The following is a 110,950-nucleotide window of genomic DNA, read 5'->3' as shown; positions in this document are numbered from 1 at the left end:
CTCCCCGCGGCGGAGTAGCGGTCCCGCCCTTCAGCGGCGCTTCGTGGCCGAGTCAGCGGGAGCCCTCGGTCTCTGTTTCGTCTCCTTCGCCCGTCTCTCTCTCGGTGTCGAATGCCTCGTCGATCCACGCCGGCGGCGCCGCGTCGGTGTCGCCGGTCGTCGTGCGGAAGCGCTCGGCGACGGTCGCGGTGACCGACTCGTTCTCGGTTTCGTACGTCGCGGTGTAACTGAGCTCGTACCCGCGGACGACTCCCTCTTCGGTGATGTACGCCGTGGCGCTGAAGTTCTCCACCCGGGTCCCGCTCCGATTGAGTCGCTCGCGCTCGGCGGTGAGCACGTACAGCCGCTCGCCGGCGATGGCGACCGTGTCGGTGAGCCGAACGCCCGTCCCGTCGAACGCGGCGACGAGCAGCCCCTCGCCGCTGTCGTCGGTGCTGGCGACCGTCGGCGGCTCGCCCGGGACCGCCCGATAGCTGACGGTGCCGTCGTCATCGACCGTCCGCAGCGCGGTGACGCTCCCGTTCGTCCAGAACGCGAACCCTCGGATCGGCGGCGCGTCTTCGCCAGGCAGGCTCCCGTTTCGCACGTAGTCGCCACCGAGCCGGCCGCTCGCGCGCTCGATGACGCTGCGGCGCGTCGACAGCACCGTTCCGTTCGCCGCGACCGCGGTCCGCCGGAACCGGACGGTCGAGTTCACGTCGCGAAGCGCCCGGTCGTGGCTCCTCGCGAGCGTCCGCACGTCGACGCGCTCGGCCGTGACGCCGGGCGGATAGCTCGGCTGCGCCGTCGGCGTCGGCGACGCGGTCGGCGTGTCCGCGAGCGCGGGGTTCACCGTTCGCCCGCCGTCGCTGCCGGTCCCGGCGCCGCACCCGGCGAGGAGGACCGCGACCGCGACGACGAGCACTGGGACGGGGACGGCGCGGGTCATACGTTGGTCACGGGCCTGCGACGCATAAGTTCGGACGGTGCCGACCGCCGCGTATCCGCGGTCGATGCACGCTGGTCGGGTGCGCGGTCACCCTCCCGGGGTGTCGGTGGTCTCGGTGGCGCCCGCACCGTCGTCGGGTCCCCGCGCGCCGGCGCTCGCGTTCGCCAGCGCGCGATCGACCCACCCGGGGCGGGGGACGGTCGTCGTGCCGACGGCACTCGTCCGGAGTTCGATCCTGACGACGCCGGGGTCGTCCCCGAGGAAGACCTCATACCGGAGGGTCAGCGAGCGAACGACGCCGTCGGCGTCGACTCGCGCGCGGAGTCGGACCGACGTTCGGTCGGGGACTCCGGAACGCTCGATCCGACCCGCCTCCCCCCGAAGCACGGTCACGGTTCCGTTGTCGGTCGACTCGCTGCCCGCATAGCGGGGATCGACGTCGAGGAACGCCGCGTACAGCCAGGCCCCGCCGGTCGGATCGAGCCCCGTGGGAACCCCCGGCTCGCCGGGGCGCCCCTCCAGGCTGACGGCGCCCTCCCAGTCCACGCGGCGACTCGCGGCGGCGGTGCCGTTGCTCCAGTGGGCCGACGCGAGGCGGTCGTCGCCGCGGATCCGCTCGAACGTCGACAGCGTCCGCGACCCGTTCGCGACAACCCGGGCGCGACTCCGTTCGACCGTCCCGTTCGGCCCCGTCACAGTTCGCGTGAACCCGACCGTCCACGAGCCGTTCGCAAGCGCCGCGCGGTGGGCGTCGATGACGCGCTCGACGTCGACGCCGCCGCGGTCGACGCCGGCGGGGAAGCCGCCCCGAGGCGTCGGCGTCGCCGTCGGCGTGTCCGCGAGCGCGGGGTTCACCGTCCGCCCGCTCGCGTCGCCGCCGGAGGTGACCGCGTCCGCACAGCCGGCGGACACGAGAAGGAGTGCGAGCGCGAGGGCGGCGGCTCCGCGCCGCCTGCCGGCCGAACCGCGGTCGCGACGCGACACAGGCTATCCACGGGCCGAGCCGTCAAAAACGAGGGGACGTGCGCCGATCTCTCGACGGCCTCAGCGGTCGTCGCGGGCGCCGTCTCGGTGCGCCTCGACGAGCCGTTCGACGGTGTCCTCCACGGCGTCGAGCACCGCTTCGGGCGAGCGGCCGGCGTCGACGCGGACGAACCGCTCTGGCTCGGCGTCGATCAGGCGCTCGTAGTTCGACTGCACCTCCGAGAGGAACGAGGCGCGCTCGTACTTGTCTGTCGCGCCGGCGCGGGCGGCCGCCGTCTCCGGGTCCACGTCGAGGTAGATGGTCGCGTCTGGCTCGCGGGTGAAGGCCCCGTGGATACCGCGGACGTATTCGAGCGGGCGCTGGAGGTCCGTGTCGGCCAGCGTCGCGGCCTGGTAGGCGTATCGAGAGTCGGTGTAGCGGTCAGAGATCACCACGTCGCCGTCGGCGAGCGCCGGGCGAACCACCCGAGAGAGGTGGTCGGCGTGATCCGCGACGAAGCAGAACAGGTCCGCCAGCGGGTCGGTGTCGTCGTCGCCGAGCGACCGGCGAACGGCCTCGCCGTACCACGAGTCGGTCGGTTCGCGGGTGAACGTCGCGTCGGGGTACGCCGGCTGGAGGGCCTCCCAGGCGGTGGTCTTCCCGCTCCCGTCGAGCCCTTCGAGCGTGAGGAGCATCTGTCGGTTCGTGAGTGGTCGCGCCGGAGGTTTACTCCTACCGCTTACGCGTCGGTGCAGTCCCTGTCTCCGTTCGGCCCGCCGCCCTGCGCTCCGCTCACCGTCTCACGGCTCGACGACGAACCGGGCGCCACCGAGCCGGTCACCGTCCTCGATGCGGACGCTCCACCCGTGGGCCTCGGCGACGCGGGCGACGATTCCGAGGCCGAGGCCGGTGCCGTCGCGGCCGGAGTACCCGACGCGGAACACCGCGCCCCGCTCGTCCTCGGGGACGCCCGGGCCGTCGTCCTCGATCGCGAACCCGCCGGCGTCGTCGGTCGCGTCGCGGTCGGCTGTCGAATCGGGAGCGGCCGCCGCGTCGCTCGCGGCGGTATCGGTCACGAGCACGCGCGGCGCCTCGCCGGCGTGTTCCACCGCGTTGCGGAAGACGTTCTCGAACAACTGCGCGAGCAGCCCCTGTCGGCTTCCACCGTCTGGGTCGCCTCGACGGTCAACTCGGCGTCCCCGGTCTCGACGGCGCCCCACGCGCGCGCGTCGCGGCGTCACCGATCGACAGCCGCTCGGCGTCGCCGGCCGTCTCGCCGACCGCGAGCCCGCGGGCGTCCTCGACGATGGCGTCCATGCGGTCGAGCGCCTCGCGTACGGTCGCCAGATCGGATCCGGTTTGGGAGTCGTTGACGCGCTCGCGTGCCATCTGAAGGCGCCCTTGCGCGACGTTCAGCGGGTTGCGAAGGTCGTGTGAGACGACGTTCGCGAACTCCTCCAGTCGCTCGTCCTGCGCGGCGATCGTCGACGCCTGCTCGCGGAGGCGGGCCGACCGATCAGCTCGGTCGAGCGCGGCGGTCGCGTTGTCCGCGAGGACTCGCGCGAGGTCCCGACGGCGGCTGTCGAGGGGCATCCCCTCGGGGAGCGCGACGGCGAGCGTCCCGTGGTCGCCCAGCGGGTACACCGCGGCCTCCGAGAACGCGGGGGTCGACGGCGCGCCCCCGTCGTCGTCGATCTCGTCGAACACTACGGGCTCGCCGCGCTCGAACGCCTCGCGTGCGCGCCGCGCTCCGTCGCTGTCGCCGCCGATGCCGACGTCCCGCGCCGCGGCGTCCGACACCGCCGCGATCGGGAGCCCGCCGTCGCCGTCGCACAGGCGCACGCCGCTGTAGGGGATGCCCAACACCGCCTCGGTTGCGTCGACGGTGACGGCCGCGATGTCCTCGGGGTTGTCCGCCGCCTGCATTGCGCGGGTTGCGTCGTGGAGCCCTCTGAGCCCCCGGCGGTCGGCGGCGGCGTCGAGCGCGGCCGTGGCGTCGGAAGCGAGCGTCTCGAGGAGGTACCGCGTGCGGTCGTCGAACCCGTCGTCGTCGAGCGTCGCCGCCGCCGCGACGCCGTGGGTTCCGAACGGCAGGTACAGAGCGTGTGCGACCTCCTCGGCGTCGGCTCCGGACCGCGGACGTTCGACGTGCTCCGGGGCTCCGGAGGTGTACGCGCGCCACGCCGCGCTCTGGTCGTCCCCGCGGCGGTGAGCGTCCCAGTCGTCGAGGTACGGGGCGGCGTCGTCGGCCGCGACGACGACGCTCAGCGCGTCGCGTCGGGGATCGTAGGCGCGGACGGCCGCCAGCGCGACGGCCAGCTCCCGCTCGCAGGTGTCGACGAACGCCTCGGCGACGGCGTCGGTGTCGTCGGCGCGCGCCATCCGTCGCCCGACGCGGCGGAGCGCAAGGAGGTCGGCGTCCCCGACGCCGGCCTCCACGCTGTGAGTCATTATGGCTCAGAGGCGGCTCGGACGGATAAGCACGTCTCCTCGTTGCAGTCGAGGGACACGATCCGCCGCAGACGGGCCGCTGCGCGCGACCGCTACCGGGTTCGGCCTCTCCCGCGCGCCGAGTTCACACGAGGTACGTCGTCACGAGGAGGAATACCCCGGCGGCGAACGCTGCGATCAGCGCCAGCCGCCAGGCGATGCTGAGGACGATCCGACCGACGAACAGGACGACGAGGAAGCCGACTAGCGCGAGGAAGACGGTTCCCAGCGTCGAGTCGAGCGGTCCGGGAAGCTGGAGCAGTGCGGCCGATGCAGTAAGCGCGAGGACGTTCATACCAGTCACGCCAGCGCGTACTCACGCACCCGTGGTATCCCTTTCCCCGGCGTCCGGCGACCAAACCGACGAACCGCTCCGTAGTACCGCCGTGCGGACCGGCGCCACCGACCGCAGCGAACGGCTGCGGATCTCCGTCGGCCGGCCGCAGATCCACGGACGTGCATCGACACGATCGTGCACTCCTGCTCGCGTCTGTTGGTTCCGCGTTCTGATCCGATTGTTGACCACTTTCACTCCGCTCTGAACACCCTTATACTGCCGCTCGTACAACGCTGATACGGACCCGATCAGACGCGTTCAGGCTCACACCGGTAAGCCACGTCTATGTCAAGCTGGCTTGAATTAACACAAGCCTACCGGAATCCACGCCGTTTATGAGCGTGGGTCCGGTACCGAACGTCCGTCCGAACCCACAATGGAACGCCACGATATCCACACCGACGTCTGTCGATCCGCCGGCGCTCGCGGGGAGGAGCGCGACGTATGAGTCGCGCCGACCTCGACGCCGACGAGCTCGAACTGCCGATCAAACGAACCGAGGGCGACACGCTGCAAGCGCGGCTCACCTCCAACGCGTACGACAACATCCTGCCGGCGCGCTACCTCCGCAAGAACGCGGACGGCGAGCCCACCGAAACGCAAGAGGAGCTGTTCGAGCGCGTCGGCCGCAACGTCGCGCTCGCGGAGGCCGTGTACGAGGCCGACGACCCCGTTACCGTCACGCCCGACCAGCTCAAGCCCGACCACCCGCGCCGCGACGAACTCGCCGAGGAGGTCTTCGGCGCCGGCGTCACGGCGGACGACGACGCCGAGACCGAGCTGAGCGTCTACAACGTCAACAAGTTCGCCTACGAGACGGTCGTCCCCGAGCTCCCCGACGACGTGCGCTCGCACGTCGAGGAGACGGCCGACGAGTTCCAGGAGCTGATGGAGCGGCTCTCCTTCATGCCGAACTCGCCGACGCTGATGAACGCCGGCGACGAGCTCCAGCAGCTGTCGGCCTGCTTCGTCGACTCCCCTGACGACGACATCGACGACATCCACCAGACCGCCAAGGAGGCCGCCCAGGTGTTCCAGTCCGGCGGCGGCATGGGCTACGCGTTCTGGAAGCTCCGCCCGTACGGCGACGCGGTCGGCTCCACCGGTGGCATCGCCTCCGGCCCGATCACGTTCATGCGGACGTTCGACCAGATGTGCGAGACGATCGCGCAGGGCGGCGCGCGCCGCGGCGCCCAGATGGGCGTGATGCGCGTCTCCCACCCGGACGTCATCCAGTTCCTCCACGCGAAGAACAAGGACGTCTCGCTGGCGAACACGCTCCGGCTGAACGACCCCGACGACTTCACGCACACCTCCTTCGCCGACGCGCTCGACGAGGCGCGCGAGCTCATCGACGACGACGGGAAGGTGCCCAAGCACCTCCGTAACGCCGTCGAGGGCCACCTCTCGAACTTCAACATCTCCGTCGGCGTCACCGACGACTTCATGGACGCGCTCGACGCCGGCGAGGAGTTCACCTTCACCAACCCCCGCACGGAGGAGCCCCACGTCGCCACCCCCGAGACGAAGGAACTGTACGACATGTTCGGCCTCGGCGAGCACGTCGAGGTCGGCGAGGTACTGTCGGTGCCGGCCGCCGAGATCTGGGACCACATCGTCGAGGGCGCCCACGAGAACGGCGAACCCGGCGTCGTCTACCTCGAACGCATCAACAAGCTCCACAGCTTCGACGTGGAGGAGCACCCCGACCACCGCATCCTCGCCACCAACCCCTGCGGCGAGCAGCCGCTGGAGGAGTACGAGGCGTGCAACCTCGGGCACATCAACCTCTCGACGCTCGCGGACCTCGACGCCCCCGACTGGCGCGTCTGGGTCGACGAGCACGGCGACGAGTACGACAGCGAGCAGGCCGCAGTCGAGGCGTTCCTCGAGGACGCCATCGACTGGGAGGAGTTCGACTACCGCGTCGAGATGGGGACGCGCTTCCTGGAGAACGTCGTCACCATGTCGGACTTCCCGGTCCCCGAGATCGAACAGAAGGTCCGCGACATGCGGAAGATCGGCCTCGGCGTCATGGGCCTCGCGCAGCTGTACATCCAACTCGGCGTCCGCTACGGCTCTGAGACGGGCAACCGCATCGCCGAGGAGCTGATGACCCACATCAACCACGAGTCGAAGGCCGCCAGCCACGACCTCGCCGAGGAGCGCGGCACCTTCAACGACTGGGCGGACTCGAAGTACGCCGACCCCGTCCGCTACGCCGACTGGTTCGAGCAGTACGTCGGGGAGGACCCCGAGGACTGGGCGGACGGCTACCCGATCCGCAACCACAACACGACGACGATCGCGCCGACGGGCACCACGTCGATGGTCGGCAACACCACCGGCGGCTGCGAGCCAATCTACAACGTCGCCTACTACAAGAACGTCTCCGACGACGTGCAGGGCGACGAGATGCTCGTCGAGTTCGACGACTACTTCCTGCGCACGCTGGAGGCGAACGACATCGACGTCGACGCCGTGAAAGCGGAGGCGCAAGAACAGATGGCGACCAACGAGTTCGACGGCGTCGACGGGCTGGAGACGGTCCCGGACGCCATCGGCGAGCTGTTCGTCGTCACCGGCGACCTCGATGCGAAGGACCACGCCGGCGTGCAGGTCGCCTGCCAGACGGGGGTCGACTCCGCCATCTCGAAGACGGTCAACGCGCCAAACGACTCGACGCTGGAGGACGCACAGGAGGTCTTCGAGTACATCTACGAGCACGGCGGCAAGGGCGTCACCTACTACCGCGACGGCACCCGTTCGAAGCAGGTGCTCACCACGCGCGCGGACAACACCGACTTCGCCGACGAGAGCGAGGCCGCCGAGGCGCTCGTCGAGCAGATCTCGGATATCTTCGGGGGCATCGAGGGCTTCCTGGAGAACGAGGACGTCCAGGCCGCCCTCGACGCCGAGGTCGATGACCTGCTGGAGGCCGCCGACGAGCGCACGGTCCACATCGACTACACCGAGAAGCGCGCCCGGCCGGACTCGCTGCGCGGGGTCACCCAGCTCATCGAGACCGGCTACGGGAAGATGTACATCACGATCAACGAGGACCCCGAGAGCGGCGAGCCGTTCGAGCTGTTCGCCAACATCGGCCACTCCGGCGGCTTCACGAACTCCTTCACGGAGTCGCTTGCGAAGGTCATCTCGACGGCGCTGCGCTCGGGGGTCGACCCGCGCGAGATCGTCGACGAACTGCAGGGCACCCGATCGCCGAAGATCGCCTGGGACAAGGGCGAGCAGATCCAGTCCATCCCGGACGCGATCGGCACGGCGATGCGCCGCTACCTCGACGACGAGGTGGAGAAGGGCTACCCAGAGCAGACGAGCCTCGACGAGGTCGGCGGGGGCGTCGACGCGCCCGCGCCCGAATCCGACGGCGGAACGGCCGTCGAAAGCGGGGGCTCCGACCCCGGGCAACCGCCCGCCGACGCGGGCGCGCCCGGTCCGGAGGACGCCGGCGACGTCGACGCGCAGACGGACGCGGTCGACGAGCTGATCGCGAACGGCGAGTCGCCCGAGTGCCCCGACTGCGGCAGCATGACGCTGTACTACTCGGAGGGCTGCAAGACGTGCGAGTCGTGCGGCTGGTCCGAGTGCTGAGCCGGGACTGAGGCGTCCGACGCCTCCCGCCCACGGTTCCGATCGCCGATCGACGTGCGGACTCGTCTTCTCGCGCTCGTGAGATCCGAGAAACAGGTATCCCGGCGGTACGCGTACGACGTGATATGCCCAGCGTCGCCACGAACGACATCGAGACGTACTACGAGCGCCGCGGCGACGGCCCGCCGGTGGTGTTCGTCCACGGCGCGGCCGTCGACCACGCGCAGTGGGAACCGCAATTCGAGGCGCTCGCCGACGAGTACACGGTCGTCGCCTACGACGTTCGCGGGCACGGCCGGACGGGCGGCTCCGACCGGGAGGCGTACTCGATCGACCTGTTCGCAACCGATCTCGCGGCGCTGATCGACGCGCTCGACCTCGAGGCTCCGGTCGTCTGCGGGCTCTCGATGGGCGGCTGTATCGCGATGGCGTTCGCGGCCGAGTACCCGGACCAGCTCTCGGGGCTCGTGCTCGCCGACACGTTCGGCCCGGTTCCGCTCACGTTCGGCGAACGGGTGCAGCGACTGGGGCTGCGCGCGACGATCCCGCCGGCGCGCCTGATCGGCTACGAGCGGGTCGAGCGTGCGATGGTGTGGCTCCAGCAGCGAGGGTCCGACGAGGGCGTCGCCGGCGAGTACGATCGGATCGAGACGCTGCGCGAACGGGGACCGACCATGTCGACCGCCGAGTTCCCGAAGGTCATCCGCGCGCTCGCGACGTTCGAGCGGTCGGTGGTCGACCTCTCGGCGATCGACGTGCCGACCCTGGCGCTGTACGGCGAACACGACGCGGAGTTCATCCGGCGGCAGATGCGCAGTCTCGCGTCGCTGATCGAACACGCGACCCTGCTCGCGGTTCCGCACGCGGGCCACGCGTCCAACCTCGGCAACGAGGCGTTCGTCGACGGCGCGATCCGCGGACACCTCCGGCGCGTGTGGCCCCACTACTCGCCGCGCCACGAGGCGGGGCCGGGACCGGCGGCCGCGTCGCCCCCGGCGCAGGCGACTGAGCCGCGCGCCCGTCTCCTTGGCCGAATGAGCGAACCGGGCAGCCGTGACCGTCCGCGTGTGGCAGTTTATCCGGACGGGGGCGGACCACCGGCACGCACGGTTTCGCCCCAGGTCAGGTCGTCTGCACGGACGAGGGCTTCGGGGACTCCCGCGACGGATCGGCGACGGGGAGCCGCACGGTGATGGCCGTTCCCTCCGTCGCGTCCTCGACGCGCACCGCTCCGCCGGACGTTCGGACGATCCGATTGATGAGCCACAGCCCGAGCCCGTTGGCCTCCTCGAGCGACGGTTCCTCGCCCACGAGGACGGCCCGGTCGTCCGGCGGGAGGCCGGGGCCGTCGTCGGCGACGCGCAGTTCGGCGGTTCCCTCGCCGGCGTCGCCGTCGAGGGTCACGACCAGGTGCGGGCGATCTCGGTCCGAGTGTTCGATCGCGTTCTCGATCAGGTTGTCGACCGCGGACGGGAACACCGAGACGGCCTCGATCGGAACCGCGGAGTCGGGAACCGTCGCCTCGAGGCGCACCTCGGGGTGTTCGGTCCGGGCCTGCTCCACGCGCCGCCGAACCACGGCCGCCAGGTCGAACTCCCGAACGTCTGGCTCGCCGTCCGCGAGGCTCTCCGCGAGGGCGGCCTGCTCGGTGACCTCGGTCATCCCGTCGGTTCGGGCGGACAGCACGTCCAGCGCGTCCGCGACGGCCGCCGAGTCGCAGTCGTCGAGTTCCTCCCGGAGCAGGCGCAGATAGCCGTCGACCACTGCGATGTCGTTCCGGAGGTCGTGTCGCAACACCCGGTTGAGCACCTCGACGCGTCGCTCGGCCGTCCGGCGTTCGGTGATGTCCCTGAACACGAGTACGGTCGCGCTCGTGCGTTCGAGCGCGCCCACCGACGTGGTGAACGTCCGCCGCACGGGAGGTGTCGTCTCCTCGGAATCGAGTGCGATACCGGCTTCTGCGTCCCCCGCCGAGTCGGCTGGATCGGCCACGTCGAGCGAGACGGTCACCTCCGCTGTCCCGTGGTTCGGACACCGACTGACCGCCTCGACGAGTTCGGGCTGCGACCGGAACACCTCCTCGACCGGCCGGCCGATCGGGTCTGCCGTCGCGAACAGGCGATCGGCCGCCTCGTTCGCCGCCCGAACCGTCCCGTCGCCGTCGACGATCACCACGGGATCAGAGAGGTGGGTGACGATGTGGTCCTGTGCGACCGCGATCGAGTCGAGGAGCCGGTACCGGGTGATCGCGACGCCGGTGAGCACCGTCGTCACCGCGAACATAACCGGCGTGAAATCGATCGGCGGGTCGCCGACCGGGCGGACGACGACGCTCCCGATACCGGCGATCATCGGCAACAGTCCGGCCGCGAAGACGGCGAGCCTGCGCGAGCGCGCAACCCCGGTCGAACGGAGGAAACTGCGCGCGAGCCGCCACAGGACGTACGTGTTCACGCCGAACGACCACAGCAGGAACAGTCCGAACCCGATCCCGGGCGTCACCGTCGACTGGACGGCCTCGCCCGTCACGAGCGACACGTCCGCGTAGATCAGTCCGTGCGCCGGGTTCGAAATCGCCAGCAGAGCGAACACCAGCGGAACGCCGGAGACGATCGGGAGTCGCCGTCGCGTGAGCCACTGGTCGTCCCCGGCGATCGCGAACGCGAAGATCGGCCACGACGCGCCGACGATGCCCGTGCCGATCCACAGGAGGTTGTTGTACCCGAGGATCGCCGGCAGCGTGGACGCCCGCAGTTGGAGCGCGTACGACCACGACCACACCGTCGCTCCGACGGCCAGTCCCAGGAAGCCGAGTATCTCCGGCCCGCCGACAGTCACCGACCGTCGCCACAACACGAGCAGCAGCACGCCCACGGATGCGGCGCCTCCGAGTACCAGCAACGGGACGACGTAGGTGAGGACGGTCATGCGTGTTCAGTCCGGTCGGCCGCCGGCGCCACGCCCCGACGCGTGGCCGACGAGCGCGACCGTGACGGATACCACGTCTCACTGATCAGACGAGTTTAAACGTACCGTTTTCCCTAATCTCTGCTCACGTCCGAGATCGTGCCGCGGTGATTCGGTGGCCTCGACGCGGTGACCATCCCCCGACAGCAACATCTGTCCGTGTGCGGCAGTTTATCAGGGCGGACGCCGACCCCGTGATATGAGCAACCAGGAGCCGCCCGAGCGCGCCGGCGACGCGGCCGCCCGCAGCGACGCCGAGGCAGACGCGGACGCGTTCGCCGGCGAGAAGGACGAGTCGCTCCGCAGCCGCGAGGTGACCGCGGGCGCCGAGCGCGCGCCGCACCGCGCGATGTTCCGCGCGATGGGGTACGACGACCAAGACCTGTCCTCCCCGATGGTCGGCATCCCGAACCCCGCGGCCGACATCACGCCGTGTAACGTCCACCTCGACGACGTGGCCGACGCCGCCCGCGAGGGAGTCGAGGGCGCGGAGGGGATGCCGATCGAGTTCGGCACGGTCACCATCTCCGACGCCATCTCGATGGGGACGGAGGGGATGAAAGCGAGCCTCATCTCCCGCGAGGTGATCGCCGACTCCGTCGAGTTGGTCTCCTTCGGCGAGCGAATGGACGCGCTGGTGACGGTCGCCGGCTGTGACAAGAACCTCCCCGGGATGCTGATGGCCTCCATCCGGACGGACCTCCCCTCGGTGTTCCTGTACGGCGGGTCGATCAAGCCCGGCGAGCACGACGGCCGCGACGTGACCGTCCAGAACGTCTTCGAGGGCGTCGGCACGTACGCGGAGGGCGATATGAGCGCCGACGAACTGGACGAGATGGAGCGCCACGCCTGCCCCGGCGCGGGGTCGTGTGGCGGGATGTTCACCGCGAACACGATGGCAAGCATTTCCGAGGCGCTCGGGATGGCGCCCCTCGGTTCCGCGTCGCCGATGGCCGAATCCGAGGAGCGCTACGACGTGGCGAAGCGCGCGGGCGAACTCGCGCTCGAGTGCGTCGAGCAGGACCGCCGTCCGTCGGACATTCTCTCCAAGGAGTCGTTCGAGAACGCCATCGCGGTACAGGTGGCGATGGGCGGGTCGACGAACGCCGTCCTCCACTTGCTCGCGCTGGCGGCGGAGGCCGACATCGAGTTGAACATCACCGAGTTCGACGAGATCTCCCGGCGGACGCCGAAGATCGCGAACCTCCAGCCCGGCGGAACGCGCGTGATGCAGGACCTCGACGCGATCGGCGGCGTGCCGGTCGTGATCCGCCGGCTGATAGCTGGCGGGTACATGCACGGCGACGCGATGACCGTCACCGGGCGGACGATGGCCGAGGAGATCGCCCACCTCGAGGCCGAGGGGCACCTCCCTGCGGACGACGACATCGAGGCGGATTTCCTGTACGGCGTCGACGAGCCCTACACCGAGGAGGGCGCGATCAAGATCCTGACGGGCAACCTCGCGCCCGACGGCGCGGTGCTGAAGGTGACCGGCGACGACAAGTTCCACCACGAGGGGCCCGCCCGCGTGTTCGAGGCCGAGGAGGACGCCATGGAGTACGTCCAGTCCGGCGGGATCGAGTCGGGCGACGTGATCGTCATTCGCAACGAGGGGCCGCGCGGTGGGCCGGGCATGCGTGAGATGCTCGGCGTCACCGCCGCCGTCGTCGGCGCGGGCCACGAGGACGACGTGGCGCTGCTCACCGACGGGCGCTTCTCGGGGGCGACCCGCGGGCCGATGATCGGCCACGTCGCTCCCGAGTCCGTCGAGGGCGGCCCGATCGGGCTCGTCGAGGAGGGCGACACCGTCACGGTCGACATCCCGGAACGCGAACTGTCGGTCGACGTGAGCGACGGGGAACTGGAGCGCCGCGGCGACGAGTACGAGCGCCCGGAGCCGGCCTACCGGGGCGGTGTGTTCGCGAAGTTCGCCCGCGACTTCGGCAGCGCCGCCAACGGCGCCGTCACGAATCCGAAGGCCAAGCGCGACTGAGCCGCGAAACGAACAAGTCCCGTCGCGGTCAGCCGACCCCATGGACGGGCCTGCGTCTGGGGAAGCGTCCGAGCTCGGAGAAGAGTCCACGTCCGGAGAAGCGTTCGAGTCCGGAGACCCCCACCGAGCGCGCTTCGAGGCGAACCGCGAGCACTGGGAGTCCATGGTCGAGCCGGTCTCGGCGACAGACGGAACAGCCGAGATCGAGTCGTTCCTCGCGGGGGAGTCGGCGCTGCTCCCCGTCCAACGCGAGGAACTCGGGGACGTCGACGGGGCCCGGCTGTTGGACCTCCAGTGTTCGATCGGGACCCGCACGCTCTCGTGGGCGCGCGAGGGGGCGACGGTGACCGGCGCAGACATCTCGGCCGAGAGCGTGCGCGTGGCCCGGGAGCTCGCAGACGAGGCCGGGCTGGCCGACCGCGCCGAGTTCGTCCGCTCGAACGTGTACGATCTCCCCGACGGACACGACCGGCGGTACGATACGGTCGTCACGAACTTCGGCGTGTTGTGTTGGCTCCCCGATCTCGACCGCTGGGCGGCGGTGGCGGCGGAGCTGCTCGAACCCGGCGGGACGTTCTACCTCGCCGAACACCACCCGATCGCGACCGCGCTCTCGGACGACCTCGGGACGGGCGGCGAACCGCTCTCGGTCGAACATCCGTACTTCTCGACCGACGACCCGGTGACGGCCCCGGACGGCTCCACCCACAAGTGGCCACACGGGCTGGGCGAGATCCTGACAGCGCTCGCCGACGCCGGTATCCGGATCCGGTTCGTCCACGAATATCCGTTCTCGCCCATCCGGCGCTCCTCGGAGATGGTTCAAGACGACCGCGGCCGGTGGCGCTTCGAGGGCGACCGGGACCTCCCGCTGCTCGTAACCGTGAAGGGGGAACTGCGGTCGGACGCGCCTGGTGTCTGACCGGCGACCGGAAGGGACCGACGACACCGTCCATGCCGACCCCCTCGCGACCGCCGAGGCGCGCAATCAGGTCCCGTCGCCGGCCTGTTCGGCGTCGCGTCGGGGGTGGACCGTCTCGTGTATCCCGAGCACGAGCGCCGGCACGACGATCATGAACAAGTGCTCCTCCAGCGGGATCGCGAGCAGTTCGATCCCCGTCCGCATCGGAATGGAGAACACGCCCACCTCCAGCGTGTACCAGTCCCAGACGTATCCGATCGGGTACGCCGCGGCGACCGTGACCGCCGATCGCCGGAGCGCTCCCCAGCCGGCTCGCACGAGCAGCGCGAGCGCGAGCGCGCCGAACGCGACTTCTGTCGCGAGGTAGGTGTACGACCCGAACACGGTGATATCCGGTAACCCGACGCCGGCGGTCACCAGCGGCCGGAACACGACGGCGACGAGCACGCCCGCGAGAAAGAGGTACGCGCCGCGCACGAGCAGCATCGTCGCCGTCGTCGGGTCCTTCCCGAGCGCCACCGCGGCGACGGCGCCGAACGCGAGGCTCGCCGCGGGCGCGCTCGGCGGAAGCACTCCCGTGATCGCGAGGGGAACGACCGCGAACAGCCCGCCCGTCAGCGCCGCGATCGCGAGCAGTCGGGCGCGACGTCGACCGACCGCGACGGCGACGGTCCGCTTGTCGATGGACCGGTCGTACTCGTAGTCTTGCGCGTCGTCTATCACCTTCACGCCCGCGAGCGTGACGACGAGCACCGCCGCAAGCGCGATCGGCGCCGTCGCGAGTCGCCCGGTCTGCGCGGCGTAGCCGCCGAGCAGGCACAGTGCGATCCCGACGGGGTATCCCAGCGTCGTCGTCACGGGGTTCGTGTCGAGCTGCGGCGCGTGGAGGTAGCCGATCGCCCACGTCGGCGCCGCCAGCGCGACCGCAAGCGGCGCCGCCGCCGAATCCGCGAGGACGGCCACCCCCGCGAGACACGCGAGGAAGCCTGCTGTCGACCCGAGGAGGCCGAGGCGACAGCCTCGTTCGGTCATCGGGTGATCGTCGTCCTCGCCGCGGCGGTGGAAGTCGACGTAGCCGTCCTTCACGTGGGCGGTGTAGACGGCGAAGAAGGCCGTGCCCGCGTGGACGAGCGCGAGCGCGGGGTCGAAGTCGCCAACGAGCGCCGCCCCGACCAGCGCCGTCGCCACCGGCGGGAGCATGAATACCGGGTGGACCTGCGAGGCGTACGCTCGCGCGACCGCCCGCGGACCGTGGCCGTGGCGCGCGAGTGCCATATGTCATCATCGTGACTAACCCGCATAAATCGTCGGTCGGCTCCGACGGCGGCCGTCGGCGCTGTCGCTTCCCGCCGTGGGCCTGGATGGCCGCTGGGGTGTCGTGTTCGGACGCGATCTCAGACCGAGCGCCCCGCCGATAGACTGCCCAGTACGATATCGGGATGGTCGCCGAGAGATCTCCACAGCGGCGAGGACCTGTGTGTAGGGATCGGGAGGGGTCACGAACGCGGCGACGGCGAGCCCCGCAGATATCAGGAGGGCTTGGAGGGCGAGAAACTACAAACGGGGTGTATGTTCACACCCGTGGCGTGCGCCCCGCAATGGAGGCAGCCCGTATCGGCCCGGTCGGAGTCGAGTCGGGCCGTCACAGGCCCCACCCCGACGCCGTCTGGTGGCAGTTACACTGTGCCGGATGGTTGTTGTCAGAAGGGGAATGGGACCGCCGAGATTCGAACTCAGGTCCTACGGACCCCATCCGCAGAGGATACCACTACCCTACGGTCCCGTAACCGGACAGAAACGAGCGCCGGGGTTAAGGGCTTCGCTTCATCGATGCGGCGTCGTCGTGCGATCAGACGGCACGACTCACTCCTCGGCGGCGTCTCTCGGAACCACCACGTCGCCGTCGTCGCGGACCGCCATACTCGCGACCGCCTGGCCTTCGTAGGCGGCCAAGCCCTCGGACCGAGCGATCACGTACCCGTCGCGCTCGCTCTCGACGGCCTCCACCACGTCGCCGTGGGGTGTCACGACCTCGGCGACGACCTCGCCGGCGTCGACGGTGTCCCCGACCGCGACGCGGTGGCGCACCAGCCCCGCTTCCTCGACGCGCGGGCCAACGGAGCGCCGGACCGCGTACTCGACCGGTGCGTCCGGGACGCCGTCGCCGGCGTCAGCGACGCCGGCGGGTGGCGAGTCGAGGAGTCCGAACTCGACTGCGGCGGCGACGATCCCGGCGACGCCGGCGGTGCGGGCGTCCTCTTCGACGACGCGATGGCCGCCGAGCTCGGCCGTGACCGCCGGGATCCCCGCCGTGTTCAACGCCGCACCGGCCGTCGAGCGCTGCAGCGACTGCTCGACGTACTCCTCGGCGGGATACTCCGTGAGCACCGGGAGATCGAGCGCGGACGCGAGTCGATCGAGGTCCGCTGCCAGCGCCGCCGCCTCGGTCTCCGTGCGCTCCTGGCCGTAGAGGACTCGGTCGCGGATGGTGAACGGCATCGACCCCGCCTGTGCGGTGTGGCAGTCGACGAGCAGGTCGGCCGATTCCGCGAGGAGATCGAACAGCCGGGCGTCGATACGCTCTTGGGTCTCCGGCGGGCGCGAGTCCCCGCGTTCCGTGTCGGGGAAGTAGCGGTTCGGGTCGTCGCCGCCGTAGTAGGAGGTGCGCTCGGTTCGGCGGAGGCCGGCCGGGTTGACGACCGGCACGGAGACGACTGCGCCCGCGAGTTCCGCGCTCGCATCGTCGACCGACGCGGCCGCGTCCTGCGCGACGGCGACGCCCGTGGCCTCGTCGCCGTGGACGCCGCCTGTGACCCACAGCACCGGGCCGTCCGCGGCGCCGTTCACGACGATCACGGGAAGCCGTTCGGTGCCGCCGGTCGGGAGGTCCGTCGCCTCGATCCAGCCGTCCGCGCGCTCGCCAGGCTCCGCGATCGCGGTGCCGACCGCGAGTGTGTCGTCCATGGGGGCGGGAGGGACCGACGGCCGAAAAAGCCCCGAGAGTCGGCAGACGACGCGGCGACGGTCTCGATGCCGTCTCCCGGCGTCGACTCAGACCAACACGCGCTCCAACGCAACGACTTCGCCCGACTCGGCGTCCGGATCGCCCACGAGCCGACCCAGACAGACCGCCGACCCATTCGGCGTGTAGCAGGTGAGGAGACCGTCTCCAGCCGGCTCTCCCGCGCCCACCTCGCCGGCGGCGAGCACGCCGGGCGCGTACACCGGCGCGCCGTTGGCGACCTCGCGGGCGGCCGAGTCGGCGATCGTGAGCGACGGCAGCCCGGTCAGCGCCTCCTCCGCCGGGCGGAGCACCTCGCGCACGAGCGACTCGTCCGGTTCGCCGTCTGCGGTGTCTTCACCCTCCGCGAACGCGACGCCGTCGACGAGGTCGTGGAGGGTGTGGAGGTCGCGGTCGTCGAACGGGTCGGTGGCGGTGCGGCGGAGGTGGCCCATGTGGCCGCCGGTACCGAGTGCGAGCCCGATGTCGTGACACAGCTTTCGGATGTAGGTGCCCGACTCACACCGGACTCGGAGCAGTACCTGCCGCTCCGTCCGGTCGAGCACGTCGAGGTCGTGCACCTCGCGCGTTCGCAGCTGCCGGTTCACCGCGGACTTTCGCGGCGGTTTCTGGAACAGTTCGCCCTCGAACTCGCCGACGACGCGTTCGAGGTCCGTGGGCGCCGTCCCGTGGAGTTCCAGCACGGCGACGTACTCCTTGGCGCCCTCGAGAAACACCTGCGCCATCCGCGTCGCATCGCCCGTCAGTGTGGGGAGGCAGCCCGTCACTTTCGGGTCGAGCGTCCCCGAGTGTGCCGCGCGGTCGACGCCGAGGACGTCGCGGACCCAGCCCGCCACCTGATGGGCCGACGGGCCGGCGGGCTTGTCGAGGTTGACGACGCCGAAGTCGGCGAGGTCGCCGACCGAGCGGTTCTCGGGTGCGGGTCGCATGACGGTCAGAAGTCGTAGTCGACGCCCTCGACGGAGATCTTCCCCTCGTCGGTGTCGGGGTCGTAGGAGTCGACGGCCGTGGTGAGCATCCCGAGCATCCCCTCCGGCGACCACCGGGCCGTGTTGTACACGAGATCGTAGATACTCAGGTCGTCGATGTGGATGTTGTAGTACTCGCGGTAGCGCTTCGCCTCGCTGCTCTCGCGGCGGCGCGTCTCCTCGATCACCTGATCGAGTGGTTTCTCCTCGCGGTCGACGATCCGCTCACAGCGAACGTCGAGGGGCGCGTCGAGCCAGATCCGCAGGTCCGCGTGATCGCCCGCGAGCCAGCCGGCGAGCCGCGACTCCAGCAGCACGTCGTCGCGCTCGACGGCGACGGTGCGCAGGCGCCGGTCGAGGTCCCGGTCGATCTGGTCGTCCTCCTCGGCGAGCTCGTTGAACTCGACGGGCGTCATGTCGCGCTCGGCGGCGAGTTCGCGGAAGATGTCGCCGCCGGAGACGTGTTCGAGGTCGAACGCCTCCGCGAGCGCGGCGGCGGTGGTGCTCTTCCCGCTTCCCGGCGGGCCGGAGACCGTTAGCAACATAACGATACTCGGCCCGTCGCGGTCAAAAAGGCGTCCATGTCTCCCTCAGTGTGTGGCGCGCTCGCGTGGGCCGCCCTCCCGGCCCCGCCGGTGGGGTCCAGCGGATCGATCGCCACATCCCCCCTCGCTGGCCCTCCGGCTCACTTCGCGTCCTCGGCGTCGATATCCGGCGTGCGTCGCCCGTCGAGCACGGCCTCGGGTGTCACCCGCTCGGCGTCTGCGCGCGCCCGGTCGAACCGTTCGCGGGCCCACGCTACGGCGGTCGGGTCGTCGTTGACCGCCACGCCGCCGACGCCGGTGTCGGTGTAGACGACCACGCCGGCTTCGTCGTCGCGGTCGTCGTGTGCGGCGATCCAGAGCCCGAAGGCGATCTCGATGGGGGCGCAAAAGAACTCGAGCCCTCCCGCGCGGAGCTCGCGGGCGAACCGCTCGGGCCGGCGCTCGACCAGGTGATCCAACACCGCGGGCGTGACGACCATCTGCGGCACCGCGCCGCCGGCGGTCGCCTCCGCGTCAAACGTGTCGAGGTGCCCCGACAGCGCCGCGGGCGCGACGCCGTACACCTCGTCGGCCGCCCGCACCGACTCGAACAGGCGCTCGACGACGCCGTCGGGGAGGCTCGGGTCCGGGCGGCTGACCGAGGCCCCGGCCAGGAAGCGGGCGTCCAGTTCGGTGTCGTCGGGGAGCGCCTCGAACAGCAGCTCGCCCCGCTTGAGGCCGTCGAGGCGCGTGCGATACCGATCGCGCTCGGCGAGCACTCTCTCCCCGACCGTCGTCGCGCGCACGCCGCCGTCGACCCGACGCACGAGGCCGGCGTCGAGGAGTTCGCGGACGGCACGGTCGAGCGTCGTCCGCGGCACCTCGAGCTCCTCGACGAGGGTTCGCTTCCGGACCGGACCGTCGCACAGCGCCGCGAGGATGTCGCGCCGCTTGGCGAGGACGCTCGCGATCTCCGCCGCGTCGCCGGTCGTCATTCGTCGGGCGAACGGTCGGCCGGCAAATGTGTGTTCCGCTTATCGGACACGTTCCCGATCGGTGGGAGATCCACCGGACGGTGAAGTAATGTGTGGCACCGCTGTACTGTGATCCGCCTCCACTTCGGTCCCGCCGACCGATCGGCCCTCCAGCCGCCGACCCTGTGAGTCGGTGCGTTCGCCCCGCGCGCTGTTCACCAGTCCTCGACCGCGCGTCGCGATCCGTCGACGCCTTGCGAGGTGAGACGCTCCCTCTCGCTTCGCGCCGTCACTCCCGTCTCGCTAGCCCCGCGAGGTGCCCGGCTTCCGCCGTGATAATCTCCTCGCTCCCGAGCCGCGCCGCGTTCTCGCTCCCGGGGAGACAGAACACGGGAACCCCACCGGCGATGCCGGCGGTCGCGCGCGTCCCCACGATCATCGTGCCGATCTCCTCGCGACTCAGCGACCGGAACAGCTCGCCGAACCCCGGCAGTTCCTTGTCGAACAGCGGCGCGACCGCCTCGACGGTCACGTCGTCCGGGGTCACGCCCGTGCCGCCGGTCGTCACGACGCAGTCAACGTCGTCGCGGTCGACGAGCCGATCGACGGTCCCCTGAACGCCGTCGAAGTCGTCGCCGACGACCTCGCGGACGACGACCTCGTCGCCGGCGTCCTCGACGGCCGACTCGATGGCGTCGCCCGCGGTGTCGTCTTCGTGCCCCCGCGACGAGGTGACCGTCACGACCGCATATCTGAGGCTCTCGATGTCGTGGGCGTGGTGGTCGTGATCGTCGTGGGCGTGGGCGCCGTCGGCCTCGTGCCCGTCGCCGTGGCCGCCGTGGTCGTGATCGTGCGTGTCCGCTTCGTGACTGTGGCCGTCACTCATCGCCCAGCCTACCGGCCGCGACCGCTTCAACCCTCGGCTCGCGGGTCATTCGCCCGTGACTGCGTCGGCGACGAGCCGAAGCCCGACGGCGAGACCGCCGAGCGCGAGGGCGACGAGCCCGCCCACGACGAACCCGACGCCGGTGACCCACACGGCCACGCTGACCGTTCCCGAGGTGAGGAACGCGAGGCCGGTGGCGAGCGCGAGTCCGCCGACCGCGCCGGTCGCGCCGCCGGCGACGAGGCGGTACGTACTCGACCGGTCCGCGAGTGGCCCGACCCGGAAGCGGCCCTCGCCGGCCGGAAGACCGTAGCCGACGACGGTGACGACGCCGGCGACGGCGGTCCCGATCAGGGCGAACGCGAACGCGAACCCGGCGGGGACGCCGTCGCCGGTCTCCGGCGGCGGCGGCAGGTCGAATACGAATGCCGCGACGGCGACGTGGCCGGCGAGCCCGACTGCGACGACAGCGACTCGGAGGGCGGCGAGGAGCGCGGGGCGATTCACGACCGTCGCTCGCTCGCGACCGATGATGGGCTTTGGGGTGTCCGCCTCACCTCGCGTCGTCGCCGTCGGGGTCGAACAGGGCCTCGATCCGGCAGTCGAAGAAGTCGGCGAGCGCGAACGCGAGTTCGAGCGACGGGTCGTAGCGCCCGCGCTCGATGCTGTTGATCGTCTGGCGGGTGACGCCGACCGCCTCGGCCAACCCCGCCTGACTCATGTTCCGATCCTCGCGGCGGGCGCGCACGTCGTTGTTCATCGTGTCCTGGCGGCCCACCCGTAGGCGACCGCGAACACGACGAACAGCCCGACGTAGCCGTACAGCACGCCGTTGACGAACGGCGGTGCGTCGTAGACCCCGAGCGCGCTCAGCGTTCGCGCGCCGGAGGCGCCGACCACGAGGACGACTGCGGCTACGACCAGCGTAACGGTGCTCGCGTGCCGTTCCAGTTCGGCGTCGCGCTCGTCGAACAGCGTCACGGGGCTGAACCGCCACACCGCGAGGAAGCCGACGATTCCGACCCAGTAGACCGCCTCGGCCGCGACGGGGTACGAGAGGAGTCTGAGCGCGACGTTCGCGACCACCCCGACGCCGATCGAGCCGAACAGCAGCCGCCGATAGCGTCGACGTGCGGCGACTGTCGATGTCCCGCCGGGCGCACCAGCGGAACCGACGCCGGTCTCGGTCATCGGCGACCACCCGTCGGTGTCGCATCGTTCTGCGCTCCTGTTCTTCTCGGCCGTCGAGTCGGGATCGTGTGTGACATCGTGTGTCCCTCCGCATGTAAAGCGAGCTTTACAGTAAAGGAAACTTTACACACTGACTTATATCTGTCGCCGATCCGATCGGTTTCGGTTCGCCGCGGGGAGTAGGGTTTAGTCCCCCGGCGTGGCAGAGGTGGACACGCATGAAGGCAGTCCAGTTCTCGGAGCACGGCGACCGCGACGTGATCGAGTATGGCGACTTCCCGGACCCCGACCCGAGTCGGGGAGAAGTGCTGATCGACGTGAAGGCTGGCGCGCTCAACCACCTCGACATCTGGACCCGAAAGGGGCTCCCGGGAGTCGACCTGGAGATGCCGCACATCCCCGGCTCCGACGCGGCGGGCGTCGTCGTCGGGACGGGCGAGGGCGTCACCCGCTTCGAGGAAGGCGACCACGTCGCCGTCTCTGCGGGTGTCTCCTGCGGGGAGTGTGAGTTCTGCCGTCACGGCGAGGAGTCACAGTGCGTCCGCTTCTCGATCATCGGCGAGCACCAGCGCGGCGTCCACTCCGAGCTGGCGGCCGTCCCGCAGGACAATCTCGTCCCCGTCCCGGACCACGTCGACTGGGAGGTCGCCGGCTCCGCCTCGCTCGTGTTCCAGACGGCGTGGCGAATGCTCCTCTCGCAGGGCGAACTCGCGCCCGGCGAGAAGATCCTCGTGCTCGGCGCCTCCGGCGGCGTCGGCCACGCGGCCGTCCAGATCGCCGACTACGTCGGCGCGGAGGTGTACGCCACCGCCTCGACCGAGGAGAAGCTCAGGTACGCCGAAGACTGCGGCGCCGAACACGTCATCAACTACGAGGAGGACGACTTCGCAGCCGAGATCCGCGACCTGACGGGTCGCCGCGGCGTCGACATGGTCGTCGACCACATCGGCGCGGCGACGTGGCACGACTCGCTCAAGAGCCTCGCGAAGGGCGGCCGCGTCGTCACCTGCGGGGCGACGACCGGCGGACGCCCGGAGACGGACATCAACCGCATCTTCTGGAACCAGCTCAAGGTCATCGGATCGACGATGGCGACGCCCGGCGAGGTCGACGACGTGCTCGAACTCGTGTGGGACGGCACCTTCGAGCCGCGGATCCGCGAGACGCTCCCGATGAGCGAGGCCGCGCGGGCGCACGAGATGATCGAGGACCGAGAAGGCTTTGGGAAGGTGGTGGTTAGGCCGGATAGTGAGCTCTGAGGACTCCACCGCCCACTCCGGCCGCGTCGTCAACACCGGCGACGGCTACGAGCGCGTCGACGACGACGACTCGGATCGGGCCTCCCCCGACGACCCCGACGGGGACGCGAACGACGACCTCGGACGCGCCGGCTGGGTACTGGTCGCCGTGGTCGTCCTCGCGTTCCTCATCATCCCGGGGATCATCTACCTCCGCCCGACGGCGCCGGGCGAACTCGGCTTCCGCTTCCTCGCGGCGATGCTCGTGCTGCCGTTCCTCCCGGCGCTCCTGCTGGGCGTGACGGCGGTGTGGAGCCTCGTCGCCGGCGGAGAGTGATGACGGGACGCACCTGCGGTTGACGGGACGCACGCGGTCGGACTCCGTCGACCGGCCGGTACGCTTTGGCCGACCGAGCGCGTACGCTCACGAGAGATGCACTCCTCGCTCAACGCGGCCACCACTTCGGGGTCGCTCCCGGCGGACGTTCCGGGGAAGTCGACGTTCGTCGAGGCGAACGGCCGGACGTTCCACGTCGTCGAGGCCGGCCCCGACGACGGGGAACTGGTGCTCTTGTTACACGGGTTCCCAGAGTTCTGGTACGGCTGGCGCGACCAGATTCGACCGCTCGTCAACGAAGGGTATCGCGTCGTCGTCCCCGACCAGCGGGGCTACAACCGGAGCGAACGACCCGGCCGCGTTCGCGACTACCGCATCGAGGCGCTCTCGGCCGACGTGACCGGCCTGATCGACGCGTACGACCGCGAGACGGCCGCGCTCGTCGGGCACGACTGGGGCGGCGTCGTCGGCTGGTGGACTGCGATCCACGACCCCGACCGGCTGTTGTCGTTCGTCGCCGTCAACGCGCCGCACCCGACCGTGATCCGCCGGACGCTATCGGGCGATCCCGTCCAGCTTCTCCGGTCGAGCTACGCGCTGTTCTTCCAGGTTCCGAAGGTGCCCGAGGCGCTGACGCGGGCCGCGAACTGGCGCCTCCCGGTGCGGATGATGCGCGAGTCGTCGATGCCGGGCACGTTCTCCACGGCCGACTTCGACCGCTACCGCGACGCCTGGCGCCGCGAGGGCGCGTTCACCGCGATGTTGAACTGGTATCGCGCCGCCGCGCGGCGCCGTCCAGTGCCCGACGACGACGAGGTCACCGTGCCGACTCGACTGATCTGGGGCGTTCACGACCAGTTCCTCAAGCACGGCATGGCGTACGACTCGATCGACTACTGCGTCGACGGCCGAGTCACGAACGTCCACGAGGCGACCCACTGGGTCCAACACGAACAGCCGGTGACGGTCGCAGACGCGATCATCGACGAACTCGCCTGAACGGGGAAATCGACCGAACGGAGGAGATTGCCTGAACGGGAGAACGGCCCCGAATCCGACGGGGGGAAACGTCGACACCACCGACGGCCGGCTACTCCGAGCGGCCGTCGTCGACGCCAATCGCGACGCCGTCGCCGTCGTCCCAGTCGCGCCGTTCGCGTGCGCCGCGTTCGCTGGCTTCGCCAGTAGCTCCGGCGTCGGCCGTTCCATCGGCCTGACTCACCGCGCCGGGCATCATCGCGCCGGCGGCGCCGGACTCTGCGTCGTCGGCTTCCGCCGACTGTCGCTCTCGCATGCTTTGCCGGGTGAACTGCGGCTGCGCGCGGATTCCCCGCTTGTCCTTCGTGAACGAGCGGTACAGGAAGAACACCATCGGCAGGGTGGCGATGACGATCCCGATCGAGAGGTACACGTCGAGCATGGTCGAGCCGAACGAGTAGATGATCGCCGCGGACAGGCCGCCGACCGCGGTGAGTACGGAGTAGGCGATCCGCTGTGCGAGGCGGTCGAGCACGTGGTTGTCGTCCTCGAGGGTGACGTTGACCGCGAGGTCCTCTCGGTTGACTGTGTCGAGCACCTCGTCGAGCTTCGGCGGGACCGTGAACAGCGCGCGCGCCGTGTCGCGGGTCTGGTCGGCGGCCTCGCCGGCGAGCCGACGGGCCGTGTCCTCCAGATAGCCCTCCTCCGAGAGGTACTCGGTGGCGACTTCGATGAAGTCGAAGTTCGGGTCGAGCGTGACACAGACGCCCTCCACGACCGTCGCGACGCGCAACACGAGGGCCATGTTCTGCGGGAGTCGCAACGGGAAGTCGTAGATCGTCGACTCCACCTGCTCGATCACCTGTTGGACGCGGTACTGCTCGATGTCCTCCCCGCGCACGTCGGCGATCGCCAGTTCCATGACGTCGGCCATCACCTTTCGGTCCGCCTCCGGCGACAGCGTTCCCATCTCGACGAGCGCGTCGAGGATGGCGTTGATGTCCTGATTGGCGACGGCGATGTAGAAGTCGATGATCTTCTCCTGGATGAACGGGGCGACCCGGCCGGACATCCCGAAGTCGTAGAAGATGATCTGCCCCTCGGGCGTTACCGAGAGATTGCCCGGGTGCGGGTCGGCGTGAAAGACGCCGTCCTCGGCGATCATCTGGAGGTACGTCCGCTGGAGCGTCGTCGCCAGCTCGGTTCGATCGACTCCCATCGCGTCGAGCGCGGCGGTGTCGGAGATCTTCGTGCCGGGGATGTACTCCATCGTCAGCACGCGCGGTCCCGAGGCGGCCGCGACGGGCTCGGGAATCACGATCTGGTCGTTCCCCTCGAAGTTCGCCCGGATCTCTCGGAGCACGCGCTGCTCGCGCGTGTAGTTCATCTCCTGATGGATCGTCTTGTCGAACTCCTCGGCGAGGTTGTCCAGCGAGAATGCCTGCCCCTGGCCGACGAACCGCGACAGCAGCGGCAGCGACCACTTGATCACGCGGAGGTCCGCCTCGACGAGCGCTTCGATCCCCGGGCGGCGAACCTTCACCGCGACCTCCTCGCCGTCGTACGTCGCGACGTACACCTGCCCGAGACTCGCACCCGAGATCGGCTCGGTGTCGAACTCGTCGAACACCGCATCGACCGGACCCAGTTCGTCCTCGATGACGGCTCTGGACTCCGTCCACGGCGCCGGGGGCACGTCGTCCTGCAGCGACGACAGCACCTCGATGTACGACGCCGGGAGCACGTCCGGGCGAGTCGAGAGGATCTGTCCGAGTTTGATGAACGTCGGCCCGAGCGTGAGGAGGGTGTCGAGCAGCACCTCCGCCCGTCGGAGCCGCATCTCCCGGGTCACCTTCCGGGACCCGCCGACCACGATGAATCGCTTGCGGTCGCGAAGGAACGCCCAGATCAGCGGGAGGAACCGATAGATGACGACCGGAAACCGTCGGTATGCACGCAGTGAGACCAGCGTCACCACCCGGGTTACGCGTCCGTGACGGTGATGTCGTGCTCGGGGGCGGCGGCGCGCTTGGGGAGCCGAACCGAGAGCACGCCTCGCTCCATCTCCGCCTCGCTCCCCTCGTGGGTCGCGTCCGGCGGCAGGGGGACCTCCGCGTCGAGGAACAGCGGGCGGTCCTCTTCGACGTAGCTGAACTCGGGTTCGAGCGCCTTTTCGCGGCGCGCCTCGACGTGGAGGCGACCGCGTTCGAGGCTGACGTCGGTGGTCTCAGCGCTTGCGCCGGGGAGGTCGATCACGAGGAGGTACGCGTCGTCGCTTTCCAGCAGGTCGGCGAACACCGGTTCGGGAAGGTCTCGGAGCGCCTCGCGTAGCTTCGACATGGACGGGCAAAGGGGCGGCGCGTCGAAAAAGGCCGCGGTGGCGGCGGGGACAGTTGCGTGTGAGTGACTCCCGCGGACACGGGTGCTGCAGTATTCCGGGGAGCTCTCTCAGACTGGCGGCCTTTTTACTCCGGGACCGTAACGACACGGTATGAGTCACGACCGCACACGGGCCGGGTTCAAGAACCGGACCCGGGTCGCCGACGCGCGCGAGCGCCTCCTCGCGGCCGTCGCCCCGCACGGCCGGACCGAGACGGTCCCGCTGACGGCGGCCGACGGTCGCGCCGTCGCGGACGCGACGACTGCGCCGACGCCCGTCCCCGGCTACGATCGCGCCGCGATGGACGGCTGGGCCGTCCGCGCCGAGGACACGTTCGGCGCCTCCGACCGCTCTCCGGCCGTCCTGTTCGCCGCGGACGATGAGGTCGCCCCCGAGGGGGCCGTCCGCGTTCACACCGGGAGCGAACTCCCGCCCGGCGCGGACGCCGTGGTCAAGATCGAACAGATAACCGAGGTCGGCGAGGAGGTCGAGGTGTTCGACGCCGTCGCCGAGGGCGAGAACGTCGGCCCGACCGGGGAAGACGTGGCCGAGGGACAGACGCTGTACGAGCCGCCCCACCGCCTCCGACCCTCCGATCTGGGCCTCCTGAAGTCCGTCGGACTGGAGGACGTCGCGGTCGCCGAGCGCCCTCGCGTTTCGGTGATCCCGACGGGCGAGGAGTTGGTACAGGCCGATCCCGACCCCGGCGAAGTCATCGAGACGAACGGGCTCACCGTCTCGCGGCTGGCCGAGCGGTGGGGCGGCGACGCCACCTACCGCGAGATCGTCACTGACGACGAGGACGCGCTTCGCGGGGCGGTCGAACGGGACCTCGACCACGACGTCATCGTCACCACCGGCGGCTCGTCCGTCGGCGAACGGGACCTGATCCCAGAGGTGATCGACGAGATCGGCGAGGTGCTGGTCCACGGCGTCGCGCTCAAGCCGGGCCACCCCGTCGCGCTCGGGGTCGTCGAGGAGACGCCGGTGATCATGCTGCCGGGCTACCCGGTCGCGTGCATCGTCAACGCCGTGCAGTTCCTCCGCCCCGTGCTCCGCGAGATCGGATCGCTCCCGCACGACCCGCACCCGACGCGGCCGGCGACCCTCTCCCGGAAGGTGTCCTCCGAGCCCGGGGTGCGGACGTTCGCGCGGGTGAAACTGGACCCGATCGACGGCCGCGGCGCCGACACCGACGGGGCGAGCGACGCGGCCCGCGACGGCGACGGTCCCGCGTTCGAGGCGACGCCGACCCGCGCCTCGGGATCGGGGATGCTCTCATCGGTCGCGCTGGCGGACGGCTGGGTCGTCGTTCCCGAGTCCCGAGAGGGGCTCGACGCGGGCGAGGCCGTCGACGTGGAGCTGTGGGAGGTGAGCGAATGAGCGACCGCCGGGAGTTCCGCGACCTCGCGGAGCCCGAGGAGGCCCACGAGGCGATCGCCTCGCTGGACCTGGCGCCGGAGCCGGAGACCGTTCCGCTTCGCGAGGCGCGGGGTCGCGTGCTCGCCGAGCGGATCGACGCCGAGTTGGACGTACCCGGCTTCGACCGCGCATCGATGGACGGCTACGCGGTCCGCGCGCGCGACACGTTCGGGGCCGACGAGGTGGACCCGGCAACGCTCGATCTGGTCGGCGCGGTCCACGCCGGGAGCGAGCCGGCCGTGGCCGTCGAGCCGGGCACCTGCGCGGAGATCTCCACGGGCGCGGTGATGCCCGACGGCGCGGACGCGGTGGTGATGGTCGAGCGGACCACTGAGGTCGCACCCGGGGACGAGAGCGGTGACGACGCCGGAGTCGACGCCGTCGAGATCCGGACCTCGGTGGCCCCCGGTGACCACGTGATGTTCGCGGGCGCCGACATCGCCGCCGGCGGCCGCGCGCTCGGCCCCGGGACGGAGATTACGCCCCGGGAAATCGGCCTGCTGTCGGCGCTGGGCGTCGACGCGGTGCCCGTGCGCGGAACGCCCACGGTTGGCATCGTCTCGACGGGCGACGAACTCGTCCGACCCGGCGGCGACCTGCACAGCGAGCGCGGGCAGATCTACGACGTGAACAGCTACACCATCGCCGCGGGCGTCGAGGAGGCGGGCGGCGAGGCCCGACTGTACCCTCACGCCGGCGACGACTACGACGAGATGGAGCGCCTGCTCGTGGAGGCGAGCGAGGAGTGCGATCTGGTGCTCTCGTCGGGCTCAACCTCGGCGTCCGCGGTCGACGTGATCTACCGGGTCATCGAGGAGCGCGGCGACCTCCTGCTCCACGGCGTGTCGGTCAAGCCCGGGAAGCCGATGCTGGTCGGACGGGTGGGGGAATCGGCGTACGTCGGTCTCCCCGGCTACCCGGTGTCCGCGCTGACGATCTTCCGCACCTTCGTCGCGCCGGCGGTCCGCCGTGCGGCCGGGAAGCCGGAGCCGCAGACGGCGACCGCGAGCGGCCGGATGGCTCAACAGGAGCGCTACTCGGAGGGCCGGATGCGACTGATGCCGGCCGGATTAGTCGAAGACAGTGACGGGAACACGCTCGTGTATCCCGTCGACAAGGGATCGGGCGCGACGACGAGCCTCGTCGAGGCCGACGGCGTGGTCGTCGTCGACCCCGACACGGAGTACCTCGCGGCGGGCGAGTCAGTCGAGGTACAGCTGTTCTCGCCGGACGTGCGCGCGCCGACGCTGTTCGCCGTCGGCGAGGACGACCCCGCGCTCTCCCGGCTGCTGGACCGCGTCGAGCGGCCGCGGTACCTCCCGATCGGCTCCCGGCAGGGACTGCGTCGCCTGCGCGACGGCGTCCCCGACGCCGCTGTCGTCGCGGGCGAGCCCGGACGCGACCCGGTCGCCTCGCCGGACCCGACCGGCGACGACGAGCCGGTTCCGACGGAGGTCCTCGGCGAGTGGACCCGCGAGTGGGGCTTGATCGTCCCCGCCGGCAACCCCGACGACGTGACCGGACTGGCGGACTTGGTGGATCGCGATCTCCGGTTCGTCAACCGCGACTCGAACGCCGGAGTGCGGACCACGCTGGCGAACGCGCTGGCCGACGTGGCTGACGAGCGCGGGACCACGCGCAGGGAGCTGACCGAGGCGATCGACGGCTTCGACCGCGCGGTTCGCGCCCACGAGTCGCCCGCGCGGCGTGTGCTCGCGGGCGACGCGGACGCGGGGCTGGGCTTGCGAGCGACGGCCGAGCGGCTCGACACGGGGTTCGTCTCGCTGGGATCGGAGGCGGTTCGCGTCCACGCGAACCCCGCCCGCGCCGACAAATCGGGCGTGCGGCAGCTACGCGAGGCGATCGCCGACGGCGACGACGTGTTCGCGACGCTGGCGGGGTACGGACGGTAGTCGCCGGGTCGAAACGACGGGCACCGAACGGTGCGACGCCGGGTTACGGCGTCGGCGCGGCCTTCTGGAGCGCGGTCTCGGCGATGTTGCCGCCGTAGTCGGCCGAGCGCGAGACGGAGTCGACGATGAGCCCCAGCAGCTGCGCGCGGGCGGGGTCCAACTCCCTGAGCAGTTCGTCGATCTCGCGGGCGCGCTGGTCGACGCCGAGCACGGCGCCCCGGGCCTCGTTCGCCAGCGCCGTCGCCTCGTCGCTGTCCTCGGCGAACAGCGCCTCCATGGCGCGGTCGACGACCTCGCGAGCGTCCTCGTCGAGCGTCTGCAGCGCCTCGTTGAACTCCGCCGGGAGCACCTCGTCGACGCCGTTCTCCGGTGCCGGCACCTCCCCGCCGACGGCGTCGGCCGCTTCGCTTCCCAGCAGCTCCAGCGTGAGGTGTGCGATCTTCGTCGCGTGGTCGGCGACCCGCTCCAGTTGACGCGCGCTGGAGTGGTAGTCGAAGCACACCTCCCGCGAGAGCCCGATGTCCTCGGCGGCTTTCGGCGTGCGAAGCGTCGCTCGGAAGATCCGCGAAACGACCATGTAGAGGCGGTCGACGTCGTCGTCGCGCTGGATCACGTCCAGGGCCATATCCTCGTCGCCGGTGGTGAGCGCGTCCACCGCGTCTTCAAGCATGGAGACGGCGATGAGCCGCATCCGCGTCACGGCGTTGTGGATCGACAGCTCCGAGGAGTCGAGCAGGTCGCGGATGACGATCCGGTCGCGCGTCTCCTCGAGCACCTCCAGGCCCACGAGGCTCTGGACGGAGTCGCGGATGGTGCGTCGCTGGTCGTTGGTGATCCGAGCGGCCTCCAGCGCGATGACGTCGAAGCCGGAGACGTACATCGTCATCACCGCGCGCGTGAGCTGGTCGCCCTCCAAGTCGCCGATGTCCAGCGTCCCCTCCGTGCGGCCCTCGTCGCTCACCGGGGTGAGAAACAGCGAGTCGCCTTCCGGGTAGAACTCGACTTCGGTGCCCGCGCTGACCCCGTTGTCCGTCGCCCATCCCTTCGGGATGGAGACGGTGTACGTCGACCCGCCCGTCACCTGCACCTTCCGTGTCTCGACCATCGTGGTGTCGTCGGGTCGACGGGCTGTTAAATCCGTCGAGAATCTATATACTATCCGCAGAGATGCGTTGATGACCGCCGGTGAGACCGGATGTCTTTCCGGACCTGTCGTATTCTCTATAGGGACATTCGGCTGTCGGTGCCCCGTGTGAGGTCTAGTCGGCCAGCTGTCGCCGTTCGAGCGCGTCTTTTCTAATCGACGATCCGGATCACTCGTTCTCACACTATCTCTATATATTTCTCATAGTAGGGTACTTACGTTCCTCGCGGCTCCGATCCGGTGATGGGAGATCAACCCGACTCCGCGACGCGGCGTACCTTCATGACTGCTGCGGGAACGGCGGGCGTCCTCGGCCTGGCCGGCTGTACGAGCAACCCCGACTCGGGCGGTTCGGGCGGCTCCGATGGCGGATCTGGCGGCTCCGGCGGAAACTCGGATCAGCTCTCGGGCACCATCGACATCGCGGGCTCCTCGACGGTGTTCCCGCTGGCGACGGCGTTCGCCGAGACGTTCCAGCAGGAACACTCCGAGGTGAACATCAACGTCCAGTCGACGGGGTCGGGCGGCGGGTTCGCGAACTTCTTTTGTCCCGGCGAGACGGACTTCAACAACGCCTCGCGGCCGATCCAGCCCGACGAGGAGGAGGCGTGCGCCGACAACGGCGTCGAACCGGTCGAGCTGACGGTCGCGACCGACGCGCTGACGGTCATCGTCAACAACGAGGCCGACTTCCTCGACGAGATCACCGTCGAGGAGCTGCAGACGCTGTGGTCCGCCGAGGAGGAGCCCGAGCTGTGGAGCGACGTGAACGCCGATTGGCCCGACGAGGAGATCGAGCTGTTCGGCCCCTCCGACGCCTCGGGAACCTACGACTACTTCATCGAGGCCATCATCGGCGAGGAGGGGCCGGGTCACCGCCAGGACTACTCCGCGACCGAGCAGGACCGCACCATCGTCCAGGGCGTCCAGGGATCGCAGTACGCGATCGGCTACCTCGGGTTCGCCTACTACAGCCAGAACAGCGACGCGGTGAAGGCGCTCGCCGTCGACGACGGCGACGGCCCCGTCGAGCCCTCGCTGGAGACGGCGAAGTCCGGCGAGTACACCCCGCTGTCGCGCCCCCTGTTCACGTACCCCGCGAAGGGCTCGCTCGCCGAGGACCACGTCGCGGAGTTCGCTCGCTACTTCATTGAAAACACCACCAACGAGGAGATCGTCGCTAACGACGTCGGCTACGTCCCCCTCGACGACGACCAGCAGGCCGAGCAGATGGAGACCCTCGAGAACGCGATCGAAGCGGCCAACGACGCTTGAGCCCCGTTCCGGCTTGAGGCACCTGTCACGCGTACGACGAGCCTGAGAACGGAGAAATTTTCACTCCCCCACACCACCCCATATCTGAATGAGCACCGACGACATCGTGGATGACCTCACTCGAAACACGCAGAACGCGCCTGCGGAGCTGTTGACGCGGTCGTTCTTCTTCGTGTGTGCGGTGCTCTCGATCGTCACCACGGTGAGTATCGTCGTCCTCTTGGTCACTGAGGCGGCGAAGTTCTTCACCATCACCGCGCCGCTGATGGGCGTCGAGGGGGCGACCGCCTCGCTCGTGGACTTCATCACCGGGACGACCTGGGAGATCGGAAACCAACGGTTCGGCGTGCTCGCGCTCGTGTCGGCGACGCTGATGATCACGATCGGCTCTGCGATCATCGCGATCCCGCTTGGGGTGTCGACGGCGATCTATCTCAGCGAGTACGCCGCCCCGCGCCACCGCGCGTTCCTCAAGCCCGCACTCGAGGTGCTCGCGGGGATCCCGACGGTCGTCTACGGATTCTTCGCGCTCATCTACATCACGCCCGCTATCCGAACGGTGCTCCCGAACACGGGAACGTTCAACCTCCTGTCTGCGAGTATCGTCGTCGGGATCATGATCATCCCGATGGTCGCGTCGATCAGCGAGGACGCGATGTCGGCGGTCCCGGACGACCTGCGGCAAGCCGGCTACGGCATGGGTGCGACCAAGTTCGACGTGGCGACTGGAATCGTCGTCCCCGCAGCGCTGTCGGGCATTTTCTCGTCGTTCATACTCGCGCTCTCGCGGGCCATCGGCGAGACGATGGCCGTCACCATCGCGGCCGGTTCGCAGGCGGCGTTCCTCAACCCCCTCGACCCGACCGCCTATCAGGAGGGCGCCCTCCCCATGACGGCGGCGATGGTTCAGCTCCTGTTGGGCGATATCACGGGCGGAGGGCTCGCCTATCGGAGCCTCTTCGCCATCGGACTGACGCTCTTCCTCATCACGCTCGCCATGAACGTTATCAGCGACTTGATCGCACAGCGGTACCGCGAGGAGTACTGAGATGGCCACCGACACCTCCACCGGCGACATCGAGAGCTTCGGGACGGTCAGCCGGACCGTCGGCACGATCTTCCGGTACATCATGCTGGCGGCGACGCTATTCGGGCTGGTCGTGCTCGGCGTCCTGCTGGTGTACGTCGCCAACGACGCGATCCAGCCGCTCACGGCCGACCCCGGCTGGCACCTGACGTTCTTGCTCACGCTCGTGCTCCCGACGATCGGAGTCGGCGCGTACCTCTACCGACGCGACACCGACGCGCTCAGCTACGGGTCGTTGACCGTCGGGATGCTCGTCGTGACGCTCATGTTCGGCGGCGGCGCGGCGATGATCTTCGTCGACATCCTCCCGCCGCTGGTCTGGCTGGCGTACGTCGTCGCGCTCGCGCCTCCGTTCGCGGTCGTGCTCGCCCTCCAGCGGCGCGCGCACCGGATCCCGTTTCTCACCCGGGCGGCACTGACGACTGCGGCGTTCTACCTGTCGCTGTTCGGCCTGCCCGGACCGATCGGAACGGCTGTCGGAGGCTCACAGATCCTTCCGGGCGTCCCGGAGATGGTCCAAGTGGCCCCGTTCATTCCGCTGGACTGGATGTCCATGGCGGGGACCCTCGGACTCGGCGTCGCGGCCGTTATTGGCTGGTACGCTGCCGGGATCCGGGACCGGCGGACCGGGCTGCTGGCCGGTGGAGCCGCCTTCGTCGGGATCGTCGTCGCCGCTCTGGCCGGCCCGTTCGTCGGGCTCGACCCGCTCCCGGCGGTGGTGCTCGCGTCCGTCTCGGTGGTCCCGACGGTCGCGTACGCGGTCAGCACGGCGGTCGACCGCCCGCGATACCGGATCGGTCTGCTCGTTCCGCTCGCGGTCATCGGCGGCGCGCTGGTGGGGGAACTCGCGGTCGGCGCACTCGGGTTCGCCGGGCCCCAGTCGTGGGTCGACTGGCAGTTCCTCACGAGTGCACACAGCCGAACCGCCGAGAACGCGGGGCTGTACCCCGCGATCGGCGGGTCGATCCTGCTGATGGTGACGGTCGCGCTGCTCTCGTTCCCGCTCGGGGTCGGCGCCGCGGTCTACCTCGAGGAGTACGCCCCCGACAACCGCTTCACGCGGGTCATCGACGTGAACATCTCCAACCTCGCGGGCGTCCCCTCGGTCGTGTACGGCCTGCTCGGGCTCGGCGTGTTCGTCACGTACCTCGGGCAGCCGACCGGAACGGTGCTCATCGGCGGCGCGACGTTGGCGCTGCTCATCCTTCCGATCGTCATCATCTCCTCGCGAGAGGCGATCCGCAGCGTGCCTTCCGAGATGCGGCAGGCGTCCTACGGCATGGGCGCGACGAAGTGGCAGACCGTCCGCAACGTCGTGCTCCCCCGGGCGTTTCCGGGGATCCTCACGGGGACGATACTCGCGCTCGGCCGGGCGATCGGTGAGACCGCTCCGCTCATCATGATCGGTGCGCCCAGCGTCCTGTTCTCGCTGCCGACCGAGCTCACCTCGAAGGTGAGCGCCATGCCCCTACAGGTGTTCGCGTGGTCGAGCCTGTTCGCCAGTGAGGACTTCTACACGAAGGCGGTGCCCGCGGGCGTCGTCGTGCTCGTGAGCGTCCTGCTGGCGATGAACTCCGTGGCGATCGTCCTGCGAAACAGGTATCAGAGTGAGCAGTAATCCACAATCATGACTGACAGACACGGACCGACGGACGACAGAATCGAGCCCGACGGCGGCGAAGCGACGACGAGCGATCCGTCGACGGAGATGTCGATCCAGACGGATGTCAGCGAGAGCGTGAGCGACACCGGGCACGCACACAATGCCGACACGCTCGTCGAGTCGCGCGACGTAAGCGTCTACTACAACGACAACCGCGCGCTCAACGACATCACGATGGAGATCCCCGAGAACCGCGTCACCGCGATGATCGGTCCCTCGGGCTGTGGCAAGTCGACGTTCCTCCGCTGCATCAATCGGATGAACGACATGATCGACGCCGCGCGAGTCGAGGGCGACCTCTTCCTCCGCGGGAAGAACGTGTACGACGGCGACGTGGATCCGGTGGCGCTCCGCCGGCGCGTCGGGATGGTGTTCCAGAAGCCCAATCCCTTCCCCAAATCGATCTACGACAACGTCGCCTACGGGCTGGAGATCCAGAACAAGGAGGGGGACTACGATCAGATCGTCGAGGAATCGCTCAAGCGCGCGGCGCTGTGGGACGAGGTAAAAGACCAACTCGACGAGTCGGGGCTGGACCTCTCGGGGGGGCAACAACAGCGCCTCTGCATCGCGCGCGCCATCGCGCCCGACCCGGAAGTCATCCTGATGGACGAGCCCGCCTCGGCGCTTGACCCGGTGGCGACCTCGAAGATCGAGGACCTCATCGACGACCTCGCCGAGGAGTACACGGTCGTCATCGTCACCCACAACATGCAGCAAGCGGCCCGGATTTCCGACAAGACGGCGGTGTTCCTCACCGGCGGCGAACTCGTGGAATTCGACGACACCGACAAGATCTTCGAGAACCCCGAGTCCCAGCGCGTCGAGGACTACATCACCGGCAAGTTCGGGTAGATCGGCGCGTCCGGTCCGTCGGTTTCTACCGGGGGAGCCCCGGTCGATCCACAGTCGCGTCAGTCTCGTTCGGTATCGGCCCCGTCGAATTCTACAGTACCGTTGCGTCGTGCAGGGACGCCGCTTTGTTTGCTCACGCCGATTCCGTCTGAGACGGCGTCAGCGTCGCCGTCATCGCCTCCACAGACCGCGAGCCGATCTCGACCCCGCCGTCGGCCACCCGGACGACGATCGGGCCACGCGCCGGGCACCGCGCCGGTGTCCACCGTCGCTCCTCGCCGTCGACCGTCGCCGCGACGCGTATCGCGCCCGCCGGCGGCACCGCCGTCGGGATCCGCGCGTCCGCGCCGGCGGCGGCGTACACGGTCCGGTCGACGACGCGTTCGCCGTCAGCGCGGACGCGAACGCCGACGACGGCGTCCGCGTCGGTCGCGTTCTCCACGAACAGGTCGCGGATCAACAGATCGCACACCAGCCGCGGGGCCGATCCGAGGAGGCAGTACAGCGGTCCCTCCTCGGACGGTCGCCACTCGCGCCTGTCGACGCCGCCGTCGGTCTCGGCGGCGACGGCGATCCGCCCGCGCGGCACCGACAGCGGCACCGGCACGCGCGACCCCGAGGGGACACGGAGGTCGACGCCTGCGGCGCCGTCACCGTCTGACGCGGTGATCCGGACGCGTCCGCCCTCCTCGGGGGCATCGACCACGAGAACGGCCCCCCCGGTCGTCGTCGACGCGAGGAGCCCGCCGGTCGAGCCTTCTACGAACGAGCGGGCCGCAGACGAGGGGTACGCGTCGCGGACGCCCACGCCGCCGTCGAGGTCGATCGCGAGGTCGTCGCCGCCGGGGCCGGGCGTCCACTCGACGGCTCGTCGGCGATTATCCGCGGTTCGGACGGACACGGTGTACGTGCGGGCGGCCCCCAGCACACCCGAGATGGTGACCGTCTCTGCGGCGGGAACCGTGAGCACGCGCGAGAGCACATCGGTCCCGTCGGCGTCGATCCGAAGCGAGATCGACTCCGACCTGACCAATCGGTTCGAAACGACGACCGAGCGAGCCCGATCGAGTGCGTCGGCGTCGCCGGCGCCGTAGGCGGTCGGCTCCGGAGTCGGGGTCGGCGACGCCGTCGGCGTCTCTCGGAGCGCGGGATTGACCGTCTGGCCGTTGCCGTCGCTCCCGGCTGACGAACAGCCGGCCAGCGCCGCCGCACCCGCGAGCAGGAACGACCGACGGAACACGGCCGCCGTAGGGACGACACGGACATAACGTCGGCGGCGATGAGGCCCCCTTCACCCGATCGGCCGCGTCGACGAGCGGGTCGGGCGATCGGTCGGTCGGCCGGACGGCGGCGGAACCACGGATGTGCGATCGCGTGCGGGGTGAGGTGATCCACTGTGAACCGGTGTCTGCACCCCGACGTGCCGTTCTCGGGACGAGCACTCCGGACCGCTCGGGAGTCGTCCGCTGGGCTCAATACACGAACGAGTCGACGAACACAAACCCTTACGACCCGCGCGGAAGGAGTCGTGAGTATGCCACGAAAACAGTATCAAGAACGCCTCAACGAGCTCCAAGAGGACGTGCTCTACATGAGCGAGATCGTCGCCGAGCGCCTCCGGATGGGGATGGACGCCCTCGAGACGAAAGACGAGGAGCTCGCCCAGCGCGTCATCGACGAGGACGCGGAGGTGAACCAGCTGTATCTCGAACTGGAACAGAACTGCGTCGATCTGCTCGCGCTCCAGCAGCCGGTCGCGGGCGACCTCCGGTTCATCGCGGCGTCGTTCAAGATCATCACCGACCTCGAACGCATCGGCGACCTCGCGACGAACCTCGGCGGGTACACCCTGCAGGCGGAGCGAGACGTGTTCCCCGACGTCGACGTCCAGCGCATCGGCGAGGCGACCTTGGACATGCTCGACGACGCCATGACCGCCTACGCGGAGGAGGACACCGAGGCGTGCTACGGCGTCGCCGACGCCGACGACGCCGTGGACGAACTGTGTGAAGACGCCTCCAGCGCCGTCGTCCGCGAGTTGCTCGAACGCGAAGGCGTCGAGGCCGAGGACGTCGACGACCTGATGGCCGACGTCTCCCGGCTCCTGCTCACGATCCGCGACCTCGAACGCGTCGGCGACCACGCGGTCAACATCGCCGCCCGGACGCTGTACATGGTCGAGAACGACGACGAACTCATCTACTGACCGACCTCTTTTCGTCTCGGGTTTCCTCGCGGCCGGCGAAGCCGGCCGCTGCGGGAACCCTCGGCGAAACCCCGTCGATGCCAAAAGGCCGGACCCTCCCTCCGGTCGGGTCCGGTGAACCGCTCGCTTCGCTCGCGGATGTTATTTCGGCAGTCCCGACTTACGAGGTGTTCTATTTGGGACCGCTCTGGAATGAGGGGCAGTTAGCAATAGATGCGGAGACTGAATTCAGTACACCGGCACGTTCTGGTTCCCGTTGAAGCCGCCGAATCTGTCCGTTAGAACGAATTATCATTGGCTCCGCGTGAGTCGAAATTCATTCACCCACATCCTCACGACAGAGTATTATACATGAGAATCGTGCATGTTCTATGATGGGGAACCCCCGACTGGCCTTGTCTAGAAAGTGTACGGTAGTTAGTGATACAACGTTCGAAAGCGGTGGAGAGCGGACACTCACGGAGGCGCTTACCGATGCAATTGCTGAGGCCGAAGGGGTTGCCCCAACTGACCTACCGCCGCTGTACGAGTCTGTTGAGTTTGACGCACTGACCCAGTTGATAGAACACTCAGGTAAAAATACTGAAGAGGGGTTGATCTTGGCGTTTCAGATCAGAAAATGGAACGTTTTCGTGAGTATCGACGGCCGCATCCGTGTCTGTGATGCGACAATAGAGACCGATCTCGAGCCAATCTTCGCAGGGTGACACTGCACAGACAACGTGCTTACCCAGCGATCACGTGACCGCTCTTCGCAGTAGATCCGTCCCGTCGACCGATCACAACACTCCCGCTCAGAGCACGTCACCGGTGAGAGATTCGCAGCGAGTAGTGTTCACTACATTCCGTCCGATAGATACAGAGTTTGTATCCAACAGAGTGGTTGCGACGACAATAGAACGATTACGCACTGTAACGTAGTACTGGTATGAGTGAACGACAGGCGCGTCTTCTCGGCATCGTCAGCATCGTCCTGTCCGTTCTGACGGTAACCTATACAGCTCTCTGGTTTGCCGGGATAGTCTGAACTACGTAACCAATTTGCAGGGCACACTGATCAGCGATTACATCCGGAGGCTCTCGAAACAGAGTTCCAATAATCCTCCCAGGCATACAAATAGATAATCACCTGCGGTTGCGGTTCGCGCCAGCGATTGGTCCGCGAGCGAGGTCGAAGGCCGAGCGAGCGGCCTTTTTCGCATGAACGGGTTTTGGCGGGGGTCGAGCGCCCCGTTAAACGAGGTTCACTGGAAGCCGATCCGCCCGCCGCGGTCGGTGCGGAGGCTGTCTGTGCCGCCGCCTTTGAACTGCTCTTCGATGTCGGCGTAGTAGCTCATGATCTCCTCGGAGATAGTCGGTCGCACCGCCTCCATCGCCTGATCGAAGTGGCGCATGTTCACGTCCTCGGCGTCGTCGTCCTCGCGAAGCGCTTGGATCGCGGCCTCGCGGGCGATCGACTCCAAGTCGGACCCGACGTAGCCGTCGGTGCGCTCGGCGAGCTCGCGCAGGCTCACGTCGGCGCTCAGCGGCGTGTCGTCGGTGTGTATCTTGAGGATCTGCTCGCGACCCTCCTCGTCGGGCTGGCCGATCATGACGAGCCGGTCGAACCGACCCGAGCGGATCAGCGCCGGGTCGATCATGTCCGGGCGGTTCGTCGCGCCGATCACCATCACGTTGCCCATCTCCTCCAGCCCGTCGAGTTCGGTGAGAAGTTGGTTGACGACCCGCTCGGAGACGTTGTTCCCCATCTCCTGGCCGCGGCTGGGCGCGAGGCTGTCGAGCTCGTCGAAGAAGATCACGGTGGGGGCGACCTGCCGGGCCTTCCTGAACGTCTGGCGGATCGCCTTCTCGGACTCGCCGACCCACTTCGACAGCAGCTGCGGTCCGCGAACCGAAATGAAGTTGGCGTTGGTCTCGTTGGCGACCGCTTTCGCCATCAGCGTCTTGCCGGTGCCGGGCGGGCCGTACAGCAGAACGCCCTTCGGCGCCTCGATGCCCATCCGCTCGAACTTCTCCGGGCTGGTGAGGGGCCACTCGACGGCCTCCTCAACCTGCTGTTGGGCCTCTTCGAGGCCGCCGACGTCCTCCCAGGTGACCTTCGGGAGCTCGACGAGCACCTCGCGCATCGCCGACGGCTCCACGTCCGCCAGCGCGCCGTGGAAGTCGTCGCGCTTGACGATCATCCGGTCGATGAGGCTCGGCGGGATGTCCTCCTCGTCGAGGTCGATCTCCGGGAGGTAGCGCCGCAGCGCCTTCATCGCCGCCTCCTTCGTGAGACTCTCGATGTCGGCGCCGACGAAGCCGTGCGTCTCGTCGGCCAGGCGGTCCAGCCCCACGTCGTCCGACAGCGGCATGCCGCGGGTGTGGATCTGGAGGATCTCCTTGCGGCCGACCTCGTCGGGGACGCCGATCTCGATCTCGCGGTCGAAGCGACCCGGGCGCCGGAGCGCGGGGTCGACGGAGTCGACGCGGTTCGTCGCCGCGATGACGATCACCTGCCCGCGGGTCTCCAGCCCGTCCATCATCGTCAACAGCTGGGCGACGACGCGGCGCTCCACCTCGCCGGTCACGTCCTCGCGTTTGGGCGCGATGGAGTCCAACTCGTCGATGAAGATGATGCTCGGGCTCTCGTCTTTCGCGTCCTCGAAGATCTCCCGGAGCTGCTGCTCGGACTCGCCGTAGTACTTCGAGATGATCTCGGGCCCCGCGATGGAGAAGAAGCTCGCGGAGGTCTCGTTGGCGACCGCCTTCGCCAGCAGCGTCTTGCCGGTGCCCGGCGGGCCGTGCAAGAGGACGCCCTGTGGCGGCTCGATCCCCAGCTTCTTGAAGATCTGGGGGTGTTTCATCGGCAGCTCGACCATCTCGCGGACGCGCTGAATCTCCTGTTGGAGGCCGCCGATGTCCTCGTAGGTGATGCCGCCGCCGGTCTTCTCGAACCCGGAGATCGGCTCCTCGCGCAGTTCGACATCGGTGTCTTCGGTGATCAGACAGACGCCGTCGGGTTCGGTGTCGACGGCGATCAGCGGAATCGCCTGTCCCGGAGAGCGCATGAACGGGTGGTTCGTGGAGGACATCACGGGGACGATGTCGCGCTCGACGACCGGGCGCTTGAGGATCTGCCGTTTCACCATGCCCGCGGCGTCGGAGCCGAACTGCACCGACGCCTCCTCGGGCGGCGCGAGCGTCAGCGACTCGGCCTTCTTCGCCTCGGCCTTCCGGATCGTGACGCGCTCGCCGATTCCCACGTCGGCGTTCTGGCGCGTGAACCCGTCGATACGGACCGTGTCGGTGTTCCAGTCCTGTCGGTCGGCGCGCCACACTTTCGCGGCGGTGGTCTCGGCTCCCTCGATCTCGATGATGTCGCCCGGAGAGAGCTTCAGGTGTAGGAGGGTGTCCGGGTCGAGGCGGGCGATCCCTCGGCCGGAGTCGTTCGGGTACGCCTTCGCGACTTCGAGTTGGACTTCATTCATGATGGATTGACTGGTGTTCGTTCGCAATACGTCCGTTGGGACGGCTGTTAAGCCCTCCGTTGCGCGCCATGGCACTGGGACGTCGGAATCCAGGGCCGACGGCGGGGACGCATGATGTGCTAATCACTCGCACGATACGGGGCCCGCACTGAAAACACCACCGCCGACGGCGACGGCGTCACGAGCGAGCCCGGCCCCGCGGTCGCGCCGCCGTGGCGGTAGCGACTTCACGGCCCGGGGCGTTCGACCGACCATGCGAACGCTCGCCTTTGACGGCCGGATGGGCGCCGCCGGCGACATGATCCTCGGCGCGCTCGTCGCCGCCGGCGGCGACTCCAAGGTGCTCACACCCGTGGAAGACGCGCTTCCGGTCCGCTACGAGTTCGAAGCGACCGAGCGGAACGGCATCGCGAGCACCCGCGCCCGGGTGCGACATGTCGGCAGCGACGACGGGTCTGAACACGACGGAGGTCACGACCACCACGACGGCCACAATCATCACGATCATAGTCACGACCACGACCACAGCCACGACCACGACCACAACGCCGAGGGGCACGGTCCCCAGCGAACGTACGCCGAGGTCGTCGAGGTCGTCGAGGAGATGGACCTCCCGGAACCGGTCCGGGCGGACGCGCTCGCGACGTTCGAACTCCTCGGGGAGGCGGAGTCGTCGGTTCACGGCACGGACCTCGAGGGAACGCACTTTCACGAGGTCGGCGCCGACGACGCGATCGCCGACGTGGTCGGCGCGTGCCTGCTGTTCGACGATCTCGATCCCGACCGCGTGGTGACGACGCCGCTCGCGACCGGCGACGGCGAGGTCGATTTCAGCCACGGTGTCTACCCGGTTCCGGTGCCCGCGGTCGTCGAGATCGCCGAGCGCGCCGACTGGTCGCTTCGCGGCGGTCCCGTCGACGCCGAGTTGCTCACGCCGACGGGCGCGGCGATCCTCGCGCACCGCGCCGAGGGCGTCGAGCGACTCCCCTCGATCCGCGTCGAGGAGTCGGGCTACGGCGCCGGCGGGTGGACGTTCCCCGACCGCCCGAACGTCCTCCGAGCGGTCGTCGGCGAGGCCGGGCGGTCGGGGCTCGCCCGCGACGACGTGGCCGTGTTGGAGACGAACCTCGACGACGCCGCACCGGAGGTGCTCGGCGGCCTGCAGGAGACGCTCGCCGACGCGGGCGCCCGCGACGTGTCGATCCTCCCAGCGACGATGAAGAAGTCGCGCCCGGGCCACCTCGTGAAGGTGATCTGTGCGCCCGAGGACGCCGACCGCGTCGCCCGGCGGCTCGCCGAGGAGACCGGAACGCTCGGGATCCGTGAGGGCGGCGCGAGCCACCGCTGGATCGCCGATCGTCGCTTCGAGACGGCCGAAATCGCGCTCGGCGAGGGCGACGCAGCCTACGAGATCCCGGTCAAAATCGCCAGCGACACCGACGGGGACGTGTACGATGTGAGCGCCGAGTATGACAACGCCGCGGCCGCCGCCCGCGAGGCCGGCGTCCCGGTCCGAGAGGTGCTTCGCCGCGCGGAGGCGGTCGTCCGCCAGCGGCAGGAGCGGGGCGCCGCCGACCGATGAGAGCGAACGCGCGATGAGCGACGCCGATCGCTACACCTGCGACGACTGCGGCGCCGAGTTCGCCGCCTCGGCGGCGACGCGAACTGAGACGATCGGCGCCCTTGACAGCGACGCGTGGCAGACGCTGTGCTGCCCGACGTGCGGCGCGCGAGTCAAAACGGTGTTCGTCGGCCGACGCTGACTCGGGTCCCTCTGTCGGCGGTCAGCCGTCGCGCTGTCGGGCGATGGCTTCCTCCAACGTCAACTCCCCGAGGGCGACCCCGCGGGCCAGATCCTCGCTCACGGTGAGATCGCCGTTCGAACGGTCGCGCGACTCGTTCTTGATGCGCTGGGTCTCTCCGGCGGTGGGTTCGACGTCGCGGGTCTCCACCGGGTCTCCCTTCATGCGGGCGATGTTGACGGCTGCGAGCACGTCGGCCATCCCCTTCCCGGCGGCGCCGCGGCCGAGCGTCGGCGTCGTCCCCGACTCGTCGACGAGTTCGACGGAGGCGCCCTCCAGTTCGTTCACGACCCGCGCGCTCCGGAGGCGGTCCCCGTCGCCCACGCGAACCAGCGCGTCCGGCTCGTCCTCGATCTCCGCGAGCACGGTGTCGACGGCATCGGCCAGCGAGACGTGGTACGCGGCGACTACGGTCTCGCCCGAGAGCACCGCGATCCCCGGCTGCTCGCCCGGATCGACGCCCACGACGGTCCGCCCGTCGCCGCCGCGGAGGCCGCCGAGCGCCTCCTCGACGCCGTCGCGGACGTCGTCGGCCGTCGTGGTGACGTGTTGGACCGGCTCGCCGCGGAAACTGAGGCCGTCGTGCGGCGCCGAGATCACGGCCTCTGTGCCTTCCGGGAGCGCGACGTCGGGTTCCCGAGTGGTGAACGTCGCGCCGCGCTCGCGTAACTCGGCGACCGCAGCGTGATACAGCTCGAAGTCCTCCGTGACGACGACGATCACTCGCCACGACTGTAGGGCGCTCGACGGCTTGACAGTGACGCCGACGGTGCGCGGGCAACGACACGCGGTGACGCCGACGGGCCGATCGCTGTGGCGTCGCGCCGCGACTGATTCTCCTTTGTGATACCTGGGGGACTACCGTTAACTGTGGGATCGAGAAGGTCGGGACAAGATGACAGACAGTTCTGGGCCCTCGACGGGTGCCCGGCTGGTTCCGGACGTGATACGTCGCGGGATCGTCCGCAAGTTCGCGACGGTGTTGCTCGTGTTGATACTCGCGACCGGGGGCGTCGGCGCGTACGCGGTCTCCTCTACGACGGCGGACCTCCAAGAGAACGTCAGGAGCGACCTGACGACGGTGACGACGTCTGAGGCCGACGGGCTCTCCGAGTGGTTGAGCCAGCGGAGCACGGCTGTGCGGATGATCTCCGAGTATCAAGACGTGCGCGAGGGGAACACCGCGAAGCTCCGGCCGGTGTTCACCACAGAACTCCGGGCGCTTCCGAACGACGTCCACGCGATCCACTACGTCGACACCGACGAGCGGACCGTGCTCGCGTCCAGCAACCCGGATCTCGAGGACGCGTCGCTCGCGGAGGCGTCGCTGGCGTGGGCGCCGGCGGTGGCCCCCGCCTCCGCAGACCGGACGGCCACGTCGTCGGTGTACCGCACCAACGACGGCCCGATGATCGGCTTCGTCAGCGCGGTCCCCTCTGCGCCCCACCGCGCGGTGGTGCTCGTCGCCGACACCGGGGCCATCGGTGAGGGCTTCTCGACGCCCGTCGAGGGCGGGTTCGTCCGCGTCGTCGACCGCAACGGCATCGTGGTGATGGCGGACGAGCCCGACGCGATCAGCCAGTCGTACCTCGGTGCCACCGGCGACATGTTCCAACGCGCGCTCGACGGCAACGACGTGGTCACCGAGGACGCGGCGGTCGAAGACGCGCTGAACCGCGACCTCGTCGTTTCCTACGCCCGCGTCCCGGGAACTACCTGGGTGATGGCGGTTCACGTCCCGGCCGACGGTGCGTACGCGGTCGCCGCCGGCGTCCGACAGAACATCCTCCTGCTGGTCGCCACCGCCCTCGCCGGATTCCTGTTCGCGGGCGTGGTGATCGCGAAGCCGACCGGCGACGCGCTCGACGATCTGAGCGATCGCGCTCGGGCGCTCGGTTCGGGCGACCTCGACGTGTCCGTCTCGACGGACCGGATCGACGAGATCGGCACGCTGTACGGTTCGTTCGGCGACATGCGCGACGACCTGTCCGACCGGGTCGACCAGGCGCAAACCGAGCGCGAGCGCGCCGCCGACGCGAGAGCGGAGGCGGAGGCGCTGGCCGACTCGCTGGAGGGCCGCGCGACCGAGTACGGCGACGCGATGGAGCGGGCCGCCGCCGGCGACCTCACCGTCAGGCTCGACGAGAACGCCGACAACGAGGCCCTCGAGGAGATCGCACGCTCGTTCAACCGGATGGTCGACGACCTCGAGGACACGGTCGGCACCGTCCGCGCGTTCGCAGACGAGGCCGACGAGCGCGCCGCGGCCGTCGCCGCCGGCGCCGACCAGATCGAGGACGCAAGCGCCTCGGTCAGCCGCGCGATGACCGACGTCGCCGGAGCCAGCGACGAGCAGGCCGAGCGACTGAGCGAGGTAAGCGGCGAGATGAGCGGGCTCTCGGCCACGGTCGAAGAGATCGCCGCGACCGCCGCGGACGTCTCCACGCTGTCGGCGGAGGCCGCCGAAAGCGCCGACACCGCCGGCGAGGCCGCCGAGGACGCCCTCGACGCGTTCACCGCGGTCGCGGACCGCACCGACCGAACCGCAGACGAGGTCGACCGCGTCGCCGACGAGATGGCCGAGATCACCGAGGTCGTCGACCTGATCGACGGGATCGCCGAGCAGACGAACCTCCTGGCGCTCAACGCGTCCATCGAGGCCGCCAGGGCCGGCGAGGAGGGCGACGGCTTCGCCGTCGTCGCCGACGAAGTGAAGACGCTCGCAGAGGAGACGAGCGCCGCGACCGACGAGATCGCCGCTCGGATCGAGACGCTCCAGGAGGCGTCGACGGCGGCGGCCGACGACATGGCCGCGACCGAGACCGTCGTCGAGGACGGCGTCGAGGTCGTCGAGGACGCGCTCGAGGCCGTAGAGACGGTTGGCGAGCGAATCGACGACGCGAACGACGGCGTCGAGTCGATCGACGCGGCCACCGACGACCAGGCGGCGACCACCGAGGAGGTCGTGACGATGGCCGAGGAAGTGACCGAGATCGGCGAACGCACCAGCGCGGACGTCGACAGCGCCGCCGCGTCGGCCCAAGAACAGACCGCCGCGGTCACCGAGGTCAGCGAATCCGCCGAGACGCTCTCCGAGCGGGTCGAGGAACTCCGCGAACTCGTCGCCCGATTCGACGTGTCCACCGACGCGGAGGCCGGCGGTGCCGGTGGCGACGTTGCCGCCGGAACCGACCGCGACGCTGCACCCACCGGTCGCGAAGTCGATACCGGCGGAAGCGGAGGGGGCGGCGCCGACATTGCGATGACCGACGGCGACGGCTTCGAGTACGTTGCCGAGGGCGGCGGTCCCGCGGGCGACGACTGACTGCCTGGCTGTATCGACGGTCGCGTCCGCGACGACCGATCTCGATGTCGACGCCGGGGTGCCGACCCGCCAGCGGCGGCCGTCCACCCCCGCCCGGCACTCGGGAGGTTTTTGCCCGGTGACGACCCAGAGCCGACCGTGTCCGAGTTCCTGACGACTGGTAGCACGGCCGTCGACGATCTGATCGGCGGCGGCATCGAGCGCGGCGTCGTCACTCAACTGTACGGCCCGCCGGCGTCGGGAAAGACGAACCTCGCGCTGACGGCGGCGGTTGAGGTCGCAGCCGACGGCGGCTCGGTCCTCTACATCGACACCGAGGACCTCTCGATGACCCGGTTTCGCGACATCGCCGAGGCGCGCTCGGAGGAACCGGTCGAGCGGGTCGCCGGTCGCCTCGTCGTGAGCGAGGCCATGAGCTTCGAGGAGCAGGGGGAGGCAGTGAAGGACGCCGCCGACCTCGCCGACGGCGTCGACCTGATCGTGCTCGACTCCGCGACCGGGTTCTACCGGCTGGAGCGCACGGAAGACTCCCGCGGCGGGGAGTCGGTACGCGAGGTCGCGCGCCACGTGACCCACCTGCTGTCGCTGGCGCGCAAGCACGACCTCGCGGTGCTCGTGACGAACCAGGTGTTCACCGACCCCGACGCCGACCGCGACCGCCCGCTGGGAGGAAATACCTTGGAACACTGGACGGGCGTGATTCTCCGACTGGAGCGCTTTCGCGGCGGCAACCGGCGGGCAACCCTGGAGAAACACCGCTCGCAGCCGGCCGGAGAGTCCGCGCGCTTCGAGATCACGGACGCGGGCGTCGAGGACGCACAGGAACGGTAGCGGGCGCGAGCGACGGGAACGAGACCGGGGACAGATCGGGGCGCGAACGCGAGCCCCGCCGGTCTCGCCCGAACCGCGTCGGCGCCGCGGACGGCCGGGAGGCGCCGTGAGGTCCGATTCGAGCGATTCAAGTAGCCGCACGGGGTTTCACCTGCTATGAAAGACCAGAGCGGACGCAGGAAGCGAAAGCGGACCGGCGGCCTCCGACGCCCCTCCAGCAATAAGAAGCGACACGAACTGGGCCGCGAGCCCGCCGAAACGACCGTCGGCGAGCCCCGGTTCCGCGTCATCGACTCGCGCGGCACCAACGAGAAGACCCGCGCGCTCTCGACGAACGTCGCGCAGGTCGCCACCGGCGGCGAGACCGTCGAGGCCGACATCGAGGACGTCACGGAGAACCCCTCGAACGTGAACTACGTCCGTCGGAACATCATCACGAAGGGCGCCGTCATCGCCACCAGCGAAGGCGAGGCGCGCGTCACGTCGCGACCGGGCCAGACCGGCCAGGTCAACGCCGTCCTCATCGAGGAGTAACGCCGTCGACGCGGTTGTTGTTCTCGCTCCACAGTCGATAGCCGATAGCCGCTGCCCCGCTCGACGGCACCGAGATGTGACGGTGGCGACGGCGAGCGGGGACGCCCGTGAACTCGTGACCGTCTCGGTCAGCCGCTGCCCGGGAGCGGACAGAGGCTCGCGGTGAACGCGACCACCTCGTCGGTCTCGTTTCGCGCGCCGTGCACGTCGCCCCGCTCGTGGAGCACGACCCCCGGCGCCGCGACCGCCTCGGACTCGTCGTCGCGGACGACCGTCACCTCGCCGTCGAGCACGTGGAAGACGTTCGTGCTGTCGGCGTGTTCGTGCGCGTCGAGTTCGGCGTCGGGCCCGAGCGCGAACAGCTTCACGAGCACGTCGTCGGTGACGACGAGTTCGGCGGTCTCGACCTCGCCCTCGCCGGGGTCGAGGTCGTCGAGCGCGTCCGCGAGGAGTTCGAGCGTCATACGGCCCCGTCGGTCTCGAGGCTCAAAAAGCGATCTGGAGCGCAGCGGCCGTCGCTCTCGTCGGTGACGCCGCGCTTGCGAGAACCGTCCCGTTCTGTTCGGATCCGTCCCGTTCGGTGGCGGCGTCGCGCCGCCGTGGATCGGCGATCCGACCGCGATCGACCCGGCGGGGTCGACCCGGTCGTCGGCCGTCCCGTCGTGCCTCTCTCACCCTCGGTCCGGGGGTACGGGGACCCCCAGTCGCGTGCGTCAGTGTGTCGTGCCGGCACGGGGCCGGCGGCCGATTGCGACCGCGCGCCGGTCGAACCCCGAAGGGATCGCCGTCCACGCGGCCGGTACGTGCGTGTGACGTCCCCGGTCAGTACCGGTTACCGGTCGTTTCCGTTTCCGTTGCCGTTGTTGCCACGAGCGTCGTCATCGTCGTCGGCCTCGTCTTCCTCGTCGTCGTCGTCCTCTTCGTCTTCCTCGTCGTCATCTTCGTCATCCTCGTCGGCCTCGTCCTCGTCGTCGCTATCGGGACCGACGTCCTCGGGCGGACCGCGACGCTCGTCGTCGTCGGTCTCGTTCTCGTCATCGTCGTCGGCGTTCGGCCCGACGTCCTCGGGCGGTCCACGCCGGTCGTCGTCGGTCTCGTTCTCGTCGTCACCGTCGGGGCCGACATCGGCGGGCGGGCCGCGCTCGCCGTCGGGGCCGTTCCCGGCGACCGAGCTGACCGCCTCGCCGAGCGTGCTGGCGTTCGTCTCGCCGCCCAGGTACGCGTTGATTGCCGAGAGCACGGCCTTCGCGTTGTCCGAGGCGTCGTCGGGCAGGCCGATCGCGGGACCGCGGCGGTCGGTCTCGTTTCCGTCAGTCTCGTTCTCCTCGGTCTCGTTCGCCTCCTCCTCGTCGGTCTCGACCTCGAATTCGGCCTCCTCGACGCTCACCGAGCCGTTCTCGATGGCGAGCTCCACCTCGCCGGAGACGTTCTCGCCGGTCACGTCCAGTTCGACCTCCTCGGTCTCGGAGTCGTTCACGTCGAACGCGACCGACCCGTCGGCGTCGGTGGTGCCGAGGAGCGAGTCGTCGCGAAGCACCGACAGCCCCTCGACGCCGCTCCCGTTCGCGGTCACGGTGAGGGTCACCGTTCCGTTGTCGTACGCGGCGTCCGCCTCGTACTCCTCGACGGACGCGTCGGTCGCGGCGACAGTCGCTCCTGCTCCGGTACTTGTCGCGGCAGCGCCCACGCCGGCGCTCATGAGGAGCGCCGCCAGGCCGACCGCGAGCAGCTTTGTCGCGTTCATCACGACTGTCGCCTGTCGTCCCGGGATAAAGAAGGGGGCAAACGACGAACCCGAGTTCCGGGATTTGAAGCGCTGTAAAGCCGAATTAAGTCCGATTAACTACCCAAGGTGAGCGGTATCGTCCCCACGCGGGATCGCTCGGCCGTTCGGCGCCACCGCGTCGATCACGCGCGATCGTCAGTCGGTCAGCGGTCGGTCGACTTCCGAACGAGCCCGGCGATGGGACGACGAGGCGACTCACGGGCCGGCGACGAGTTCGTCGGCGACGACTTCGGCCGAGAGGAGCTCCGGATCGACCGCGAGATCGACCTGCCCCCTCGCGAACTCCGGCAGCGACTCGGCAGCGTAGACGACCGCGCGCACCTCCGGGTTGCGTTCCTTCGCGACAGCGATCCCCGTCGCCTCCGCGGTGTCGGTGAGGACGAACAGCGCGGCGTCGTCGATGCCGGCGTCCTCGAGGGTGCCGCCGGTGACGGCGCCGTCGATGTGGGAGACGGTCACGTCGTGCGTTTCGAGTTCGCCGGCGAGATCCTCGACGTCCGGTCCGGCGACGACAGCGGAGAGATCCGTCATTACCGGTCGTCAGTCGGCTTGCGGGGATAAGCTTCGTGTCTCGTCGATCGGCGCGACCGTGTTCGGGAGCTCGTTTCGATCGGCGAATCGGTTCGATCGGGTGAATCGGGCGGTTCGAAGCCGTGGGCGCCGAAACGGCGGACCGGCCCGACCCGGCCGATCCGACCCGGTTACTCGTACTCGATCGTCGCCGGCGGCTTGTGCGTCACGTCGTACACCACCCGCGAGACGTTGTCGTTCTCGCCGGTGATCCGCGACTGGATGCGCTGGAGCGTCTCCCACGGGAGGTTTTGCGCCCGCGCTGTCATCCCGTCGCGGCTCTCCACCGAGCGCACGGAGACGACCCAACCGTGGACGCGGTTGTCGCCCTTCACGCCCGTCGCCTTCCCGATGACGGCGGCGAACGCCTGCCACGGCTCGTGTTCTTCGACCTCCTCCTCGACCACGTGGCACGCGTTCCGGGCGACCTCCAGCTTTTCCTCGGTGATCTCGCCGATGATGCGGACGGCGAGTCCGGGCCCCGGGAACGGCATGCGCTCGGAGATGACGGCCTCCAGATCGAGCGCTCGGGCGACCTCGCGGACCTCGTCCTTGTAGAGGTCGCGCACGGGCTCGACGATGCCGTCGAAATCGACCACGTCCGGCAGCCCGCCGACGTTGTGATGGGACTTGATGTTCCCCTCGCTCTCGATGCGGTCGGGATAGATCGTTCCCTGCACGAGGTACTCGGCGTCGGTCTCGGTGGCCTCGCGTTCGAACTCGCGGATGAACTGCTCGCCGATGACGTGACGCTTCTCCTCGGGGTCGGTGACGCCCGAGAGCGCGTCGAGGAACCGGCCTTGCGCCTCCACGACCTCCAGCGACTCCATGAACGAGAACGTCTCGCGGATCTGATCCGTCTCCCCTTTGCGCATCAGGCCGGTGTCGACGTACACCGGGGTGAGCTGTTCGCCGATGGCGCGGTAGGCGAGCGCGGCCGCGACCGACGAGTCGACGCCGCCCGAGAGGGCGATGATCGCGTTCGCGTCGCCGACGGCCTCGCTGATCTCGGTCGTCGCCTCGTCGATGAACTCCTCGACGTTCACCATCAGGCGGTCACCTCCTCGTCGGCGACGGGGTCGCGGTCGCCCGCCGTCTCCTCGTCGCCGTCTTCGGGGTTCGCCTCGTCGAGCACCGCGTCGAGCAGGCCGACGAACGGCGGCGACGCGCGGTCGGGTCGCGAGCGGAACTCGGGGTGGAACTGCGTGCCGACGAAGTACGGGTGGTCGTCGCGCTCGAGGATCTCCATACGCGGTCCCGCGCTGCCGGAGAACACGAGTCCGTCGGTCGCCAGCTCCTCGATGTAGTTCGGATTCACCTCGTAGCGGTGGCGGTGGCGCTCCGTGCAGGAGGTGTTGCCGTAGATTCGCTCGGCGAGCGTCCCCGGTTCGATTTCGGTTTCGTGGGCGCCCAGCCGCATCGTGCCGCCCATGTCCTCCTCGTCGTGCTGGTCGGGCAGCAGGTCGATGACGGGGTAGGGCGTCTCCGGTTCGAACTCCGCGGAGTCGGCGTCGTCCCACCCGAGGACGTTGCGCGCGTGCTCGACGACGGCCATCTGGAACCCGAGACACAGGCCGAGGAACGGCACGTCGTGTTCACGGGCGTAGCGCACGGCCTCGACTTTCCCCTCGGTGCCGCGGGAGCCGAAGCCACCGGGAACGACGACGCCGTCGGCTCCTTCCAGACGCTTCCGGTGGTCGCCGTCGGCCTCGTCGGCGTCGACCCACACGACGTTCACGTCGACGCCGTGCTCCAGCCCGGCGTGTTTCAGCGCCTCGTGGACGCTCATGTACGCGTCCTCCAGGTCGTACTTGCCGACGAGCGCGATGTCGACCTCGCCGGTGCGGTCGCGCGTGACGAGGTCGCGCCAGGTGTTCTCGCGCTCGGGGGCCGGGAGCGCCTCATCGGCGAGGCCGAGCCGCTCCATCACGTACTCGTCGAGGCCCTCCTCCTCGACGGTGAGCGGGACGTGGTACACGTCCTCGACGTCGGGGTTCGAGAAGACGGCCTCGGTGGGAACGTCACAGAAGAGGCCGATCTTCTCTTTCGTCTCGGGGTCGAGTTCGTCGTCACAGCGACCGACGAGGATGTCGGGCTGCAGACCGATCGAGCGGAGCTCCTTCACCGAGTGCTGGGTGGGCTTCGTCTTCTGCTCGCCGTTCTTCGAGTAGGGGACGAGCGTCACGTGCGTGAAGAGGATGTCGTCGTCCTCCTCCTCGTGGGCGAACTGGCGGAGGGCTTCCAGGTACGGCATCCCCTCGATGTCGCCGACGGTTCCCCCGATCTCGACGAGGCACACGTCGGTCCCCTCGGCGGCCTCGCGGATCCGCCGCTTGATGTCGTCTGTGACGTGCGGGATGACCTGCACCGTCTTCCCGAGGTAGTCGCCGGCGCGCTCCTTCTCGATGACGTGCTGGTACGTCTTGCCCGTCGTGACGTTGTGATCGGAGGTCATGTCGACGCCGAGGAAGCGCTCGTAGTTCCCCAAGTCGAGGTCGACCTCTCCCCCGTCTTTCAGCACGTACACCTCGCCGTGCTGGTACGGGTTCATCGTCCCCGCATCGACGTTCAGGTACGGGTCGATCTTGACGGCCGTCACATCGAAGCCGGCGTTGGCGAGCAGCCGGCCGGTGGACGCGGCGGTGATCCCCTTCCCCAGACCGGACATCACCCCGCCCGTGACGAAAATGAACTTGCGACCCAGTGATGGGTCGTATCCCGTTTGTTCAGTCGGCATAGTGTGGGTGCGGCAGGCCGGTGGAAAACCGTTTCGGAGCGATCCGGTGGGGTCTCGGATCCGGCGGGAGTGGGCCGGGTTCTCCCCGGTGAGCCGTCGCCGCGAATCGGCACCGAGATCGCCGTCCGGGACCGCGCCGCCGACCGCACCTTTAGGTTACGTCCGCCCTTGTATCAGCGTATGCGCGTAGTCGTCGCCGGCGGCACCGGCTTCATCGGGACGCACCTGTGTACGGAACTCGACCAGCGCGGCCACGAGGTGGTGGCGCTCGCCCGGGACCCGTCCGGCGCCGGGCTCCCTGACGGCGTCATCACGAAGGCGGCCGACGTGACGGACCGCGACTCGCTCGCCGGCGCCGTCGAAGACGCCGACGCGGTCGTGAACCTCGTCGCCCTCTCGCCGCTGTTCAAGCCCGACGGCGGCGACGAGCAACACGAGCGGATCCACCTCCGCGGGACGGAGAACCTCGTCGCCGTCGCCGAGGACGCGGGCGTCGATCGGTTCGTGCAGATGTCGGCGCTCGGCGCCGACCCGGACGGCACGACCCATTACATCCGCGCGAAGGGGCAGGCGGAGGAGGCCGTCCGCGAGAGCGGGATCGAGCACGTGATCGCCCGCCCGTCGGTCGTCTTCGGCGACGGCGGCGAGTTCGTCTACTTCACGAAGCGGCTGAAAGAGATATTCGCGCCCGGCGTCCCGCTGTACCCGCTCCCCGGCGGCGGTCGCAACCGCTTCCAGCCGATCTGGGTCGGCGACCTCGCCCCGATGCTCGCTGACGCCGTCGTCGACGCCGAGCACGGCGATCAGACGTACGAGTTCGGCGGCCCCGACGTGCTCACGCTTCGAGAGATCTCCGAGCTGGTGTTCGAGTCGGAGGACACGTCGATCACGGTCGTCCCGCTTCCGATGGGGCTGGCGAAGGTCGGGCTCTCCGTCCTCGGGTCGGTCGGCTTCCCGATGGGGAGCGATCAGTACCGGTCGCTCCAGCTCGACAACGTCGTTAGCGAGAACGACGTCGGCGCGTTCGGCGTCGCGGAGACGGACCTGAAGCGGTTCGACGAATACCTCGGACTACCGACGGAGCCCGGAGATACGGCCGAATCGACCGCCACCGTGTAAGCGATCGGCGCTTCGCTTGGGGACTTCCAGGTCTGCGTTCGGGTCCGCTGGGCCGGTGTTCGAATCTGCCGGACGAGGGCTCGAGATCCGCCGGACGGGCGTTCGGGATCAGCCGGATCACAGACCGCGCCCGAGCCTCGCCGGGCCGCCCGCTCGCCCGAACTGGTTCCCACGGGTAACGCCCCAGCCGGAAGGTATAAATGTGTCATACGACCGTCTGGTGCGCGGGTCTCTCTCCGAGCGTTCGCTTCTTCGACCCCGACGCCTGGTTGCGATCTCCGGGCGATTCCGACGGGCTCGGACTCTCGTCAGTGATAGCCCCATCAGAAGGTTTATGACCGTCCTCTCTCTGAATCTGGCGTAATGAGGAGGGGAGACGTATGAAACTGGCACTCATCGGATTCGGTCAGGCGGGGGGAAAAATCGTCGATAAGTTCGTCCAATACGACCAGCGCACGGGAAGCGACATCGTGCGTGCGGCGGTCGCGGTCAACACGGCCAAGGCGGACCTCATGGGCCTCGAAGAGATTCCGCAGGACCAGCGGGTCCTCATCGGGCAGTCGCGGGTCAAGGGCCACGGCGTCGGCGCGGACAACGAACTCGGCGCGGAGGTCGCCGAGGAGGACATCGACGAGGTGCAGGGCGCCATCGACTCGATCCCGGTCCACGAGGTCGACGCGTTCCTCGTCATCGCCGGGCTCGGCGGCGGCACCGGCTCCGGCGGCGCGCCGGTGCTCGCGAAGCACCTCAAGCGGATCTACACCGAACCCGTCTACGGGCTGGGCGTGCTGCCCGGTTCCGACGAGGGCGGCATCTACACGCTGAACGCGGCCCGCTCGTTCCAGACGTTCGTCCGTGAGGTGGACAACCTCATGGTGTTCGACAACGACGCGTGGCGCAAGACCGGAGAGTCGGTCTCCGGCGGCTACGACGAGATCAACGAGGAGATCGTCAAGCGGTTCGGCATCCTGTTCGGCGCCGGCGAGATCGACCAAGGGCAGGAGGTCGCCGAGTCCGTCGTCGACTCAAGCGAGATCATCAACACGCTGTCTGGCGGCGGCGTCTCGACGGTCGGCTACGCCAGCGAGGAGGTCGAGGAGGCCGCCGGCGGCGGCGGGCTGCTCTCGCGGCTCACCGGCGACAGCGACGACGAGAACCTCGACACCGCTCACACGACCAACCGGATCACATCGCTCGTGCGCAAGGCGGCGCTGGGTCGCCTCACGCTACCGTGTGAGATCGAGGGCTCCGAGCGCGCGCTGCTCGTCATGGCCGGGCCGCCCCAGCACCTCAACCGCAAGGGGATCGAGCGCGGTCGCAAGTGGCTCGAAGAGCAGACCGGATCGATGGAGGTGCGCGGGGGCGACTACCCCGTCAGCGGCTCCGGATTCGTCGCGAGCGTCATCCTGCTGTCGGGCGTGACGAACGTCCCACGGATCAAGGAGCTCCAGCAGGTCGCCATCGAGGCCCAGGACAACATCGACGACATCCAGCAGGAGAGCCAGGACAACCTCGATAGCCTCATCAGCGATGACGAGGACGAGCTTGAATCGCTGTTCTGAGCTCACTGCGGTCCTCGCGGTTCTCGCCCTCTTGGTCGCGGCGGTCGCGCCGGCGGCGGCGGTGTCGGTCGAACAGACCGACGTGCCGGAGACGGGCGAGGTGGACTCGCAGGTGACGGCGACAGTGACGCTGACTGAGCTGTACGACACCTACGAGACGTGGCAGCTCGCCGGCCAGACCGGGCTGCAGGACGTGACGTGGACCGTGACGTTCCTGAACCAGGCGGGCAACCAGGTGCGCCAGGAGTCGTACGACGGCCAGAACTTCACGGGCGCGACCGTCGACATCGAGGCGGGGACCTCCGAGGTCCGCGTCCGCGTGACGGGCACCGTGCCGGCCGTCGAGACGTACAGCTACGACCCGCAGCAGTCGTTCACGCTGCTCGCGCTCGATCAGACTCGGGAGGGCGGCACGTCGAACGAGCTGACGAACCAGTCGGCGACCCACTACACGAGCGACAGTCGTGAGGCGCGCGAGGCGATGGAATCGGCCCGGACGGCGATCGACGCCGCCGGCAACCCCGACACCGCCGAGGAGTCGTTCGCCAGCGCGGTCGACGCCTACGAGGCCGGGAACTTCGACAACGCCGCCTCGCTGGCCGAGCGCGCCGAGACCGAGGCCAACCAGGCCGAGAGCAGCCAGCAGCGCAATCAGCTGATCCTCTACGGCGTCGCCGGCCTCGTCGTGCTCGGGGTCATCGCGGGCGCCGCCGTGCTGTTCCTGCGGGGTCGCGGGGACGGCTACGACAAGCTCGGCTGACGCCGAGACAGTTCGGATTTCGATCGTGGCAGACACCATCGACGCGCTCGTCCCGTTCGCCCCGGATCGCCCGAAGACGCGACTTTCTGACACGCTCACGCCCGATGAGCGGCGGGCGTTCGCCGACGCGATGCTGACGGACGTACTCGCGGCCCTCCGTGCGGCCGACTTCCGGCCGCGACTGCTCACCACCGAGGCGACCGACCGGGACGCGCCGGAGACGGTCGACGAGCGACCGCTCACCGACGCGGTGAACGCCGCGCTCGACGCGCACGACCTCGGCCCCGAGTCACCGCTGGCGGTCGTGATGGCCGATCTCGCGCTGGCAACGCCGCGGTCGCTCGCGCGCCTCCGAGGCCGGGGCGACGTGGTCCTGGCGGCTGGATTGGGCGGCGGGACGAACGCGCTGCTCACCCGGGACCCGGGGTTCCGGGTCGACTACCACGGCGCGTCGTACCTCGATCACCTGCGCGCCGCACGCGGCGCTGGCGCGACGGTGCGCGAGGTGGACTCGCGGCTGCTGGCGACGGACATCGACGAGCGCGGCGACCTCGCCGAGGTGCTGGTGCACGGTGACGGCGCGGCTCGCGACTGGTTGGTCGATGTGGGGTTCGCGGTCGACGCGAGCGGCGGTCGGGTGTCGGTCGGTCGCCAGGCGTAGGCCGGAGAGGAAGCGGACAGGTGGGGGCGCTATTCCCCGCCGAGTTCGAGACTCGTCACCATCCCCTTCGCGGCGGCGAGCTCGTCTTCGTTGACGCCGTGGCCCATCCCCTCGTAGATGCGCTCGTCCACCTCCGCGCCCAGCCCCTCCAGCACTTCGGTGGTCTCGGTCACGCGTTCCAGCGGGATGTGCGGGTCCACGTCCGAGCAGCCGAGGAAGGCGGGCGTCCCGTCGAGATCGCCGTCGTACTCGCGGGGGGAGCCCTCGGGACCGATGAGCCCGCCGGAGAAGCCGACGAGGCCGCCGTACCGGCGGGCGTTGCGGGCGACCCACTCCGAGGCGAGGCACGCGCCCTGTGAGAAGCCGAGCACGAGCACGTTCTCGGCGCCGACGGCGTCGGCGGCGGCCTCGACGACGCTGCCGACGAACCCGAGCGCGGAGTCGAGGTGCGGCTGGTTCTTGCTCGTCTCCTCCATGAACGAGTGGGGGTACCAGGTGTTGCGGGCGGCCGAGGGCGCGAGGTACGCGACCGAGTCGGTGCCGAACTCGCCGGCCATCCCGAGGATGCTGCGGGCGGTCGCGCCGCGGCCGTGGACCATCACGACCGCCGCCGTCGCCTCGGTCAGGTCGGCGCCGGCGTGGCGCACGGGCTGGCCGCCGTGGGGGCCGTCGACGCTCTTGGTGTCGATATCGGTCATCGCTCGAACGGTCGGTTCCGGGCGGGGTATCGGTTGTGGTGGCGGATCGGGCTCGTGTCGTTCGTGTCGCTTTGGGTCGAGTCGGACGTCCCGTGTTGCATCGCCTCGAGAGCTGTGCCGGCGAGCGCCGCGTGGCGGGTCCTGTCCTCGTCGCGTTTCCGCGCTTGCCGATGACCGACTCGTTTTTGACCCTCGGTCGGCGATTCCCGGACGTGTTCCCGGGCGCGGCGGAGTACGACCTCGACATCGCGGTCGCCGACAGCGACGTGGAGCGGCTGCTGTCGGTCACACCCGAGGACGTGTCCGCTGCGCCCGAACTCACGTTCGCCCGGAACGTGTTCGTCCCGCTGACGACCGCTTGCCGGTACACCTGCACCTACTGCACCTACTACGACGTGCCCGGGGAAGCGAGCCTGCTGTCACCCGAGGAGGTGCGCGAGCGCTGTCGCGTCGGCGCCGACGCCGGCTGCACTGAGGCGCTGTTCACCTTCGGCGACAAGCCGGATTCGCGCTACACCGCGATCCGGGACCAGCTATCCGAGTGGGGGTACGACTCCGTCGTCGACTATCTCGATCGCGCCTGCGAGATCGCGCTCGAAGAGGGGCTGCTCCCGCATTCGAACCCTGGCGACCTCACGGAGGCGGAGTTCCGCCAGCTCCGCGAGGCGAACGCCTCGATGGGCGTGATGCTGGAGACGACCGCAGACGTGGACGCCCACGCCGGAACGAGGCGGAAGACCCCCGGTCAGCGCCTGAACACCATCCGCGCCGCGGGGGAGGCGCGAGTGCCGTTCACGACGGGTATCCTCGTCGGCATCGGCGAGGGGTGGACCGACCGGGCGGAGTCGCTGCTGGCGATCCGCGCGCTCCACGAGCGCTACGGCCACGTGCAGGAAGTGATCGTCCAGCCGGTGACGCCCAACGAACGCTCCGACTTCGAGGGGCCCTCGACGGCGACGATGCGGCGCGTGACGGCGATGGCGCGGGCGGCGCTCCCCGAGGAGGTGTCGGTGCAGTCGCCGCCGAACCTCGCGCCCGTCGGCGACCTGCTCGACTGCGGCGTCGACGACCTCGGCGGCGTCTCGCCGGTGACGGACGACTACATCAACCCCGACTACGCGTGGCCCGCGCTCGACGAACTCCGCGCGGTCGCCGAGGCGGGGGGCGTCCCCCTCCACGAGCGTCTCCCGACTCACGAGCGCTTCCTGCCCGCGAGACACCGGCGCGCCGGCTTTGACGGCGACCCCGCTCCAGGGCGTTGGCTTCACGGTCGGATCCCTGACGCGCTCGCCCGCGAGGACGTCCACGGCGCGCGCTTCCGAGGAGTCGCTCGACGCGACGCGCCGCTGTCGGTGTGAGCCGCACGCGGGAGCGAAGGCGTTTGAGCCGGCCGGACGACGCGGTCAGCCTGCGGACTGTGGTTTGACCCGCGCGAGGGCCGCCGACGCCAGCAGACTCTTCCGTCGCCCGACCCAGCCGGTATCCGTACATGTACGGCGTGACATCGACGGTCGCGGCCCTGGCCCTGCAGATCGACACCGGAGCGGTCGTCGCCCGGTTGGGCGGCTACGCGACGAACGTTATCGGCTTCGTCCTCGGGTTCGTGCTCACCTACCTCCTGGGGAAGTTGGTCCTGCTCCCGATCGCCCACCGGGTGCTGAACCGTCGCGGGTTCGACCGCACCGTACTCAGCCTCGCCGACAGCGTGCTGGCCGCGCTGGTGGTGGTGCTCGCGATCTCGATCGGATTTATGGCCGCCGGCTTCCCGCGGTTCCTCACCGCCGTGGCGACGCTCGGCGGCGCGCTCGCGCTGGCGATCGGCTTCGCCGCCCAGGACCTCATCGGCAACTTCGTCGCCGGCGTGTTCATCATCAAGGACAAGCCGTTCGAGGTGGGCGACTGGATCGAGTGGAACGGGAACTCGGGGCGCGTCGAGGACATCGACCTGCGCGTCTCGCGCGTCCGCACCTTCGACAACGAGCGCGTCACCGTCCCCAACGGGGAACTGGCGAACAACGCGATCACGAACCCCGTCGCGTACGACACGCTCCGCCAGAAATTCGTCTTCGGCATCGGCTACGACGACGACATCGACCACGCCACCGACTGCATCATCGAGGAGGCCGATGCCGTCGACGGAATCCTCTCGGACCCAGCGCCGTCAGTGCGCGTAACCGAACTCGGCGACTCGGCGGTCGGGCTCCAGAGCCGGTTCTGGATCGACGACCCCGACCGCGGCGACTTCGTCCGCGTCCGCTCGGCGTACGTCCAGGCCGTGAAAGAGCGCTTCGACGAGGAGGGCATCGACATGCCGTACGTCCACCGACAGCTCACCGGGGAGGTGGAGGTGCTGGAATCGGTCGCCGACGGCGCCGTCGCGACAGCCGACCCGACGGCGGTCGACGGTGACGGCGACGGCGACTGACCGACGCGCCCCGCTCGAGGTCGGTCGACCGAGACCCTCTCGTCGGCTCCGCGGCGGTCGTCCGTCGTTCTGTTCCTCGCAAGACACATATCCCTCGGCCGACACACACCCGGTAGTGACTCTGCGATCGCGACTCGCGACCCTGTTCGACAGCACCTACGAGCGCGTGCTGCGCCGTGAGATCGGCGACGGTCCGGACCACGTCGCGATCATCCAGGACGGCAACCGTCGGTACGCCCGCAGTCGCGGCGGCGACGCGCCGGAGGGCCACCGTGCAGGCGCCGACACGACCGAGCAGGTGCTCGACTGGTGTGGCGACCTCGGCGTCGAGGAGCTCACGCTGTACGCCTTCTCGACGGAGAACTTCGATCGCCCGGACGACGAACTGGACCCGCTGTTCGACCTGCTGGAGGACAAGCTCCGGGAATTCGCCGACGCCGACCGCGTCCACGAGCAGGGCGTGTGCATCCGCGCGCTCGGCGAAGTCGACCGCCTGCCCGACCGCGTCCGCGACGCGGTCGCGTACGCCGAGGAGCGCACCGCCGACTACGACGAGTTCACGCTCAACATCGCGCTCGCGTACGGCGGGCGAAACGAACTGCTCGGGGCGGTCCGCGCGGTCGCTCGCGACGTGGCCGACGGCGATCTGGCGGCCGACGACGTGGGCGTCGCGGAGGTGGAGTCGCGGCTGTACCGCCGCCCCGTCCGCGACGTGGACCTCATTATCCGAACCGGCGGCGACGAGCGCACCTCGAACTTCCTCCCGTGGCACGCAAACGGCAACGAGGCGGCGGCGTACTTCTGCTCGCCGTACTGGCCGGAGTTCTCGAAGGTCGACTTCCTGCGCTCCATCCGCACCTACGAGTCCCGCGAGGAGTCGTGGCGCCGCACCCGCGCGAAGCGCGCGGCCGCGCTCGTGCGGTCGCTCGCGGCCGTCGAACTCGACGAGGCGCGGACGGTCGCGAGCCGGCTACGCGAGCGACTGCCCGGCGAGGCGACCGACGAGGAGCTGAGCGAGGCCCTGGAGACCGGCGCCGCGGGCGAGACGGCGGACTGACCGTTCACGTCCCGAACCGCCGCTGGCGGTTCTGGTAGTCCAGCACCGCCCGCAGGTAGTCCCGCCTCCGGAAGTCGCGCCAGTTCACGTCGGTGAAGTACAGCTCCGAGTAGACCGACTGCCAGATGAGAAAATCGGAGAGCCGCTCGGCGCCGGTTTTGATCACCAGATCCGGCTCCTCCGGGAAGATCAGCCGATCCTCGATGTCGGCCTCGGCGATCTCGTCGGGGTCGAGGTCGCCGGCCTCGACGGCCCCGGCGATGTCGCGGACGGCGGCGGCGAACTCGCGCTTGCCCCCGAGGCCGATGTTCACCCGGATCGGCGCGTCCGCGCGCTCGGTGTCGTCGGGCGTGCGCACCGCGATCGATCGAGGGGCGTCGATCCCAGCGAGTTCGCGCGCGAGGGTGTCGACGACCGCCTCGTCGAGCACGGAGACGGAGACGGTGACGCGCTCGGCGCCGTACTCGAACGCCCAGCCGAGAAACGACTCCAGCGTGTCGTAGGCGCCCTGTTCGAGCAGGTCGCGCTCGGTGATGACGAGCGCGACGTGCGCGGGCGGATCGCCCGCGTTGCGACGGTGGCGGACGCCGAGGTACGCGTCGTACAGTCCCACTGCTGGTCGTGTGTCGAACAGGGCACGGGAAAGCGTTACCGCTCGGTGTTCAGGTTCGGGCGGTTCCGGCCGGCTCGGGCACCCGACGGGGATAGGTGCTGTTCCCGGCGGGGCGCCGTCCGCGGTGGGGCGCCGTCCCGGGACCGTTAAGTGTGCGTCGGAGGTACCTCCGGCCGTGAGACACCGACTCCGGCGCGCAGGGGCGTTCGCCGTCGTCGCGTCCGCGGTGTTGGCCGCGCCGGCGCTGGGGCCGGCCGCCGCCGCGCCGTTCGCCGCCGTCGCCGTCCTCGCGGCGTTCGTCGTCGAGGAGGGTCGGTTCTTCGAACTGTTCGCCCGCCCGGGCGACTACGAGGACCGCCGCCTCAACGGCCTCGCGGGGTTCGCGCTCGCGGCGACCGCCCTCGGCGTGTTGACCGCGCTCCCGCAGGCGCCGATGCCGGTCACCGTGTACGCCGCGAGCGTCCTCTCGTTGGCGTACGGCGTGCTCGGCCGCGAGTTCCTCCGCGAGTCGACGAGCGACGAGTTCGCCACGACGGCGGCGTTCGTCGCCGTCGCGTTCGCGGCCGCGACGCTCGGGCAGGCCGCCGTCGCCGTCGCCGCCGGGTCGTTCGCCGCCGCGGCGCTTCCGACGTACGTGTTCCTCGCCGCCACCGCCGCGCTCGTCGCCGCGCTCCTCCGGTCGGTGCTGTTCCCCGGGACGACCCGATCGTGATCGTCTCAGTCGGCGTCCTCCTGTGGCTGCTCGCCGCGCTCGTGGCCGCAGGCGGTGTCGTCGTCACGCCGGCGCTGGTCGCCGTCGGGCTCGCGCTCAGCGTCGGGCTCGGCGTCGTCTCGTACGTGCTCGAAACCGCGTCCGTCTCGGGGATGTTGACGGGGGTGCTGTTGGCCTTTGCGACCGTCGTCCTCGGCGGACTCGGCTGGTTCCTCGTGCTCATCTCGTTTTTCGCCATCGGCGGCCTCGCCGCGAAGTTCCGCTTCGACGAGAAGAACAGCCGCGGCGTCGCGGAGGGCAACGACGGCGCCCGCGGCGCCGGCAACGTCCTCGGCAACGCCGGGATCGCGTTGTGTGCGGTCCTCGTGTACGCGGCCGCCAGAGCGATCGTCCCGGGGACGTCCGTTCCCACGCTGATCGCGTTCGCGTTCGCCGGATCAGTCGCGGCGGCGATGGCCGACACGCTCTCCTCGGAGTTCGGCGGGCTGTTCGATACGCCCAGACTGGTGACGACGCTGCAGCCCGTCGCCCCCGGCACCGACGGCGCGATCACGTGGCAGGGGGAGGTCGCCGGGATCGCCGGCGCCGCGCTGGTCGCCGCGCTCGCGGCACTCGCGATGCCCCTGGCCGGAGCGACCACCCTGGGACCGACGAGTGCGGAGGCGGTGATCGCCGTCCCCGTGGCGGTCGCCGTCACCGGCGCCGGGTTCGTGGGCATGACGGTCGACAGCCTGCTGGGCGCGAGCGTCGAGGGTGACCGAATCGGCAATCAGGCGGTGAACACCTTGGCGACGCTGTCGGGGGCGCTCGCGGCCGTCGTCCTCTCGGTCGTCGCCGGCGCCGCCGCGTTCCCGTCGCCCGCAACGTTCGGTGCGCTCGTCGACGCGCTCGCGTCAGTCGCGACGATCGTCCTCGCGAGCACACCGCTTCCGTTGGCGTGACGGTCCGACCCGGCCGACCGGACGACGATCCGGCGGTGCGGACGCTCCAAACGCTGCTTCGCGAGCCGAGCCCGGCCCTCCGCTCGCACGGGCTACGAACCGGTGCCGCGCTCGTCGATGAGACGCACGACGGCGTCGTTGTGGGCTACCTCCTTCCGGTCGCCGGCGACGGGGTCCACGTCGCTGAACTCGCCGTCAACCCCGAATACAGGCGTGAGGGCCGGGCGACCCGACTCCTCGAGCGGCTCCTCGCCCGCGCCGACGGCCGCGTCACCCTCCTCGTCGCCGCCGACAACGACGCCGCGAGACGCCTCTATGAGTCACTCGGCTTTCGGCCGACAGCGCGGCGCCCGGGGTTCTACGACGACGGCACGGACGCCATCCTGTTGGCTCGGGAGTCGGCCGAGGGCGGCGGGACCGCGTAGGACGGAGCCGAGAAGCGCGGGTCAGGCCGCGGTCGACCGGTAGTGTCGGTACGCCGGTCCCGCGAGGAGGAGCAGGCCGGCGAGCCCCGCCGTCGCGATCAGCCACGGGTCGATCACGCCGGCGAGCCCCGCCTCGGCGACCCGTCCCGCCGAGGCGCCCGCGACGGTTCCGGCGACCGCCCACGGAAGCTCTCCCACCGCGCTTCCGAGGACGAACGGTCCGGCGCGGACGCCCGCCAGCCCGGCGGCGACAGAGACGGCGTCGGAGGGGAACGGGAGGAGTCGGGAGGCGGCGACCGACCGGGTGCCGCCGGCGACGGAGACGGCGCGTTCGCCGGCGCCGACCGCGCGGTCGAGGAGGTCGTTGACGGCCGTCGAGATCCGGTCACCGCCGGCGAGCGCGTCGCCAGCGCCGCGGCCACGTCGGGCGAACAGGTACGGCGGAATCGACGTCAGGACCATCGCGCCGAGCGAGAGGGGGACCGCCGACAGGCCGAAACCGTAGCCGGCGACGACTGCCAACAGGGTCACGGGCCACGCGAGCAGCGGGCGGACGACCGCGAGCACGACGAGCATCGCGAGGAGCCTGCTCGGCTCGGCGACGACCCACGAGAGTCGGTCGAGCACGACGCTCGGGGAGGTGAGGGCGACGGCGACCACCACCGCACCGGCGACGAGGCCGCCGAAGAGCGCTCGGCGATTCACGGTGGGACTGGGGTCGTCGCGCGAATAAGAGCCGCGGTCGCGGCTCGATCTCACTCGCCAGTGCCGTGGCGCCGCTGTGCGCTTTCGATCGCGCCCGTGCCGTCCGCCTTGGCCCGGACCGCCTCTCCTCGTCCCGGCGTCTCGAGCACCCGAGACGCTTAACAGCGCCCGCGGCGAACCCCGGGCGACGTGACACCGGACGACGACCCGCCCGCACGAACCCGCGAGGAGACGGTCGCGCTCGGCGTGGCGCTGCTGGAGCACCTCGAAGACGACGAGCTCCCCCTCCCGGAGCTGCTGGACCGACTGGAGACGGTGACGACGAGCCCGGCGGTCACCCGCGAGGTGCTCGAGGAGGCCGAGCGGCGCGGGATCATCGAGCGCGAGGACGCGGTCGTTCGCGTCCACGGATCCGGCTTCGTCCGGTTCGACTCCCAGGTCGTCCAGCGAGAGGGCGAGTTCTCGTGCCGCCGCTGCGGTGCGGGGGTCACGACCGGTCACTTCGTCCGCCTCGACGCGGGCGAACTCGGGCCGTTCGGCTCCTCGTGTATCCGGAAAGTGACCGGTCGAGAGCCGTAGCGAGCGGGCGGGAGGAAGCAAAAAGAACGGGCGAAAGCGTGGAGTCCGAGAGCGCAGACGAGCGGGCCTCGCCCTCAGCGGCCGCGACGCAGCTCCTCGATCAGCCGTTCGACGAGTTCGGTCTGGCGCTCGATCTGTTCGCCCTGCCGCTCGACCTGCTCCCGGAGCGCCGCAACCTCCTTTGCGATGTCGTCGGTGGGATCGGCGGGCTCGAACCCGGAGTCGCCGAAGCCGTCGCTCCCGGCGGCGTCGGCCCGGCCGGCGCCCGCGTCGACCGCCTCCCGCTCTTGCTCCCTGTGCAGTTCCGTCGCGGCCGCGGTCCCCGCGGCGCCGGCCGACTGCGACGAGTCCGTCGAGTCGGCCGCCCCCGACGGGTCGGCTCCCGCGGCGTCTGCAGTCGCCGTCTCCATCGTCGCACTGTCGTCGTCAAGCGGCCCCTCGCGGGTTCCCGCGTCCGTCTCGACCTCTGCGGGCTCGGCAGACAGCGGATCGGGGCCGCCGCCGAAGTCGGTTCGGTCCACGGGCTCGTCGTCGTTCTCCTCGCCCTCGGCGGCCGCCGAGAGCGCGCGGAACTCCTCCAGCGATCCGACGTCGTAGTGGGCCAACAGCGCGTTCGTCAGTCGCTCTTTGATCGCCCGGGCGCTGTCGCTTGGCGCCTTGAACCGCTCCTGGCGGCCGGCGGCGGTGAGCACGAGGGTGGTTGCGACGCTCCCCTCCTCGAACGTGAGGTCGGTCACGTCGTCGTAGTGGAACTCCTCGTAGTCGTCGTCCCAGACGGCGGCGCCGACGTGCTTCACGACCCGCGCCGACGTGACGACGAGGGTGAGCTCTGAGAAGCGGAAGGTGCGCTCGACGGTCTCTCCGGGCTCGGTGATCCCGGCCGCCGAGAGGACGCCCGCGAGCACGGGATGGAGGACCTCGTCGAGGGAGCCACGCGGCACCGCGAAGCTGCGCTCGCCGTCGAGGCCGTACTCGAGGGTGAACTTCGCCTTTCGACGCGATTCGGAGACGGCGACGCGCTCGGCGTCGTGGGGGAACTTCTCGGTGGACTCGTCGGAGAGCAGCCCCTCCGCGCGGTAGATCAGCGTACGGGTCGGGGTGACGAACAGCTCGTCGTCCCCGCCGAGGTGAACGCGGGCGACGGGGTCCTCCTCGCCCAGCTCCCCCCGGACCAGGTCCGGCAAAGTCATACCAGCGTTTCACCCGCCCCGTGGCTTAAACCCGGCGGGTACGCGGGTCCCGACGCGTGCTGGAGCGGCGGTGTGCCCCGGTGTGTCGCACCGATTCGCGATGGGAAGGTTCAAGAGTGAGACCGCCCGACGACCACGTGAGCCGGGGTGGCTTAGCTGGACATAGCGCCGCACTCATAGGGTTTCGAGATTCGGTGCGGAACGCCTTGGAAGCCTCCGCCCCAACGGGGCCCGCCGAGCCTCGTACCTGGGTCATGCGGAGATCGTGGGTTCGGAGCCCACCCCCGGCATCCTTTTCGGAAGAAACCGAACTCGGTCCGACGACCGACACTCCCACCTGCACGTCTCCGTTCTAGCGGTATTGCGAGAGGTCGTCCGTCGCGAGCGGATACTGGTCAGAAAGCCCACCGTCGCCCGGTATCGGTCGTGGCAGATCCAGAACGCCGTCATCGTCCTCGTCGGTCTCGTCGAAGGCCGAGTAGTAGTTCCCAAGCTCCCGATCCCCGTCGAACACGGTCGGTTGGCCACTGTCGATACGGATGTCGCCACCACGGAACGCGTTCACGCTGATCCGATCTGCGCCGTATCCGTCGATGAAGAGTTCGACATCGACCTCATCAGCCTGAAAGACGTTCCCCTCCAAGCGGGCCAGACCGAAGTCCCCGCCGTCGACGATCCGGCCGAAGATCATCGAGTTCAGTACGCTCGAGGTGGCACCTCCGGAAGCGGCCGTAACCGCGACTCCGTCTTCGTTCGGATATATCTCCGAGCGTCGGATCGTGAACTCGCCCGACGAGCCGTCCACGAGGGCGACGCCGTCATCGAACCTCGAGTTCGAGATCTCTCCGCCCGAGAAGGACGACGTGGAGTTCCTGAGCCGCACTGCGGAGGCGAATCGACTGTCTCCGACGGTCACTTCCTGTAGGTCGACCGGACGCCGGAACGTACAGCCTTCCGCCTCGAGTACTCCGACCTTGAGAGTGAACTCGCTCAGGTCTTCTCGGACCCCCGAAACCGCGTCCGAGGAGACGGGGGCCGCATCGAACACCGTCTCGTACGCGTCTACCGTCGTCCCGATCTGTGCGCCTCCCTTCCACCCCCGGGTGGGTACATTGTACGCGGCATACGCGAGTGACCAACTCGAGTCGGCGTACACGAAGCCGTTCTCGCGGAGTGGTTCGACGGTGACGTGCCAGTAGTCGACGGCGTTGTCGCTCATCGAGATCTCCTGTTGGGGACCGTCGATCGCGACTGTCGTCTCCTCGCGGCCGGCACCGACCAGCGTCAACGACTTCTCGATGTCCAGATCGTCTCCGCCGAACGTCACCTCGTAGGACCCGCTCTGGATCCCGATCACATCCCCGTTCTGAGCGACACGATACGCCTCCTGAAGCGTCTCGTAGTCCTCATTCCCGGATTCGTCGACGACGAACCGTGGCTCCGGTGCCGTCGGTTCAGGCGTCTCCGTTGGTGTCGGGTCGGGCGTCGGGTTGTCGTCTGTTTGTTCGGTTCCAGCCGCTGTCGGCCCACGTTGCTCTTCAGCGAGTCTGCTGGGGAGACTCGTACAGCCGGCGAGGAGACCGAGACCGACCGCACCGACGCACTCGAGTGATTTTCGCCGTCTCACATGCCACAATGGACACATATCGTCAGATAACTGTTATCATCCGATTACGAGTTCGGATAACCGGCTCCAGGCGGACGATGGCTGCTCGCGGACGACACTGGACGGCGCCTAACCAATCCTGCCACAACTCGGCGTCGGACATCGATCGTCCGGTGTCGACCGAACGGAACAGAGTCACGGAGCGGAACGGGAGTTCGGTCGGACGGCTCAGCTGTCTGCGTCTTCGTCCTCCGAGAGGTGTTCCCACACCTCGGCGCAACCGCACCCGTCCTCCAGATCGTCGAGGTGAGAGGTGTCGACTTCGTCGTCGCCGTACCGGTCGTCGGTCGTCTGTTCTGCCATCGATACAGGACACGCTCTCTACCCTCATAAGGCGCCTCGCACGGTCAATCGTGGCCGACACTCCCCGGTTGAGGGCGGAATTGCCGCTATCCGGGGCGCCGATATCGAGCCGATCCGACCCGCGTCCGCCGATCCTCGGCGGCGCCACCGTCACCGGAACCGTCGGCGGTTGCGACCGGCGACGGGGGTATGCCTGTGGCGGTGCTGCGTACGGTATGAGTGTCGCGCTCCGCGTGCTCGACGACGGCGCGTGGGTCTCGGTGAACGACGAGCGTCGCGTCAGCGTCAGCGAACTGTGGCGCGTCGGCGGCGACGCGTGCGCCTGCCCGGACGACCTCGCGGACTTCGTCGTCGAGGGGTTCACCGCCGTCGGCGCCCACGGCCGAACCGTGACTGCGGACATATCCGGCCAGTGCATCCGCTGTGGGCAGTCTACCGGGGTTTCGGGCCTACCCGTCGGTCGCGTCGTCGACGGGGCGTTCCAGCCGCTTGCGACGGAGTCAGTCCGGTTCCCGGGCGGCGGCCTCGGCGCGCCGGCCGCCTCGCAAGCGTTGCCGGTTTCCGGAAGCGTCGGGGAGGATTGACGGCGAGGCGCGCTTTAGGCAGGTGGGGCGACTGTGTTCGTCCACGAATGCCGACGGACGTCGAAAACTGGAAATCGGAGGTGTACGGCAACGAGATCAGAGAGCACCTGCTGGAGTTCGCCGAGGAGGGATGGGAGTCGATCCCGGAAGACGAACACGACGCCTGGTTCGAGCGCTTCAAGTGGTGGGGCCTGTACCACCAGCGGAACGGCCAGGAGAGCTACTTCATGATGCGGATCGGGACGCCCAACGGCGTGTTGACGCCGGGACAGACCGAGGTCGTCGCCGACATCGCCGACGAGTACGCTCGCGGTCCCGCCGAGAACCCCGAGTTCGGCGACGCGTACGTCGACTGGACCACCCGCCAGTCGATCCAACTGCACTGGATCCGGCTGGAGGACGTCCCCGACATCTTCGAGAAACTGGAGGCGAACGGCCTCTCCACCCAGCAGGCCTGCGGCGACTCGTGGCGAAACATCGTCGGCTGTCCCGTCGCCGGGAAGGACTCCGCGGAGTTCGTCGACGCGCTCCCCGTCGCGATGGACCTCAACGAGACATTCACGGGCAACGACGACCACGCGAACCTCCCGCGCAAGTGGAAGGTGAGCGTCACCGGCTGCGAGGAGGGCTGCGGACAGGGCGACATCAACGACCTCGCGCTCGAGCCAGCCGAGAAGGACGGCGTCAAGGGGTTCAACGTCCGCGTCGGCGGCGGTCTCTCTCGCAACGAACCGCGACTGGCCCGGAGCATCGACGTGTTCGTCCCGCCCGAGGACGCCGACGCGGTTGCCGGCGGCATCTCCGCGCTGTTCAACGACCACGGCGACCGCGAGGACCGCTACAACGCCCGGATGAAGTTCCTCACCGACGAGTGGGGCACCGAGAAGATCCGGCGCGTCCTCCAGGAGGACTACGTCGATTTCGAACTCCAGCACGCGGGCGAGGACCTCCGCGACGAATACTCGTACAACTCCGGGCGCAACGACGACGGCCACCACGACCACGTCGGCGTCCACGAACAGAACGACGGGAACTACTACGTCGGCCTGAACGTCCTCGTCGGCCGGATGGGCGCCGACGACACCCGCGAACTCGCCCGCGTCGCCGACGAGTACGGATCCGGCGAGGTTCGCGTCACCCAGCGCCAGAACGTCATCGTCACCGACGTGCCCGAGGCGGACCTCGACGACCTGCTCGCCGAGGACCTGCTCGACACCTACGAGCCGGATCCGCACCCGTTCATGCGCGGCTCCATCGCCTGCACGGGCACGGAGTTCTGCTCGCTGTCGATCGTCGAGACGAAGAACCGGCAGGTTCGGTACGCCCGCTGGCTCACGGACAACGTCGAGGTTCCCGACGGCGTCGAGGACTTCCACATTCACCTGTCGGGCTGTACGGCCTCCTGTGCGCAGCCGCAGATCGCCGACATCAGCCTGCGCGGGATGAAGACCCGCAAGGACGGCGAGGCGGTCGAGGCGCTCGACATCGGCCTCGGTGGCGGCCTCGGCGCGGAGCCGCGCTTCGCCGAGTGGGTCGAACAGCGCGTGCCCGCCGACGAGGTGCCCGGCGCCATCGCGAACCTCCTCGCGAACTTCGAGGAGCGTCGCCGGGGCGACGAGTCCTTCCGCGATTTCGTCGAGCGAACCGACGAGGAGACGCTCGCCGAGTTGGTCGAACCCGAGGAGACCGCCTACGAGGACCCGTACATGCACAACACGAAGCTGACGTGGTACCCGTACGCGGACGAGGACGACATGGACGCCTCGCCGGCGCCCGCGAGCGCCGACGGCACTCCTATCCCGTCGGACGACTGAGCGTCGGCCATGCCCGATCGGCTCATCCGCGTCAACGCCTACACGACCTTCGACCTGCTCGACGGCTTCGCCCGCGGGCACGACTTCGAGGAGGAGGCCGTCGCCGTGTTGAACGTGACTGCGCCTCGTGAGGACCCCGAGGCGGTGACGCTCGAACTCGAACTCGACAACACCGGGCTCGAAGCGCTCCCGCCCCACGCGGAGGGCGTCTCCCTCTCTGCGGCCGACGCCCGCGAACTCGCGGACGAACTGGAGAAGTACGCCGCTCGCGTCGAGGCCGCGCAGGGCGAGGACTGACCGAGAGCGCCTCCGGGGCGACCGCGACTGCCGCGTTCTCAGCCCCGAGAGCCGGAGACGAACGCTTTTGTGACCCCGATAGGGAGTCGCATCTATGTGGGTACGGGAGCGCGACGCCGTCGACTATCTGGGGATCGCAGCCGTGACGCTCCTCGGGTGGATTCACTTCCCGTACCGCTTTTTCGTGTACACGCAGCTCCACTACGCGGCCTGGTGGCTCCAGCGGTGGATCGACCAGTCGCCGACGCAGGTGATCGGCGTCGCCGTCGTGGTCGTCGCCCTCGCCGGCGGGATGCTACTGGCGGGGATCGTCCGGTCGGCGTCGGCGTAGCGGCAGCGGTGTGCGGGTTCTGCCAGATTGATATCCCGTCGGCGAGGAGCGGTTCACATGACCGACGACCCGGGTGTCACGGGCCTGCGCGCGACGCTTCGCTCGAACCCCGCCGGCCACTGGCTGTCGACGCCGTCGCCGCAGATCGCCGAACAGCTCGCGCTCACCGACGCCGACTTCGTCGTGATCGACACCGAGCACGCGCCGACCGACACGGAGTCCGTGGAAGCGTGCGTCCGCGCCGTCGACGCCGCGAACGCGCAAAGCGGCGTGAATCGGAGCGAAGGCGACGCGGGCGACACCGCGCCCGTGGTTCGCGTCGCGTGGAACGACCACGTCCGGATCAAGCGCGCGCTCGACACCGGCGCCGCCGGCGTGATGGCGCCGCAGGTGAACACCCCCGCGGAGGCGGAGGCGTTCGTCGCGGCCGCGCGGTACCCGCCGGAGGGCCACCGCGGCGTCGCGGGCGTGCGCGCCTCGGCGTACGGCCGAGACCTCGACGAGTACTACGAGCGGGCACACGACCGCGTCGGAACCATCGCCCAAATCGAGACCGAAGCGGCGGTCGCGAACGCAGGCGACATCGCCGCCGTCGACGGCCTCGACGCGCTGCTCGTCGGGCCGGCGGACCTCTCGGCCGACTTGGGCGTCTTCGGCGAGTACGACTCCGAGCCGTTCCTCACGGCCGTCGAGGAGGTGCTTGCGGCCAGCGAAGTGCCGGTCGGCACGCTCGCCACGTCGCCAGCCGAAATCGACCACTGGGCGTCGGTGGGGTACGACTACCAGATCGTCGGGGTCGACGCCGGCTACGTCGCCGCCGGCGCGACCGCTGCGCTGGAGCGGTACGCGGACGCCGAAGAGAACTGAGTCGGGCGGCCGATCAGACCGCGCGGCCGGGTTCGCTCGTGCCGACCAGGTACGTCCCGTAGGTGAGCAGCGCCGCCGCCGGGACCAGCGCCCAACTCGCGAGCGACCCGGACTGCGGGGCCAGACTCGGGAAGAACAGCAGGGTGCCGACGAGCATGAGAACCGCGCCGAGAACGACCGTTCGTTGCATGGGCGCCAATGGGATCTCGCCCGTACTAAGGGTTACTTTTCGGGCGTTCGCGGTCGCGGAGACGGGGTCCCCGCCCGCACCGCGAGCAGGCCGGCGGTCGCCCGAGCGCGAGTTCGGGCGGGAACACGGTCACTCCAGCGCCGGATCGCGCTCGCCGGCGGGGACCGCGACGTCGAGCCAGTTGTCGGTCGGCGGCAGCGGGCAGGCGAACGCGTCCGCGAACGCGCAGAAGGGCGTGTACGCGAGGTTGAAATCCAGCGTCACGCGATCGACCTCGCCGAGATCGCCGTCGGGGTGTAGGTCCATGTACCGGCCCCCGTCGTAGGTCTGCTGGCCGGTTGTCTTGTCGCGGAACGGGAGGAACAACGCGGCAGAACCCTCCGCGCGCAGCGCCACGAGCGACTCCTCGACCTCGCCGCCGCTTGCCGACGGAACGACGAACGACAGCGTCGCCACGCGGTGGAATCGCTCGGCCGTTCCGTTTCGAACCGTCAGTTCGACAGTCTCGGGGTCGTCGTGCACGTCGACGTCGGCCTCGACGCGGTAGGCCGGATCCGGCGCGAAGTAGTCGAGGCCGTCGAAGTCGTCGCGCAGCGCCGGATCGAGCGGGGACTGCGGGTCGTCCGCGAGGAATTCGTCCTTCTCGGCGCGCATCTCCCGCAGGCGGGCGAGCCACTCGTGGTCCGCGTCGTCACCGCCGTCGCCGGCACCGGCCGCGGATTCGGCGTCCGCCGCCGTCCGGGGCCCGTCGTGTGTCTCGTCAGTCATAGTTCACGGTAGCCGGCGACGCGGGTTCAATCCCGCGTTCGACGGGCGCGCGACTCGCGGCCCGCTCGGATTCGGGTCGAAAAGGGTGGTTCGCGTTCGGTGCGTTGATTCGCCGACGGGCTCGCGGACGTTACCGACGCGCGAGCAGCGCGGCGCCGACAAGCGCGACGAGGGCCGCGGCGATCCCGAAGCCGGGACCGCTCGTCTCGGTGGACTCGTCGGTCGCGGCGGTCGTCGCGGTCGCGTCGGACTCCGTCGCCGTCGCGGTGGCGGTCGCCGTCGCGGTCGCCGTCTCGGTCTGTTCGACGGTCACGTACGCGCTCTCGCCGATCGGCTGGCCGTTCTCGTTCGTGTACGGCGCGTCGGCGGAGGCGTTGAACGCCTCGTTTCCGTCGTCGGTTCGAACCTCCCCGACGACGACCTGGCTGCGCGAGAGCGCGGGCGAGACCTCGAGGGTCACGTCCTCGTGGGTACCGGCGTCGAGGTACTCGGAGGTACCGATGATGCCGCCGGAGACGTTGTACACGACGACGTAGCCGCCGTCGGGCAGCGTCGCCTCCGCGACGGTTACCGACGCCGCGCCGGTCTGGTCGTCGACGCTCACGTCGGCGGTGGCGTTGGCTGTCTGTGCGGTCGCGGTGCCGGCGGCGAGGCCGCCCGCGAGGGCGACGGCGCCGACCAGCACGGAGAGCAGTACGAGTGCGGGGAGCGTGGATCGTGCGTTCATCTGTAGCGGAACTCGCGGCGTTCGTGACGCCGGAGCTAGCTCGCGGTTCACGGCTCACACGAAAGAGTCCGTCGCTCCCGAACGCGAAAAGTTGGCATACGGCGTGGGGATCGCTGCCGTCAGACGTGGCTCGCGTCCCGGCAACTGACGGTCGGGTTCGCTCGAGGGCGATTGGCCGTGCTCGGGGGCGATCGGCCGCGCTCTGCGTCGACGGAACAACGGACTGCGAAAAACGCGAACGGAGCGGCCGGACGCGTCTAGAGGAAGTCTTCGATGTGGTCGGCGACCTCGTTGGGGGTGTCGCCGACGGGGACGCCCGCGTCGTTGAGCGCGCCGATCTTCGACTCGGCGGTACCGGTGCCCGAACCAGAGACGATGGCGCCGGCGTGGCCCATCCGCTTGCCCGGCGGGGCGGTGCGACCGGCGATGAAGCCGGCGACGGGTGTGTCCATGTTCTGGGCGATGTAGCGGGCGGCCTGCTCCTCGTCCTCGCCGCCGATCTCGCCGCACATGACGACGGCCTTCGTGTCCTGATCGGCCTCGAAGGCCTCGAGGGCGTCGACGAAGGAGGTCCCGATAATCGGGTCGCCGCCGATGCCGATGGCGGTCGTCTGGCCGATGCCGCGCTCGGTCAGGTTCGAGACGACCTGATACGTCAGGGTGCCCGAGCGCGAGACGAGCCCCACGTCGCCCGACTCGAAGATGTTGCCCGGCAGGATGCCCAGCTTCGCCTCGCCGGGGGTGATGATGCCGGGACAGTTGGGGCCCAGCAGGCGGGTGTCGACCTCCGAGAGGCGCTTGTTCACCTTCGCCATGTCCTGGGTCGGAATGCCCTCCGTGATGGCGACCACGAGGTCGAGGTCGGTGTCGAGCGCCTCGAAGACGGCGTCGCCGGCGAACGACGGCGGGACGAAGACGACGGAGGCGTCGGCGTCTTCGGCGTCGACTGCCTCGTCGACGGTGTCGTAGACGGGGACGCCGGCGACCTCCTGGCCGCCCTTGCCGGGCACCGCGCCCGCGACGACGTTCGTGCCGTACTCCAGCATCTGTTCGGTGTGGAACTTGCCTTCCCCGCCCGTGATGCCCTGCACCACGACCCGGGTGTCGTCGTCGACGAAAATGCTCATTGGGTCACCTCCTCAGCGTTCTTCACAGCACGTTGGACCGCGTCCTCAAGGGTGCCCTCGACCTGCACGAGGTCTTCGTTGAGGATCTCCATCCCCTCAGCGGCGTTCGTCCCCGCAAGGCGGACGACGACCGGTTTGGGGATCTCGTCGAACTGCGCCAGCGCCTCGTTGATCCCCTTGGCGACCTCGTCGCCACGGGTGATCCCGCCGAAGATGTTGAACACGACGCTGTCGACGTTCTCGTCGGCGAACACCATGTCCAGCGCGTGCGTGACGCGCTCGGCCTTGGCGCCGCCGCCGATGTCGAGGAAGTTGGCGGGCGAGCCGCCGTAGTAGTCGACGAGGTCGAGCGTCGTCATCACGAGCCCGGCGCCGTTGCCGATGATGCCGACGTTGCCCGACAGGCGGACGTAATCGAAGCCGTACTCGTTGGCCTTCGCCTCCAGCTCGTCGCCGGCGGCCTCGTCCTCCATCTCGGCCAGTTCGGGCTGACGGAACAGCGCGTCCTCGTCGATGTTCATGACCGCGTCCGCGGCGACGACCTCGCGGTTCGAGGTGATCATGACGGGGTTGATCTCGATCTCGGAGGCGTCCTTCGACTCGTAGAGGTCGTACAGCGTCCCCAGAATGGACGCCACGTCCATCGCCACGTCCTTCGGGATGCCCGCCTCGAAGACGACCTTCCGGGCCTGGTACGGGTGCAGGCCGAACGCGGGGTCGATGTGCTCGCGGGCGATCTTCTCGGGCGTGTCGTGGGCGACCGACTCGATGTCGACGCCGCCCTCGGTGGAGACCATCGCGACGGGCTCGCCCTCGCCGCGGTCCATGGTGATGCCGACGTACAGCTCGTTCTCGAAGTCGACGCCGGCCTCGACGAGGACCTTCTCGACGGTGTACCCCTTGAGGTCCATCCCGAGGATGGACTCGGCGGCCTCGCGCGCCTCCTCGGCGCTCGTGGCTATCTCGATGCCGCCGGCCTTGCCACGCCCGCCGACGTGGACCTGCGCCTTGATCGCCGCCGGGTACCCGATCTCGTCGACCGCGTCCATGACCTCCTCGACGGTGGACGCGAGCCGCGAGTCCGGAGTCGGGATTCCGGCGTCGGCGAAGACCTGCTTCGCCTGATATTCGTGTAGCTTCATGCGTGTGGATAGCAGCCACTGGGGAGGTTAAATCCCGCCGATTCCGCTCGCGTTCGCATCGGCCCGAGTCGCGGCGACCCCCGAGGGCGGCGACCGCCGGCTCACTCGGCGGTCGCCTGGCCGGCCGCAGCGAGGACCAACCCGACGGCCGCCGCGAGGCCCGACCACTGGACCAGCGGACTGAGCACGAACTCGTTGCAGCCGTCGGTGTACCGCACCGTCGGCGGGATCCCTTCGATCCCGACCAGCGCGTACTCCAGCAGGCGCCGCGGCCCCGGACAGAACACCTCGGTTCCGCCCCACGCGACCCCGAACGTCACCGCAGAGAGGACACACACGAACAGCCCGGCCGCGAACGCCGTCGCGCCGAGGTGCCGGAGTGACATACTCGACGGCTACCGGGGCGGACGGTTTCACTCCACCGGTCGCCGGCGGCAGCGATCGCCACCGCGGCGGTCCGCGCTGCCTGCCGTCGCGAGGGGCGCGGTTCCGACGCCGCCCGGAGTTAAGTCACCTCGGCGGGAGGTGACGCCCATGCGCGCAGTCCGCTTCCACGAACACGGTGACGAATCGGTGCTCCAGGTGGACGAAGTCGACCGGCCCGACCCGGCCCCCGACGAGGTGCTCGTCGAGGTCGCCGCCGCGGGCGTCAACCCGGTGGACACGTACTTCCGCGAGGGCTCCTACGAACCGTACGGCCTGCCGGCGATCCCCGGCGTCGATGCCGCCGGAACGGCCGCCGAGATCGGCGAGGCCGTCGAGGGGATCGCCGAGGGTGATAGGGTGTTCGCGACCGGCCTCTCGGGGGCGATGCCCGGCGGCTACGCCGAGTACGTCGCGGTGCCGGACGACCGGATCGCCGTGCTCCCCAACGACGCCGACCTCGTCGCCGCCGGCGGCGCGGGCGTCGCCGCCGTCACCGCGTGGCGGGCGCTCGTCCAGCACGCGAACCTGCGTCCGGCCGAGACGGTCCTGATCCACGGCGGTTCCGGCGGCGTCGGCCACGCCGCCGTGCAGGTCGCCGCCGCGACGGGCGCGCACACGATCGCGACGGCCGCCGAGGGGTACCACGACGAGGTCGCGGCGCTGGGCGCCGACGCGGTGCTCGACTACACCCGTGAGGACCTCGCGGCGGCCGTGACCGAGGCCGCCGACGGCGACGGCGTCGACGTGATCCTCGACCACCGACTCGACGAGTACCTCGGGTTCGACGCCGAGGTCGCCGCGCAGGGCTGTCGCGTGGTCGGCATCGGCGAAAACGACCCCGAGATCGGGTTTCCGGTCTCGGCGGCGGCCCGCGGGAAGGACCTGAACCTCCAGCTCATGTCGATGTTCAACACGCCGAGCCTCGCGGACGCGCTCGACGATCTCGCCTCCCTATGGGGCGAGGACATCACGATCGAGGTGGCCCACAGCTACGACTTGGAGGGCGCCGCCGAGGCTCAGCGGGCGGTGATGACCGACAGCTTCCTCGGGAAGTTGGTCATCGAGCCGTAACCCTCGCGCGATCACGGGTGCCGACGCGTCCCGGTTCTCGGGTGCGGGGCCCGACCTCAGCGGGCGCGTTCTGACTCTCGCGTTCGTGACTCCCCGTTTCGCGGGCGACCCGGGTCGTCAACGACGCGGTCGAGCCGCCGTTCGAACTCGTCGTGGTCGAGTTCTCCGGCAGCGTATCGACGCTTCAGCACGTCGACTGGCGTCGCGTCCCGGTCACGGTCCGAGTCGGCGACGCGGTCGCGTCCGCCCGCGTCGGGGTAGTCTGCCGCGCTCTCGACGTTGCCGATGAGCGAGAGGTACACCGGCCACAGAACAACGAGACCGACCGCCGTCGTCGCAAGCAGCAGCGCGAACGCGATCGCCGTTCCGACCAGCCCGACGATCCCGGAACCAGCGGTGACGGCGGCAAACAGCAACAGCGGCCACACGAGGCCCGCACACCCGGCGAACAGGACACGCCCGAGCGTGCCGTCCGGCGTGTAGTGTTCGAGGAGTCGATGCAGCGATCCGAGGGTGGAGGTGTCGTCCGCGGGAGACACGTGCTATCGAGGCGGCAGGCTCAGCAACGGTCTTGCGCTCGGCCGGTCGTCGTTCGCGGGTCGATATCGCGGCGGCGGCCCGCTCAGTTCTTCTTCGCCCGAACCTCCTTGCCACGCCGGACCATGTCCTCGCAGTGGGGGCACGCGCGGGGCCGGGTGATCTCCTCCGGCTCGAACACCTTCACGTATCGCTCGGTCACGAACGATTCGCAGTTCTGGCAGGTGGGCATACAACCCCGGCGGGGCACCTCGAATAAACGAATTACGGTCGACGGGCTCCGGGTCAGACGGTGGCACGTTCCGGTCATCCGCGCGCTCGTCGCCCCCGAACGCCCGTTATCGCCGCAACCGAACCGTCGTCTCGTCCTCGTTGTCCGCCACCTCGACGAGGCCGTCGTCCGCGAGGTCGCCCACCAACCCGCGAAGCCAGTCCTCGCTTCCCTCGCCGTCGCCGTCCGGGCTGTAGTCGACGCGGATCCGCGGGCCGAGTTCGCCGAGCGTCAGTTCGTCGTGGTTGCCCAGCGCGCGTACGACCTTCCCCCGGAACTGCCGCCTGCTCCCCTCGAAGCTCGGCTGCTCGGGCACGTCCGGCGCGGTGAAGTCGCCCGTCTCGTAGGCGCGACACCAGCGGCGCCACGGGCAGCCCGCCTCGTCGCAGCGAGGGGACTGCCCGCAGGCGACCCCGCCCAGTTCCATGATCGCGTTGTTCCAGATTCGGGACTCTCCGGCCGGCATGATCTCCCTCGCTGTTCCCTCGAACGCCGCGTCGTCGTCGGGAACGCCGAAGGCGCGGTGGAGCACCCGCTTCACGTTCGTGTCGACGACCGCGTCGCCGTTGTTGAACGCGAACGACGCGACCGCGTTGGCGGTGTAGGGCCCGACGCCCATCAGCTCCTGGAGCTCGTCGGGGTCGGTCGGGAACTCCCCGTCGTACTCGTCGCGGACCTGTGTGGCCGCCTCGTGGAGGTACTTCGCGCGATTGTTGTAGCCCAGCGAGTGGCTCGACCAGAAGGAGACCACCTCGCCGCGCTCGGCGGCCGCCAGATTCGTCACGGCGGGCCAGCGGTCGAGGAAGTCGGCGTACGCCTCTTCGACCCGCGAGAGCTGCGTCTGCTGGCTCATCACCTCCGAGACGAGGATCCGGTAGGGGTCGTCGGTCCGCCGCCACGGGAAATCGCGGTGGTCGGCCTCGTACCACTCGATCAACGCCTCCCGCACCGCGTCGCGGTCGTCGGGGAGGTGTGTGCTCATTACCGGGTCGGGGGTCGCTGGGCGAAAAGCGCTGACGGTCCCGGGTCGCCGATCGTGGTGGGCCAGCCGCCGCCCGGCGACCCCGAAGGGTCACCCCGAAACGGCTTTGTGGTGTTCCGTGCGTCAGTCCGATGATGCGACAGGACCTGGTCCTCGCCTCGCTGCTCGCGGGCATGGGTGTCGCTGTCCTCCCGGGGGTATTGGCGTTCTATCTCGCTGCCGGACCGGTAGTATGGCTCGCGACCGGCGCGGCCGTCACGGCTATCGGGCTGCTGTTCGCCTATACCGCCGATGACCGTCCAGACGACTCCAGCGCCGACGGCGCCGCAGGAGCGTCGACTCCCCCGAAACTGAACTGCCCCGAGTGCGGCGCCCGCGCCGTCGCAGACGGATCGGGCTGTGAGTACTGCGGCGCGACGCTCCCCGAGTGATCCGTCGGTCGCCCGGAACTCGAGTTGCCCGACCCGGGCGGGTCGAACCGGAGCGTAACGGGTTTCCGCCGGCCGCGACACCGAACCACCGTGAGCCTCGACGACCTCGACGACGCGATCACCGCGGAGTACGGCAACCTCGACGACGAGATCGGGGTCGAACTGGACCGCGAGACGAAACACGAACTGTCGCTGCTCGCGGCGGCGCTCGGAACCGACCGCGACGAGCTCGTTCGGCGGGGGATCCACGCGCTGTTCCGGCGGACGCTCGACACCGGCGACCTCGATTTCCACCTCCGGCAGGCGTTCGACGTGACGTACGACGAGTACCTCTCGGGGATGACGTACGACGAGATGACCGGGGGTGCCGGCGGCGGGGCCGGCGGCTACCCCGAGCGGAGCGACGAGCGGCGGTACCAGCAGTAAGTCCGTCCGTCTCCAGCACGCGGGAACGTGGGGAAGGGCCTTGGTCGAGGCGGACGACCCGGCGGTATGGGACTCGACGTCGACACCCCCGACCCGCCGAGCCTGCGCGGCCCGCAGGGACGGGGCGAGTACGACGCGGTCGACTCCGACGAGGACGGCCCCGGGGACGACCACCGTCGCGAGACGATCCGAACGGCCCTCCACGACGGCGCGTGGCGGGACGCCTTCGATGAGTGGGCCGACAGCACCTACCTGTCGGTCGAGGAGTTCGAGACGGTCGACCGGCTCGAATTGTTCGAGGAGTTCGACTTCCACTGGGACCCCGCCAGCGACGAGGTCGGGTACCGCGCCCCGACGGTCCCCGAGGCGGACCGGGAGCGGTTCCCCGACCGCGGCGCCGACGGCGTCGACGAAGAGCTCGACGACCTCGGTCGGGCGGTCTCGGAGATGCTCGAGAACGACTATCTCCGCCGCGACGAGGAGGACGCCGAGTCCGACTTTTTCCCCGAGGAGGAGGAACGCGAGAGCGAGGCCGAGGCCAGGGAGTCCGGCGACGACCCGGCTGCGTAATCCCCCTCGCCGGGCGTGTTAGACCGCGTCGACGGCGGCCTCGATCAGCAGGGACGCGCCCATCTCGATCTCCCGCTCGGTCACGTCCAGCGGCGGGAGGAACCGGATCACGTCCGACCCGCACGCGAGCGTGAGCAGGCCGCGGCGCAGCGCCGCCTCCTGCACGGCGTCGCGCAGGTCCGGGGACTCGAACTCGACGGCGAGCATCAGCCCCTTCCCGCGCACGTCGGTCACGCCGTCGAGGGCGGCGTCGCGGACGATCTCTTTGAACTGCTCGCCGCGGACGACCGCGTTATCGAGCAGGTCGTACTCGTCGATGGCGCGCAGGGTGAACACGCCCTGGGCCGCGGCGACGATGTCGCCCGCCCCCCACGTCGAGGAGAGGCGCGCGCGCTCCTCCGGGAAGGTGTCCTCGTTGGCGATGGTGGCGCCGACGCGCATCCCCTTCGCGCCGGTGATCACGTCCGGCTCGATCGGGTAGTGGTCCGAGCCCCACAGCTCGCCGGTGCGGCCCATCCCCGACTGGATCTCGTCGGCGATCAGCGGGATGTCGTGCGTCTCGGCGAGGTCGGCGACCTCCGACATGAACGACTCCGAGGGGAAGCGGTAGCCGCCCTCGCCCTGGATCGGCTCCATGACGATGTAGGAGGTCTCCTCGGGGTTGACGTGACCCGTCTTCGGGTCGAGCTTCTCCCGCAGCAACGACGTGTCGCCGTCGTCGACGAAGAAGCCGCACGAGCACGTCTCCGGCGAGCAGCCGCGGTCGTCGCAGTAGGGCACGTCGTGGACGCCGGGCACCTCGGGGAACCGTTTGCGGTACACCGACTTCGAGCGGTTGAGCGAGAGGGCTCCCAGGGTCCGGCCGTGGAACGCGCCGTCGAAGGTGACGCCGTACTTCCCGCCGCCGGAGGCGTCGTAGCAGATCTTGATCGCGTTCTCGACGGCCTCGGCGCCGGAGTTGGAGAGGAAGACGGTGTCGAGGCCGTAGTGGTCCGTGCGATCGACGAGCTCGTGCATCAGGTCGGCGGGACCGGGGAGCGCCGACTCCCCGGGGTCGGCGCCGTCGGAGACGTAGAAGTCCTGCCCGGCGATCTTCGTCGGGTCGATCATGTCGAACTCGGCCATCCGGTCCGTGATCTTCGGGTTGTTGTAGCCGAGCGGCGCGGCGGCGACGTGGGAGGTGAAATCCAGCAGGACGTTGCCGTCGACGTCGGTGCAGAACGGTCCCTCCGCGTCCTCGGTGATGTCCCACACGAAGTCGTACACGTACGTCGTCGTCGCGGCGACCTCCCGGTGGTAGGCGGCCCACTCGCGGGCGCGGGCGCCCGGCATCTCGGTGACGCTCACCTCGGCCGTGTCTCGGTCCATGCCTATGGATGCGGACGGTCGATGATAAAACAGTGGTCTGCTCGATGTTGGTCCGAATATCTCGGCGAAAGTCGATCAGAAATTCAACCGAGTACGCCGAGCCGCCATCGGACTCGCCGGAATCGGTCGCGGCGGCTCCCGGGTGCGGCGGCCTCGGTCACAGCGGCGCCGTGAGCTCCCGCCCGTGTGCGGGTCGGTCGTTCCGTTCGTCGGCAGTCGCCCCCTCGTCGCTCACGCCATCGTCGCCGCGAGCGCGACGACCCCGGCTCCGGCGACGATCGCGAGGCTGTAGGCGGCCACGCGGCGGACGAACGCCCGGGGGCCCGCGAACGCCAGCGCCGCCTTCACCGCGACGCTGGAGACCGTCGCGAGCAGGACGGCGACGGTGGCGGCGTGGGCGCTGACGGCGCCGCCGCGGTACAACAACACAGCCGAGGTCGTCGCGCCGGCCGAGGAGACCAGCCCCGAGACGACCGCCGACGCGTACAGGCCGGCGGTGCCGAACCGAGCCTGCGCGAGACTGCTGACCGCGAGGATGACGAGGAACGCCGCGCCGAACGCCAGCGCGTTGCGCAGCGAGAACGGCGAGTCAAGTTCCAGTTCGACCCGCGTGCGCCAGTCGGCCGTCGCCGCTGCCACCCCGACGGCGCCGAGCGCGAGCGCGCCCAGCGGGGCGGCGACGCCGACGAGGACGGGGGCGTCGCCGGCGACGGTGAACGCGACGGCGATCGCGAGGTTGCGCAGCGCCATCGCGGCGTCGGCCAACAGCACCCCGGCGACGGCGTACGACACCGACTCCGCCCGGTCGGTCGCGTGATCGAGCATGGTCCCGACGACGGCCGTCGAGGACGCGAGCCCGCCGAGGAAGCCGGTGACGGCGATGCCGCGGCCGCCGTACGTCCGCACCAGCGCGTAGTTCACGATGCCGATCCCCGCGACGGTGACGACCATGAGCCACGCGACGCGCGGCTCCAACGGGACGCCGAACACGACCCGTTGTCCCGCCGGCAACACCGGGTAGACGACGAACGCGAGGACGGCGAACTCGGTCATCGAGCGCAGCTCAGCCCGTGAGAGGTCGCCCGCGAACGAGTGGAGCTCCCGCTTCAGCACCAACAGCGCCGCCGACACCACCGCGACGGTCACGCCCTCGACGACGGCGCCGACGACGACGAGCGCCCCGACGCCGTACGCCGCCAGCAGCGAGACCGATGTGGTGAGCGACAGCGAGCCGTCTGCGCCGGACCGAAGTCCGCTGACCGCCAGCAACACCCCCTGCACGATGACGAGCACCCCGCCGACCGCCAGCAGCGCGCCGCCCACGTCGGTCTCGACCGCGAGGTGCGTGAACACGGCGGCGACGAGGCTCGTCAGCGAGAACGTCCGGATCCCGGCGGACTTCTCGGACCACTCGCGCTCCAACCCGAGGAACAACCCCAACGCCGCCGCCAGCGCGAGTCGCGCGACCGGCAACGACAGCGGGTCGCCAACGATCCCTTCGGCACCCGTCGCAGTCATGGGCTCAATATTACTCTATAGCGATATATATTGCTTCGGGCGGACTCACCCCGGCGGCGACCCGCCGCGACACGTTTTTGTCGGCGCACGGAGGGGACAGGGTATGGCGCTCTCCGATGTCGACTGGTCGCGAACGGCGTGGTGGGGCATCGGCGCGGTGTTGGGGGCAGCGCTGGTGTACGTCGTCTACTCGTTCGTCGGGACGTTCGTGTTCGGGGTGTTCATCTACTACGCGACCCGCCCCCTCTACAACCGGGTCCGCAAGCGGATCCCGCAGTCGAGCGTCGCTGCCGCGGTCGCAATCTTCGCGATGACGCTCCCGGCGCTGCTGCTTGCGGGGTACGCCCTACTCATCGTCGCCAATCAGATCCGCGAGCTCGACATCGCCGGAAACGGCTACCTCGACCAGCTTCCGTTCACTGAGGAGACGCTCGACATGTTGACCGATCCGTCGCAGATCGCGGCGGTCGACTGGCAGCGGTACGTCACGATCGACACGGTCAGTGGGACCCTGAATTCGCTGGCGCAGGCGGCGGACACCGTCGCGTTTCTCGGCACCGGCGCGATCCACCTCTTCGTCATGCTGGCGGTCGCGTTCTACCTGCTGCGCGACGGCGGTCGGCTCGGTCGCTACCTCGTTCGCTTCACCGACCAGGGAGGGATCGTCGACGCGTACGGACTCGCGGTCGACCGCGACCTGAAGTCGATCTTCTTCGGGAACATCCTCAACGCGATCGTCACCGGCACGATCGCCGTGATCGTTTACTCGGTGCTCAACGTGTTCGCGCCCGACGGCGGCGCCATCCCGGCGGCCGGACTGGTCGGGCTGCTCGCGGGCGTTGCGAGTTTGATCCCCATCGTCGGGATGAAGCTGGTGTACTTCCCGGTCACAGGGTTCATGGCGGTCCGTGCGGTTGTGAACGACGTCTCCGGCGGGCTGGCGTTCGTCTTGGTGTTCGCGCTCGCCTCGTTAATCATCGTCGACACGATCCCCGACCTCGTGTTGCGCCCGTACGTCTCTGGGCGCTCGCTACACGTCGGGGCGGTGATGCTCGCGTACACGCTCGGACCGCTGCTGTTCGGCTGGTACGGCATCTTCCTCATGCCGGTCCTCCTCGTGTTAATCGTGCACTTCGTTCGGATCGTCTTCCCGGAACTACTCGCCGGGGAGCCGCTCCGGCCGTACGCGGTTGACCCCACATACCTCACGGACGAGGAGCCCCGTGCTGTGTCGTCTGATCCGGGTTCGGCCCCGGCCGCTGTCGAAGACGGTAGCGGGCCCCATGGAGCCGAGAAACCGGGCGAGCCGACACCCGAGGACTCGTCTGACGATGCGTGATCCAGCCGTTGGCGATCAGCGGGCGTCGATCACCTCGGGCCTGACGGGACCGGCCTCGGCTCACTCCAGGTCGACGTAGCGCCCCTCCCACTCGCGGCGGGCCTCGATCTCCCGGCGGCCGCGACGCGTGAGCGTGTAGAAGTTGGTTCGCTTGTCGCGTTGGCCCTTCTCGACGAGGCCCTTCTCGACGAGCGTGTCGAGGTTGGGGTACAGGCGACCGTGGTGGATCTCCTTCTCGTAGTAGTCCTCCAACTCCTCTTTGATCGCCAGCCCGTGCGGCTCTTCTTGCCCGGCGATCACGTACATGAGATCGCGCTGAAACCCCGTTAGATCGTACATCGGTAATGTCGGGAAAACTGTTACTGCTCGATTGAAATAAACGTACCGGCGGAGAGAATCGCTTCGTTCGCACGTGAGGCGCACACTTGTGGACCTGTGGACCAGACGGTAGTAGTGTAGATAAACGGATGCTTTCCCGATCATATCACGGATGTGAACCCACCGTTCAGTCGGTCGCGTTCGTGCGCCGACCGTGGGTCGTCTCGGCGATGTGAACCGCCCGGTGGGGCGGACGACCCGGCCGACTGGTTTTTTGCTGCGCCCGACGACTGGTGTACCATGCCCGAAGAAGTGCTGTTCAAATCCGAAACTCGTCAGGACCGCTCCGAGATCGCCGCTCACCTCCGTGAAGTCGCCACGAAGCTCGAATCCGACGGCGAGCTCACGCTCGCAGGCGGCGGCGACTCGGTGGCGATGACCGTCCCAGCGACCGCGACGTTCGAGGTGAAAGCCGAGCGCGAGACCGGGTCGGGACCCGACGAACTGAGCGTCGAGTTCGAGATCGAGTGGGCAGACGGCGACGACGAGGCCGCCGCTGACTCCGGGTTCAGCGTCGAGTGAGCCGCTCGGGGAGCCACGCTCCGCTGCCTTCGTTGTTGGCTCGGTGAACCTACCGTGGCGGCCGCTCGCGACGTAGCTTTGCGGGCGTTGAGAACGAACGGGGGCGCGCCGCGGAAACCCCCGCGGCGCGCCGCCCGGATCGGTCCCCGCTGACGCTTCGGCCCTCCAGACGAAGCGTCACCGATCGCTACCTTCGGTATCGCGATAAAACTACCGGGCGGGTCGAACGCTCACATGTGCTCTTCTTCGAGTGCCCACCCGAGCGCGCGTTTATAATGCGTGAACAGCTGTCTGACCCCCTCGTGGCGCATCTCCTCGGAGTCCAACTGCTCGGCGAGATACTCGTACTGCTCTCTGATCTCCGCCTCGTCGCGCATGGTCGACCGTACGGTCACCAGCGACTTGAACGCGGGGGCGACACAGAGGGCTGCGTCTCCGGGGATCGACGGCTCGACGGGAGGACTCCGCGGAACGAACGGAGTCGTGAACAGAACGGAACTGGGAGCCAACGGAGCCCCCGATAAAACGGAATTACGGAACGCGAAGCGACCGACGGAACGGGGAGATTCGGTCGATTAGGCGCCGAGGCCAGCCGGCGTGGCCAGCGAGGCGCTCTCGTCGCCCGAGGCGGTCTGGCTGTCGACGAACTCGTCGTAGGTGCCCTGCTCGACGACGATTACCGTGAAGTACATGTTGGAGTGCGCGACGCCGCAGTACTCGGTACAGTAGCCCTGGTAGGTCCCGGTCTCCTGTGCGACGGTCTTGAGCGTGTTCGTCTGGCCGGGGACGGCGTCCTGCTTCAGCCCGAGCGCGGGCACGCTGAAGCCGTGGATCACGTCGTCAGAGGCGGTGGTGAAGTACAGGTCCTGGCCCTCTGGAACGACTATCACCGGTCCCTCGACCCCGTCGGCTTGCGGTACGATCGACGTGTCGACGTCGCTCGCGGTCAACTCGCTGATGTTCGAGGTCTGGTAGTTCATCCGCCAGTTCCACTGGTAGGCGACGGCCTCGACGTGCACGTCGCCGTCTGCGGCGTCGATCTCCTCGGGGCCGCCCGTGTAGGTCACGTCGGGGTTCGCCAGCACGCCGTACGAGGCGACGCCGACGAACAGGAGGATAACCGCCGTCGCGACCGTCCACGTGATCTCGAGGCGCCGGTTCTCCCGCGTCGGGGCCGGTTCGTCGCTGTCCTTGAACTTCAGGACGGTGTAGATGAGAATGATCTCGACGAGCAGCGTGATCGGAACCGCGACGTACAACAGATCGGTGTTCAAGCCGTTGATCAGCTCGGCCGTCGTCGATGCCTGTGCCGCGACCGGCGTCGCGAACAGCATCAACCCGGCGAGCCCGACCAGCAGGCTCCCCAGTCGCGTACGCGTCATTACACTCGCGGTTGGCGCAGGCCACGTAAATACCTACTGTTGTCGCTCGAAACACCGGATGGCGGCGACTCGCTCGAGAGAGGGCGATCGGGCGCTGCAGTTCCGCGCCCCCCCCCGTTGAGCCGGGCCCTCGGTGACCCGCTGAACCTGGAAAGCGCGGGGTTGATATGTGGCGGGTCGCAAGGTCTGACAGTGATATCGAAGCGGTTCCCGGCCCTGCTCGCGGCCAGCGCGATGGGCGTGTATCTGCTGCTCGTGGTGGGGGCGACCACGGCAGTCACGGACGCCGCAACGGCGTGCACAGCGTGGCCGGCCTGCGGGAACGGGTTCGGGCTTCCGACCGAGCCGGCCGGCTGGGTCGCGCTCGGACACCGGGCCGTGGCGGTCGCCGTCGGGGTGCTCGTGCTCGCGACTGGCGTCGCGGCCTGGCGCGCACGCCCGAGTCGCCGGGTCGCGGCTCCCCTTGTCGGCGCGTTCCTCCTGTACCCGGCTCAATCGCTGCTGGGCGCGTACGTCGCGACCGGCGGTCGCCAGACGCTCGCGGTCGTCGCCGGTGTGCCGGTTGCGCTGTCGGCGGTCCACCTCGCGGGCGGACTGGCGGTGTTCTTCGGCTTGCTCGCGGCGCTCGCGTGGGAACTGGAAGACCGGACGGGCGACCCGGACGACGACCCCGCGGTCGCCCCCGGCGGTCCCGAGCCGGCAGCCGAGCCGCTCACCTCCGAGGACCGCCCGCCGGTCCCCTCCTGGCGCGCGGACCCGGTTCGGCGGGCGCGGCTGACGGCGGCGGCGTACTTCCGGCTGATGAAGCCGCGGCTGATGTGGCTGCTGTGTCTCGTCGCCAGCGCGGCGATGGCACTGGCCGGCGGCCCCGGGCTCTCGGTGCCGGTCGTCGCGGCGACCCTCGCCGGGGGCGCCCTCTCCATCGGCGCTTCGGGCACGTTCAATCACGTGTTCGAACGCGACATCGATCGCCGGATGCAACGCACGAGCGACCGGCCGCTCGCGGTCGACCTGGTTTCGGTTCGCAACGCTGTTGCGTTCGGCCTGCTTCTCACCGTGATCTCGGTGGGACTGTTCGCGTGGGTGAACCCCCTCGCGGCCGTCCTCGGGTTCGTCGCGATCGTGTTCTACTCGGTCGTGTACACCCTCGTGCTGAAGCCGAACACGGTCCAGAACACGGTCATCGGTGGCGCCGCGGGAGCGCTCCCCGCGCTCATCGGGTGGGCCGCCGTCACCGGCGAGATCGGCGTCGGCGGGATCGCGCTGGCGGCGCTCATCTTCCTCTGGACGCCGGCGCACTTCTACAACCTCGCGCTCGCGTACAAGGACGACTACGAGCGCGGCGGCTTCCCGATGATGCCCGTCGTCCGGGGGGAGACGGCGACGCGGCGTCACATCGTCTGGTACTTCGGCGCGACGCTCGCGGTCGCGGCCGCCATGGTCGGCCTCGGCCGCCTCGACTGGCTGTACGCCCTCGCCGGCGTCGCCGTCGGCGCCGTGTTCCTCTGGGCGATCGTGCGCCTCCACTACGAACGCGACGAGGCAGCGGCGTTCCGGGCGTTCCACGCATCCAACGCCTACCTCGGGGTCGTCCTGCTCGCCGTCGTCGTCGACGCGCTCGCGCTGTAACCCCCTGCAAGGTCCCTCCCCATCATGAGCACGGGCACGTTTCCACTGGCCGGCGTCGACCTGTCTGTCTCCCGTCGCGACCTGCTCGTCGCGGCGCTGGCGGTCAACGTCGAACTCGCGGCCGTCGTCGCGTACTTCCTGTTCACGAACGCCAGCGTCTCCTCCCCGCTGTTCACGCTGTACGGGCTGATCTGGGTGAACCTCGCGCTCGTCGTGGGCGCGCGCTATCGACCACCGGCCGGAGATGCGAAGACGCGCCGTCGCGCGATCGTCGTCGCCGTCGGCTACGCGCTGCTGCTCGCCGTCTTCGGCGGCGTCGTCGGCGTCGCGCCGCCGCGGACGACGCCGGGCGTGGAGTTGGCGTTGCTCCCGCCTGGGTGGGGACCGGCGCTCATCGTCAACGTCGGCGTCGCCGCCGCGGTGCTCATGCCCGCGAAGGTGCTCGGCTACGGCGCGCTGGCGTACCTCCTGTACGGTGCGGTCGTCGATGCCGGCGGCTCGGGCGTCGCGGGCGTGCTCGGCCTGTTCTCGTGTCTGTCGTGCTCGCTTCCGATCCTGGCGGGCGTGGCCGCATCGCTCGTCGGCGGCGGTGCGTTCGTCGCCGCGGCGATCGCCGGGATCGGTTACGGGCCGTCGACGCTCGTGTTCGTCGTCACGGTCGCGCTGTTGTGGTGGCGTCCGGGCGTCGATCTGCTCCGGTGAGCGACGGCCCCGGAGAACAACTCTTTCCAGTTACGTTGTCCGGATATGAAATCATTAGTGGTTATACACTTGGAGTCGTGTAAGAGAATATGGCGCGTCTCACGCTCCCGCGGTCGCCGCTCCAACACAGGAAACGCGCGGTCGTCAAGACGCTCTGTTACCGTGCACTGATGGTCGTGATCACGGTGCTCGTCGCCTGGGCCGTCGTCGGCGACGTGAACGACGCGGTGAACATCGGGCTCGTTGCGAACGTGGTGAAGACGGCGACGTACTACAGTTACGAGCGGTTATGGGACCGGATCACGTGGGGAGTCAGTGACTCGGCCTGAGGAACCCGGTCGACTCAGCTTCACTTGGGATCACTGCGAGGGGCACTGCAGAGTCGGTCCCCGAGCTGGAAGCGTCGCCGTCCGGCGCGACCGGCGACCGTCGCCATCAGCGGCCTCGATAGCGAATCGGGCGTCGGACTTAGGCCGTCGGAGTCCGTAGCCGGGGTCGCATGACCGACGTCGAGATCGAGTACTGCGTCCCCTGCGGGATGCTGGAGCGCGCACAGACCGTCCAGACTGCGATCCTCGAGGAGTTCGGTATGGAGGTCGACTCGGTGTCGCTCGTCACCGGCGACGCCGGGATCTTCGAGGTCCGTGCGGACGGCGATGTCGTCTTCGACAAGGAGTCCGACGAGTTCGACGTGGACGCCATCGTCGAGTCCGTGGGCGACCGCGTGGGCGCGACGGCCTGAGAAGCGGCTGCAACCGACCTCAGCGGGTCAGCCCGTGCTTTGACGCCGTGCGGCGGGATCACTCCTTCGCGAGTCGCGCGAACAGATGGGTCCATGCGCCGCCGTCGTCGTCGTCCGCAACAGTATCGTCGAGCACGCGCTCGGCTGTCACCCGGAAGCCGGCCTCGCGAAGCTGACCGCGGGTCCGGTCGATGCCGGGGAACGACCACGCCATCAGCTCGCCCGAGCCGAGCCAATCCTCGTTCGCGCCCGACCAGCCGTCTTCGCCCGTGGCCGCCGTGAGGTAGAGTCGACCGCCCGGGCGGAGCACGCGGGCGAACTCTTGGAAGACCGCCGGGTGCTCGGACACCGGGACGTGGATCACCGAGTGGAGTGCGGTGACGGCGTCGACGGCGTCCGCCGCGACCGGGAGCCGCGTCAGGTCGCCCCGGACCAGCGCCGCGTCGGCCCGCTGGCGGGCGAGGCCGAGCATCGAGGTCGAGAGGTCGACCCCGACGGCGTCGACGCCGGCCGGAACGCGGTTCAACACCGGCGTCCCCTGCCCGCAGCCGGCGTCGAGGAGGCGGTCGCCGTCGTCCAACGGGTCGAGAAACGACGCCACGAGCGGCGCCTCCGGCGCGTCGCGCTCGCGCGAGTACGCCGCCGCCATGCCGTCGTAGCCGTCGCGGACCGCCGCGCGCTGGACGTGCGGGGGCGGATCCGGGGAGGGGTCGTCGGTCACGTCGATCGCATGAGGGAGCGGGCTCAAGAGGCTTTCCCGCCCTCGGCGCGCGGTGGCACGGCTTCGACGGCGCGGACCTCCACCGTGACCGTCGACCGACCGTTCCCTGCGCACGGCCCGCTCGCAGTATTGAAATCGATTATTTCGGCGACGGAATTATGTCCGGTGGTTCCACAACCGACCCGGTATGTCGGGGGGACCGATCGAGCCGTGGGTCGACCGTGCGGCGCGGACGGCCCCCGTTCGCGACGCGCTCGCGGGCGAACTCGGCGGCTTCCTCGCGCTCGGCGCGACGCTCTCGCCCACGGGGGTGCTCCGGACGTGTCACGAGTGGCTCGTCGGAACGGGGATCGACCCGACGGCTGCGGCGGCCGTCGTCGTCGCCGCCGCGGTCGTCCGCTGGGCTGTCGGCGTCTCGCTGTTCGCGACGCGTGCTGTCGAGTGGTAACCGGACGTAGCGGATCGCCGCTGGCGAGGCCGCCTTCGGCACCCTTACTTCCGCGACGCCCCGACCGGACAGTATGAACGACGAGACGGCCGTACGCGCCGTCGACGCGCGCAAGTCCTACGACGGGACGGTCGCGCTCGACGGCGTCTCGCTCGACGTCCGCGAGGGGGAGGTGTTCGGGCTGATCGGCCCGAACGGGGCGGGCAAGACGACGCTCGTGCGCGCGCTCACCGGGACGATCGACGCCGAGGGGAGCCTGGAACTGTTCGACGGTCCCACCCGCGAGTCGGACCGCTCGCGCGTCGGGTTGCTCCCCCAAGAGTTCGGCCCGCCCGAGCGTCTCACCGCCCGGGAACTGGTCGCCTACTACGGCGGCCTGTACGACGAGTCGCGCCCGGTCGACGACGTGCTCGCGGACGTTGGGCTGGCCGACGACGCCGACACGTGGTACGAGAAGCTCTCGGGGGGACAGAAGCGCCGCGCGTGCGTCGCCACTGCGCTCGTCAACGACCCGGACGTGCTGTTTCTCGACGAGCCGACCACCGGCATCGACCCCGCGGGCCGGCGGTCGCTGTGGGGCCTCGTCGAGTCGCTCGCGGACGGCGGTGTCACCGTCTTTCTCACCAGTCACTCGATGGAAGAGGTGGAACGACTCGCTGACCGCGTCGGCCTGCTTCGCGACGGCGCGCTCGTCGCCGTCGGCACGCCCGCCGACCTCGTCGCCGAGTACGGCGGGCCCGCCCGCCTCGTGATCGCCGGCCCCGACGTGGACGCCGGCGCCGAGCCACTCCGTTCGGCGGGGTTCGCCGTCGACGTCGGCGCCGACGAGTTGGTCCTCGGCGACGTGACGCCGTCGGATCTGGCGAACGCGGTGACCGCGCTCGCGGACGCCGATGTCGACTACGAATCCCTCACGTGGACCGAACCGACTCTGGAGGACGTGTATCTCCGCTTGACCGGCGAGACGTTCGAGGGCGCGTTCACCCCCGGCGCGAGCGCGGTCGACCGCGCCGACGCCGAGGTCGACGCGGGCGCGACTGGCGCGGGCGCATCCGCCGGTGACGCGGCGGGGGCAACGGGGGCGGAGCGGTGAGTCGCGCCGGGCGGATCCGCGCGGAGACGCTCGCGGCGACGCGCTCGTTCCTCCGTCGCCGGACTGCGGTGTTCTTCACGTTCTTCTTCCCGCTACTGCTCGTGCTGATCTTCGGCGTGCTCGTGCGCACCCAACCGGGCGGTGGCGGGCTGTTCTCTCAGCCTGACGCCTACTATCTCCCCGGCTATCTCGCGACCGTCGTCCTGTTCACGCCGCTGTCTCGAGTCGGCTCCGAGATCGCGCGCCACCGCGACGGTCACCGCTTCGAGAAGTTGGCGACGACGCCGCTGACGCGCGCCGAGTGGCTGCTGGCGCACACGCTCGTCAACGTCGGCGTCATCGGCGTCGCATCGCTGCTGGTGTTCGCGCTTGTCGTCCTCGTCACCGGCGCGACCATTCCCATCTCCGCGGATCTGCTCTTCCTGGTGCCGTTCATCGTCGTCGGGGTCGTGCTGTTCTGTGGCGTCGGCTCGGTGCTCGGGCGCGTGTCAGACACGCAGGACGGCGTCATCGCCGCCTCGAACTCGATCGCACTCCCGCTGTTGTTCCTCTCGGACACGTTCGTCTCCCCCGAGTTGCTGCCGGAGTGGTTCCTCCCGGCGGTGAACCTCTCGCCGCTCACGTACTTCTCGCGCGGCGTCCGCGCGCTCACGTTCGCGACGCCCGAGTCCGGCGGGATCGCGGGCCTCGGCGCGACTGCGAACCTCGCGATCCTCGCGGCGCTGGCGGGCGTCGCGTTCGCAGTGGGCGCGGCTGCGGTGCCGCGCGGGGAGTAGTCCGAGGCCGTCATCACCGGCTTCTGCGTCGCGTTCGGACGCCGGCCTCGCGCCCATCGGGCCACGGGACCGTGGCCCTCCAACCGAGGAATCCCGGCCGTCCCACCGATCGGTTTTATTCTTCGCGGGGAAGTTCACTCGTGTATGAGTACCACCGATGCGTTCGCCGCGATGCGCGAGTCTGGCGTCGTCGCCGTCCTACGGGGCGCACAGCCGGAGACCGTCGTCGACACCGCGGAGGCGCTCGTCGCCGGCGGCGTCACCGCCCTGGAAGTCACCGCCGACACTGCCGGCGCGACGGACATGATCGCGACCCTCTCCGAGGCGTTGGGCGACGACGCGCTCGTCGGCGCGGGCACCGTCCTCGACAGCGAGACGGCCCGCGCGGCGATCGCCGCCGGCGCGGAGTTCGTCGTCTGCCCCTCCTTCGACGAGGGCGTCGTCGAGACGTGCAACCGCTACGGCGTGCTGTGCGCCCCGGGCGTGATGACGCCGACCGAGGCCGTGAACGCGTACGAGGCGGGCGCCGACCTGGTGAAGGTGTTCCCCGCTAAGACTGTCGGCCCCGATCACGTGGCAGCGCTGAAGGGACCGCTCGGCCACTTGGAAATCATGCCCACCGGCGGCGTCTCCCCGGACAACGCCGCCGACTACATCGAGGCGGGCGCGGTCTGCGTCGGCGCCGGCTCCGCGCTCGTCGACCGCGACCTCGTCGAGGCGGGCGAGTTCGACGCGATCACCGAGCGCGCGGAGGAGTTCCGCGACGTGATCGAGCGGGCCCGCGAGTAAGCGACTCACGAAACCTATTCCACGTCGGCGGGCGAGCGACGCGGTATGTCCCGCCCTTCTGGCATCGTCTTCTTTCGCACCGCCGACCGCAAGCGCGTCGTCGACTGGTACCGCGAGGTCGCCGACGCGGACGTGTGGCTCGAACAACCCGGCTGTACGATCCTCGAGCGCGGCGACTTCCGATTCGGCTTCTGTGACGCCGACGACGCGGGCGACGACGCGGACCACGGCGACGCAGCGAGCGAGGGGATCCTCACGTTCGTGTACTCCGACCGCGCTGGCGTCGACCGGGCGCACGACCGCGTCGGCGACGCCGCCCGCGAGCAGCCGCACGTGAACGGACGGTACGACATCTACCAGTTCTTCGCCGACGACCCGGACGGCCGCGCGGCGGAGTTCCAGACGTTCCTCCACGATCTCCCCGAGTGACGCCGCCTGGGACCGGATCGCCGCGTCGACGTGGTCGCGGGCAGGTTCGGACACCGGCCGGTCCGGCCGCGGGCCGGGCCGTCACTCGCCGTGTTCGCGGACGGTCGTGACCGGAATCGGCGAGCGGCGGACAAGTGCGCGGGCAACGTCGCCGATGAGGAACTCCGCGAACCGGGATCGACTGTGCGCGCCGACCACGATCAGGTCGACACCGTACTCGTCGGCGACCGCGAGAGTCATCTCGGAGACGCGGCCGACGGCGACGGCGGTTTCGATCGACACGCCGTACTCCGCAGCGACAGCCTCGGCGTCGGCGAACAGGTCCGTCGCGTGCTCGCGACGCTCGGTGAGCCACTCTTCCCACTGTCCGGGATGGTCACCCCACCCGGCTGACGCCGTGTCGTCGGTGCGTTCGTCGACGACGTAGAGGACGGTGATCCGGCTGTCGGCGAACTCGCTGCAGGCGTACCGCAGCGCGCGGTGTGCCAAGGGCGAGCCCTCGTACGGGATCAGTACATGCTCGGGCATAGCTCGCGGTACGGATGCACCGGGCCTAACTCGCCGCGACCGTTCCAGCGTGGTCGGAAGCGACGGCTCACTCCTCGCCGCGCTCGCGGTGGACCGACTCCTCGTCGATCCAGTAGACGTACGTCTGTGTGAACCAGTCGGCGTGGAGGACCGTCGAGGTGGCGGTGCCGTCGGCGGTCGACTCGCCGCCGGTGTTCGAGTAGGCGGTACAGGTGACGACTGCGCGCCAGGCGTCGCCGCGGCGCTCGACTGCGTCGGATTCACACTCGGCGGACACGTCGCTCGTCTCGTCGTACCAGAGGCTGTTGTACACGTACCGGTACTCGTACGCCCGGGCGAACGAGCCGACGGACGACTCGTTCAGCGTCTCGGGGCGGTCGGGACGTTCCTTCGGCCCGTCGGGCCAGTCAACGGGGTCGCCGGGGAGTTCGGTGTCCGCGACGCCGGTCTCCGACCCGTCAGGTCCGACGCTGGAGGCCGTCCCGGTGGGACCGTCGCTGCGGCCGCCCGGTGCGCCGAGACAGCCGGCAGTCACCAGCAGCAGGGCGACACCACACGCGAGGAGGGGAGGTGTGCGGGGACGCATCGAGTCGGCGATCCGCTGGGGTGGTGAAGTGCTTTCTGTTGCCTCCGGCCGCACCGTTCGCGTCTCGACGGCTTCAGCGCTCTTCGACGGGTATCCCGATAGCATCGCTGCCGTCGGTCCCGGCGGCGGCGTCGGCCGCCTCCGGGTCGAGCCGGCGGATCCGGTCGGCGGTCACCTCGATCCCCGGCGAGTAGTGGCAGATGGGCTCCCCGGACGGCGCCTCGAACCCGTTCGCATCGAACAGCGTGTTCGTCCGGATCTGTGCGTCGGCGTCGGCAAGCGGCCACGGCTCGTGGGCGATATCGCCGTAGTAGACCCGGTCGCGCCCCTCCGTGTAAAAGCGGTAGTTCTCGACGAGAAACGCCTCGAGGCTTCCCGGCTCCGGGGGGCTCGTCTCTCCCGCAGGGCCGTACGTCGCGTCGAAGTGCGCTTCGGGCGCGCCGCGGTGGATCCGGTGGCTGGTGACGGTCACGCGGTCGCCGTCGCGGGTCACGTCCATCGACGCTCGGTAGTACGGGAGTCGGAACAGCGCCCTAGCGACGCCGACGCCGATCGGGTCAGCCGCGTCCAGGTTGAAGAAGTACACCCCCTTCGTGTCGCCATCGGTGACGTACGTGCGGAGGTTCAGCTCCGGGAACGACAGCCCGACCGGCGACCAGCGCGGCCGGATGTCGGTCATCTCGAAGGGAACCACCCCAAGGTAGGCGTCGCCGTCGTACGTCGCCACCGAGAGCGCGTCGGGGAGGCGCGCCTCGACGGTCGCGGGGTCGACCCGCCAGTGGGCGAACAGCGCGTCTCGCCACCGCATCGACAGCAGGCGTCGCTGCATACGATCCGTACGAGACGCACACGGATGGGTCAAACGGCCCTTTGAGCGTACCGAACGGTTAGGGACCCCGCCCGGGTACGGTGTCGCATGCGACGTGGCTCACTCGCGACTGTCTGTTGTGTCCTCCTCGTCGTCCTCGCCGGCTGTGCCGGAGCGGGCGGCGGCGCCGACGCCGGCGGCGACGGCGCGAGCGGGGGACAGCCGTGCAGGCGGACGCCGAGGCGACGCCCGGCCCCGAGGACGCCGACGCCGGCGCTGGCGACGACGGGGGCGGCGCGAACGTGAACGCGCAGGTGGCCGAGCGGCAGTTGATCTACGAGGCGACCGTCGAGCTCCGCGTCGATGACTACGACGCCGCTCGGACAACCCTCACCGAGATGACGCGCGAGCGCGGCGGCTACGTCGGGAGCTCCCGGACGGAGGTCCGCGGCGAGGGGAACGAGACGTGGACCACCGGACAGCTCGTCCTCCGCGTGCCCTCCGGCAACTACTCGGGCGCGATGGACGCGATCAACGAGACCGGAGAGGTCCGTTCGGTCGACGAGTCCACGCAGGACGTGACGTCTCAGATCGTCGATCTGGAGGCGCGCTTAGAGAGCCTCCGCGCGGAGCGCGACCGCCTCCGGGAGCTGTACGAGCAGGCCAACGACACCGAGGACGTGCTCGCGGTCCAGCGTGAACTCTCGGACGTGCAAACGGAGATCGAACGCACCGAGGCCCGGCTCCAGAGCCTCGAACGGCGCGTCGCCTACTCGACGATCACCGTCGAACTCCGCGAACCCCGGCCCGACTACGAGCCGCCCGAACGAACCGCCTGGTACGAGACGCCGCTCACCGAGGCGTTCTTGGAGTCCGTCAACGGCGTGATCGTGCTCGGGCGCGGCGCGGTCGTCCTGACCGCGTACGCGCTCCCGTACCTGCTCGTGCTCGCGGTTCCGGCGGTCGGGCTCGCGCTGGGGTACCGTCGCGCTCGCGGGCGCTGGCGGGGGTGAGCCCGCGGTCCGGAACGGACCGGCCGGTCCACAGGGATGCACGTCACGTCTGCAGCGACTTCTGCACCGTCGCCGGGAGCGACTCCGCGACGGCCGCGAGGGTCTCCTCGTCGACGGCGCCGACGTAGTACCCGTCGCCGGCGGCGGCGACGGCGCCAGCCTCGCTCGCGAGCAGTTCGCCGGCCTCTTGTTCGAACGGGTCCGGGTACGCGCAGACGATGCCGGCGATGCTCCCGCGCGCGAGCAGTCCCCAGTCGACGCACGGCGACCACGTCTCCAGCACCCGCTTGCATCGGTCGGACAGCGCCCGTCGGACGGTCTCGGCCTCCGCGCGCAGGTCGTCGTCGCGGACGGCGGGCAGTCCGACGACGAGCGACACCGTCGAGCGGTCGAGCGGGCGATCTCGCGGGGTCGTCGCCAGCGACTCCCCGTTCAGCCTCGCGCCGTCGTCGCGGACGGCGACGTAACAGTCGCCGACGAGCGGCTCGTAGACGGCCGCGACGAGGGTCTCGCCGTCGACCTGCGCGGCGACCGCCGTCGCGATCGACGGGTAGTCGATGGCGTAGTTGTTCGTCCCGTCGAGCGGGTCGACGATCCACTCGATGCGCCCGTCCCCGGAACGGCCGGACTCCTCGCCGTGGAGCGTGTGCGTCGGAAACGCCGCCCGGATCTGCTCGAAAATCAGTGCCTCGGCGGCCTCGTCAGCCTCCGCTTTCACGTCGTCCGTGTGGTACTCGCCGACTGTTCCGCCGTCGCGGAACCGCGCTGCGAGGTAGTCGCCGGCCGCGCGCACCGCCGCTTCGGCGGTCTCCGCGAGCGCGGCGGCCGGCGGGACGCCGGGGGCGTCCCAGGGGTCTGCGGCGTCGCGGCCGCCCCGGTGTTCGGGTGGCTCCTGATCGTCGCTCATTGCCGGATGTGGGCCGCTCTTTGGCTTCAACGACACGGTCTCCCGGGACCCGGAGAGCGCACCGCCCCCGTGGCGTGCGGAGCGGGAGGCGGGTGATGCGGCCGTGACGACCGGATGACGAAGCTATTTCCGACGGCCGACGGCACCACCTGCCGTGACGGAACTACCGCTTTCGGCCTTCTACGACCTGACGCAGGTCGGTGAGGTCGCTGTCTCACCGACGGGCGACAGGGTCGCGTTCACGACCACGGAGTACGACGACGACGCCGACGAGCCGGTCGGGTCGCTGTTCGTCGCGCCGGCCGACGGGGGCCGCGAGCCGCACCGCCTCACCCGGGTGTCGGGCGCCTCCGCACCCGCGTGGTCGCCCGACGGCGACCGCCTCGCGTTCCTCGCCGCCCGCGACGAGGACGCCGAGCGCCGGGTCGGACGCGACGACGAGGCGGACGGCGAGCAAGACGCTGACGAGGAAGAGGCCCCGGGCGCAAACGACGGTACCGACGACGAGGAGCCGACCCAGCAGGTGTGGGCGTTCGACCTCGCGCTCGGCGGCGACGCGACCCAGCTCACTGACCTCGAGGAGGGCGCCGAGGAGTTCGACTGGGGACCGAACGGCGAGCGGCTCGTCGTCGCCGCGCGCGATCCCACGGAGGCCGAGACCGCGTACCTCGATGGCCGGAAGGAGGGCGAGCCGATCGAGACCGAACGGCTCCAGCACAAGCTCGACGGCGTCGGCTACACCGACACCGTCCGCACCTACCTCCACGTCGTCGACGCCGACACCGGCGAGGCCGAGCGCCTCGACGACGCCCACGGGGGCGGCGCCTACCAGGACCTCTCCGGGCTCCAGCCCGACTGGGGCGCGAACGACCGCATCGCGTTCACCTCCTGTCGCGAGGAACATCCCGACGACACGCTCGTTCGCGACGTGTTCACCATCGCGCCGGACGGCACGGGACTCCGGAAGCTCACGGACGGCGACCTCTCGGCGAACGCGCCGACGTGGTCGCCGGACGGCGACCGCCTCGCGTTCCTCGGCGGCGACCCCGAGAACTGGTGCATCCCGACGCAGGTGTTCCTGTACGAGGACGGCGAGTACGCGTCGCTGACGGCCGACCTGGACCGCACGGTCGCCCGCGGCGGCGCGCCGGTGTGGGCGGACGAGGAGACGGTGTACTGCCTGTTCGGCGACGAGGCGCGAACACGGCTGATGCGCGTCGACGCCGGCAGCGACGCGGTCGAGGCGGCAGCCGCCGACGGTCACGCCGCCGAGCGCGTCTTCGAGGCCCAGGGCGACGACCGCGCGATCGCCGGGTTCGATCTCTCGGCCGACGCCGAGCGCGCCGGCCTCGTGTTCTCACACCCGAGCGACGGGCAGGACGTGTACGCCGTCGACGCCGCGGACCTCGACGCCGATGAGGAGTCCGAGGCCGAATCGCTGACGCGGCTCTCGGCGGTGAACGCCGACCTCACCGACGAGTACGCGATGCCGGAGGCCCGCCGGATCGAGTGGGAGTCGGACGGCGAGACTATCTCGGGGGTCGTCTACCACGACCCCGACGTGGACCTCGCGGACGGCGACCACCCGCTGGTCGTCGCCATCCACGGCGGCCCGATCAGCTACGACGAGCCCGTGTTCAGCTTCGACCACGCCGCCCTGACGAGCAGAGGCTACGTCGTGCTCCGGCCGAACTACCGCGGTGGATCCTCGTACGGCCGCGAGTTCGCCGAGGCCCTCAAGGGCCAGTGGGGAACCCACGAGGTGACCGACATCGCCAACGGCGTCGCCGACGTGGTCGACTGCGGCTGGGTCGACGACGAGCGCGTGTTCGGCTACGGCTTCTCCTACGGCGGCATCGCGCAGGGTTTCCTCGTTACGCAGGAACCCGACCTCTTCACCGCGGCGGCGCCCGAACACGGCATCTACGACCTACGCTCGGCGTACGGCACCGACGACTCGCACATCTGGATGGAGAACGAGTACGGCCTCCCGTGGGAGAATCCCGAGGGGATCGACGCGTCGTCGTCGATCACCGACGTGGGGGCCCTCGAGACGCCCCTGCTCGTCACCGCCGGCGCCGAGGACTGGCGCTGCCCCCCGAGCCAGAGCGAGCAGCTGTACGTGGCTGCGAGGAAACAGGGCGTCGACGCCCGGCTCGTCGTCTACGAGGACGAGCACCACAACATCGGCACGCCCGACCGCGCGATCCACCGGCTCGAGGAGCTGACGGCGTGGTACGAGCGCCACGACCCCGCCGTCGACAACCCCGACGCCGACGACCCCCACGGGCGCGACGACGGGGAGTAGGGCCGGTACAAGCGGGACACGCCGCCACCGCGGCCGGACAAACGATTTGAGGGTCGACGCGGATCGCCCGAACATGGAGTTCGAGGTGATCCGGGGCGACATCGCCGGCCAGTCGGCCGACGCGTTGGTGAACGCCGCCGGCACGAGCCTGAAGATGGGGAGCGGCGTCGCCGGCGCGCTCCGCCGGGCGGCGGGGGTCGGCCTGAACGAGGAGGCGATGTCGATGGGACCGGTCGAACTCGGCGCGGTCGCCGTCACCGACGCGTACGACCTCGACGCGGAGTACGTGATCCACGCGGCCGCGATGCCCCACTACGGCGACGGGCGGGCCACCGAAGAAAGCATCCGCGACGCGACCCGGAACGCCCTCGCGGCCGCCGACGAGCGGGGCTGTGAGTCGCTCGTGATCCCCGCGCTCGGGTGCGGCGTCGCGGGATTTGGCCTCCGTGACGGAGCCGAGATCATCGTCGAGGAGATCCGCGCGTTCGATCCCCAGTCGCTGCGAGACGTCCGGTTTATCGCCTACTCTCAGGAGGAGTACGAGACGGTAGCGGATGCGGCAGCGCCGTCGTGATCAACCGACGACGTCGGCCGTCGGCGACGGTCGTGGCTGGGTCATCCGACCGACGGGCTACGCCGGCCGTCGGACCGCGAGCCGGGCGGCGGCGTGCGTGCGGAGCCGTCGACCGATCGCGCGGAGCAGCCGGGGGCCGAGGGCGCCGGCGAGGACGCCGAGCGCGAGCATCGGACGATGGAGAGCCGCGAGTGCGACCAGCGGGAGCAGGGCGAGCGCGAGCGCGACCGCGAGCGAGGGGTCGTGTCGGTGTCGTTCGTGCGATGACTGCGTGCGTGCGTGTTGCGTGTACATAGTGGCGTGGGTGGAAGGCGGTCGATGAGCGGTGCGCGAACGAGCGCGGGACCGCCCGCCATCACGCCGGGATCGCCGGAACGACGCCGGGGGACGGACGGTCTACCGCGCGTGGCGTGGGTCGAACACTGAAATCAACACGACAACACGTCTGTGGGTGGACACAAAAAGCGTGGTCCGAGAACGTGACGCACTCACACGGTCCGCCGCCGGCGGCGCCACCGCTTTGGCCGTCGCGTCCGACGATCGGGCGTGCGCGTTCCTGCCGACCCACCGGCGACGTGTCCGGCCTGCGGGGCCGCCTACGACTCCGTCTCGGTTCACGACGCCGGGCTGCTGGTGAACCTCCTCGACAACGAGCGCTATCGCCGGGTGTGCTTCGAGCCGGTTGCGGGCGACGACGGGACGCCGCTGGTGGAGTTCTACCACCACACGCACGAGCAGGTCGACGCGGCGGAGAGCTAGACACCCTAGCGGACGCGGTTCGTCGTTCGTCCCCGAGTCGCCGTTCGCTCCCGAGTCACCGCCGTCCTCGTGCCGTCGTTCCAGCGTGCCTGGTTCCTGTCGCCGCCGTTCACCGGGGTACCGACGGGTAGTGGCATGAACCCTTCTGCGGGGAAGGCGTGAAAATTGCCGGTTCTTCGGAGCACCGGTCGCTCTCTCGCATGGCACAACGATCCCCCCGATGCGGCACGTGTGATCCGACGATGTCTGACACCGACGACCACGACCACGAGCACGGCCACGTCCACGAGCGAGTCGACGAGTCGGTCGACGCCCGCGACGACTGGGCGCGACGGCGACGGAAGGGGATCCCCACCGACGAGAACCTCCTCGTCGTCGCCTGCATGGACGAACGCATCCCCGTGGAGGAGGCGCTGGGGCTCGAACTGGGTGACGCCCAGATCTACCGCAACGCCGGCGGGAAGGTCACTGACGACGTGATCCGCTCGGCCGCGCTGACGACGAACTTCTTCGACACCGACGAGATCGTCGTCGTGAACCACACCGACTGCGGGATGATGTCAGCGAGCGACGCGGACGTCGCCGCCGGGCTCGAGGCGCAGGCGGAGGCCGCCGGCGTCGACTTCGACGACGTAGACCTGGACCCGGCACTCCCCGAACTCGACATCGGCGACGCGAGCGTCGAGGAGTGGGTCCGCATGACCGATAACATCGACGAGGCGTGCGCCGCCCAGGTCCAGTACTTGGAGGACCACGAACTCCTCCCCGACGACGTGACCGTCTCGGGCTACGTGTACGAGGTCGAGTCCGGCGAACTCCGGCGCCCGGGCGAACGCGTCGCCGAGGAGATCAGCGAGCGGCGCGTCTGAGTCGCCGACGGCATCGCGGCCGACGGCGACCTCAGTCGCTCCCGCGCGGCCGGGCCGAGCGTTCATGCGTCCGGAGCGCCAGCCTTCGTCCGTGCCGGAACTCACGGATCCCCTCGACGTCGGGGGCGTCACGCTCCCGAACCGGCTCTACCGCGCGCCGCTGCTCGAACACGCGGGCAACGGCCCCGAGGCGGTGGAGACGCTGACCGCGGAGCTGGAGCCGGCGGCCGCGGCCGGTGCCGGGCTCGTCTGTCAGGGCGCCACCATCGTCCGAGGCGAGGGCGGCTGCGCCGCGCCGGGGATGACCCGCGTGCACGACCCCGACTTCGTCGCCGACCTCGACCGCCTCACTGACGCGATCCACGCCCACGGCGGCCGGATCGCGATCCAGCTCGAACACGGCGGATTGCGCTCGATGGAGGCGTGGCACCGCGGCTTCCGCGACCGCAATCCGGGACTCGAACAGCTCGCGGTGTCGCCTCCCCCGCGACCGCTTCGGCTCTTCGACCGCCTCGGCTTTCTCGACTACGACGCACACGTCCTCACGACCGAGGAGTGCTACGACCTCGCTGCGGACTTCGGTCGCGCGGCTGCGGCCGCGGCCGACGCCGGCTACGACCTGATCCACCTCGCGGGCGCGAACATGGGGATCCTCCATCAGTTCGCCTCTCCCTTCTACAACCACCGCGACGACGAGTTCGGCGACCCGGCGCGCTTCTTCGAGGTCGTGCTCGCGGCGATCCGCGACCGCGCCGACGACGTTCCCGTCCTGACGAAGGTGCCCGCCGAGACCGAGGCGCCGCCCGGGATCGGGCCGACGCTGTCAACCGCCGACTGCGTCCGGCTGTGCCAGCGCCTCGACGCCGCGGGCTACGACGCGCTCGTCCCCGTGAACGGCTCCGTCTTCTGGGACATGAGCGTGATCCGCGGGGCATTCCCCAGCCGCTCCTGGCGCGACGAGCGCTTCCGCGAGGGCTACCTCGACGCGTTCGGCTCGCGCCCGCGGGCGGCGTTGGTCGCCGCCGCGAACTGGGCCGAGTCGCTGGTCTACTCCCGGGAGTCAGCGTGGAACGAGGACCTGTGCCGGCGGGTGTGCGAGCGCGTGGACGTGCCGGTGCTCTGTGAGGGCGGCATCAGGGATCGGGGGACGATCGAGCGCCTGCTCGGCGGCGGGTCGCCGTCCGCAGACGCCGTGGGGATGGCCCGACCGTTCTACGCCGAGCCGGAACTCCCGGCGCGGCTGCTCCGCCCGGACGCGGCCGCAGACGGAACCGCGGTCGTTTGCGAGGACTGCAACAACTGCGTCGTCCCGCAGGCGGCCGGCGAGCCGGGCGTTTGCCGGACGCCGGCGGTACTGGAGCGCGCCGGCGAACACCGAAAGGCGGGGGCCTACGAGCGGGAGTGATACGCCCGATCACAGTTTCGACCGCGCGGACCCGATCGCCGGTAGCTCAACGCCGACCACGTCAGCGAGCGCGTCGGCCGCGCCCAGCAGCCACTCGGCCCGCTCGATCCGCGACTCAAGATCGCCGGGGCCGATGCGGTATGCGTCGACCAGTTCTTCGACGCTTGCGCCGTCGACCCACTCCGTCAGGATCCGGGCGGTCTTCACGGATTCGAGCCATCCCTCGAAATCGTCCGCGTCCACCATCCCGGTCGTCAGCTCCGCCGACCGCGAGCGCGCGAACTGATAGATCTCGGCGCGCTCGGCGTTGCCGAGGTAGGTATCGTCCATGTCTGGCGTGTCGCAGACGATCTCGAAGGCCGTCAGCTCGGTCACGTCGTCGGAGGCCATCCCTGCGACCGTCCGGAGTCCGTCGACGATCCGGACGCCAGTGTCCGGTGTGACGTACTGTCTGGACACTTGTTCGCCGACCGGCGTCGCCTCGATGCCGCCGTCGGGACCCTCGGTCGCCGCCAGCAACCCGTCGTCGATGAGGCTCGCGACGGCGTCGCCGACGACGCCCCCCAGGTTCGGGTTCGACGTGCGCGACGCGTAGAACGTCCCCGCGAGCGCGTCGAGCACCCCCGCCTGCGAGCCGGCGATGCCCGTGGCGACGAGCGCGAGCGTGTGCGTTCGCAGCGCTGCGGGGTCCCGAAGTTTCGACTCCACGCGCTCGGGGTCGGCCGTGACATACCGCTCCCACAGCTCCGCTCTCCCGTCGGCGTCGTCGGCGACGAGCACCGCTTCGCCGTACGGGTCGAGGTGCGGTCGGCCAGCACGGCCGCACATCTGGTGGACCTCCAGCACGGGGAGCCACTCGGTCCCTTCGCCCGTGTAGCGCCGCTGATCGCGCACGACTACCCGCCGCGCGGGGACGTTCACGCCGGCGGCGAGCGTCGGCGTCGCGCAGATGACAGCCAACTTCCGCTCGCGGAACGCCCGCTCAACGAGCGCGCGATGGTCCGAGGAGAGCCCGGCGTGGTGGAACGCGACGCCGCGCGCGGCGACCTCGGTGAGGCGCTGGCCCGTCCCGGTGGCGCCGGCGTCGCGCAGTCCTTCGGCGACCGTGGCCCCGTCGCCGGCGGCGACATCGGTGCGTTCGTCGCCGTCATCGCCGTCGCGGTCGAACCCCTCCTCGGCCAGTCTGTCGGCGAGCGACTCGGCCTCCCGGCGCGAGGCGACGAACGCCAACGCCTGCCCGCCGTCGTCGACGGCGCCCGCGACCAACTCCGCCGTCACTTCGGTGTCGGCGTCGCGCGCGGGGTCGGCGGCGTCGACGGGCACCGACAGGTCGGTGCCGTCGTCGAACCTGACGGTCCCCTCGGCGTGGACGCCGACCCGGAGGTCGACCGGCCGCCACGTCGACTCCACCAACTCGGCGTCGAGCCACGCCGCGATGTCCTCGGGGTTGTCGACAGTCGCCGACAGCGCGACGATCTGCACGTCGGGTGCCCGACGCCGCAGCGTCGCGAGCGTCACCTCCAGCGTCGGCCCCCGGCCCGGCGAGCCGAGCAGGTGGACCTCGTCGACGACGACGCACGCGAGGTCGTCGACCCACTCGGCGCCGTTACGGATGGCGGAGTCGACCTTCTCGCTGGTAGCGACGATCACGTCGTTGCCGGCGAGGTCGCTCGCGGCCGAGTCGTAATCGCCCGTCGAGATGCCCGCTTCGACGCCGGGGAGCCGATCGAACTCCTCGTACTTCTCGCGGGCGAGCGCGCGGAGGGGGCAGACGTACAGCCCCGGACCGTCGGCTGTCAGGAACGCGAGTTCGGCGACGAACGTCTTGCCAGACGCCGTGGGGACCGCCGCGACGACGTTGTCGCCGGCGCAGACGCCCGCCTCCACGGCCGCGACCTGTGGCGGGTACAGCGACTCGATCCCCTCCCCCTCGAAGTGGTCGACGTACTCGGCAGCCAGCGGGAGGTCGGCGACGCGCATTCGATGGCGGTGCTGGGTCCTTCTCGGGTATAAACCTCCGTGCGCGTCGGGCGGGATTAGCGGTGGTTGGCTCCGTCGCCGTGACCGTGGCTGTGCCCGTCTCCGTCGCCGTGGTGGTGGTGTGCCCCGTCAGCGTGGCCCTCGGGCAGTCGGTCGGCGTGGGCGTGCGGATCGCCCTCGACGAACTCGTGGGCGCTGCGATCGCCGTCCGCGAAGGCGGTCGTACGGGCGACGAACGCCGCGTCGTCGACGAGGTCGCGGTCGGTCAGGAACCGCTCTAAGGCGGCCAGCCACGCACCGTAGTAGTCCGCATCGCTCCCGGCCTCGGCGCCGGGGTTCGCGTCGAGCGCGGTGACCAATTCCGACTGGAAGTCGTCCCAGGTGCGGCCGGGGTCGTCCTCGTCGGTGAGCGCGACTGCGAGCGCGAACGAGCGCGCCATCCACGGCTCGGCGAACGTCGGCCCGTCGGCGTCGGCGCGGGGGACCGGCTTGGCAGCGGTGTCGATGTCGGCGGTCGGAGCGTCCGTTTTCGCGTCCGGGGCCCCGGCTGCGTCTGCCGCCCGCGCGCCGCCGTCGGAAGCGATAGAGCCCCCGTCGCCGAGGCGTTCGACGCCGATCATCGCGTTGCGCGAGACCAGCTCCGCGAGCTCGGCCTCGCTGAGTTCCTCGGTCCCCTCTGGTCGCTGCGGGAGCACCATGTAGCGCACCTCGGAGTTGGAGTCCCACACCTCCACGTCGACGCTGTCGTCCAGTTCTGTGTCGAACTCATCGCGCAGCAGCGCGCGCGGCTCGTCGACGACGCGCGAGCGGTACGCGGGCGACTTGTACCACGTCGGCGGCAGTCCCAACACCGCCCACGGGTAACACGAGCAGAGCGTGCAGACGACGACGTTGTGCGTCTCGTCGGTGTTCTCGACCACCCGAAGCTCCATCACCTCGTCGTTCACCGAGACGTCCAGTTCGGTGACGGCCTCGATGCCGTCCTCGAGCAGCCACTCGCGGTACTCGGGGTCGGTCCACGCCCGCGCGACGACCCGGGCGCCGTTCATCGGCCCCACGTCGCCCTCGTAGGTCGCGATCACCTCGTCGACGGCGTCCGTGCTCAAGACGCCCTTCTCGGTCAACAGCGACTGGAGCGCGCGGGCCCTGGACTGCGGATCGATTTCGTCGCGGAGCTCGGGATCGGGGTGCGACGGCGGACCGTCGGAACTCCTGTGGTCGTCGGTCATGAGAAGTGGTGACGCGTGTGGAGGCTTAGGCGTTCGCCCCGGTCGAGCCGACCCGACCGCGTCGATGTCGCTCGTCGGCTACGCGGCGTCGGACGCGACCAAGTACGGCTCCCACAGCTCGATGTGGAGGCCGTCGGCGTCGGTACAGTCGTCGCCCCAGAGGTCCTCGGCGTCGAAGCGGACGTTGTACAGTTGCTCGGCGCGCTCGCCGTCGGCGCCTTCCCGCCCGTCGAGTGCGTTCTCGTCGGGGTACACGTGCGCGCCGCGGTCGGCGACGACCTCGCCCTCGGCGCCGCGGACGTACCGCGGGCAGCGCGTGTGGCCCGCGGGGTGGCGTTTGCGAACGTGGACGCGGTCGCCGACGGCGAACTCAGGGTCGCCGTCGCCGCGTCGGCTCAGGTACTTCTCGCGGGTGCCCTCAAGCAGCGCGGGGAGCCGGTTGGGGTCCGTCTCGTCGGGCACCTCGGCCTCCCCCGCGGCGAACGACTCGGCCCGCTCGCGAAGCTCGTCGGCGTCGACGACGCCCGCCTCGACGAACAGCGTCTCGATCGCGCCCAGCCAGCGCTCGTAGTAGGGAACCGTCAGATAACGCTCGGGATCGTCGCCCTCCAGCGTGTACCGGAAGCGGTCGAGTTCGAACGTGTCGGAGCCGAGGCCGGTGATGTACAGCGATTGGACGACGCCCTCCCACTCGTGGTGGAACGGGCTGGCGTCGTCGGGCTGGTCCGGCGGGAGATCGTGGAAGGAGTCCATCCCGCCGAGATCGTGTATCCCGTCCATACGCGGACGACATCGCCGCGGCTGATAAATTCTCGCCACGTAGTGACATAGCATCCGCGGTCGACGCACGTGGTGACATGGGACCCGCGGTCGACGGGCTGACCGACACCGCAAACACGACAGCGAAAGCCCCGCACGAGGTTCGGACGGGCGCGGACGCTCGGCTGTTGAACACCGACCGCCGAACCCGGACTCCCGCGAGAAGCCGCCGCGGGGAGTCGGTGTGGCGTCGTCGTGTCGCTTCGTCGCCGATCGTTCCCTCAGTCGTCGCCGAGGAGGCCCGCGTCGAAGAGGCGCTCCATGCCCTCCTTCAGGCGCTCCTCGCTGGCGGCGTAGCTGATGCGGGCGTAGCCGGGCGCGCCGAACGCCGACCCGGGGACGGTCGCGACGTGCGCCTCCTGGATCGCCTCCTCGGCCCACGCCGAGTCGTCGTCGTCGACGGGAAGCATCATGTAGAACGCGCCGTCGGGGACCGTCACGTCGACAGCGTGGTCGTCGAACAGGTCGACGAGCATGTCGCGGCGGGACTCGAAGGCCGCGCGCATCTCCTCGACCGACTCGTCGGTGTTGCGCAGGGCCTCGACGCCGGCGCGCTGAACGAAGTTCGTCGCACAGGAGACCGAGTGGCTGTGGAGCTTCCCCGCCTGCGAGATCAGGTCGCCCGTGGCGTGCAGGTAGCCCAACCGCCAGCCGGTCATCGAGTACGCCTTCGAGAACCCGTTGATCGTGACCGTGCGGTCGGCCATCCCGTCCAGGCTTGCGAGGCTGGTCTGCTCGACGCCGTAGACGATCTCGTCGTAGATCTCGTCTGAGATGACTGCGAAGTCGTGCTCGACCGCGAGGTCGCGGACACCCTCCAGTCCCTCGTCGGAGTAGACGGCGCCCGTCGGATTCGACGGGGAGTTGACGATCAGCAGTTCCGTGTCGTCGGAGACCGTCTCCGCGAGGTCGTCGAGTCCGTCGGCAAGCGAGAAGTCGTGGGGCGCGAGATCGACGCGGGCAAGGTCGCCGCCGGCGAGCTTCACCATCGCCTCGTAAGACACCCACGCCGGGTCGAGGAGGACGACTTCGTCCCCGTCGTCGACGAGCGTCTGGACGGTCTCGTACAGCGCCTGCTTGGCGCCGGGGGTGACGATCACGTCGCCGGCGTCGGCGTCGATGTCGTCGGCGCGGAGCTTCTCGGCGATCGCCTCCTTCAGTTCGGGAACGCCGTTCGAGGAGGTGTAGCCCGTGTGCCCCGCGTCCATCGCGGCCTTACCGGCCTCGACGACGTTCTCGGGGGTGGGGAAGTCGGGCGCGCCGACCGACAGGTCGACCACGTCGTGGCCCTCGGCCTCCAGTTCGTTCGCGGCGTTGGAGATCGCCAGCGTCGCCGACGGCTCGACGCGTTCGACGCGCTCGGCGAACTCGTACGCGAAGTCGTCGCTCACGCGGCCACCTCCGCGGCCGGTAGCCCCTCGGCCAGATCCACGGCGGACGACGCGGCCTCCGCGCCTTTTTCGGCGCGTTCCCGGGCCTCCGCCCCGCTCTGTCCGGGGCCGGACACGCCGAACGTGACGGGCGTGTCGCGGTCGAGGCTCACGTCGGCGAGCTTCGCGGCGATGGCCTGGCCGATCACCTGGTCGTGATCGGTGTCGCCGGAGACGATGGTGCCGACGACGGCGACGGCGTCGATGTCGTCGCGGCGGGCGAGCCGGTCGGCCGCCAGCGGCGTGTCGTACGCGCCGGGGACGTCGACGGTCTCTGCGACGGTCGCGCTGCGCTCGGCGACCGCCTCGCGGGCGGACTCCTCCATGGCCTCGGCGATGGACGCGTAGTAGCGCGCGACCACCAGGCCGAGTGTCGTCTCGGTCATTATGCGAGTCGACGGCCGGCCGGCAGAAATGCGTACCGCTCTGGGCGGATGTGTCCGGCCCGCCGACGGCGGAGTCGTGTTGGGGCCGAGCAGCCACCGAACCGGATCGGATCCGGCACGGTCCGGGCCGCGTTCGGCGGATCACGAGGGATCACAAGAGTTGTAACCGCCGACGTGCGACCGCACCCCAATGAGCGACCCC

Annotated in this window: 114 protein-coding genes, 2 tRNA genes and 2 pseudogenes (2 of these 118 only partly in view); 59 read left to right on the top strand and 59 right to left on the bottom strand. The window is 69.7% G+C overall.

Annotated features, from left to right (window positions below):
* Positions 1-18, top strand: the final stretch of a protein-coding gene (locus P0Y41_RS06420; protein ID WP_284063128.1) for a DUF7991 family protein. Its footprint begins 297 nt before the window's first position; only the last 18 of its 315 coding nucleotides appear in the window; its start codon lies beyond the left edge, outside the window; it ends in the stop codon at positions 16-18.
* Positions 19-52: 34 nt separating this feature from the next.
* Here the strand turns inward: P0Y41_RS06420 and P0Y41_RS06415 are convergent, their stop codons facing one another.
* The 6 genes from P0Y41_RS06415 to P0Y41_RS06390 form a co-directional block, all read right to left on the bottom strand.
* Entirely contained in the window at positions 53-928 is an 876-nt protein-coding gene (locus P0Y41_RS06415; protein WP_284063127.1) for a DUF7537 family lipoprotein, read from the bottom strand.
* An 87-nt stretch (positions 929-1,015) separates the two neighbouring features.
* A complete protein-coding gene (locus P0Y41_RS06410; RefSeq protein WP_284063126.1) occupies positions 1,016-1,912 on the bottom strand; it encodes a DUF7537 family lipoprotein in 897 nt (298 codons plus the stop codon).
* Between the two features lie 60 nt (positions 1,913-1,972).
* Positions 1,973-2,587 (bottom strand): dTMP kinase, encoded by a 615-nt coding sequence (tmk, locus tag P0Y41_RS06405; RefSeq protein WP_284063125.1) that lies wholly within the window; start codon positions 2,585-2,587, stop codon positions 1,973-1,975.
* Between the two features lie 105 nt (positions 2,588-2,692).
* The gene (locus P0Y41_RS06400) at positions 2,693-3,112 is read right to left on the bottom strand and encodes a sensor histidine kinase (protein ID WP_284063124.1); all 420 of its coding nucleotides are present in this window, start codon (positions 3,110-3,112) and stop codon (positions 2,693-2,695) included.
* On the bottom strand, positions 3,078-4,343 hold the full coding sequence (locus tag P0Y41_RS06395; RefSeq protein ID WP_284063123.1) for a sensor histidine kinase: 1,266 nt from the start codon (positions 4,341-4,343) through the stop codon (positions 3,078-3,080). The genes P0Y41_RS06400 and P0Y41_RS06395 overlap by 35 nt, the downstream gene beginning before the upstream one ends.
* A gap of 124 nt (positions 4,344-4,467) precedes the next feature.
* Complete coding sequence (locus tag P0Y41_RS06390) at positions 4,468-4,677, bottom strand: DUF8029 family protein (protein WP_284063362.1); 210 nt, start codon at positions 4,675-4,677, stop codon at positions 4,468-4,470.
* Between the two features lie 486 nt (positions 4,678-5,163).
* On the opposite strand from P0Y41_RS06390, the gene P0Y41_RS06385 reads away from it, so the two are divergent.
* The gene (locus tag P0Y41_RS06385; protein ID WP_284063122.1) at positions 5,164-8,331 is read left to right on the top strand and encodes an adenosylcobalamin-dependent ribonucleoside-diphosphate reductase; all 3,168 of its coding nucleotides are present in this window, start codon (positions 5,164-5,166) and stop codon (positions 8,329-8,331) included.
* 125 nt (positions 8,332-8,456) lie between these two features.
* On the top strand, positions 8,457-9,524 hold the full coding sequence (locus P0Y41_RS06380) for an alpha/beta fold hydrolase (RefSeq protein WP_284063121.1): 1,068 nt from the start codon (positions 8,457-8,459) through the stop codon (positions 9,522-9,524).
* Here the strand turns inward: P0Y41_RS06380 and P0Y41_RS06375 are convergent.
* Complete coding sequence (locus P0Y41_RS06375) at positions 9,454-11,259, bottom strand: sensor histidine kinase (RefSeq protein WP_284063120.1); 1,806 nt, start codon at positions 11,257-11,259, stop codon at positions 9,454-9,456. The two genes, P0Y41_RS06380 and P0Y41_RS06375, sit on opposite strands and share 71 nt — an antisense overlap.
* 238 nt (positions 11,260-11,497) lie before the next feature.
* Between P0Y41_RS06375 and ilvD the strand changes: the two genes are divergently transcribed.
* Positions 11,498-13,294 carry a dihydroxy-acid dehydratase gene (gene ilvD, locus P0Y41_RS06370; protein WP_284063119.1) on the top strand — a complete coding sequence of 599 codons (1,797 nt, stop codon included), beginning with the start codon at positions 11,498-11,500 and terminating at the stop codon, positions 13,292-13,294.
* Positions 13,295-13,334: 40 nt separating this feature from the next.
* A complete protein-coding gene (locus P0Y41_RS06365; protein WP_284063118.1) occupies positions 13,335-14,216 on the top strand; it encodes a class I SAM-dependent methyltransferase in 882 nt (293 codons plus the stop codon).
* A gap of 66 nt (positions 14,217-14,282) precedes the next feature.
* Here the strand turns inward: P0Y41_RS06365 and P0Y41_RS06360 are convergent, their stop codons facing one another.
* The 10 genes from P0Y41_RS06360 to P0Y41_RS06315 all read right to left on the bottom strand — a co-directional run bounded on the left by P0Y41_RS06360 (position 14,283) and on the right by P0Y41_RS06315 (position 21,781).
* Complete coding sequence (locus P0Y41_RS06360; RefSeq protein WP_284063117.1) at positions 14,283-15,491, bottom strand: lycopene cyclase domain-containing protein; 1,209 nt, start codon at positions 15,489-15,491, stop codon at positions 14,283-14,285.
* Between the two features lie 437 nt (positions 15,492-15,928).
* Positions 15,929-15,999: transfer RNA gene (locus tag P0Y41_RS06355), tRNA-Pro, on the bottom strand.
* 80 nt (positions 16,000-16,079) lie between these two features.
* Positions 16,080-17,180, bottom strand: a complete 1,101-nt coding sequence (locus P0Y41_RS06350) for a succinylglutamate desuccinylase/aspartoacylase family protein (RefSeq protein ID WP_284063116.1) — start codon at positions 17,178-17,180, stop codon at positions 16,080-16,082.
* An 87-nt stretch (positions 17,181-17,267) separates the two neighbouring features.
* Complete coding sequence (locus tag P0Y41_RS06345) at positions 17,268-18,167, bottom strand: RNA-guided pseudouridylation complex pseudouridine synthase subunit Cbf5 (protein WP_284063115.1); 900 nt, start codon at positions 18,165-18,167, stop codon at positions 17,268-17,270.
* A 5-nt stretch (positions 18,168-18,172) separates the two neighbouring features.
* Positions 18,173-18,751, bottom strand: coding sequence for a (d)CMP kinase (gene cmk, locus P0Y41_RS06340; RefSeq protein WP_284063114.1), 579 nt, complete (start codon positions 18,749-18,751; stop codon positions 18,173-18,175).
* Positions 18,752-18,891: 140 nt separating this feature from the next.
* Entirely contained in the window at positions 18,892-19,725 is an 834-nt protein-coding gene (locus P0Y41_RS06335; RefSeq protein ID WP_284063113.1) for a helix-turn-helix transcriptional regulator, read from the bottom strand.
* A 268-nt stretch (positions 19,726-19,993) separates the two neighbouring features.
* Positions 19,994-20,590, bottom strand: coding sequence for a MogA/MoaB family molybdenum cofactor biosynthesis protein (locus P0Y41_RS06330; RefSeq protein ID WP_284063112.1), 597 nt, complete (start codon positions 20,588-20,590; stop codon positions 19,994-19,996).
* Positions 20,591-20,635: 45 nt separating this feature from the next.
* The gene (locus P0Y41_RS06325; RefSeq protein WP_284063111.1) at positions 20,636-21,097 is read right to left on the bottom strand and encodes a hypothetical protein; all 462 of its coding nucleotides are present in this window, start codon (positions 21,095-21,097) and stop codon (positions 20,636-20,638) included.
* 46 nt (positions 21,098-21,143) lie between these two features.
* Positions 21,144-21,350, bottom strand: coding sequence for a helix-turn-helix transcriptional regulator (locus tag P0Y41_RS06320; RefSeq protein ID WP_284063361.1), 207 nt, complete (start codon positions 21,348-21,350; stop codon positions 21,144-21,146).
* The gene (locus P0Y41_RS06315) at positions 21,347-21,781 is read right to left on the bottom strand and encodes a DUF2178 domain-containing protein (RefSeq protein WP_284063110.1); all 435 of its coding nucleotides are present in this window, start codon (positions 21,779-21,781) and stop codon (positions 21,347-21,349) included. The genes P0Y41_RS06320 and P0Y41_RS06315 overlap by 4 nt, the downstream gene beginning before the upstream one ends.
* 218 nt (positions 21,782-21,999) lie before the next feature.
* Between P0Y41_RS06315 and P0Y41_RS06310 the strand changes: the two genes are divergently transcribed.
* The 3 genes from P0Y41_RS06310 to P0Y41_RS06300 all read left to right on the top strand — a co-directional run bounded on the left by P0Y41_RS06310 (position 22,000) and on the right by P0Y41_RS06300 (position 24,355).
* Positions 22,000-23,040 (top strand): zinc-binding dehydrogenase, encoded by a 1,041-nt coding sequence (locus P0Y41_RS06310; protein WP_284063109.1) that lies wholly within the window; start codon positions 22,000-22,002, stop codon positions 23,038-23,040.
* A complete protein-coding gene (locus P0Y41_RS06305) occupies positions 23,030-23,356 on the top strand; it encodes a DUF7977 family protein (protein ID WP_284063108.1) in 327 nt (108 codons plus the stop codon). Before P0Y41_RS06310 ends, P0Y41_RS06305 begins: the two co-directional genes overlap by 11 nt.
* A gap of 96 nt (positions 23,357-23,452) precedes the next feature.
* Positions 23,453-24,355 (top strand): alpha/beta fold hydrolase, encoded by a 903-nt coding sequence (locus P0Y41_RS06300; protein ID WP_284063107.1) that lies wholly within the window; start codon positions 23,453-23,455, stop codon positions 24,353-24,355.
* 91 nt (positions 24,356-24,446) lie between these two features.
* Here P0Y41_RS06300 and P0Y41_RS06295 read toward each other — a convergent pair whose 3' ends face one another.
* Together P0Y41_RS06295 and P0Y41_RS06290 are read right to left on the bottom strand one after the other, a co-directional pair.
* Positions 24,447-26,312, bottom strand: coding sequence for an ABC1 kinase family protein (locus tag P0Y41_RS06295; RefSeq protein ID WP_390215000.1), 1,866 nt, complete (start codon positions 26,310-26,312; stop codon positions 24,447-24,449).
* Between the two features lie 5 nt (positions 26,313-26,317).
* On the bottom strand, positions 26,318-26,674 hold the full coding sequence (locus P0Y41_RS06290; protein WP_284063106.1) for an Hsp20/alpha crystallin family protein: 357 nt from the start codon (positions 26,672-26,674) through the stop codon (positions 26,318-26,320).
* A gap of 151 nt (positions 26,675-26,825) precedes the next feature.
* On the opposite strand from P0Y41_RS06290, the gene P0Y41_RS06285 reads away from it, so the two are divergent.
* Positions 26,826-28,097: a molybdopterin molybdotransferase MoeA gene (locus P0Y41_RS06285; protein ID WP_284063105.1), complete on the top strand. Its 1,272-nt coding sequence runs from the start codon at positions 26,826-26,828 to the stop codon at positions 28,095-28,097.
* Positions 28,094-30,049 (top strand): molybdopterin biosynthesis protein, encoded by a 1,956-nt coding sequence (locus P0Y41_RS06280; RefSeq protein ID WP_284063104.1) that lies wholly within the window; start codon positions 28,094-28,096, stop codon positions 30,047-30,049. Before P0Y41_RS06285 ends, P0Y41_RS06280 begins: the two co-directional genes overlap by 4 nt.
* A 43-nt stretch (positions 30,050-30,092) precedes the next feature.
* Here P0Y41_RS06280 and P0Y41_RS06275 read toward each other — a convergent pair whose 3' ends face one another.
* Positions 30,093-31,154, bottom strand: a complete 1,062-nt coding sequence (locus P0Y41_RS06275) for a phosphate uptake regulator PhoU (protein ID WP_284063103.1) — start codon at positions 31,152-31,154, stop codon at positions 30,093-30,095.
* A 282-nt stretch (positions 31,155-31,436) separates the two neighbouring features.
* Here P0Y41_RS06275 and P0Y41_RS06270 point away from each other — a divergent pair, with 282 nt between their 5' ends.
* From P0Y41_RS06270 to pstB, 4 genes are all read left to right on the top strand, one after another.
* Positions 31,437-32,468, top strand: a complete 1,032-nt coding sequence (locus P0Y41_RS06270) for a PstS family phosphate ABC transporter substrate-binding protein (protein WP_284063102.1) — start codon at positions 31,437-31,439, stop codon at positions 32,466-32,468.
* An 88-nt stretch (positions 32,469-32,556) separates the two neighbouring features.
* Positions 32,557-33,516 (top strand): phosphate ABC transporter permease subunit PstC, encoded by a 960-nt coding sequence (pstC, locus tag P0Y41_RS06265; RefSeq protein WP_284063101.1) that lies wholly within the window; start codon positions 32,557-32,559, stop codon positions 33,514-33,516.
* A 1-nt stretch (position 33,517) separates the two neighbouring features.
* Entirely contained in the window at positions 33,518-35,173 is a 1,656-nt protein-coding gene (pstA, locus tag P0Y41_RS06260; RefSeq protein WP_284063100.1) for a phosphate ABC transporter permease PstA, read from the top strand.
* A 9-nt stretch (positions 35,174-35,182) separates the two neighbouring features.
* Entirely contained in the window at positions 35,183-36,073 is an 891-nt protein-coding gene (gene pstB / locus P0Y41_RS06255; RefSeq protein WP_390214997.1) for a phosphate ABC transporter ATP-binding protein PstB, read from the top strand.
* Positions 36,074-36,206: 133 nt separating this feature from the next.
* Here pstB and P0Y41_RS06250 read toward each other — a convergent pair whose 3' ends face one another.
* On the bottom strand, positions 36,207-37,313 hold the full coding sequence (locus P0Y41_RS06250) for an Ig-like domain-containing protein (protein WP_284063099.1): 1,107 nt from the start codon (positions 37,311-37,313) through the stop codon (positions 36,207-36,209).
* 294 nt (positions 37,314-37,607) lie between these two features.
* Between P0Y41_RS06250 and phoU the strand changes: the two genes are divergently transcribed.
* Positions 37,608-38,279 (top strand): phosphate signaling complex protein PhoU, encoded by a 672-nt coding sequence (gene phoU, locus P0Y41_RS06245; RefSeq protein WP_284063098.1) that lies wholly within the window; start codon positions 37,608-37,610, stop codon positions 38,277-38,279.
* A gap of 374 nt (positions 38,280-38,653) precedes the next feature.
* Complete coding sequence (locus P0Y41_RS06240) at positions 38,654-38,986, top strand: HalOD1 output domain-containing protein (protein WP_284063097.1); 333 nt, start codon at positions 38,654-38,656, stop codon at positions 38,984-38,986.
* 537 nt (positions 38,987-39,523) lie between these two features.
* On the opposite strand, the gene P0Y41_RS06235 is transcribed toward P0Y41_RS06240, so the two are convergent.
* Positions 39,524-41,749: a CDC48 family AAA ATPase gene (locus tag P0Y41_RS06235; RefSeq protein WP_284063096.1), complete on the bottom strand. Its 2,226-nt coding sequence runs from the start codon at positions 41,747-41,749 to the stop codon at positions 39,524-39,526.
* A gap of 253 nt (positions 41,750-42,002) precedes the next feature.
* Here P0Y41_RS06235 and larC point away from each other — a divergent pair, with 253 nt between their 5' ends.
* Positions 42,003-43,331, top strand: coding sequence for a nickel pincer cofactor biosynthesis protein LarC (gene larC, locus P0Y41_RS06230; RefSeq protein ID WP_284063095.1), 1,329 nt, complete (start codon positions 42,003-42,005; stop codon positions 43,329-43,331).
* Positions 43,332-43,344: 13 nt separating this feature from the next.
* The gene (locus P0Y41_RS06225) at positions 43,345-43,512 is read left to right on the top strand and encodes a hypothetical protein (protein ID WP_284063094.1); all 168 of its coding nucleotides are present in this window, start codon (positions 43,345-43,347) and stop codon (positions 43,510-43,512) included.
* Positions 43,513-43,533: 21 nt separating this feature from the next.
* Here the strand turns inward: P0Y41_RS06225 and P0Y41_RS06220 are convergent, their stop codons facing one another.
* Complete coding sequence (locus P0Y41_RS06220) at positions 43,534-44,274, bottom strand: hypothetical protein (protein WP_284063093.1); 741 nt, start codon at positions 44,272-44,274, stop codon at positions 43,534-43,536.
* A gap of 172 nt (positions 44,275-44,446) precedes the next feature.
* Here P0Y41_RS06220 and P0Y41_RS06215 point away from each other — a divergent pair, with 172 nt between their 5' ends.
* From P0Y41_RS06215 to P0Y41_RS06205, 3 genes are all read left to right on the top strand, one after another.
* On the top strand, positions 44,447-46,876 hold the full coding sequence (locus tag P0Y41_RS06215) for a methyl-accepting chemotaxis protein (RefSeq protein ID WP_284063092.1): 2,430 nt from the start codon (positions 44,447-44,449) through the stop codon (positions 46,874-46,876).
* 138 nt (positions 46,877-47,014) lie between these two features.
* Positions 47,015-47,707 (top strand): DNA repair and recombination protein RadB, encoded by a 693-nt coding sequence (gene radB / locus P0Y41_RS06210; protein WP_284063091.1) that lies wholly within the window; start codon positions 47,015-47,017, stop codon positions 47,705-47,707.
* 156 nt (positions 47,708-47,863) lie between these two features.
* Positions 47,864-48,241 (top strand): 30S ribosomal protein S8e, encoded by a 378-nt coding sequence (locus tag P0Y41_RS06205; RefSeq protein ID WP_284063090.1) that lies wholly within the window; start codon positions 47,864-47,866, stop codon positions 48,239-48,241.
* 128 nt (positions 48,242-48,369) lie between these two features.
* Here the strand turns inward: P0Y41_RS06205 and P0Y41_RS06200 are convergent, their stop codons facing one another.
* The 5 genes from P0Y41_RS06200 to pyrG form a co-directional block, all read right to left on the bottom strand.
* The gene (locus tag P0Y41_RS06200; RefSeq protein ID WP_284063089.1) at positions 48,370-48,705 is read right to left on the bottom strand and encodes a cupin domain-containing protein; all 336 of its coding nucleotides are present in this window, start codon (positions 48,703-48,705) and stop codon (positions 48,370-48,372) included.
* A 368-nt stretch (positions 48,706-49,073) separates the two neighbouring features.
* Entirely contained in the window at positions 49,074-49,985 is a 912-nt protein-coding gene (locus P0Y41_RS06195) for a hypothetical protein (protein WP_284063088.1), read from the bottom strand.
* Positions 49,986-50,222: 237 nt separating this feature from the next.
* A complete protein-coding gene (locus P0Y41_RS06190; protein WP_284063087.1) occupies positions 50,223-50,558 on the bottom strand; it encodes a DUF7126 family protein in 336 nt (111 codons plus the stop codon).
* Positions 50,559-50,728: 170 nt separating this feature from the next.
* Entirely contained in the window at positions 50,729-51,646 is a 918-nt protein-coding gene (gene guaA, locus P0Y41_RS06185; protein WP_284063086.1) for a glutamine-hydrolyzing GMP synthase, read from the bottom strand.
* Positions 51,646-53,334, bottom strand: coding sequence for a CTP synthase (gene pyrG, locus P0Y41_RS06180; protein WP_284063085.1), 1,689 nt, complete (start codon positions 53,332-53,334; stop codon positions 51,646-51,648). The genes guaA and pyrG overlap by 1 nt, the downstream gene beginning before the upstream one ends.
* Before the next feature lie 180 nt (positions 53,335-53,514).
* Here pyrG and P0Y41_RS06175 point away from each other — a divergent pair, with 180 nt between their 5' ends.
* The 4 genes from P0Y41_RS06175 to cofC all read left to right on the top strand — a co-directional run bounded on the left by P0Y41_RS06175 (position 53,515) and on the right by cofC (position 57,436).
* On the top strand, positions 53,515-54,453 hold the full coding sequence (locus P0Y41_RS06175; protein ID WP_284063084.1) for a complex I NDUFA9 subunit family protein: 939 nt from the start codon (positions 53,515-53,517) through the stop codon (positions 54,451-54,453).
* Between the two features lie 380 nt (positions 54,454-54,833).
* Positions 54,834-56,015 (top strand): tubulin/FtsZ family protein, encoded by a 1,182-nt coding sequence (locus P0Y41_RS06170; RefSeq protein WP_284063083.1) that lies wholly within the window; start codon positions 54,834-54,836, stop codon positions 56,013-56,015.
* Positions 55,984-56,775 (top strand): hypothetical protein, encoded by a 792-nt coding sequence (locus P0Y41_RS06165; protein WP_284063082.1) that lies wholly within the window; start codon positions 55,984-55,986, stop codon positions 56,773-56,775. Before P0Y41_RS06170 ends, P0Y41_RS06165 begins: the two co-directional genes overlap by 32 nt.
* A 37-nt stretch (positions 56,776-56,812) precedes the next feature.
* Positions 56,813-57,436 carry a 2-phospho-L-lactate guanylyltransferase gene (gene cofC, locus P0Y41_RS06160; protein WP_284063359.1) on the top strand — a complete coding sequence of 208 codons (624 nt, stop codon included), beginning with the start codon at positions 56,813-56,815 and terminating at the stop codon, positions 57,434-57,436.
* Between the two features lie 29 nt (positions 57,437-57,465).
* On the opposite strand, the gene P0Y41_RS06155 is transcribed toward cofC, so the two are convergent.
* A complete protein-coding gene (locus P0Y41_RS06155) occupies positions 57,466-58,134 on the bottom strand; it encodes an alpha/beta hydrolase (RefSeq protein WP_284063081.1) in 669 nt (222 codons plus the stop codon).
* A gap of 212 nt (positions 58,135-58,346) precedes the next feature.
* Between P0Y41_RS06155 and cofG the strand changes: the two genes are divergently transcribed.
* The 3 genes from cofG to uppS all read left to right on the top strand — a co-directional run bounded on the left by cofG (position 58,347) and on the right by uppS (position 61,616).
* Complete coding sequence (gene cofG / locus P0Y41_RS06150; protein ID WP_284063358.1) at positions 58,347-59,492, top strand: 7,8-didemethyl-8-hydroxy-5-deazariboflavin synthase subunit CofG; 1,146 nt, start codon at positions 58,347-58,349, stop codon at positions 59,490-59,492.
* A 131-nt stretch (positions 59,493-59,623) separates the two neighbouring features.
* A complete protein-coding gene (locus tag P0Y41_RS06145; RefSeq protein WP_284063080.1) occupies positions 59,624-60,559 on the top strand; it encodes a mechanosensitive ion channel family protein in 936 nt (311 codons plus the stop codon).
* A gap of 121 nt (positions 60,560-60,680) precedes the next feature.
* Positions 60,681-61,616 carry a polyprenyl diphosphate synthase gene (gene uppS, locus P0Y41_RS06140; protein WP_284063357.1) on the top strand — a complete coding sequence of 312 codons (936 nt, stop codon included), beginning with the start codon at positions 60,681-60,683 and terminating at the stop codon, positions 61,614-61,616.
* A gap of 4 nt (positions 61,617-61,620) precedes the next feature.
* Here the strand turns inward: uppS and P0Y41_RS06135 are convergent, their stop codons facing one another.
* A complete protein-coding gene (locus P0Y41_RS06135) occupies positions 61,621-62,229 on the bottom strand; it encodes an undecaprenyl diphosphate synthase family protein (protein ID WP_284063079.1) in 609 nt (202 codons plus the stop codon).
* A gap of 175 nt (positions 62,230-62,404) precedes the next feature.
* On the opposite strand from P0Y41_RS06135, the pseudogene P0Y41_RS06130 reads away from it, so the two are divergent.
* Positions 62,405-63,765: pseudogene (locus P0Y41_RS06130) on the top strand (DUF92 domain-containing protein); the annotation flags it as partial.
* Between the two features lie 152 nt (positions 63,766-63,917).
* Positions 63,918-64,307, top strand: coding sequence for a GNAT family N-acetyltransferase (locus P0Y41_RS06125; RefSeq protein ID WP_284063078.1), 390 nt, complete (start codon positions 63,918-63,920; stop codon positions 64,305-64,307).
* Positions 64,308-64,328: 21 nt separating this feature from the next.
* Here the strand turns inward: P0Y41_RS06125 and P0Y41_RS06120 are convergent, their stop codons facing one another.
* Positions 64,329-65,012: a TVP38/TMEM64 family protein gene (locus P0Y41_RS06120; protein ID WP_284063077.1), complete on the bottom strand. Its 684-nt coding sequence runs from the start codon at positions 65,010-65,012 to the stop codon at positions 64,329-64,331.
* 189 nt (positions 65,013-65,201) lie between these two features.
* On the opposite strand from P0Y41_RS06120, the gene P0Y41_RS06115 reads away from it, so the two are divergent.
* On the top strand, positions 65,202-65,591 hold the full coding sequence (locus P0Y41_RS06115) for a DUF5830 family protein (protein WP_284063076.1): 390 nt from the start codon (positions 65,202-65,204) through the stop codon (positions 65,589-65,591).
* Positions 65,592-65,665: 74 nt separating this feature from the next.
* On the opposite strand, the gene P0Y41_RS06110 is transcribed toward P0Y41_RS06115, so the two are convergent.
* Positions 65,666-66,781, bottom strand: a complete 1,116-nt coding sequence (locus P0Y41_RS06110) for a DUF7115 domain-containing protein (RefSeq protein WP_284063075.1) — start codon at positions 66,779-66,781, stop codon at positions 65,666-65,668.
* 141 nt (positions 66,782-66,922) lie between these two features.
* Between P0Y41_RS06110 and P0Y41_RS06105 the strand changes: the two genes are divergently transcribed.
* A tRNA-Met gene (locus P0Y41_RS06105) sits at positions 66,923-67,071 on the top strand.
* A 62-nt stretch (positions 67,072-67,133) separates the two neighbouring features.
* Here the strand turns inward: P0Y41_RS06105 and P0Y41_RS06100 are convergent.
* Both P0Y41_RS06100 and P0Y41_RS06095 read right to left on the bottom strand, forming a co-directional pair.
* On the bottom strand, positions 67,134-68,408 hold the full coding sequence (locus P0Y41_RS06100; protein ID WP_284063074.1) for a right-handed parallel beta-helix repeat-containing protein: 1,275 nt from the start codon (positions 68,406-68,408) through the stop codon (positions 67,134-67,136).
* A gap of 207 nt (positions 68,409-68,615) precedes the next feature.
* Positions 68,616-68,750, bottom strand: coding sequence for a DUF8595 family protein (locus tag P0Y41_RS06095; protein ID WP_284063073.1), 135 nt, complete (start codon positions 68,748-68,750; stop codon positions 68,616-68,618).
* A gap of 215 nt (positions 68,751-68,965) precedes the next feature.
* Here P0Y41_RS06095 and P0Y41_RS06090 point away from each other — a divergent pair, with 215 nt between their 5' ends.
* The 5 genes from P0Y41_RS06090 (at position 68,966) to P0Y41_RS06070 (ending at position 72,643) form a co-directional block, all read left to right on the top strand.
* On the top strand, positions 68,966-69,334 hold the full coding sequence (locus P0Y41_RS06090; RefSeq protein WP_284063072.1) for a DUF8134 family protein: 369 nt from the start codon (positions 68,966-68,968) through the stop codon (positions 69,332-69,334).
* Between the two features lie 47 nt (positions 69,335-69,381).
* Entirely contained in the window at positions 69,382-71,148 is a 1,767-nt protein-coding gene (locus tag P0Y41_RS06085; protein WP_284063071.1) for a nitrite/sulfite reductase, read from the top strand.
* Positions 71,149-71,157: 9 nt separating this feature from the next.
* Positions 71,158-71,445, top strand: a complete 288-nt coding sequence (locus P0Y41_RS06080) for a DUF6360 family protein (RefSeq protein ID WP_284063070.1) — start codon at positions 71,158-71,160, stop codon at positions 71,443-71,445.
* A gap of 94 nt (positions 71,446-71,539) precedes the next feature.
* On the top strand, positions 71,540-71,776 hold the full coding sequence (locus P0Y41_RS06075) for a hypothetical protein (RefSeq protein ID WP_284063069.1): 237 nt from the start codon (positions 71,540-71,542) through the stop codon (positions 71,774-71,776).
* Positions 71,777-71,833: 57 nt separating this feature from the next.
* A complete protein-coding gene (locus P0Y41_RS06070) occupies positions 71,834-72,643 on the top strand; it encodes an HpcH/HpaI aldolase family protein (protein ID WP_284063068.1) in 810 nt (269 codons plus the stop codon).
* Positions 72,644-72,656: 13 nt separating this feature from the next.
* On the opposite strand, the gene P0Y41_RS06065 is transcribed toward P0Y41_RS06070, so the two are convergent.
* The 6 genes from P0Y41_RS06065 to P0Y41_RS06040 all read right to left on the bottom strand — a co-directional run bounded on the left by P0Y41_RS06065 (position 72,657) and on the right by P0Y41_RS06040 (position 76,983).
* A complete protein-coding gene (locus tag P0Y41_RS06065) occupies positions 72,657-72,833 on the bottom strand; it encodes a DUF8178 family membrane protein (protein ID WP_284063067.1) in 177 nt (58 codons plus the stop codon).
* A gap of 129 nt (positions 72,834-72,962) precedes the next feature.
* On the bottom strand, positions 72,963-73,487 hold the full coding sequence (locus P0Y41_RS06060) for a DUF1684 domain-containing protein (protein WP_284063356.1): 525 nt from the start codon (positions 73,485-73,487) through the stop codon (positions 72,963-72,965).
* Positions 73,488-73,731: 244 nt separating this feature from the next.
* A complete protein-coding gene (locus P0Y41_RS06055; protein WP_284063066.1) occupies positions 73,732-74,328 on the bottom strand; it encodes a DUF7282 domain-containing protein in 597 nt (198 codons plus the stop codon).
* A 257-nt stretch (positions 74,329-74,585) separates the two neighbouring features.
* Positions 74,586-75,455 (bottom strand): succinate--CoA ligase subunit alpha, encoded by an 870-nt coding sequence (gene sucD, locus P0Y41_RS06050; RefSeq protein ID WP_284063065.1) that lies wholly within the window; start codon positions 75,453-75,455, stop codon positions 74,586-74,588.
* Complete coding sequence (gene sucC, locus P0Y41_RS06045; protein WP_284063064.1) at positions 75,452-76,597, bottom strand: ADP-forming succinate--CoA ligase subunit beta; 1,146 nt, start codon at positions 76,595-76,597, stop codon at positions 75,452-75,454. The genes sucD and sucC overlap by 4 nt, the downstream gene beginning before the upstream one ends.
* A gap of 101 nt (positions 76,598-76,698) precedes the next feature.
* Positions 76,699-76,983 (bottom strand): hypothetical protein, encoded by a 285-nt coding sequence (locus P0Y41_RS06040; RefSeq protein ID WP_284063063.1) that lies wholly within the window; start codon positions 76,981-76,983, stop codon positions 76,699-76,701.
* Between the two features lie 148 nt (positions 76,984-77,131).
* Here P0Y41_RS06040 and P0Y41_RS06035 point away from each other — a divergent pair, with 148 nt between their 5' ends.
* Positions 77,132-78,094 carry an NADPH:quinone reductase gene (locus P0Y41_RS06035; protein ID WP_284063062.1) on the top strand — a complete coding sequence of 321 codons (963 nt, stop codon included), beginning with the start codon at positions 77,132-77,134 and terminating at the stop codon, positions 78,092-78,094.
* Between the two features lie 56 nt (positions 78,095-78,150).
* On the opposite strand, the gene P0Y41_RS06030 is transcribed toward P0Y41_RS06035, so the two are convergent.
* The 3 genes from P0Y41_RS06030 to P0Y41_RS06020 all read right to left on the bottom strand — a co-directional run bounded on the left by P0Y41_RS06030 (position 78,151) and on the right by P0Y41_RS06020 (position 79,884).
* Positions 78,151-78,633 (bottom strand): SHOCT domain-containing protein, encoded by a 483-nt coding sequence (locus P0Y41_RS06030; protein WP_284063061.1) that lies wholly within the window; start codon positions 78,631-78,633, stop codon positions 78,151-78,153.
* Positions 78,634-78,716: 83 nt separating this feature from the next.
* Entirely contained in the window at positions 78,717-78,863 is a 147-nt protein-coding gene (locus tag P0Y41_RS06025) for a DUF7563 family protein (protein ID WP_284063060.1), read from the bottom strand.
* 106 nt (positions 78,864-78,969) lie between these two features.
* Positions 78,970-79,884 carry an HhH-GPD family protein gene (locus tag P0Y41_RS06020; RefSeq protein ID WP_284063059.1) on the bottom strand — a complete coding sequence of 305 codons (915 nt, stop codon included), beginning with the start codon at positions 79,882-79,884 and terminating at the stop codon, positions 78,970-78,972.
* Positions 79,885-80,018: 134 nt separating this feature from the next.
* Between P0Y41_RS06020 and P0Y41_RS06015 the strand changes: the two genes are divergently transcribed.
* The 3 genes from P0Y41_RS06015 to P0Y41_RS06005 all read left to right on the top strand — a co-directional run bounded on the left by P0Y41_RS06015 (position 80,019) and on the right by P0Y41_RS06005 (position 81,311).
* Complete coding sequence (locus tag P0Y41_RS06015) at positions 80,019-80,315, top strand: hypothetical protein (protein ID WP_284063058.1); 297 nt, start codon at positions 80,019-80,021, stop codon at positions 80,313-80,315.
* A 90-nt stretch (positions 80,316-80,405) separates the two neighbouring features.
* Positions 80,406-80,741, top strand: coding sequence for a ribbon-helix-helix protein (locus P0Y41_RS06010; protein ID WP_284063057.1), 336 nt, complete (start codon positions 80,406-80,408; stop codon positions 80,739-80,741).
* Between the two features lie 66 nt (positions 80,742-80,807).
* The gene (locus P0Y41_RS06005) at positions 80,808-81,311 is read left to right on the top strand and encodes a DUF7992 family protein (RefSeq protein WP_284063056.1); all 504 of its coding nucleotides are present in this window, start codon (positions 80,808-80,810) and stop codon (positions 81,309-81,311) included.
* A gap of 18 nt (positions 81,312-81,329) precedes the next feature.
* On the opposite strand, the gene P0Y41_RS06000 is transcribed toward P0Y41_RS06005, so the two are convergent.
* Together P0Y41_RS06000 and P0Y41_RS05995 are read right to left on the bottom strand one after the other, a co-directional pair.
* On the bottom strand, positions 81,330-82,679 hold the full coding sequence (locus P0Y41_RS06000) for an aminotransferase class III-fold pyridoxal phosphate-dependent enzyme (protein ID WP_284063055.1): 1,350 nt from the start codon (positions 82,677-82,679) through the stop codon (positions 81,330-81,332).
* Positions 82,680-82,910: 231 nt separating this feature from the next.
* Positions 82,911-84,197: an MgtC/SapB family protein gene (locus P0Y41_RS05995; protein WP_284063054.1), complete on the bottom strand. Its 1,287-nt coding sequence runs from the start codon at positions 84,195-84,197 to the stop codon at positions 82,911-82,913.
* 103 nt (positions 84,198-84,300) lie between these two features.
* On the opposite strand from P0Y41_RS05995, the gene P0Y41_RS05990 reads away from it, so the two are divergent.
* A complete protein-coding gene (locus P0Y41_RS05990) occupies positions 84,301-85,536 on the top strand; it encodes an AI-2E family transporter (protein WP_284063053.1) in 1,236 nt (411 codons plus the stop codon).
* 60 nt (positions 85,537-85,596) lie between these two features.
* On the opposite strand, the gene P0Y41_RS05985 is transcribed toward P0Y41_RS05990, so the two are convergent.
* Positions 85,597-85,875, bottom strand: coding sequence for a PadR family transcriptional regulator (locus tag P0Y41_RS05985; protein WP_284063052.1), 279 nt, complete (start codon positions 85,873-85,875; stop codon positions 85,597-85,599).
* 279 nt (positions 85,876-86,154) lie between these two features.
* Here P0Y41_RS05985 and P0Y41_RS05980 point away from each other — a divergent pair, with 279 nt between their 5' ends.
* The gene (locus tag P0Y41_RS05980; RefSeq protein WP_284063051.1) at positions 86,155-86,436 is read left to right on the top strand and encodes an amphi-Trp domain-containing protein; all 282 of its coding nucleotides are present in this window, start codon (positions 86,155-86,157) and stop codon (positions 86,434-86,436) included.
* A 230-nt stretch (positions 86,437-86,666) separates the two neighbouring features.
* Here P0Y41_RS05980 and P0Y41_RS05975 read toward each other — a convergent pair whose 3' ends face one another.
* Positions 86,667-86,813 carry a DUF8555 family protein gene (locus P0Y41_RS05975; protein ID WP_201289586.1) on the bottom strand — a complete coding sequence of 49 codons (147 nt, stop codon included), beginning with the start codon at positions 86,811-86,813 and terminating at the stop codon, positions 86,667-86,669.
* A gap of 198 nt (positions 86,814-87,011) precedes the next feature.
* Positions 87,012-87,818 carry a cytochrome c oxidase subunit II gene (gene coxB, locus P0Y41_RS05970; protein ID WP_284063050.1) on the bottom strand — a complete coding sequence of 269 codons (807 nt, stop codon included), beginning with the start codon at positions 87,816-87,818 and terminating at the stop codon, positions 87,012-87,014.
* Positions 87,819-88,052: 234 nt separating this feature from the next.
* Between coxB and cyoE the strand changes: the two genes are divergently transcribed.
* From cyoE to P0Y41_RS05950, 4 genes are all read left to right on the top strand, one after another.
* Positions 88,053-89,447, top strand: coding sequence for a heme o synthase (gene cyoE / locus P0Y41_RS05965; RefSeq protein ID WP_284063355.1), 1,395 nt, complete (start codon positions 88,053-88,055; stop codon positions 89,445-89,447).
* Between the two features lie 24 nt (positions 89,448-89,471).
* Positions 89,472-90,149, top strand: a complete 678-nt coding sequence (locus P0Y41_RS05960; RefSeq protein WP_284063049.1) for a DUF7546 family protein — start codon at positions 89,472-89,474, stop codon at positions 90,147-90,149.
* Positions 90,150-90,238: 89 nt separating this feature from the next.
* Positions 90,239-90,478 (top strand): DUF2061 domain-containing protein, encoded by a 240-nt coding sequence (locus tag P0Y41_RS05955; protein WP_284063048.1) that lies wholly within the window; start codon positions 90,239-90,241, stop codon positions 90,476-90,478.
* 170 nt (positions 90,479-90,648) lie between these two features.
* On the top strand, positions 90,649-90,891 hold the full coding sequence (locus P0Y41_RS05950; protein WP_284063047.1) for an Rdx family protein: 243 nt from the start codon (positions 90,649-90,651) through the stop codon (positions 90,889-90,891).
* 58 nt (positions 90,892-90,949) lie between these two features.
* On the opposite strand, the gene P0Y41_RS05945 is transcribed toward P0Y41_RS05950, so the two are convergent.
* Positions 90,950-91,612: a class I SAM-dependent methyltransferase gene (locus P0Y41_RS05945; RefSeq protein ID WP_284063046.1), complete on the bottom strand. Its 663-nt coding sequence runs from the start codon at positions 91,610-91,612 to the stop codon at positions 90,950-90,952.
* Positions 91,613-91,799: 187 nt separating this feature from the next.
* On the opposite strand from P0Y41_RS05945, the gene P0Y41_RS05940 reads away from it, so the two are divergent.
* The 5 genes from P0Y41_RS05940 to P0Y41_RS05920 all read left to right on the top strand — a co-directional run bounded on the left by P0Y41_RS05940 (position 91,800) and on the right by P0Y41_RS05920 (position 95,147).
* Complete coding sequence (locus P0Y41_RS05940) at positions 91,800-92,060, top strand: hypothetical protein (RefSeq protein ID WP_284063045.1); 261 nt, start codon at positions 91,800-91,802, stop codon at positions 92,058-92,060.
* Between the two features lie 73 nt (positions 92,061-92,133).
* Entirely contained in the window at positions 92,134-93,153 is a 1,020-nt protein-coding gene (locus P0Y41_RS05935; protein ID WP_284063044.1) for an ABC transporter ATP-binding protein, read from the top strand.
* Positions 93,150-93,929 carry an ABC transporter permease gene (locus tag P0Y41_RS05930; protein ID WP_284063043.1) on the top strand — a complete coding sequence of 260 codons (780 nt, stop codon included), beginning with the start codon at positions 93,150-93,152 and terminating at the stop codon, positions 93,927-93,929. The genes P0Y41_RS05935 and P0Y41_RS05930 overlap by 4 nt, the downstream gene beginning before the upstream one ends.
* 144 nt (positions 93,930-94,073) lie before the next feature.
* Positions 94,074-94,718 carry a bifunctional 4-hydroxy-2-oxoglutarate aldolase/2-dehydro-3-deoxy-phosphogluconate aldolase gene (locus tag P0Y41_RS05925; RefSeq protein ID WP_284063042.1) on the top strand — a complete coding sequence of 215 codons (645 nt, stop codon included), beginning with the start codon at positions 94,074-94,076 and terminating at the stop codon, positions 94,716-94,718.
* 45 nt (positions 94,719-94,763) lie between these two features.
* Complete coding sequence (locus P0Y41_RS05920) at positions 94,764-95,147, top strand: VOC family protein (protein ID WP_284063041.1); 384 nt, start codon at positions 94,764-94,766, stop codon at positions 95,145-95,147.
* A gap of 81 nt (positions 95,148-95,228) precedes the next feature.
* Here the strand turns inward: P0Y41_RS05920 and P0Y41_RS05915 are convergent, their stop codons facing one another.
* From P0Y41_RS05915 to P0Y41_RS05905, 3 genes are all read right to left on the bottom strand, one after another.
* A complete protein-coding gene (locus tag P0Y41_RS05915; protein ID WP_284063040.1) occupies positions 95,229-95,675 on the bottom strand; it encodes a universal stress protein in 447 nt (148 codons plus the stop codon).
* Between the two features lie 67 nt (positions 95,676-95,742).
* Entirely contained in the window at positions 95,743-96,261 is a 519-nt protein-coding gene (locus tag P0Y41_RS05910) for a hypothetical protein (protein WP_284063039.1), read from the bottom strand.
* Between the two features lie 73 nt (positions 96,262-96,334).
* A complete protein-coding gene (locus tag P0Y41_RS05905) occupies positions 96,335-97,090 on the bottom strand; it encodes a YqjF family protein (RefSeq protein ID WP_284063038.1) in 756 nt (251 codons plus the stop codon).
* Positions 97,091-97,293: 203 nt separating this feature from the next.
* Between P0Y41_RS05905 and P0Y41_RS05900 the strand changes: the two genes are divergently transcribed.
* On the top strand, positions 97,294-98,082 hold the full coding sequence (locus tag P0Y41_RS05900; RefSeq protein WP_284063037.1) for a DUF4349 domain-containing protein: 789 nt from the start codon (positions 97,294-97,296) through the stop codon (positions 98,080-98,082).
* Positions 98,083-98,125: 43 nt separating this feature from the next.
* On the opposite strand, the gene P0Y41_RS05895 is transcribed toward P0Y41_RS05900, so the two are convergent.
* Positions 98,126-98,989, bottom strand: a complete 864-nt coding sequence (locus P0Y41_RS05895; protein ID WP_284063036.1) for an inositol monophosphatase family protein — start codon at positions 98,987-98,989, stop codon at positions 98,126-98,128.
* A 154-nt stretch (positions 98,990-99,143) separates the two neighbouring features.
* On the opposite strand from P0Y41_RS05895, the gene P0Y41_RS05890 reads away from it, so the two are divergent.
* Both P0Y41_RS05890 and P0Y41_RS05885 read left to right on the top strand, forming a co-directional pair.
* A complete protein-coding gene (locus tag P0Y41_RS05890; RefSeq protein ID WP_284063035.1) occupies positions 99,144-101,297 on the top strand; it encodes a S9 family peptidase in 2,154 nt (717 codons plus the stop codon).
* Positions 101,298-101,370: 73 nt separating this feature from the next.
* Positions 101,371-101,871: a macro domain-containing protein gene (locus P0Y41_RS05885; protein WP_284063034.1), complete on the top strand. Its 501-nt coding sequence runs from the start codon at positions 101,371-101,373 to the stop codon at positions 101,869-101,871.
* Positions 101,872-101,928: 57 nt separating this feature from the next.
* Here P0Y41_RS05885 and P0Y41_RS05880 read toward each other — a convergent pair whose 3' ends face one another.
* Complete coding sequence (locus tag P0Y41_RS05880) at positions 101,929-102,165, bottom strand: hypothetical protein (RefSeq protein WP_284063033.1); 237 nt, start codon at positions 102,163-102,165, stop codon at positions 101,929-101,931.
* Positions 102,166-102,417: 252 nt separating this feature from the next.
* Here P0Y41_RS05880 and P0Y41_RS05875 point away from each other — a divergent pair, with 252 nt between their 5' ends.
* The 3 genes from P0Y41_RS05875 (at position 102,418) to P0Y41_RS05865 (ending at position 104,904) form a co-directional block, all read left to right on the top strand.
* Entirely contained in the window at positions 102,418-102,630 is a 213-nt protein-coding gene (locus P0Y41_RS05875) for a DUF8145 family protein (RefSeq protein WP_284063032.1), read from the top strand.
* 242 nt (positions 102,631-102,872) lie between these two features.
* Positions 102,873-103,499, top strand: coding sequence for a beta-class carbonic anhydrase (locus P0Y41_RS05870; RefSeq protein WP_284063031.1), 627 nt, complete (start codon positions 102,873-102,875; stop codon positions 103,497-103,499).
* A 64-nt stretch (positions 103,500-103,563) separates the two neighbouring features.
* Complete coding sequence (locus tag P0Y41_RS05865; protein ID WP_284063030.1) at positions 103,564-104,904, top strand: oxidoreductase; 1,341 nt, start codon at positions 103,564-103,566, stop codon at positions 104,902-104,904.
* Positions 104,905-104,913: 9 nt separating this feature from the next.
* Here the strand turns inward: P0Y41_RS05865 and P0Y41_RS05860 are convergent, their stop codons facing one another.
* The 5 genes from P0Y41_RS05860 to ribH form a co-directional block, all read right to left on the bottom strand.
* Entirely contained in the window at positions 104,914-106,884 is a 1,971-nt protein-coding gene (locus tag P0Y41_RS05860; RefSeq protein WP_284063029.1) for a DEAD/DEAH box helicase, read from the bottom strand.
* A gap of 56 nt (positions 106,885-106,940) precedes the next feature.
* Positions 106,941-108,113, bottom strand: coding sequence for a nitrile hydratase subunit alpha (gene nthA / locus P0Y41_RS05855; protein ID WP_284063028.1), 1,173 nt, complete (start codon positions 108,111-108,113; stop codon positions 106,941-106,943).
* A gap of 78 nt (positions 108,114-108,191) precedes the next feature.
* Positions 108,192-108,893: a nitrile hydratase subunit beta gene (gene nthB / locus P0Y41_RS05850; RefSeq protein WP_284063027.1), complete on the bottom strand. Its 702-nt coding sequence runs from the start codon at positions 108,891-108,893 to the stop codon at positions 108,192-108,194.
* 260 nt (positions 108,894-109,153) lie between these two features.
* Positions 109,154-110,323, bottom strand: coding sequence for a pyridoxal phosphate-dependent aminotransferase (locus P0Y41_RS05845; protein ID WP_284063026.1), 1,170 nt, complete (start codon positions 110,321-110,323; stop codon positions 109,154-109,156).
* On the bottom strand, positions 110,320-110,748 hold the full coding sequence (gene ribH, locus P0Y41_RS05840) for a 6,7-dimethyl-8-ribityllumazine synthase (protein ID WP_284063025.1): 429 nt from the start codon (positions 110,746-110,748) through the stop codon (positions 110,320-110,322). The genes P0Y41_RS05845 and ribH overlap by 4 nt, the downstream gene beginning before the upstream one ends.
* 190 nt (positions 110,749-110,938) lie before the next feature.
* Here ribH and P0Y41_RS05835 point away from each other — a divergent pair.
* A pseudogene (locus P0Y41_RS05835) lies at positions 110,939-110,950 on the top strand (flippase activity-associated protein Agl23); its annotated part runs 711 nt beyond the window's last position; the annotation flags it as partial.

The organism is Halobaculum halobium (assembly GCF_030127145.1).
GTDB classification, from domain to species: Archaea; Halobacteriota; Halobacteria; order Halobacteriales; family Haloferacaceae; genus Halobaculum; species Halobaculum halobium.
Note: the sequence above shows the minus strand (reverse complement) of the source record. Positions and strands in the feature narration are given on the sequence as shown.

Coding starts and splice junctions, on each gene's coding strand:
- P0Y41_RS05990 (WP_284063053.1), top strand. CDS start 84,301: ATGGCGCTCTCCGATGTCGACTGGTCGCGAACGGCGTGGTGGGGCATC.
- P0Y41_RS06055 (WP_284063066.1), bottom strand. CDS start 74,328: ATGAACGCACGATCCACGCTCCCCGCACTCGTACTGCTCTCCGTGCTG.
- P0Y41_RS06240 (WP_284063097.1), top strand. CDS start 38,654: ATGGGGAACCCCCGACTGGCCTTGTCTAGAAAGTGTACGGTAGTTAGT.
- P0Y41_RS06005 (WP_284063056.1), top strand. CDS start 80,808: ATGGGACTCGACGTCGACACCCCCGACCCGCCGAGCCTGCGCGGCCCG.
- P0Y41_RS06190 (WP_284063087.1), bottom strand. CDS start 50,558: ATGACGGATCTCTCCGCTGTCGTCGCCGGACCGGACGTCGAGGATCTC.
- P0Y41_RS06020 (WP_284063059.1), bottom strand. CDS start 79,884: ATGAGCACACACCTCCCCGACGACCGCGACGCGGTGCGGGAGGCGTTG.
- P0Y41_RS06315 (WP_284063110.1), bottom strand. CDS start 21,781: ATGACCGAGACCGGCGTCGGTTCCGCTGGTGCGCCCGGCGGGACATCG.
- P0Y41_RS06165 (WP_284063082.1), top strand. CDS start 55,984: ATGACGAGGACGAGCTTGAATCGCTGTTCTGAGCTCACTGCGGTCCTC.
- P0Y41_RS06235 (WP_284063096.1), bottom strand. CDS start 41,749: ATGAATGAAGTCCAACTCGAAGTCGCGAAGGCGTACCCGAACGACTCC.
- P0Y41_RS05895 (WP_284063036.1), bottom strand. CDS start 98,989: ATGAGCGACGATCAGGAGCCACCCGAACACCGGGGCGGCCGCGACGCC.
- cyoE (WP_284063355.1), top strand. CDS start 88,053: ATGGGCGTGTATCTGCTGCTCGTGGTGGGGGCGACCACGGCAGTCACG.
- P0Y41_RS06085 (WP_284063071.1), top strand. CDS start 69,382: ATGCCGACGGACGTCGAAAACTGGAAATCGGAGGTGTACGGCAACGAG.
- pyrG (WP_284063085.1), bottom strand. CDS start 53,334: ATGCCGACTGAACAAACGGGATACGACCCATCACTGGGTCGCAAGTTC.
- P0Y41_RS06060 (WP_284063356.1), bottom strand. CDS start 73,487: ATGCGCGCCGAGAAGGACGAATTCCTCGCGGACGACCCGCAGTCCCCG.
- guaA (WP_284063086.1), bottom strand. CDS start 51,646: ATGGTGAACGTCGAGGAGTTCATCGACGAGGCGACGACCGAGATCAGC.
- P0Y41_RS06075 (WP_284063069.1), top strand. CDS start 71,540: ATGTGGGTACGGGAGCGCGACGCCGTCGACTATCTGGGGATCGCAGCC.
- nthA (WP_284063028.1), bottom strand. CDS start 108,113: ATGACCGACGACCACAGGAGTTCCGACGGTCCGCCGTCGCACCCCGAT.
- P0Y41_RS06155 (WP_284063081.1), bottom strand. CDS start 58,134: ATGACCGATATCGACACCAAGAGCGTCGACGGCCCCCACGGCGGCCAG.
- P0Y41_RS06310 (WP_284063109.1), top strand. CDS start 22,000: ATGAAGGCAGTCCAGTTCTCGGAGCACGGCGACCGCGACGTGATCGAG.
- P0Y41_RS05955 (WP_284063048.1), top strand. CDS start 90,239: ATGGCGCGTCTCACGCTCCCGCGGTCGCCGCTCCAACACAGGAAACGC.
- P0Y41_RS06365 (WP_284063118.1), top strand. CDS start 13,335: ATGGACGGGCCTGCGTCTGGGGAAGCGTCCGAGCTCGGAGAAGAGTCC.
- P0Y41_RS05940 (WP_284063045.1), top strand. CDS start 91,800: ATGTCGGGGGGACCGATCGAGCCGTGGGTCGACCGTGCGGCGCGGACG.
- P0Y41_RS06170 (WP_284063083.1), top strand. CDS start 54,834: ATGAAACTGGCACTCATCGGATTCGGTCAGGCGGGGGGAAAAATCGTC.
- P0Y41_RS06375 (WP_284063120.1), bottom strand. CDS start 11,259: ATGACCGTCCTCACCTACGTCGTCCCGTTGCTGGTACTCGGAGGCGCC.
- P0Y41_RS06025 (WP_284063060.1), bottom strand. CDS start 78,863: ATGCCCACCTGCCAGAACTGCGAATCGTTCGTGACCGAGCGATACGTG.
- phoU (WP_284063098.1), top strand. CDS start 37,608: ATGCCACGAAAACAGTATCAAGAACGCCTCAACGAGCTCCAAGAGGAC.
- P0Y41_RS05925 (WP_284063042.1), top strand. CDS start 94,074: ATGAGTACCACCGATGCGTTCGCCGCGATGCGCGAGTCTGGCGTCGTC.
- P0Y41_RS05915 (WP_284063040.1), bottom strand. CDS start 95,675: ATGCCCGAGCATGTACTGATCCCGTACGAGGGCTCGCCCTTGGCACAC.
- P0Y41_RS06385 (WP_284063122.1), top strand. CDS start 5,164: ATGAGTCGCGCCGACCTCGACGCCGACGAGCTCGAACTGCCGATCAAA.
- P0Y41_RS05950 (WP_284063047.1), top strand. CDS start 90,649: ATGACCGACGTCGAGATCGAGTACTGCGTCCCCTGCGGGATGCTGGAG.
- P0Y41_RS06300 (WP_284063107.1), top strand. CDS start 23,453: ATGCACTCCTCGCTCAACGCGGCCACCACTTCGGGGTCGCTCCCGGCG.
- P0Y41_RS06415 (WP_284063127.1), bottom strand. CDS start 928: ATGACCCGCGCCGTCCCCGTCCCAGTGCTCGTCGTCGCGGTCGCGGTC.
- P0Y41_RS05865 (WP_284063030.1), top strand. CDS start 103,564: ATGCGTCCGGAGCGCCAGCCTTCGTCCGTGCCGGAACTCACGGATCCC.
- P0Y41_RS05860 (WP_284063029.1), bottom strand. CDS start 106,884: ATGCGCGTCGCCGACCTCCCGCTGGCTGCCGAGTACGTCGACCACTTC.
- sucD (WP_284063065.1), bottom strand. CDS start 75,455: ATGAGCATTTTCGTCGACGACGACACCCGGGTCGTGGTGCAGGGCATC.
- tmk (WP_284063125.1), bottom strand. CDS start 2,587: ATGCTCCTCACGCTCGAAGGGCTCGACGGGAGCGGGAAGACCACCGCC.
- P0Y41_RS05870 (WP_284063031.1), top strand. CDS start 102,873: ATGTCTGACACCGACGACCACGACCACGAGCACGGCCACGTCCACGAG.
- P0Y41_RS06270 (WP_284063102.1), top strand. CDS start 31,437: ATGGGAGATCAACCCGACTCCGCGACGCGGCGTACCTTCATGACTGCT.
- P0Y41_RS06035 (WP_284063062.1), top strand. CDS start 77,132: ATGCGCGCAGTCCGCTTCCACGAACACGGTGACGAATCGGTGCTCCAG.
- P0Y41_RS05910 (WP_284063039.1), bottom strand. CDS start 96,261: ATGCGTCCCCGCACACCTCCCCTCCTCGCGTGTGGTGTCGCCCTGCTG.
- P0Y41_RS06215 (WP_284063092.1), top strand. CDS start 44,447: ATGACAGACAGTTCTGGGCCCTCGACGGGTGCCCGGCTGGTTCCGGAC.
- P0Y41_RS06390 (WP_284063362.1), bottom strand. CDS start 4,677: ATGAACGTCCTCGCGCTTACTGCATCGGCCGCACTGCTCCAGCTTCCC.
- P0Y41_RS05905 (WP_284063038.1), bottom strand. CDS start 97,090: ATGCAGCGACGCCTGCTGTCGATGCGGTGGCGAGACGCGCTGTTCGCC.
- P0Y41_RS06345 (WP_284063115.1), bottom strand. CDS start 18,167: ATGCGACCCGCACCCGAGAACCGCTCGGTCGGCGACCTCGCCGACTTC.
- P0Y41_RS05980 (WP_284063051.1), top strand. CDS start 86,155: ATGCCCGAAGAAGTGCTGTTCAAATCCGAAACTCGTCAGGACCGCTCC.
- P0Y41_RS06380 (WP_284063121.1), top strand. CDS start 8,457: ATGCCCAGCGTCGCCACGAACGACATCGAGACGTACTACGAGCGCCGC.
- P0Y41_RS06000 (WP_284063055.1), bottom strand. CDS start 82,679: ATGGACCGAGACACGGCCGAGGTGAGCGTCACCGAGATGCCGGGCGCC.
- pstC (WP_284063101.1), top strand. CDS start 32,557: ATGAGCACCGACGACATCGTGGATGACCTCACTCGAAACACGCAGAAC.
- P0Y41_RS06290 (WP_284063106.1), bottom strand. CDS start 26,674: ATGTCGAAGCTACGCGAGGCGCTCCGAGACCTTCCCGAACCGGTGTTC.
- cmk (WP_284063114.1), bottom strand. CDS start 18,751: ATGTTGCTAACGGTCTCCGGCCCGCCGGGAAGCGGGAAGAGCACCACC.
- P0Y41_RS05985 (WP_284063052.1), bottom strand. CDS start 85,875: ATGTACGATCTAACGGGGTTTCAGCGCGATCTCATGTACGTGATCGCC.
- P0Y41_RS05975 (WP_201289586.1), bottom strand. CDS start 86,813: ATGCGCGACGAGGCGGAGATCAGAGAGCAGTACGAGTATCTCGCCGAG.
- larC (WP_284063095.1), top strand. CDS start 42,003: ATGCGAACGCTCGCCTTTGACGGCCGGATGGGCGCCGCCGGCGACATG.
- P0Y41_RS06395 (WP_284063123.1), bottom strand. CDS start 4,343: ATGACTCACAGCGTGGAGGCCGGCGTCGGGGACGCCGACCTCCTTGCG.
- pstA (WP_284063100.1), top strand. CDS start 33,518: ATGGCCACCGACACCTCCACCGGCGACATCGAGAGCTTCGGGACGGTC.
- P0Y41_RS06110 (WP_284063075.1), bottom strand. CDS start 66,781: ATGACTTTGCCGGACCTGGTCCGGGGGGAGCTGGGCGAGGAGGACCCC.
- ilvD (WP_284063119.1), top strand. CDS start 11,498: ATGAGCAACCAGGAGCCGCCCGAGCGCGCCGGCGACGCGGCCGCCCGC.
- P0Y41_RS06320 (WP_284063361.1), bottom strand. CDS start 21,350: ATGAACAACGACGTGCGCGCCCGCCGCGAGGATCGGAACATGAGTCAG.
- coxB (WP_284063050.1), bottom strand. CDS start 87,818: ATGACGCGTACGCGACTGGGGAGCCTGCTGGTCGGGCTCGCCGGGTTG.
- P0Y41_RS06065 (WP_284063067.1), bottom strand. CDS start 72,833: ATGCAACGAACGGTCGTTCTCGGCGCGGTTCTCATGCTCGTCGGCACC.
- P0Y41_RS06335 (WP_284063113.1), bottom strand. CDS start 19,725: ATGACGACCGGCGACGCGGCGGAGATCGCGAGCGTCCTCGCCAAGCGG.
- P0Y41_RS05995 (WP_284063054.1), bottom strand. CDS start 84,197: ATGACTGCGACGGGTGCCGAAGGGATCGTTGGCGACCCGCTGTCGTTG.
- P0Y41_RS06175 (WP_284063084.1), top strand. CDS start 53,515: ATGCGCGTAGTCGTCGCCGGCGGCACCGGCTTCATCGGGACGCACCTG.
- P0Y41_RS06225 (WP_284063094.1), top strand. CDS start 43,345: ATGAGCGACGCCGATCGCTACACCTGCGACGACTGCGGCGCCGAGTTC.
- P0Y41_RS05935 (WP_284063044.1), top strand. CDS start 92,134: ATGAACGACGAGACGGCCGTACGCGCCGTCGACGCGCGCAAGTCCTAC.
- P0Y41_RS05920 (WP_284063041.1), top strand. CDS start 94,764: ATGTCCCGCCCTTCTGGCATCGTCTTCTTTCGCACCGCCGACCGCAAG.
- ribH (WP_284063025.1), bottom strand. CDS start 110,748: ATGACCGAGACGACACTCGGCCTGGTGGTCGCGCGCTACTACGCGTCC.
- P0Y41_RS06350 (WP_284063116.1), bottom strand. CDS start 17,180: ATGGACGACACACTCGCGGTCGGCACCGCGATCGCGGAGCCTGGCGAG.
- P0Y41_RS06090 (WP_284063072.1), top strand. CDS start 68,966: ATGAGTGTCGCGCTCCGCGTGCTCGACGACGGCGCGTGGGTCTCGGTG.
- nthB (WP_284063027.1), bottom strand. CDS start 108,893: ATGGACGGGATACACGATCTCGGCGGGATGGACTCCTTCCACGATCTC.
- P0Y41_RS06330 (WP_284063112.1), bottom strand. CDS start 20,590: ATGAGTGACGGCCACAGTCACGAAGCGGACACGCACGATCACGACCAC.
- P0Y41_RS05880 (WP_284063033.1), bottom strand. CDS start 102,165: ATGTACACGCAACACGCACGCACGCAGTCATCGCACGAACGACACCGA.
- P0Y41_RS06080 (WP_284063070.1), top strand. CDS start 71,158: ATGCCCGATCGGCTCATCCGCGTCAACGCCTACACGACCTTCGACCTG.
- pstB (WP_390214997.1), top strand. CDS start 35,183: ATGACTGACAGACACGGACCGACGGACGACAGAATCGAGCCCGACGGC.
- P0Y41_RS06015 (WP_284063058.1), top strand. CDS start 80,019: ATGCGACAGGACCTGGTCCTCGCCTCGCTGCTCGCGGGCATGGGTGTC.
- P0Y41_RS06145 (WP_284063080.1), top strand. CDS start 59,624: ATGTACGGCGTGACATCGACGGTCGCGGCCCTGGCCCTGCAGATCGAC.
- P0Y41_RS06205 (WP_284063090.1), top strand. CDS start 47,864: ATGAAAGACCAGAGCGGACGCAGGAAGCGAAAGCGGACCGGCGGCCTC.
- P0Y41_RS06275 (WP_284063103.1), bottom strand. CDS start 31,154: ATGGTCGAGACACGGAAGGTGCAGGTGACGGGCGGGTCGACGTACACC.
- P0Y41_RS06280 (WP_284063104.1), top strand. CDS start 28,094: ATGAGCGACCGCCGGGAGTTCCGCGACCTCGCGGAGCCCGAGGAGGCC.
- P0Y41_RS05960 (WP_284063049.1), top strand. CDS start 89,472: ATGAGCACGGGCACGTTTCCACTGGCCGGCGTCGACCTGTCTGTCTCC.
- P0Y41_RS06040 (WP_284063063.1), bottom strand. CDS start 76,983: ATGTCACTCCGGCACCTCGGCGCGACGGCGTTCGCGGCCGGGCTGTTC.
- sucC (WP_284063064.1), bottom strand. CDS start 76,597: ATGAAGCTACACGAATATCAGGCGAAGCAGGTCTTCGCCGACGCCGGA.
- P0Y41_RS06070 (WP_284063068.1), top strand. CDS start 71,834: ATGACCGACGACCCGGGTGTCACGGGCCTGCGCGCGACGCTTCGCTCG.
- P0Y41_RS06285 (WP_284063105.1), top strand. CDS start 26,826: ATGAGTCACGACCGCACACGGGCCGGGTTCAAGAACCGGACCCGGGTC.
- P0Y41_RS06095 (WP_284063073.1), bottom strand. CDS start 68,750: ATGGCAGAACAGACGACCGACGACCGGTACGGCGACGACGAAGTCGAC.
- P0Y41_RS06200 (WP_284063089.1), bottom strand. CDS start 48,705: ATGACGCTCGAACTCCTCGCGGACGCGCTCGACGACCTCGACCCCGGC.
- P0Y41_RS06195 (WP_284063088.1), bottom strand. CDS start 49,985: ATGAACGCGACAAAGCTGCTCGCGGTCGGCCTGGCGGCGCTCCTCATG.
- P0Y41_RS05885 (WP_284063034.1), top strand. CDS start 101,371: ATGGAGTTCGAGGTGATCCGGGGCGACATCGCCGGCCAGTCGGCCGAC.
- P0Y41_RS06360 (WP_284063117.1), bottom strand. CDS start 15,491: ATGGCACTCGCGCGCCACGGCCACGGTCCGCGGGCGGTCGCGCGAGCG.